Origin of the sequence: Acinetobacter sp. WCHAc060025 (assembly GCF_004209355.1) — a bacterium.
Classification (GTDB): Bacteria; Pseudomonadota; Gammaproteobacteria; order Pseudomonadales; family Moraxellaceae; genus Acinetobacter; species Acinetobacter wuhouensis.
Genome location: NZ_SGSX01000009.1, coordinates 57,672 through 173,014 on the forward strand (window position 1 = coordinate 57,672; position 115,343 = coordinate 173,014).

The window sequence follows — 115,343 nt, forward strand, 5'->3', positions numbered from 1 at the left end:
GGTTAGTTAGCAAATCATTAATAATACTAACTAAAAAAGCGGCAGTTTTCCCCGTACCTGTTTGCGCTCGACCAATTGCATCATGACCTGCCAAAGTATATTTCAATACTTTTTGTTGAATCGGGGTCATTTCTTTAAACCCTAAAGCATCAATCGCTTGTTTAAGTTGCGGATGTAAATTAAGGGTTTCAAAACCTGATGACATAAATACGAGCTCTAACTGTAGGCACTTTAAATTGCGACCATTATAAACAAAAAACGCCCCAATTTATAAAAAATTGGAGCGCTACTTAAATTTTTAAAAATTTAAGATTAGTCTAAAGGCTGAACTTCTTCAGCTTGAAAACCTTTTTGACCTTGAACTACGCTGAATTCAACGCGTTGACCGTCACGAAGTGAACGGTGACCGTCACCTTGAATAGCACGGAAATGAACGAATACGTCATCACCGCCTGCGCGTTGGATAAAGCCGAAGCCTTTAGTGTCGTTGAACCATTTAACTACGCCTTGTTCACGAGCTGTCATAAGTTAATCCTCAGTTATAAAGAAAAAGGGACCACCCGGTGTTGCAAACAGCAGAGTAAACAAAGTTTTAAAATATTTTGTAATTTCAAAGCTTGTAATCATTCTGTAAAACTATTAACAAAATCCCGGTTACATCCATTTGTAATAGGGTTAAAAACAACAATTGTTTCTGATAAATCCTAAATACGCGATGAGCTTAACATGGGTTTATGACAATTAATAGAATTTTTTTTGATAATTATTTTCAATTTCAAGACTAATTTTTAAACAAGCGCATATATTGATTTTTATTTCGAAGGAATTCGATAAATAACTTGGGCTATATAACGAACTTTGTTAGAATTTTAGTCCTTACATTATGGTGTATGTTTGAAATACGAATGACTGAGCTTTTAGCGAATGAAATACCTGTAGAAATAGATAGTATGGGTAAACCCTGTCCAATGCCACTATTGATGTTGAAAAAACAACTCAAGAAAAGCAATGGTAAACAGTTGTTACTTTTAAAATCCTCAGACCCACATAGTGAGATCGACATCACCCGATATTGTGAAATTCACCATATTTCATGTCAATTGACTAAAGTATCTGTGCAAGAATTCCATTACTTAATTGAATCTTAAATATTTTCGTTTAAAATTCATTTTTGCAAATTTGCATAAAAATTTACATTTAGATACCCAAATTTCCTTACTTATGTAGACTATTCGAATTAAGATGAATGCATTGGTAATACAACTAAATTCCTATAAGGAGAACTCATGAGTGACAGCAGCAATCAGTTGATGCCCCTGTCCTTGTCTGCACCTGGCGTTAACTTAGGTGCTTATATCAGCACTGTAAATCAAATTCCGATCTTGACAGCCGAGCAAGAAAAAGAGTTGGCTGATCGTTATTTCTATGATCAAGATTTAGATGCTGCAAAAATGTTGGTGATGTCTCACTTACGTTTTGTGGTACATATTGCCCGCAGTTATGCAGGTTATGGCTTACCACAAGGTGACTTAATCCAAGAAGGCAATCTCGGATTAATGAAAGCAGTTAAACGTTTTGACCCCAATATGGGCGTGCGTTTAGTGTCTTTTGCCGTACATTGGATCAAAGCTGAGATTCATGAATATGTGATTCGCAACTGGCGTATTGTTAAAATTGCCACAACCAAAGCACAACGTAAGCTTTTCTTTAATTTACGTAGTCTAAAAAAGTCGAGCAAAAAACTCACTTTAGAAGAAGCAAAATCGATTGCCAATGATTTGAACGTAACACCTGAACAAGTCTTGGAAATGGAAGGTCGTTTAACCGCTTATGATGCTGCTTTTGAAGCTCAAGGTGATGACGATGATGAAGGTTCAACCCATGTTGCGCCTGCATTATACCTTGAAGATAATCGTTACGACCCTGCTCGTTTGATCGAAGAAGAAGATTACGAAGAACAAAGTACCAATGCCCTGCATAGCGCAATGGAACAACTAGATGATCGTTCTCGTAATATTCTACAGCGTCGTTGGTTAGATGATGATAAGTCAACTTTGCATGAACTGGCTGCTGAATATAATGTTTCTGCTGAACGTATTCGTCAGTTAGAGAAAAATGCCATGGATAAAATAAAAGTGGCAATGTCATCAAATTAATCTGGCATACATTTTGATTCATTTTTTAATAAAGGGGCTTATGCCCTTTTATTTTGTTCAAAAATTTATAAAGCAGGAGTATGAAAGTTTTATTCTGTGTAGATTTAGCCTTATTGATTGAAAAAAATTATGTTATGGTTATGCGCAAATTTATGTAGATGACTGACTGATGTGGATTGCAATTTCAGCATTGAACTTAGCCTTTGCAGTAGCCTTAGGTGCTTTTGGTGCGCACGGTTTAAAAGCACGGGCAACCGAAATCCAACTTTCATGGTGGCATACTGCAACTGATTATTTCTTCTATCATGCACTTGGTCTATTGGCACTTGGAATACTCAGTAAAGTTGTTCCTCAATTACCAATTAAACTTAGCTTTATTTTGATTCAGATTGGAATTTTCTTTTTCTGTGGTTCGCTTTATATCATGGCACTTGGCTTACCACGTTTCCTTGGTGCAATCACGCCAATTGGTGGTGCTTTGATGATCGCTGGTTGGCTCGTGCTTGCTTGGAATACTTTTAAATACGCAAAATAAGTTGATATTTTCAATCTACAATTTGCACACTTAAATGGAATATATATGCAAATTTTCTTAAATGGTGAGCCTCAAGATACCTCTTGCCAAAACCTATTACAGCTCATTCAGGAATTGTCTTTAGAAGGCAAACGCTTTGCAGTAGAAATGAATGAAATGATCATTTCCAAAAGTAAACTCGAGCAAACGCAACTTTCTGACAAAGATCGTATTGAAATTATCCATGCTGTCGGTGGCGGCTAATTCGGCTAAAAATAGGGAAAACCATGCAAAACCTTTCCAATTCATTGAATCACCAAGACTCTCCTCTTATTATCGGTTCACGTACTTTTCAATCTCGTTTATTGGTTGGAACGGGAAAATATAAAGACATGCAAGAAACGGATTTAGCGATCCAAGCCAGTGGTGCTGAGATCGTGACCGTGGCGATTCGCCGTGTCAATATCGGGCAAAACCCTGATCAACCAAATTTACTTTCAGTCATCCCACCTGAAAAATACACTATTCTTCCAAATACAGCAGGTTGTTTTGATGCCAATAGTGCTGTGCGTACGTGTATGCTCGCACGTGAACTTTTAGATGGTCATAACCTTGTAAAACTTGAAGTTTTGGGTGATGAAAAAACGCTTTATCCGAATATCACTGCGACTTTAGATGCTGCACGCACATTGATTGATGATGGTTTTGAAGTCATGGTGTATACATCAGATGATCCAATTGTCGCACAAGAACTTGAAAGCATGGGCTGTGTTGCCATTATGCCTTTGGGGAGTTTGATTGGTTCTGGCTTAGGTATTTTAAATCCGCATACCATTTCGATCATTAAAGAAAATGCGAAAGTTCCTGTTTTAGTCGATGCAGGTGTCGGTACTGCGAGTGATGCTGCGATTGCAATGGAACTCGGCTGTGATGGTGTGTTGATGAACACGGCGATTGCTGCTGCGCAAAACCCTATTTTAATGGCATCTGCCATGAAAAAAGCAGTTGAAGCAGGTCGTGAAGCTTATCTTGCAGGTCGTATGCCACGCAAACGTATGGCAAATGCAAGCTCGCCTGAAACAGGCTATTTCTTTAAATAATTTTTTATTTATCTTTGTAGTGACACTATTTAGGCTGCTTCGGTAGCCTTTTTAATCAGTCAAGTTGAGTTTAAAATAATTCATAAATGACCGAGATCGACCATGATAAAAATAATCACAACACTATGTATCGCCAGTATCCCCTCTTTTTCAATGGCAAAACAAATCCCAACGCAATTGCAAAAATTTGTTCCTCAGCATTGGGAAATTATCACGCAGACTAATGGTGATTTAAATTCAGATGGTTTGATGGATACCGTAGTCATTATTCAACCCAAAAACCATAAGATGATGGACAGAAAATTATTGGTATTGATCAATAAAGGCAATGTTTTACAGCAAATACTCGTTAAAAAAATTCCAGAATGGACCTATCGTGATGATGAAAATTGTATTGCTGATGCACTAGATGAGTACAGTGTAAAAATTAATAAAAATCTTTTAGACATAACCTTTCATGGCATGAATAGCTGTTCAAATTGGTATGGTGATTCATGGGCATATCGCTTCAAGCTTTCCAATGAACAATTTAGACTTATTGGCTTTGAATATTGGTTTGCATATAAAACTGATGGCAAGGCAACCCGCCATAGTGGTAATTTTCTCACTCAAAAATTAAAAACTACAGTCTATAATGAATTCGATGATCAAGTAAAACCTAAAATAACATGGAAGAAATTATCACCAATATCACCAAACACTTTAGAAAAAATTCAATTTAAAGATGATCAAAACTTTTTGAAACAGATGATAAAATGACAGGCAGATAAAGACTAAACTTATTCCCATAAAAAAAAGCACCCTGAGGTGCTTTCAATTCAAATGCTGATCTTAAGGAATCAAACCTTCGTCACGCATCGCAATTTGCACCGATTGACGACCTGCAACTAAATTACGCAATGCCACAATATTTTTAAATGGTGTTAAATCATGATGAATTACATTTGACCAATTTGTGATGACAAACAAATATGCATCCGCAGGACCAAAGCGATCATTGACTAAATAATCGAATTCAGACTCACCCAGATAATCATCAATATATTTCAACATTTTATCAATGGTCGCATAACCACGTACTTTTTCATCTTCAGTAATTTTAGGGTCAAAGAATACAGCATATTCATCATGCAGTTCAGAATTCAAATAACCTAACCATTCCAATACTTTAGCACGCCCTAAACCTGATGGTGGAATCAAATCCTGCCCTGCATCATGTTGCGCAATAAAAGGAAGAACTGCTACGTTTTCTGTCAAAATCAAACCTGGATTGATCTCTAAAGCGGGTACGTAGCCTTTAGGGTTAATTTCATAGTAATCAGCCCCTTTTTCTGTTGTATGGGTTTTTAAATCAACACGGACTAAATCAAAATCTACGTTAATTTCATTAAGCAAAATATGGGCAGCTAATGAACATGCACCTGGTGAGTAATATAACTTCATATTTAATCCTTGTTCTATGACTGTTTAAGTTGTAAATGGCTGAATTCGTAAGATCAAATCATAAAACTTTAAAATTACGATTCAGCGTAAATCTATAAAATTAGCTACACCTTGAATATTCAGCAAAATGAAGACTTTTTCAAGTTAAACTTCTCAACTTTTAATTAAAAGATGTTTTAACATACGCATCTTTAAAGAATGATGAAAGGTTTATCGTGATTAGTTTGCAAAAGCACGAATGGTTTTCCAATATTCGCACAGATGTATTGGCTGGGTTGGTGGTTGGTTTAGCCCTAATTCCCGAATCTATTGCATTTTCAGCCATTGCTGGTGTAGACCCCCAAGTTGGTTTATATGCATCATTTTGTATTGCTGTCACGATTGCTTTTTTTGGTGGGCGTACCGCGATGATCTCTGCAGCGACTGGTGCAATGGCTTTACTAATGGTGACATTAGTCAAAGATCATGGTTTACAGTATTTATTTGCGACCACAATTTTGACGGGCATCATTCAAATTGTTGCAGGCTATTTTAAAGTCGCCAAACTCATGCGCTTTGTTTCACAATCTGTGGTCTATGGTTTTGTGAATGCGCTTGCGATTCTTATCTTTGTCGCTCAAATTCCTGAATTAGCCCGTATGAATCTCACAGGTTATTTCTTCGTTGGACTTGGTTTACTCATTGTCTATTTGTTTCCACAAATTCCTAAATTTGGCAAAATCATTCCTTCTCCTTTGATTTGCATTATTTTATTAAGCTTATTTGCGCTACTAAGTGGTGCTGAAATGCGTACCGTAAGTGATTTAGGCAAATTTCCTGATACATTACCCATTTTTCTGATTCCTGATATTCCTCTCAATTTTGAAACACTCAAAATTATCTTTCCTTATGCAATTACACTTGCAACCGTTGGTTTACTCGAAACTATGATGACGACAACGATTGTAAATGAAGTGACACAAACTGAAGCTGATCGTCATAAGGAATGTCGTGGGCAAGGTATAGCCAATATGGTGAGTGGTTTTATGGGTGGCATGGCGGGTTGTGCCATGATTGGGCAATCCATTATCAATGTTTCGTCTGGTGCACGTACCCGTTTATCTACATTGGTTGCAGGTGTCTTTTTACTGTGTTTAGTAGTCTTTTTTAAAGATGGTTTGACTTATATTCCAATGGCTGCTCTAGTTTCGATCATGATTATGGTCGCATTTACGACATTTAATTGGGATTCTGTAAAAAATTTTTCCAAACATCCGAAACAGAGCAATATTGTGATGCTGACAGTCGTAGTTATTGTTTTAGCAACACATAATTTAGCTTTAGGTGTCATTACTGGTGTACTACTTTCAGCTTTGTTTTTAGTTAATAAATTGGAAAATGAAGTCAAAGTACAATCAGAATTGTTCAACAATAACACACGAAAATACACAATACATGGGCAAATTTTCTTCAGCAGCTCATCCAAGTTTTATCAGTTTTTTGATTTTAACGAGTCGATTGAAAATGTCATCATTGATCTGACGCATTCTCATATTTGGGATATGACCTCTGTCACTATGCTGAATAATATTCAAGCAAAATTCTCAAATCGTGGAGTAAAAGTTGAAGTCATAGGGATGAATGAAGCAAGTACTACACTTGTTGATCGAATGAGTTAAATAACCCAACATTAATGTTATAAAAGCTAAGCTGTGATTAAACTCATAAATGCATGATGTCTGAAAAACATGAATTTACATATTCTAGTTTGATATAAACAGAATGAAGCGCTATTAGATCATTGACTAGTGAAACATTGCTCAATGCTTTTATAGCACTTACTAAAATTTTGAAAATTTATTTACATTGAACAGAATCAGCTTTCAGTATTCATTCGTACGTGAATCCGTAGAGTTTTATCTCATCGTATAAAACTTTGATCATCAAACTTATGTCTAATAAATATTTTTAAAATACCTAAAATCAGGTATAGCTAAACGTTAAAATTAATGAAAAACTAAAAAAAACCAAAATGTAAGAGTTTTTTACATCATGAACAATGAGTTAAGTTTACCTGTTCCCGTTATTATTGTAGAAGATGAACCACTTATACAAAAAAGATTAACGGATATATTGATCAATATTGGATATTCAATATCTAATTTACGTTTTGCCCAAAATTTAGCTCAAGCAAAAGAACAATTGCTGTTACATTCAGCTTCATTTGCCCTAGTAGACTTAGGACTACCTGATGGAAATGGCATCGAATTTATTGAAATTTTGAAAAATTATGACCCAACAATCACAATATTAGTGATTTCGGCATGGAGTACAGAAGATGCTATCTTAAATGCACTCAGTGCAGGTGCAACAGGTTATGTACTGAAAGAAAGAGATGATTTAGAAGTCTCATTATCTATAAAAAGCGTACTCCGTGGTGGAGCGCCTATAGATCCTTTTATTGCCCAAAAAATCCTAAAACAATTACAGCTCAATGAAAAATTTACGACAAATAAACCAAGCAATGAACAAAAAACAAATGATAGTGAAACGGTACTTTCAAAACGAGAAATGGGGATTTTAGAACTCGTCTCGCAAGGGCTGAGTAATAAAGAGATCGCAGATCAACTGAGCTTATCACGCTATACCGTTGAATCTCATATTAAACATATTTATCGGAAACTTGCGGTATGCAACAGAGCCAAAGCAATCGATACAGCACGTCAACTTGGATTACTCGACTAAGATTTCACTGTATTGTTTTTTTCTATATTTTATTTGGGTTAATGCAAACGACTTTTGCTGAAACTCGTCTTGAAATTGATCCAAAAAATGGAAATAACAACTGTATTGCCCAAATTCTAAGTACACAAGTGGCAAAAGCAGGTGATGATTTAGCTATTGTTCCTAAAACAGGTTGGGTTGATGTCAAACTTCCAGATAACTGGGAACAACGGTGGGATCAATATTCTGGTTCAGCTTGGTATAAAATTATTTGGCAAACAAATTGTCCAGAAAATATCAAAAACCACCCCTTTGCCGTTTTGGTTGATCGTATTAACTTAGCTGGGATCGTTTATTTCAACAATGAATTAATTTGGCGTGATAAGTCATTAGTCGAACCACTTTCTCGTAGCTGGAACATGCCTCGTTATTGGATTATCTCCTCCTCAACAATTAAACCAGGCCCAAATGAAATTTTAATTCGTGTGGTGGGCTTACACTCCCAAAACTCTGGTCTAGGTACAATCCAGATTGCAGACGTAGAACAAATCGGTGTGGCACATAAAAAATTGATTTTTGAACGTCGTACTTTATTTTTTATCAACTGTATTATCACTGCTGTGCTCGGATGTACTGCATTTTTAATTTGGTTTTTTAGACGAAAAGAGGTCGCTTACGGCTGGTTTGCATTAAATTGTCTATGTTGGACTTTATTCATTTGCAATATGTTGATTACCGCACCATTCCCATTTATGGATAGCTTAATGCATGCCCGTGTTAATCTATTATTTTTACTGGGTTATACTTATACATTTTGTTTATTTTTATGGCGCTTTAGCAATTCCAGTTTTAATTTTTTAGAAAGAATGCTAAAAACCATTGCAATTTGCTTAGGTCTTTTTTTACTTTTTATTCCCGACAATAATTTAAAACCTATTCTTAACCTAGTATTTATCTATTGTGTAGTCGTTTTCTTATTAAACTGTATTTTTATGCAATGGATCGCATTTAAAAAGCGTAAAAAGGATATTTATTTACTCGCGATCGTTATTTTCTCATTTATTATTATTATTTGTCATGACTTATTTATCGTAAAAGGTACACAGTTACTATTATGGACTCCATTTGGTGCGCCTATTACGAGTCTGACTATTTCATTTATTCTTGCATGGCGTATTGCACGTAATATGCGCCATATCGAGAAATTCAATCAAACACTTGAGGAAACAGTCGAAACCGTAACATTTGATCTTGAGCAATCTTTAGCTAAAAAGCATCATTTACAACTCGAAAATATGCGTTTACAAGAACGCCTAAACCTTTCACATGAGTTACATGATGGCTTAGGTGGCTCGATTGTGCGCTCAATGATTTTGCTTGATCACGCTGAAAATGTTGAAAAAAATCAAGTCATGTCCATGTTTAAGTTACTTCGAAGTGACCTCAGACAAGTGATTGATTCTGGATCAAGTATTGGCGCAAAAACTCCTGAAAGCCCTGTAATGTGGGTTGCACCTCTTCGACATCGATTTGTACAAATTTTTGAAGAAATGGAAATCGAATCCACATGGATTTTTTCTAATCATTGGAATATTAAGCCACCACCATTATATTGCTTAACATTATCTCGTGTGACAGAAGAGGCTTTAACCAACATTGTCAAACATAGCGATGCCACAGATGTCGAAGTCTCATTGTTTGAAAATGATCAAAATGAACTGATCTTAGAAATTAAAGACAATGGTCATGGCTTTGAAGTGAATGCTGTTGAGAAAGGACTACATGTAGGACTACAGAGTATGCAAGTCAGAATTAAACGTCTGGGTGGAGAGTTAGAAATTATTTCACAATCTGGTTTAACTGTGATTCGCGCTATTTTACCGATGAAAGAATAATGTATTTTAAGGTGATTAAAAACTTAGAAATTAATATTTACTACGATACATTTTATTTAGATTCCAATAAATGTGTCTCTATTTAATTTCATTTAATCAGATATGATACGAATTAAAATTTAACACATTCAACCTAGAATTGTGTTATTCATTGGCTAGGGCTTTAGGAATGCTAGAACGTAAGAAAAGTATTAACTTGAATACATTTTATTATGCTTTCTCGTTTTTTTTATTTCTATTGTTTTTACTAAATCCGCAACTCAGTAAAGCAACTGTGCCTACAACGACACAAAACTGCCAAACAAATATTCATTCCGTCCAAATTGTTCAATCAGATGCTAATAACCCGAGTCAAATCAAAGCTCAAACATGGGAAAATGTAGATAGATTACCTGATTATTGGGATAAGCGTTGGAAAGGCTATCACAGTAGTGCTTGGTATAAAGTATTGTGGACTCATAAGTGCCCTTCCAATATACAAGAACCTGTGACATTGACCATTAATCACATCAATATGGCAGGTGAAATTTATCTCAATGATGAGTTTCTCTGGAAAGATCAGTCCTTAGTCGAACCACTTTCTCGCAGTTGGCATAATCCACGTTATTGGATTCTACCGAGTTCAAGCTTAAAACAAGGTCAAAATACCTTATGGATTCGTGTTGTTGGTACGCCAACTCAAAAATCAGGGTTGGGGCCAGTTCATCTGGGTGAACATACCCAAATAATGGATATTTACAAACAGGCTGTATTAGAAAAGCGTAGCCTCCCTTCTCTTAATTTATTTGTAAATTTAATTGTAGGTTTGTTTTGTTTAATCGTATGGTTATTTATCCGTAGCGAATATGCTTTTAAATGGTTTGGTTTCGTGACTATTCTATGGTTAATCTATAGTTATCTAGTGTTGCGATCTGATCCACTTCTTTCATTTACAAGTACAACTATTGATCGTTTCAGTGTCATTACTTTTTCTATTTATGCCTCTGTCGGTTGTATTGCAGCATGGCGTTTTGCAAAAAGTACATTTCCAAAAGCAGAAAAAATGCTTTTGTTTTTTTGTATATTTTCAACCATTATTATTCTTTTCGTCCCAATTCAGTATCTCCCAACAACACTGAACCTTGTATTTCTTATTGGGGTAATCATCTTTATTCTAAAATGTTTAACCTATCCTTATATTGCTTATAAATCAAAATTAAAAGAGGCTTATTTCCTCTCCTTGCAATATTTATTCTTCTTCCCCATTGCGATCAATGATGCAATCTATATGCTGACCCTGAAAGGGCAAATTCTTTCTCCCTATACAGCACCGATCAGTACCATTACTGTAGGCTTAGTCCTTGCGTATCGTCTGTCGAATAATGCAAAAAGTATTGCACAGTTTAATAAAACCTTGGAGCAAAGTGTTATTCAAGCGAAAGATGAACTGTCTGTATCGTTAAATAATCAACATCAATTGGCATTAGAAAACGTAAAATTACAAGAACGCATTCATTTTTCACATGATTTGCATGATGGACTAGGAGGTTCTATTTCTCGCTCGCTCATCTTGCTTGAAAAGTATGATCATATTGAAAAAGATCAGATGGTATCCATTCTAAAGTTATTACGTAATGATCTGCGTCAGACCATTGATTTTGGTTCAAGCCAAGAATCTCAAATACCAGCGACACCGATCCTTTGGGCAGCGCATATACGGCACCGTTTTGTGATGATTTTTGAAGAAATGGAAATCAGTTCAAAATGGGACATCATACCTCAATGGCAAAGCACACCTTCAACTTTACAATGTTTGACTTTGGCACGTGTTGCGGAAGAAGCGCTGAATAATATTGTCAAACATAGTCAAGCGACTGAAGTTAAAGTTTCACTTTATGAAGCGCAACAAAATCTGATTTTAGTGATTGAAGATAACGGTATTGGCTTTATTCCTCATGAAGTTGAAGCTGGACTACATGTCGGTTTGCATAGTATGCAACAACGTGTAAGCCGCTTAAATGGGCAGTTTGAAATCAACTCAAAATCTGGTCAAACCATTTTAAAAGTTAGTTTGCCTTTTACCGCATAACACAAAGGTCAGTTAATCTAAATAAAAAAAGAGCAATCGAATATCTTCGAGTTGCTCTTTTTCTTTCTGTAAATTATAAATTTAATTCACATTATTTCTTTCTTGAACGCATCACAACAGAACTTGCAGTTAACATCATTAAACCCAGTAATGACCACAATCCTGTACTACCACCACTACTTTTACTCGTTGAAGTAGTTTCATTATTTAAATCTAAATCCACAATCACTGGATCGTGATCCGAAGAACGGAAAGCATCAGCATTATAGAAGGCTGTGATTTGTTCAGGCGTTTTATATTCTTCATTATAATCTAGTGCTGTAGGTTCATCGGCGTTGATATGCCATGCAAACGCACGTTTCACCATTGGATATAAACTTGCATCGGCAATAGCATGATCTAAATTACCTGCTCCACCATAACCATCCGCATCACTTGCTACACCAAATACATAACTATATGCAGACTTACCCTGCCCAATTTTCTCATCATTTAAAAGCACTTTATAGTTGGCTTTCTCCAATGCCAAAATTGGATCTTCTTTGGCATAACTATTCATATCGCCAACCAATAAATAGTTTGGCTTGTCCGCTTTGGTTGGATTAGTCGCTATCCATTGCATCAGTTTTTGCACCGCAGTTAAACGTGTTGCATTCCAACAGCCTTGCCCATCACCTTGATTGGCATCGACAGATTTAGTGTCTTCAGGACAACTTCCTTTAGACTTTAAATGATTTGGGACAACGGTAAATAATTTCCCACCATTCACACCTTGGAAAGACTGTGCCATCGTGACACGATTCTTCTGTGTTAAATCATCATAAATGACGGGTACACCCACTGGTTTTACTCGCTTACTGTTATAAATAATTGCAACTGCAATCGCATCTGTACCTAATTTCGCTCTGTTTGGTGGAATCACATATTTCCAATCCGCACCCAAAGCTTTCGTTAAGTAAGCTACCGCACTATTTTCACCATAGCCATTATTTGCAATTTCCATCAAACCATAAACATCTGCATCTATGGTTTTCATTGCACTAACAATCTTGGCATGTTGTTTGTCAAACTCTGCTTTAGACGATGCACCACGTTCAGAAGGAAAACCTTTTTCCAAACCATTGTCATAGTTCAGAACATTAAATGCGGCAACACGGATTTGCTTGCTCTCTTTTGCAAGGATCGTCGCTGTTCGAGGATTTGAATCTTTCACAATCTCAGGTAATGCTTTGTTTTGAATCGGTTGAATACGCCATGCATTGAAGCGATACTCTAAAATCCCTTCAACATTTTTAACTTGGTATCCTGCGCGTAAAGTATTTAGCGCATTAAAGTTTTGTGGCAACCACGGTGTTCTGTTTTGATTGTTATAGCCATCATCAAGGATAATTTTAGATAATAAATTCTGTTTTGCAAGATTTACCGCTTCTGTAGATTTTGCAGGATATAAATTGGTTGGAATATATAAACGCCCCAAACTCAATGAAAGTTCACCATAGCGACCATAATTATAGTTTTCACTCACAGTTAAAGTCTGAGGAATTTTAACCAACATGCCTTGGTAGCGTTTTGGCACATTACCATTGGCATCAGTTAAACTTGTAAATGGTAATTGTAATGGCGTTGCACTCACAAGATTTGAAGCTTGATTATTACACGTTTCGATATTGCTACTGAGTTGATCGAGTTGTAATTGATTTTGATAAGAGGTTAAACGCCCTTTAAAAATTACCTCTTCACCGACTTTACCACCTGTGATGGTACTTCCTGCGGGAAGATAAACGAAGATCGCATTGGTTAAATTTGGCTTCGCTTTACTGTCTTGGGTTTGAATATAAAAACCTGAAAAACCATTGTCATAACGGTAATCCGCTGTAATGACGCCACGAACCACATATTGCTGATTTTGGGTTGCTGATTGTAAATCTGCAATTAGTGTATCTGCTGTACTACAACTGACTGAACTTACAGGCGGTGTCGTGGTTGTAGCCCCTAAATATGTGCTAAATGCATTACGATCTGACCATTTTGTCCATTCACTGTCCAAATCAAAGTTTGCAGTCGGATCGACTGAAGTCACATTATTACTGGTTTTGATACGACTTAAACTGTTTTGATAGCTTGAAATCGTTGTACCCCAACCATTATTGGCAGGCTTCTCACCCACTTTACCAAAACGATCAACTGCTACACCTTTATATAAAAGCACCAAGGCATCATCACCATTAAAAGCTAAACCAGCCACTTGATTAACTTTATTTCCAAGTTCAGCTTGAAGCTCAGAACGACCAACTAAAAATTTAGCTTTGCTCGCAATAGTGCCTTGTAAATTAAAGGTCACAGGCTTATCTGTTGTGCCGTTGCTCTGCTGTTGAATTTGATAATCTGCAAGATTGACTGTTGCACCATCAGGATTATAAATTTCCAGACCTTTACGATTGGCAGTACCATCAATATATTGGCTAAACATCAATTGTGCATAGCTTGGAAATGAACACCCCAAGAGCGTTAAGCTTAAACATAGTGTATGAGGTTTGAGTATTTTCATGATTTTTATCGTTTGTTGAAATTCGAATTAGGGTAATTTTTATAAATGACAGGGCTATGAATATTTTATGACATTTTATTCTGATTTAATTCACTTGGATTCTATCAAAAAATTTGACTTGACGAACTCAGGTCTTACAATACGCCTTTTAGATTTTTAATATTGTCGAATCATGTCAAACGATCAAATTGAAGCGCAAGTTGTAGACTTGGATAATTTGCAAGAACACCGTGAAATTGTGACTTTCATGCGTAGATCATCACCGCTGAATACTTCACAAACGACTGCGCTTGAACAACATCGTGAAATGATTTTGGAATATCCTGTTGGTGATTTACGTCAGCATTTTGAACATCCTGAACGTCCGCTCACTGTTGAAATCGGTTTTGGTATGGGACGTTCTTTGGTACTGATGGCAAAAGCCAATCCTGAACGTAACTTTGTCGGTATCGAAGTACATATTCCGGGTATTGCGCAATGTGTTTATGAAGCAAGTGTTGCTGAAGTTAAGAACTTACGTGTTTTGGATGCGGATGCGATTCAAGTGCTCCGTGAAATGCCTGATAATAGTATCAATACGATACAACTTTACTTTCCTGACCCTTGGCAGAAGAAACGTCATTTTAAACGTCGTTTTGTATCACATGACCGTATGCCTTTGGTTGAGGAAAAGTTAGAAATCGGTGGTACATTCCATTCAGCAACGGATTGGGAACCGTATGCGGAATGGATGCTGGATGTATTAGACAATCGTCCACGTTTGGAAAACCTTGCAGGCAAAGGCAACAGTTATCCACGTCCTGAATGGCGTCCACAGACCAAGTTTGAACGTCGTGGGATCGAATCAGGTCACAAAATTAACGATTTTATTTTTAAGAAAATTAGTTAATTCAACAAGATTTTTATTGCGAATATTGCGAATATCGTAGATGACAAAGCCGTAATTTTTTATGGCTTTGTTTTTTTAGATCTAGAGATTTAAGCTTTCTAAAAGTATGAATAACTTAAATAGCACAGGCTCTAGCCCAGTAAATTTACACGCTAAATCATTTTTAAACCATTTGATCATGCAAAAAGTTGCTGTGCATGCCGATCAAAGACTTTATTCTGCAACTGAGTCTGCATATATTCTGCATAGACGGATAATTTTTCATAAATATGCTCAGAATAAAACATATCATCCACCAAATTCTTGGCACGCTCAAAATCATATAAACCTGATAAATATAAAATTTGTGCATTTAACTCAGCATATCTACGACATAGGTCAATATGAAAATCATCTTTACGCTTAAAAAGCAGTTTTTGCATTTCCAACGGAGCTTGTGATGCATCAAATGAATAATTCAACAAAAGCGCTTGCTGCGTAGGCTGAATCTGCAAAATTCTGACATGAAAAAACTTCTCTATTTCAAATAATGCTTCACTACTGATGAGACAGTCAGAAATTAAAAAAATCGTCGATACATCAGCTTGGGTTAACGCATTGATTAATTGCATCAATACAAATTCAGCATCAGACCCATTTGAATCATGAAAATCTAAAAATAGATTTAAACTCTCTAAAACATTGTCATCTATTTTTTTGAGATTTAAAGTTTTTTCAACTTGATAATACCGTTTTAAATTATTGAGTACAGGCTCAGTCAAAGGCGTTGAATAAATTACAGTTTGATTTAAATTTGACAGAATAAATGGCGCAAACAAATATGCCAGTTTGGTGTGATCATCTTGCCCATCATGGTTCGTAATGGCAGATTGAATAATCGCGGTATGCTTCTGTTTAGAAAACTCACGTAAAACTTTGGCTCTGAGTAAAGTGGCTTCAATATTTACAAATTTTCGATTTAAATTCTCTAAAACCGATTTTACACATCCATGATCAGTCAAAATTGTTGTCAATACATCAAGTTGCATTGTGACAAACATTGTCTAGCCTCATTCTACAGGTCAAGTTTCACCTATTCTCTAAATAAATAGCATAAAATAATAGCCACAAAATTTTGGAAAAAATATATAACAGATTTCTTCAAAATCTAGCAATCTGTTATAGTCATTTCGATACAGATCATCCTTTTGAAGTATTTATGTATAAATCTGAACAGTTAGCACATAGCTTAAAACTCTTGATTGAAAATGGAACATGGAAAGCCAATCAAAAGCTCCCATCCTTACGTCAGCAGGTTGAACAATCAGGTTTAAGCTTAATCACTGTGATGAATGCCTATCAGGAACTGGAAGCACAGGGCTTGATTTATTCAAAAGAAAAATCAGGTTATTTTGTTGCAGCACAACAAGCAAAAGAAACTGTACATGCCATCAATGAAAAAATTGAAATTAACTCGATTGTTTTTAAATATTTAAAATCTATCCAATCTGAACATATTATTCCTTTAGGTTCTGCTTTTCCCAACAGTCAACTGCTCTACTCCGCAAAACTGATTCAAACCCTTGGGCAGTTGGCACGACAAAGACGCAGCTATGAGCAGACACCAAGTCTTCCACCTGGGAATTATGAATTAAGAAAAATCATCGCTCAAAAATATGCCATGCAAGGAATTCCGACAGATCCTTCCGATATTGTGATCACTTCGGGCGGTTTAGATGCCCTAAATCTATCGCTACAAGCACTGACCCATGCTGGCGATTATATTTTACTACAGCAGACTATTTTTTACGGCGCATGGCAGGCAGCCGAGCGCTTAAGCTTAAAAGTAATTACGATTCCTGAGCATCCTGTGCATGGAATAGACCTCGATGCTTTTGAACAAGCCATTCTAAAATATCCCATCAAAGTTTGCATGTTGATGCTGAATAGTCAAAATCCGATTGGGTTTACGGTATCCGATGAAGTTAAACTAGAACTTGCCAAGCTATTGAATAAACACCAGATTTATCTCATTGAAGATGATGTTTATGAAGAATTACATTATGATCAGAAAAAACCTTTGTCGATGAAATATTTTGATCAACAGAATTGGGTACTACATTGCTCATCATTTTCAAAAACTTTAGGTGCTGGTTTTCGAATTGGCTGGGTTTATGCAGGAAAATTTTCGGAGCATATTCAACATAGTCAACTCATGAGTACCTTGTCAGTCAATTCTTTTATTCAAAATGCTTTGGTTGAATATCTCTCACATCGACATTATGAAAAGCACTTAAAAACACTTCGTTCAACCTTACAACGATTTAAAAAACAATATTTTAATTATCTCAAAAATCACTTACCAGACTCATGTCAAATTCATTATTATCCCTCTGGATATTTTCTATGGATTGAATTACCTGAACAGGTGAATAGTAATGTCATTTACCACACCATGCTTGAACATGGCGTAAGTATTACACCAAGCCATCTATTTAATATTACTGATCAAAATCATCATTTCATCCGTATTAATTGCTCATTTGAAATTAATGAGCGTATTCAAAATGCCTTGAATTTATTGGTAGAAATTATACAAAATCAAATGAATGGATAATATTCAATGCTATAACAGATGTCTCAATATATGCCCCATCTGTTATAGTTTTTTTTAATTTTTTTGTATCTACTGCCTTACATCATCTCACTAGATAATCGATTCATATTAAGCAGAAAGAGATTTTGCGATGAATGATGATCAACGCCCTAAAAAGCCACAATATGCAGACAGCTCTATTTCAGATAAAGCCTTTAAGCGCATGATTCTCTGGTTTTTTATTTATTGTGCCTTGTTCTGTATTGGTGTGATCGTGACCATTGGTTGGGATCACGCTGCACTTAATTAAGTCATTGAAATTTCATTTAAATCTAGACCTGATTCTCTCCCAAACTTCAGGTTTAGATTCTTTTTAAATTCGTAAATCAAAATACTTCACGAATTTCAACACTAGGATCATATTGATCTAAGCGCTTTGCCAAAATATGCAGATGTCGTGTAGGAACAGCAGGAAATAAGTGATGTTCAACATGATAAAACATATTATAAGTTACAACGCGCTTAAGCTCATGGCGAACCGTTCTCGCCATATAAATATGATCTTCAGTATCATGATGAACCGTCCAAACTGCAAAAAAAGCGGTCATACATTGCCCAATCAACATGGCTATTACGTGATATTTAAGCAATGTAATGTCTAAAACGACAAAGATCGTGATCAATACCAAAAAATTGGCAAATAACTCAGCAATCATCCACTTTTTTTGCGTATTTGTACCGACTTGAAATGCTTTTCGATGTAATAAAATTGGAAAAAAAGGACCAAAGAGCAAAGCTTGCCACCACTTCATTCGGGCACTTTTGGCTTCTACATCTTCATCTTGCATACAGTGCTGATGGTGGCGTAAATGGTTAATTTGTACTGCATGCATTGAACCGAGCATAAGTATACTGAGAATAAACATTGCCCAATGTGTGCTTTGTTTACTAATCCCTAGTGCAAAATGAAATGCATTATGAACTTGTCTTAGACCTGTCAAAAAGAACATAAATGAACAAAATAATGCAGGAATATACCATGCTGAATAAGCAAAATAAAATGATGCGACGAGCCAAGGTAAAGAAATCAGCAATTCAGAATAAATTGCTTTTTTATCCAATTGAACTAAATCTTTCCAAGCGACTTCTTTTAATAATCGTTGTTGAATATTCATTTGTACTATAATTATTTTTTGATTTAGATCAATATATAAACATCTAAAACAAGATACAAGCCATTTAAACATCTTGTATCTTAAAATTTAAAAAACAACCAAATACTGACGATTTAAAATAGATTTTACTGCTACATAAAACTACATTACAAATCAATGCTGTCCTGTTTGAATCCCCTGACTCAGCATGTGATAGATTTTTTTCAAATCCTCTCGCTCATCAGCTTCAAGCATTTTTTCATGCATATTTAAAATATTCAAATCACCACGTATCGCAGGTCCTGTTTGCATAGCTCGCGGGTCATTCTGTGTTGCCTTGTTGGCAGTTTCCAAGATCAAAGGATAGAGCAAACTAAAATCAACTTGTTTCGAATCGACCACCTGCTTTGCCATGTCATAACAATAATTACTAAAATTACAGGCAAAAACTGCTGCCAAATGTAAACTTAAACGCTGTTCAGATGAATATTGATATACACGTTTACTTAGGCTATTTGCCAATTGAGTTAAAATATCTTGATCATCTGTAAATGCAGCTTCGACAAATAATGGTGTATTTCCCCAAGCAATTTCACGTTCCACACTGAACGTCTGCAAAGGATAAAACACACCTGACTTTGCATGATATTGAGTCAACACATCCAAGCGGGTACTGCCAGAAGTATGTACGATCAGTACTTTTTCCAAATAACGACCTACAGCTTGAATGACTTGCGAAATAGCTTGATCACTCACTGCGATGATCAACAGATCAATATCAGCTACTAATTTTTGATCGTTTACAATTGCTTCCGCATTTACCAACTGCGCAAGTTTTTCAGCATGCGCAATATTTCGGCTGAATATCTGGACAATTTGATGCTGTTTAGATAATACTTTCGCCAAATGTGTCGCCACACGACCTGAACCAATAAAACTGATACGCATATAAAATCTGATCTCTTCAATAGAACCACAGCATGCCAAGAAAAAAGGGATGAATCAATTCATCCCTTTCCAAATCTACATTCATTTAGAACATCAACTGAATACATAATCTTTCAGATGGTCATAAATCAATGAATGACCTCAATTGATCGAATTGTTTAAATAAATAATTCGTTCAGCCGTACGCTGATTAAAACACTTGGTATATTGCATGTCTTGATTCTGTTGTTGCATTGCATCATCCCAATAAGCATACTGCCGTTGATAGGTTTCACGCTCACTTTCAGCAATATCACCTACTGACTTTTGTGAAATCACCTTACAATCGACATCACGCTTTTCAAACCAATCCGCTTGATCTTGTTTTTGCTGAACTCTTTGTTCTTCACTCAAACGATCCCAAGTTTGATTTAAACGCTCGACTTGTTTCGCATTTTCCTCATCCAATTCTTTTTTACGAATATCCATTGCTTTTTTTGCAAGTTGAGTTTGTGCTGCATTTTCTGTAGCACTCACTTCCGCCTGTTCATTCATTTTTTTATTTTGTTCCATATAAGCAGCATATTGGACAGCTTTGACTGTTACAGTCGTCACTCCTTCAATAACCGCATCTTGGTTTAACACATCCAATGATAAACCATCTTGATCTGTTTTAACCACATTATAGTTAAACTTACCTTTTAACTGATCATTGTTTAATATCAGCTTTGATTCACCTGACTCAATCAACTCACGTAAACTGCCATAGCCTTCTTCACATTCTTCACACTGTTGCTTATATTCTTGATAAGCATTTTCAGCACGTTGTTGTAAACCTTTCGGAAATTGCACCACCAACTGACTCTCACATTCTAATTGGTTGGTTTTATTAGGGTCGGCAGTAACAGTACGCACAGACTTAATTTCAAATTTAAGACCATTATTAATTTTCTGTAAGAGAGCTTGGTCTGCTTCATAATGTGAATCATTTAAGCGATTTGAGACTTCATTTAAATACTCATTTTTTAAATAATCTTGTATCTGTTTTAGATTTTCTGGATTGGTACAACTCCGCTCAGAAAGACTTGCATTGCTTGCTTCTTTTTTATTTTTAAAATAATCACATCCACTCAACATCAGCGTACTTGAAACAGCTGTAATAATGAATAATGGGGTTAATAATTTTTTCATTGTTTATCCAATCGTATTTTTATGCCTGCTATTTAAGCAAATTTTAGTTTTATTTTCGAGCAAAAAATAAAAGCTTCTCAGAAGAAGCTTTTATCAGTATGGTTAAATTAAATTAATAGGCTCAATTACGGCGTAGTTGCACCAGCTACTTCAAACTCAATACGACGGTTTTTAAATTGACCTTCTTTGGTTGAGTTATCCGCAATTGGATTGTCCTGACCATGCCCTTCAGCAGTTAATTGACCTGCACTAGCACCTTTCTCAACTAAATATGCCACAACTGATTTTGCACGCTTCTCAGAAAGTGCTTTGTTCGAATCAGGATTACCCACATTATCCGTAAATCCTTTCACCACCAGTTTTGCATCTGGCAGTTGTTTTAACAGTCCAGCAGCTTTATCTAAAATTGCTTTATTGGCATCAGGAATACCTGCAGAACCTGTAGCAAAGTTAATCACCTGTAAATTCAACGCTGATGCAATATCATTTACATTGGCTTTATCTGCTTGAATGCTTGAAAGTGCGGCGTCAGCTTGAGAGTTACTCGCATCGACATTTGTCGTTGCATCACCAGTATTTGCAGTGCCAGCATCCGTTGACTGACTTGCTGAAACTTGTAAATTAGGCACTAAACCTTTAAGTTCATCCGCGAGTTTCTGCGCTTGTGCAAGATCTGGAGATTGGATGGTCAATTGATTTCCAATCCACGCCAATGAGACATTTGGTAGACCTTTGATTTTTGCTAAAACTTGATCGATCGCATTTTGATCAGGTAAATCTGCCGCATACGCAGGGTTTGCTGTCGCTTGTAAAGCATCAGCATTGCCAAAAACTGTTCCAATAGATGCTTTCAATTTATCAAGTAAGCTTTGGCTACTTGAAGATGCTGTTACCGTTGCTAAATTACCTTGCGCATCAGTTGTAAGATTAAGTTCCGCTGCCTGTAAGTCCGCGACAGCTTGTGAAGCCCCCTCAGCAACAGCACCACCTGCTACTGGTGGTTTAGAACTACATTGTTTAAACAACAATGCAGCAATTGCAGCAAGTACCAGTAATGCAATAATCGGAAGAAGCCAATTCGATTTCTTTTCAGCCTCATTCACCACTTCATGTGCTTTATTTTGCACAGTCGATGCAGCTGAAGAAATGCTTTCTGATGACTTGTTTATTATGTTTTCGCCTGCATCGTGAATTTTTGAAGCTGTTTCAGTGACAGTTTCTTTTACTGATGCACCAACATTTCCAAGCGACTCACCTACATTTCCTAATTTATCACCAACACCGCCTAGAGCCCCACCTAGTGCACCTCCAACATTTCCAAGTGTTCCACCTAAACCTAGACCAGCAACACTTAGACCTAAAGTTGTAAATAAACCCGTAGCCCAAGCAGGTAAAGATCCTTGAATATTGTCCCATTGCGCTTTGATGAGATCAAATATACCTTGTTTATCATCTGTACCTGCTTGATCTGCGAGCAAGGATAATGTTGGTGCAATAGAATGGTTCAAAGTTGTTTCAATTTCTTGTGCAGGTGCATCACCACCCACAAGCCCAAGAAAATGATTCACTGTTTCAGGGTTATGACTAAATATATCACCTAGACGTGGATTTAAATTTTGCTGTAGTGTCGTAATCAATTCAGGCTTTGATTTTAATACCGTCAGTAAAATTGGATAGAAAGCACTCAGTGCGCCAATTTTTTCATTTTGAAATTGATCACCACTTTGTAGAACTTTAGCTGTTACTTGTTGTTTTAAAAGCTCAATAATATTCATAATTCTGGACACTCCTATTTCGTTGTTGTATGAGTCACATTAGAATCAGTTATTGATCACTTTTCATTCTATTATTAATTTTTGATTTTTATAATAGTTTTTTGTAGCTGAACTTTTCATTTCAATATGAATTAATCATAAATCTAGAATTTCTACATAATCATAAAACAAAAAAAGCCAGCCGAAGCTGACTTTCTTACTCAATTTTTAAGGGTTTAAGCAGCAAAAGTATGGATCACTTTACCCGTCATTGTATGATTAATTAACGGCGTATTTTTACCTTGAGAAATGATACTGTCTTTACTTACAGTCCATTCCAAATCTGGATCAACCAATACCCAACCAAACTCTTTTTCCCATCGTTGTGTCATATTGGCAACACGTGCAGGTGCAAGCGTGACTTTCTCAACCCATTCTAAAGGTTCAAATAAACCTTCTTTAACCAATTGCACCCCAAAAGATACATAAGTATCGAATGCTGTAATCCCTGGTAAAGTTTCAGCAAAAGGCGCAAGTTTAGCCGAACCGCTGAGTGGCTCATGATGGGTACAGATCGCATCAATCACGCCATCTTTCACACCTTGACGTAACAATTCTTTGTCTTGTTCAGCACGTAAAGGAGGACGAACATGAGCTAGAGAATTAAAACCATCAATCAATTGCTCTGTTAAATGCAATTGATGCATCGCCACATCAGCAGTTACAGGCAAACCTTTGGCTTTGGCATTTTCAATCAATTCAACCGATGCACCACATGACAATAAGCCAAAGTGAGCACGTACACCTGTGACTTCAATCATCAACAAGTATTTGGCAATCGCAATGGTTTCAGCCAATGCAGGAATCATCGGTAAACCTTGACGAGAAGCAATGAATCCCTCATGCACGCAACCATCTTTGGCAATTTGATGCTCTTCAGGATAAAACACCACAGTCATGTCTAAACCAGCAGCATATTCTAATGTGCGTAACACGACATCATCATCTTCAAATGTGGCATAGGCATTTGAAACCGATGTACAACCGCCCTTTTTCAAACCTGCCATATTTGCTGGTTGTTTACCATTTAGACCTTGTGTTTGTGCACCGATCACTTGGAGGTGGATACCACCATCCAATTTTGCTTTTTCAACCAATCCATGAATGAGCGCGCCATTATCTTGGACAATTGGTTGCGAGTCTGGTGGTGTAAACACGTGCAAAATACCATTTTCACGTGCAGCTTTACCTTCCGATTTTAATGTTCCATGCTGTTGCTGACCTGGCTCACGTAAACGTGCACACAAATCAACCATCGTTGGCATCAACCATTTGCCTTGACCATCAATATTTTCAGTGATTTGACTTTGATCAGGTTGTGAAACAAGCAATTTACCATCTTCAAGATAAACCGTTTGAACACTGTCCGTTTTATTGATTGGGTCTAAGACACGGACATTTTCAATTTTTACAATACTCATGACTTTGTCCTCAACCTTAAACCGCAATCGCTTCTAACAAACCTTTTTCTTGCAACTGACCTTGCATTGACAATGCTAAAACCGCCATACGTACTGCAATACCATTGGTCACTTGATGCAATATCACCGATTGCTCACCATCTGCAATACTTGAATCAATTTCAACACCACGGTTCATTGGACCAGGATGCATCACGATGCAATCTGGTTTTGCCAAAGCCAAACGCTCTTTATTTAAACCGTACATTTTGTAGAATTCAGCTTGTGATGATAATGCAGGCGAATCAATACGTTCATTTTGAATACGTAAGGTAATGATCACATCACAGTCTTTGATGCCTTCGTCCATTTTATTGAACAAACGAACTCCTTCGCCATATTCATCAAAACCGTGTGGCAATAAAGTATTTGGTGCAATCACACGAATATCTTTACAACCTAAAGTTTGTAAAGCAGCAATATCAGAACGAGCAACACGTGAATGTTTAATATCACCAATGATTGCCAAGCTGATGTCTTCAAATTTTTTCTTGGTTTCACGGCGAATGGTCAACATATCCAACATCGCTTGCGTTGGATGCGCATGACGACCATCACCTGCATTGATAATCGCAACATGCGGACATACAGTTTCAGCGATAAAATGTGCTGCACCTGAAGATGAATGACGTACGACGAAAATATCCGCTGCCATTGCTTCAAGATTCCAAAGCGTATCTCTTAGCGTCTCGCCTTTAGATGTACTTGAACGAGCAATGTCAATATTCAAAACATTTGCGGATAAACGTTTTGCAGCTGCTTCAAAAGTAGTACGTGTACGCGTTGAGTTTTCAAAAAACAAATTCATCACTGTACGACCTTCTAGGAGGTTATTCGTTACAAGTTGATTTTGATCATTGATAAAAGAATGGGCTGTATCGAGAATTTTGGTGAGGGTTTGTTTAGAAAGCCCTTCGATCGTGATGAAATGTTTGAGATTTCCATCTTTATTGAGTTGAATCTGGCTCGGTGTATGCAATGCCGCCAAGTGCATGAGAGATTCCTTAGAGGTTAAGTTAACGCATTATACAGATTTTATCTTTCCAAGGCAGATGAAGTTTTCAGCACTTAAATAAAAAACTCATTATTTGTTGAATTTTAAAATAAAAATTCTTAACCGTATTTCAATAAGTTAATTTAACTCAACTTTCAATGGAGCTCTAAGATATAAAAATTGCCGAACTAAAAATATTAATCAAGGTTGCGGTTCTAAACTAAATAGAACCGCATCATCTTATCTCAATGCACCAATATAGTGATGTGAAACTTGAGCTTTATAAATTTCTTCTTCCGTTGCACCAGATTGGATGAGTTCTTCATTTTCAATTGGATATGATTCTACAGTTTCAACAATTGGTGTAGGTTGCTCTTGATCTATGAGGGACTGTAATCGCAATGCATAACGATTGAGTTCAGAATCTTTTGTCGCCAAAGACATCTCTATCACATACTGAGCATACATTTTATTTTCAACCATATACATAACATCAATCACGCGCCCAGACACACGTCTTAACCGTGTAAGGATCAAAGCCCCGATTGAAAAAGCATCCCCATGTGCAGTAAATCCGGTGTTCATTACTTGTTGCATCATCATTCCCCTCACTCATCAATTTAATATTCAATTAATTTTTAAATCAAAATAACGACCAATATGGTGAATGATTAAGCAATTTGTGTACCAATTTATATACATCATCTAGCAAAATCTATTTGAAATTCAATTCATCAAGTTTTTCTTTGAATCATGATTTGACCTACACAACGAGAGCCTTCTAATAGGTTTAATATCACTCCCAGCTCAACTCGGCATTCATTATCATTAAATAAAAACCACATATCAGCTTCATCGGAATACTTTTCATTTAGTTTAAGTGCAATACTCCAAACAGATTTCTTTTGTTTTCGGACAATTTCCGTTGTGCAATAGTATATACCCTGTTTAGGAATATGATGTCGTCCACCATTTTCTGGTGAGAACCATTCGATTAGAACTTTAAAAACTTCAATATTTGTTTTAACAACATCCTTCTTCCTATTTATCATATTTTTTCCATCAATGCTTGTCTGTTCTATTCAGATTTATTCGACTATCTCCAATCTAAACGTATTAATGAGAAAAATGCTTCCAACACATTTCCAGCGAAATCAGAATCAGCGCCAATCCCATCAAAATATTAAAAATTCTCGCGCGATTTCCAACATTCAGAAAATTCGCTAATTTCTCACTAGCAATTCCCCAAATCCATAAGGACAAATAGCACACGACAAAGTAAATCGATACAAACAAAGCCAAAGCATAGTCAAATTTAGCCGCTGAAAATAATGCTGTTCCTGCGACTGCCGCAATCCATGCTTTAGGATTGAGCCATTGCATCAATGCGCCTTGTAAAAATGTGGGAATTTTTTCCAGATCATTGGTTTGAATTTGAATCGATTCACCCTTTGCCTTTAAAATATTCCATCCCATCCATATCAGTAAAGCTGTACCTAACACTGTAATTACATCAAGTAAAATTGGATACAATACCAAAACCTGATACAGCCCAAGACAAACAGCTATCAATAGCAGAGTAAAACCAATGGTTGCACCAGAGATAAATGCAAACGTCTTTTTAACTCCATAATTCATGCTACTACTAAGAATTGCAAGATTCACTGGGCCAGGTGAAATCGACATGGATAATGAAAATGTAAACATCGAAAGGATTAAACTGAGCATTATTTTTAAAATCTAAGTATTTTGATGAAGATTTGATTGAGACTTATTGAATATATTTCAAGCAATAATTTTGAATAACTTAAATTATCTGCAATTATTTTAAGCATTTTTGAAAAAATCGGGCTTTAAGCTTTAATCGACAAGTTTTCGTCATCAAAATACGCTAAAATACGCGATTGCTTTATTGTCTCTGGAAATTTTCATGAATTCGAAACCACGTCTTTCTACATATTGGGTCACCTGTGCGGATGGACTAGAAACCTTATTACAAGAAGAAATTCAAGGTTTAGGGATTCAAAATATTGAAAAATTTCCAGGTCGTTTAATCTTCAAAGGTAAACTTGAAGATGCTTATCGCATTTGTATGTGGTCACGCCTTGCCTCTCGTGTATTAACACCAATTCATGTCCATGAGCTTGAATTTACCCACGATGCACGTGATGTTGCTGAAGAATTGTATGAAGGCGCAATCAATTTTGATTGGTCACTGATCTTCGCTCCACAAAGCACTTTTGCTGTACGTCTACATATTGAACGCGATATTAAAGTGAACTCACAGTTTGCGACCCTTCGCGTCAAAGACGGTATTGTCGATTCATTTATGGAAGCCGTTGGTAAACGTCCAAGTATTGATATTAAACAACCTGAAATCACGATTTACGCGCTTGCAGGAAAAACAGAACATACCTATTGCCTAGATTTATCAGGCGATTCGTTGCATAAACGTGGCTATCGTCGTTATATGACCGATGCGCCAATCAAAGAGAACTTGGCGGCTGCGATTTTACAAAAAGCCAAACTTAAAGAACGCAATCCTGACATTATTCTGGATCCAATGTGTGGTTCGGGAACATTTATTATTGAATCGTTAATGATTCTCACAGATCGTGCACCAGGTTTAGTACGTCGTTTTGGCTTCAATGGCTGGAATGGTCATGACCATGATCTATGGATGTCCATCAAAGCTGAAGCCGCTGATCGTCATAAAGCAGCGTTGGAACAACCTCTTCCAAAATTCTATGCCTACGATGCAGATTGGGAAGCAGTGAAAGCGACTAAACAAAATATTATTGCTGCTGGTTTTGAATCACTGCTCGATCAAATTCAAATTGAAGAACGTACTTTGGCAGATTGGCCAGACTTCCAGGCTGAAGGAAAAACTTCATTTGTGGTGACCAATCCTCCATATGGTGAACGTCTGGGTGAAAAAGCGTCGAATCGTGCATTGTATTTAGGTCTTTCTGCACTCTTACAGAAAAATTTCCCAAATCAATATGCCGCAGTCATTGCAGCAGCAGTTGAACAAGCCGATGTTCTTGCATTTAACGATCCTCAAATTTTACGTTTGATGAATGGTAAATTACCGATTTATATTCGCTTCGGTACAATCAAACCAGCAACTGTAAGTCGCCCATTCTTGGCAGAATGGCAACCACAACAATTTGAAAAAATTGAAGGTGCTGAAGATTTTGCCAATCGTTTGCAAAAAAATATGCAGACTTTAAAGAAATGGGCAGTGAAAGAAAATATTTATTGTCTACGTCTTTATGATGCAGACATGCCTGATTTTAACGTTGCTATTGATTTGTATGGCGATCGTTTACACGTTCAAGAATATGCACCACCAAAAACCATTGATCCTGAAAAAGCTAAAAAGCGTTTCAATCTCGCTTTGGCTGTGATTCGCGCAGTAACAGGTTTAGGTCGTGATGCGATCTTTATCAAAACCCGTGCTCGCCAGGAAGGTAAAACACAATATACCAAACAAAGCACGGCTTCTAAGCGTTTTATCGTTCAGGAAGGCAAAGCAAAAATTTTGGTCAATTTGACCGATTATCTGGATACAGGTTTGTTCCTGGATCATCGTCAAATGCGTCTGCGTATTGCTGCTGAAGCAAAAGGTAAACACTTCTTAAACCTGTACAGCTACACGTCTACAGCAAGTTTACATGCAGCACTAGGTGGCGCAGCAAGTACCACCAGTGTCGACCTATCCAATACCTATTTGAATTGGTCCAAAGAAAACTTTGTGCTGAATGGTTTGACGGTTGATCACCCTGATGAACAACATCAATTCTTCTCAAGCGATTGTTTTGAATGGTTAAAAGAAGGTCATGAACAATATGACATGATCTTTATTGACCCACCAACATTCTCCAACTCTAAAAAGTTCTACGGAACATTTGATGTACAACGTGATCATATCTCGTTATTAAAACGTGCCATGAACCGTTTAACCACAGACGGAACTTTGTATTTCTCAAATAACTACCGTGGATTTGAGATGGATGAAGAAATTGAAGCCATGTTTGATGTGCAAGAGATCACCAATGAAACCATTGGTTTAGATTTTAAACGCAATCAAAAAATTCACCGTGCATGGAAAATTAAGCACTTCCCTGTGTAATTTCCATAGACGACAATTTATTTTACAAAACCAACACCATCGACTTCGTGACCAGGCCAAAAGGTCACCGAGTCGGCTGTTGTAATTCGTACATCATGACGCTGATATGGATTATAGCGAACGTCGATCAATCTATACTTTTGGATAGGCTGTAAGTATTTATCATCTGGCTTATTAGGATCAGGATCTTTTTTCTGCCATTCAAAGTCCGTTAAAACTGTTGTATACACCAAATCTTTTTTTGCCTCATCAGCACTCTGCTGTGCAGCTTTTCCATGTAACTGATTCTGTTCATCTACTGATTGTTGTGCATCCTGTTTCACAGCCTGAATCACAATGGGTGCTAACTTAATCACCCCCACAGATTGCTCTGCAAGACTTTGATCATCCAATTTATTTGCAATGACATTTGTCGCACTAAAGGTCACCAACAAAGTACCCATTATTTTCAAATAATTAGATTTATTCTTACCCATGATCTTCATGATCGACCTTCCATTTTTTATTATTCCTGTTTAAAAATTAACAATTTTCAACATGTGTTGCAATCAATGTTTAACAAACCCGATAACAGGTAAAATTTGGTTTAATCCAACTAAATAATGATTCACTTAAACTGGCATATTTTCTCCAAACAATAAAAAACCTGACCGAAGCCAGGTTTTTTATTTTATTACTTAGTTTTAAATCAGTTCAAATTAACTCAATTTCAGTTTCCCAAAATCAAGATGGCCATCTTCAGCACTGATTAAAACTGTATCGCCCGCAGTAAAATCACCTGCTAGGATACGTTGCGCCAAAGTATTTTCAACCTGTTGCTGGATCGCACGTTTCAATGGACGCGCACCATATACAGGATCAAAACCAGCATCAATCAGGATATCAAAAGCCTGATCATCCACTTTCAATCCAATGTCACGTTCAGCTAAGCGAGAACGTAAACGATCCAATTGAATATCGGCAATGCCACGGATCTGCGATTTTTTCAATGAGTGGAATACGACTAACTCATCAATACGGTTGATAAATTCAGGACGGAAATGTTGCGATACCGCACCCATCACCACCGCACGAACTTCTTCATCCGTTGCACCATCGCCAAGCTCTCGAACATCGCTTGAACCTAAGTTCGACGTCATCACAATCACAGTATTTTTAAAGTCAATCAAACGACCTTGCGAATCCGTCAAGCGACCATCATCCAATACCTGTAAAAGAATATTGAATACATCAGGATGTGCTTTCTCTACTTCGTCAAACAATACAATACTGTATGGTTTACGGCGGACTGCTTCAGTCAGCACACCGCCTTCTTCATAGCCGACATAACCTGGAGGCGCACCGACCAGACGACTAACCGAGTGTTTTTCCATAAATTCAGACATATCAATACGAATAATCGCATCATCACTGTCGAATAAGAAATTACCCAAGGCTTTGGTCAATTCAGTTTTACCCACACCTGTTGGTCCAAGGAATAAGAATGAACCACTTGGACGGTTCGGGTCAGATAATCCCGCACGAGAACGGCGCACTGCATTGGATACTGCAACCACAGCTTCATCCTGACCAACCACACGGTTATGTAAGAATTCTTCCATGTGAAGAAGTTTCTCACGTTCACCTTGCAACATTTTCGAGACAGGAATCCCTGTTGCAGCACTCACCACTTCAGCAATTTCATTTTCAGTGACTTTGGTCCGAATCAGTTTCGGTTCTTCATTGGTTTCCGCAACTTCTTCTTCATTCAAGCGTTTTTGCAATTCTGGAATTACGCCATATTGCAAACGGCTTGCTTCAGCCAGATCACCTTCACGTTGCGCTTTTTCAAAGGCTGTACGTGCTTTATCCAACTCAACCTGTGCTTGGTTTGTACCATCAACTAAGCGTTTTTCCGCAATCCACACTTCTTCAAGATCGCTGTACTCTTTTTGAACTTCTTGAATCTGTTTTTCGAGATGTTCAACTTCAGCTTTCGATACAGAATCCGCATCTTTTTTCACCGCTTCCAGCTGCATTTTCAACTGAATTAAGCGACGGTCTAAACGGTCTAATGGCTCAGGTTTCGAGTCAATTTCCATTTTTATCCGTGATGCAGCTTCATCAATCAAATCAATCGCTTTATCGGGCAACTGGCGATCTGTGATGTAACGATGTGACATTTTCGCTGCAGCGATAATCGCTGAGTCAAGAATCTGTACACCGTGATGGGTCGCATATTTGTCTTTTAAACCACGTAAAATCGCAATGGTGTCTTCCACACTTGGTTCATCGACCAAAACTTTCTGGAAACGACGTTCAAGTGCCGCATCTTTTTCAATGAACTGACGATATTCATCTAAAGTGGTCGCACCGACACAGCGCAATTCACCACGTGCCAGTGCAGGTTTGAGCATATTACCCGCATCCATTGCACCATCGCCTTTACCTGCACCGACGAGTGTATGTAACTCGTCAATGAACAGGATGATTTCACCATCGTATTTGGCTAAGTCTTTCAGAACTGCTTTTAGACGTTCTTCGAACTCACCACGGTATTTTGCACCGGCAAGTAAAGAACCTAAATCAAGTGAAAGAACACGTTTTCCTTTCAGGCTTTCAGGCACTTCACCATTGACAATACGCTGTGCTAAACCTTCAACAATCGCAGTTTTACCCACACCCGGCTCACCAATCAACACAGGGTTGTTTTTGGTACGGCGTGATAAGACTTGAATGGTACGGCGAATTTCTTCATCACGACCAATCACAGGGTCAAGCTTGCCTGACAATGCTCGCTCAGTCAGGTCAACGGTATATTTATTTAACGAATCACGTTGATCTTCATGATTATTCGCCATCACTTGCTCACCACCTCGTATATTTTCAATTGCTTTGCGCAGTTTGTCTGTCGTCACACCTACGCTTGTGAATAATGTTTTGGTCGCACCTGTTTCAGCGAGTGCCAAAATCACCCAATCAGTCGATAAAAACTCATCGCCTGCCTTTTGTGCATAACTGTCTGCTAAGTTAAGCGCACGAACCGCTTCAGGATTAAGGTTAATATCCCCTGTAGGCGTACCGATTTTTGGTGCATCGTTGATTGCCTTTTGCAGCTTCGTTTTCAGCTCAGGAAGGTTTGCACCTGACTGTTGCAATAAACTCAGGTTCGATGGCTCTTCCAATAAAGCGGAAAGAATGTGAATACCCTCAATCGCGGTATTATCATTCCCCATCGCTAAAGATTGGGCATCAGATAAGGCTTGCTGTAGGCGGTTGGTAAATTTTTCAAATCGCATTCTTGTTATTCCTCACAACAAATTTTGTACTTGAATAATAAATGGGAACGCTTAGTCGGATTTCAATAGACAAATTAAATTATTTTATATATTTTTCAAAAACTTACTATTTTAGTCAGAATAGATTTCAGTATTAATATCTGTGCTGATTCAACTTTTTTCAAGTCAGTACTTTAGAAAAATATATGTTTTGAAATGTCCTTATATTATTGATCAACTTAGCATTTAGACTAAGCCTTATTGGACAATTTTAGAATCTGAAAAATGTTAATATTCATTAAAAGTGAATTTATAAAAGGCTGAACAAATATTGCAATTTGATCAGCCTCACTCATTCATCTAAAATTTATATACAACTACACCTGTGACTTGGTTGCAGAACTTTGCGACACCGCACTATTGGCAGGTACACTTTGGGTAATCCACACATTTCCACCAATAATCGCACCTTGCCCAATGGTGATACGACCTAAAATCGTTGCCCCTGCATAGATCACCACATTGTCTTCCACAATCGGATGACGTGCATATTCCTTTTGTAAACGCCCCTCACCATCGACCTCAAAACGTTTTGCGCCCAAGGTGACTGCTTGATAAATACGGACATTCTTACCAATCACACAGGTTTCACCGATCACCACACCCGTGCCATGATCAATAAAAAAGCCCTGATCTACTTGCGCACCGGGATGAATATCAATCCCTGTTTTAGAATGCGCAATTTCAGCAATCAAACGAGCCAATAATAGCAAATCCTTTTTATAAAACTCGTGCGCAATCCGATGATAAATAATGGCGAGTATGCCCGGATAGCACAACAAAACCTCATCTACACTTCGTGCCGCAGGGTCACCCTCGTAGGCTGCAATCGCATCCGTATCTAAAATCCGTCGTAAATCAGGTAATTTTTCAGCAAATTCAGTCACTAAACTTTGTGCAAGAATATCCGCAGCTTCAGCATTTTCTTGTTGTTTTTTATATTTATAATCATAACTCAGGTTTAATCTTACCTGCTCTCGCAAAGCATATAATGTTTTCTCAAGTGTATGTGTAATATAGAAATTTTCACTTTGCTGACGCAAGTCATGCGGTCCCAAACGCATTGGAAATAAGATGCCACACAGATCATTCATGATTTTTTTTATTTCTTCTTTTGAGGGTAACTCTCGCCCACCAAAATCTTTTAGACTTTTCTGCTGTGTACGCCATTCATTACGCGCTTGCTGTAACTCAGTGACGATATTTTGAATGTTCCATTGGGTCATTGGATTGCCTGCATGAGATTTCTTTTATCATTATATGAATAAAGTATTCGGTTCAATATTCTTTATTCAAATCTTGTAGTGAATATTATTTTATTTGCCAAGTTTTAGATAAACATTGTTGATATATCTTTATCAAAATTTTGCATTTAGCCACAGTTGAAGTCGATGCAATGATTGAATCCTCCCCAACCCTCCTTTTCCAAAGGAGGGGGCTTTTCATTACTAAAAATCACTTTAGTTACAAGAAGTTCCCCTCTTTTTCAAAGATGAGTAGCTAGGCTACGCAAGAGGGGAGATTTTAGGAATTTTTCAAATAATTTTGCTTAACTGACTGGCATTACTCTTGCGCAAGCCGAAAATGTTTAAACTTTAGACTTAGAACATATTCAAAAACATATCGGGAGTCCTTTCTCTTGCGAAACGATGTTTCTCATCCTGAAAAGATGATGGAACATTCAATATTGATTCAAATCTCACTGAAAATAACTTTCGCAAGAAGTTTAATATTAGAATCATAAAACCCTCTTTCCTAAAATAAGAATAAGTAATTCAATTTTTATTCATTTTCAGAATATAAAAAATCATTATATTTAATATCAACTTCTCTAATAGATTATTTCAAATTCTGCGTAGCTTAGCTTAAAAAATGCTTTACCTAGGATTTGATTCTGGTATATCACATGAATAGTGCAACTAAAATTGAATTTCCACAATTGGATGACAACAAGATTCAGCAAATTTTTGCCGATGCCAAACAACGCGTTGAAGATCATTATCTTGAATTTACAGGTACTGTTTTACCGCATGAGGCATGGGCTTTATTTCAGGCAGGTCATGCGGTGATTGTTGATGTACGTACCAATGAAGAACGTAAATTTGTCGGCTATGTTGAAGATACTATTCACATTCCTTGGGCTACAGGAACTGCACTGAATCGTAATCCCCGCTTTGCCAAAGAACTTGAAACTAAAGTTGGTAAAGACAAAATAATTCTTCTTTTGTGCCGTAGTGGTAAGCGTTCAGCAGCTGCCGCTAATGTTGCCTTTAATGCAGGCTTTGAAAATATCTACAATATTGAACAAGGTTTTGAAGGTGATTTGGATGAAGACAATCATCGGGGCGTATTCAATGGTTGGCGTTTTCACCAATTGCCTTGGCGACAAGAATAAATCATAAGGACTGATTCAGACTCAGCTCAAACATTTTAATTTAAATCCACTTTTTTAAAGAAACTTCAAATATTCAGGAGAGGATCACTTTTGCCTTTAAAAACATAAATTCGTATTAAAACTTTAATTTCAATTACTTTTCCACATGTTTAGGATGTATGAAAATGGCTAAAAACCAAGAAGTAGCCCGCCAATCATTAAGTGATCAGGCTGCTCGTCAGCTTGCCAATGCAACAAAAACAGTTCCTCAGCTTTCAACCATTACACCTCGTTGGTTAACACATTTATTGCAATGGACACCTGTTGAAGCTGGTATTTACCGTGTCAACCAGGTCAGCAATACCGATGATATTCAAGTGGCGTGTACTCAACGTGACGAAGCGACATTGCCACAGACTTTTGTGGACTATGAACTCAATCCACGTGAATATTTTCTCAATGGTGTTTCTACAGTTTTAGACATTCATACCCGAGTTTCTGACTTATATAGTAGCCCACATGATCAGATCAAAGAACAATTACGCCTCACCATTGAAACCATTAAAGAGCGTCAGGAAAGTGAGCTGATCAATAACCCTGAATATGGTTTGTTGGCAAGTGTTGCAGACAGTCAACGCCTTTCAACATTGACAGGTGCGCCAACGCCTGACGATTTTGATGATCTTCTGCGTAAAGTGTGGAAAGAACCTGGCTTCTTCCTTGCTCATCCTGATGCAATTGCAGCATTTGGTCGTGAATGTACCCGTCGTGGTGTGCCACCACCAACCGTTAGCTTATTCGGTTCTCAGTTCATCACCTGGCGTGGTGTTCCATTAATTCCATCGAATAAAATCCCTGTGGAAGATGGTAAAACTAAAATCATCCTGTTACGTGTTGGCGAAAAACGTCAAGGTGTGGTCGGACTATTCCAACCAGGTCTTGCAGGTGAACAAGCGCCTGGCTTATCTGTACGCTTCATGGGGATTAACCGCAATGCGATTGCGTCATATCTGATCTCATTATATTGCTCTTTGGCGGTACTGACTGAAGATGCTTTGGCTGTACTTGAAGATGTGGAGGTTGATAAATACCATGACTATCCAAGCACTTACAAGTAATTCATTACCCACTGATACAGCATCTACACAAGCTGATGCACCGATCAGTGAATCTGTGCTTACGCAATTGGCAGCAGAGTTTTTCTCTGCTTTGCCAAAGCAAAACTCACAAGGTCTGAATTTGGAATTGCCTGAACATGAGACACCAGTCAATGGCATCAGCCATCCACCACAGCCAAAAGATCCGATTGTGGCATTGAATGGTCGTGTGCCTGCTGTGGTGCAACAAAGCAGCCTGAATCCAAGTGCGACACAACGATTCGCTGATCCAACCGCCGATCATCCTGAGCGTCGAATTTTATCTTCAGCGCCTGTGATTGGCGGTGCGCACAATCCTGATCCGTCTGCGTTATCGAATCGGATTCACTTGCCTTCTGCTACAACAGAAACACCAAGTGCATCTGCAATATCGCAACAAAATACGGCGCAGGGGCAATCTGCTTATTACTTTTTAGACATTCCAAAGCCTGATGCACTACAAGCAACAGTGCCAAGTGATGTATTGCGTAATCCTTTTGCTTTTGATGACTATCATGTTGTGGATGATCATCAACTCAAAGGCTTGCTCAAAGATCGTAATGACAAACCTGCGACTACTGAATTGGGCTATTATTTTGCTTCTGCGCCAAGTGTTGAGCAATCACAGTTTCAGCGTGAGCAAAATTTGCAAATCCCGACCACTGCACAAAATCATCAACCGATTGATATTTTGCAGATCCGTCGTGATTTTCCGATTTTACAGGAACGTGTTAATGGTAAACCATTAATTTGGTTGGATAATGCAGCAACCACACATAAACCTAAAGCGGTGATAGATCGAATTTCATATTTTTATGAACATGAAAATTCCAACATTCATCGTGCAGCGCATGAACTTGCGGCACGTGCAAGCGATGCTTATGAACATGCTCGTGATGTGGTGGCTCGTTTTATCGGTGCGCCCTCTGCACAAAACATTGTTTTTGTCCGTGGTACGACAGAAGGTATTAACCTGATTGCAAAATCGTGGGGTAAGCAAAATATTGGTGCAGGTGATGAAATCATTGTGTCCAATCTTGAACACCATGCCAATATTGTGCCGTGGTTCCAACTCACCAAGGAAACAGGGGCAAAATTACGTGTTATTCCTGTGGATGATACGGGACAGATCCGTATTGATGAGTTTATTAAGCTCCTTAATCCGAAAACCAAATTGGTTGCCATTACCCAAGTATCCAATGCTTTAGGAACTGTAACACCAACGCAGGAAATCATTGCTTTGGCGCATGCGGCAGGGGTACGTGTATTGATTGATGGTGCACAGTCAGTGTCACATATGCCAACCAATGTCACCGCACTTGATGCCGATTTCTTTGTCTTTTCAGGGCATAAAGTTTTCGGTCCTACGGGAATCGGTGCCGTCTATGCCAAAGCCGAATTGCTCGACAGCATGCCTGTTTGGGAAGGTGGCGGTAATATGATTCAAGACGTGACTTTTGAAAATGTGATTTATCAGCCTGCACCCAATAAATTTGAAGCAGGTACGGGAAACATCGCTGATGCAGTCGGTTTAGGTGCTGCATTGGAATATGTAGAAAGTATTGGTATTCACAATATTGCACGTTATGAACATGATCTGCTTGAGTATGGACAACACGCATTGCAAAGTGTTTCAGGCTTACGTCTTATCGGGACTGCGTTGAATAAGGCCAGTGTGATGTCCTTTACCCTTGCAGGTTATGAAACGGAAGAAGTGGGTAAAGTGCTGAATCAGTATGGTATTGCAGTGCGTACAGGACATCATTGTGCGCAACCGATCTTGCGCCGTTTTGGGGTAGAACGCACTGTGCGCCCTTCTCTTGCATTTTATAATACGACTGAGGAAATTGACCTATTGGTTTCAGTCTTGCATCAACTGCGTCGTGCCAAGCCGTATAAATCCTAATTGAACCATTGATGAATCATAAAAAAACCATCACATGCTGAATTGATTCGGCATGTGATTTTTATTTGGGAATGTATTTTACTTTGCTGAAATGCTACAAAATTTTGGCTAATGAGAAATCAACTTGTGAAATCAAAAATTTATCAATTTCAATATTGCTTAGGCTATTTTATTCACAATCTTGAACTTGAGCAAATCACAACAAACACTTCATAATGTCACAAATAGAAAATGTTGAAGATCTATGCTTTCTTTCAAAAAAATATTGATGCTTTGTGGATTAATCACCACAACGCAAGTGTTTGGCTTGCCGCAAGACTCTCGCCGTGCAGGCGGTATTGCTGTCATTCCTCTCGCGCAAAATATTACTGAGGTCAAATACAACGGACTTCCTGTCTTGGTCACGCAACCGAATTCACAACGCTATGCTGTATTTGGTATTCCATTATCTACGCCTGTAGGCACATTGGAACTACAAACCAACAGCCAACCGATTCAGATCGTAGTGAAAGATTATAAATATGCACAACAACGCTTAACGGTTAAAAATCAAGATTATGTTAATCCTAAACAAGAACAACTGGATCGTTATGCGCGTGAAGCCAAAGAGCAAAATGATATTTATACCTCATTTACAGCTGCACAATGGGCAGATTTTCCACATTTCATTCGCCCTACAGCAGGTAAATTCAGTAATTCTTTTGGGCGTAAACGCTTTTTTAATGGTGAAGAACGTGCGCCTCATTCAGGTTTAGACATTCCCGCACCTGTAGGTCAAAAAGTCGTTGCTCCTGCTTCTGGGGTCGTGGTGGGTACAGGAGATTATTTTTTTAATGGTCAGACTGTTTTGATTGATCACGGACAAGGCTTGATCAGCATGTTCTGCCATCTCAGTCAGATCAAAGTTACCAAAGGTCAAAAACTGAACCAAGGTGAAGTGTTAGGCTTAGTAGGGAAAACAGGGCGTGTTACAGGTGCACATTTACATTGGGGAATGAGTTTGAACAATGCTCGTGTTGACCCACAGTTATTTTTATCGCCTTAATTTTTTATCTCAAATAATAGGGATAATTTGAATTTTCGTTATAAAGTGAGAAATACTTACAAAAATACACATTTTGTAATAATTTATTTTTACAAATTTTGAACGTTTTGGTCATTCTCATTTTAAGTGCGATATAAAATAAAAAAGCCAATAAATTTATTGGCTTTTTTATGATTTGTATCATTATTCGGCAGCAATGATTTCATAATCATGGGTAATTTCAACCCCACCATCTGACAACATTTTGCTCGCAGAACAATACTTTTCAGCTGATAATTCAACAGCTTTAGCGACCTGCTTCTCTTTTACATCATGACCAGTAACAACAAAATGTAAGTGAATCTTTGTAAAAACAGCAGGTATTGTATCCGCACGTTCAGCTTTAAGCTGACAAACAACATCTGTCACATCTTGGCGAGATTTCTTTAATATAGTCACAATATCAAATGAAGCACAACCACCAAGTCCCATTAATATCAATTCCATAGGACGTGGGCCACGGTTTTCACCACCATATTCTGCCGAACCATCCATGACAATTTGATGTCCACTATCCGATTTTGCTTCAAAAGCAACATTCTCTAACCAATGTACGCTAGTTTGCATTGCAACTACCTAAAAAAAGCTATAAATTTACAGGGTACCTGTACACTAGCATAAAATGAGTTGATAAGGAATTTCATCTCTACTGCTTCTACGTGACGAGTTCAATTTAGGTCAAAAGATCTAGTTATTATCCAATTCGGAATTTTTAAGCATGTCTTCTAATTTTGCACAACTTAGTACAGATGCTTTGTCTCCTGGTCAATTACCTGAGTCAGTCAAAGCTTTGCTCAAAAGAGCCCACATCAATCGTTTTCCAAAACGTTCAACCATTGTTGATGCAGGTTCAGAGTCAAAATCTCTGTATTTAATTTTAAAAGGTTCAGTTTCAATTATTTTACGTGAAGATGATGAACGTGAAATCGTTGTTGCTTATTTGAACCCTGGGGATTTTTTTGGGGAAATGGGATTATTTGAGCAAAATCCTCAACGTACTGCGGAAGTAAGAACGCGTGACGTTTGTGAAATTGCTGAAATTTCTTATGACAATTTCCACGAAATCAGCAAACAATATCCAGATTTAAGCTACGCTGTTTTTGCTCAGCTTGTTCGTCGTTTAAAGAATACAACACGTAAAGTAACAGACCTTGCCTTTATTGACGTTTCTGGTCGTATTGCGCGTTGTTTGATTGACCTTTCTGCACAGCCTGAAGCGATGATTCTCCCAAATGGGCGTCAAATTCGCATCACACGCCAAGAAATCGGTCGTATCGTGGGTTGTTCACGTGAAATGGTCGGTCGTGTTCTTAAAACGCTTGAAGAACAAGGCATGATTGAAACTGATGGTAAAGCTATTCTAATTTTTGATGCTTCTTTAGAAGAGTCTAAATTCTCTGAAGACGATGCAGATCAAGATGATGAATAAAGTTATTGATGCTGATATGAGTGCTTAGTTTCCGAATAAAATTTATTTCGAACTGATAAATATTAATATTCTCATAAAGCCTAAATAATATTTTAAAAGCAAACTTTCGAGTTTGCTTTTTTTACGCCCTGTTTTTATTTGGCTACGCTTTCTTCTAAATGCGTATTGGCACTGTTATCACTATTTGAGATTTTTATATCTTTTATTTCTAATATGAACATTTTTTACATACACTTCTTCACATAATTTTAGGTTATGATCTATTAAATATGATAAATATTTTTGAAATAGTTCTAGTATTTTCAAGGAAATAGAATGAAATTAAATCGTTTAGGTCGTTCCGAACTTGTTGTCCCTGAAATTTGCCTGGGTACGATGACTTTTGGTGAACAAAATAATCAGCAACAGGCATTTGAGCAACTGACTTATGCACTGGATAAAAATTTGAATTTCTGGGATACAGCAGAAATGTACCCTGTTCCCCCAAAGCCTGAAACTCAAGGTTCAACTGAAACGATTATTGGAAATTGGATCGCGCAAAATGGACAACGTGATCAACTCATTCTTGCAACAAAAATAGCAGGACCTGCCCAAGGTGGTAGTCAAATCCGCAATGGTCAGACGAAATTTAATGCTTCTGACATTCCCGCAGCGATTGATAGCTCTTTAAAGCGCTTACAGACGGATTACATCGACTTATACCAATTGCACTGGCCTCAACGCCCTGCCAACTTCTTTGGCCCCCTTGGATATGGCAATGAGCTTGCTAATACTGATCAGGATATCACCCCACTTGCTGAAACTTTAGAAGCACTTTCATTAGAGGTCAAAAAGGGACGTATCCGCCATATTGGCTTATCCAATGAAACCCCATGGGGAACCTTAAAATTTCTACATTTAGCCGAGCAATTGGGTCTAGAAAAGGTGGTCAGCGTGCAAAACCCATATAGCTTACTCAATCGTACCTATGAGATTGGTATGGCTGAGATTGCCAAATATGAAGGCGTAGGACTACTCGCATACTCACCTTTGGCTTTTGGTTACTTAACTGGAAAATATCGTCACGGAGCACGTCCTGCAGATGGGCGAATTACCCTGTATTCACGCTTTAGCCGCTATAGCAATCCGCAAAGTGACTGGGCAACTGAACAATATGCTTTAGTGGCAGAAAAGCATGGTTTAAGCCTCACACAACTTGCACTAGCTTTTATTAAACAGCAATTTTTTGTAAGTAGCACCATCATCGGAGCAACAACATTAACTCAACTTAAAGAAAATGTTCAGGCTTTTGATGTTGATTTATCTAACGAAATTCTAATTGAAATTGAAGCTATTCATAAACAACAGCCTAATCCCGCTCCCTAAAAGACAATTAAAGCATAGCTTTAATTGTCTTTTAGAAAACGCACCGTAGTTACTGAGCTTTGATACACTTAAAAAATGCACCTTAATTTCGATGCTTCGATGGACGTAAAAAAACTCCAATCACTCATTTTTAAGCATTAAAAAAGGATGCAAAAGCATCCTTTTCTTGATTTAGCTCAATCAATAATTTAATTATTTACCGCCACGTGCGTTATAAACTGCCATCGCTTCTGGTAAATTCTTTTTCATAGCATTGATACGGTTCGCATCTGATGGGTGAGTTGAAAGCAATGCAGAGCCTTGAGCACCACTATTTTTCGCCATTTTTTCCCATAATGTGATCGCAGATTGCGGGTTATAACCAGCTTTCGCCATCATGATTAAACCACCTTCATCGGCACGACTTTCTAAGCTACGTGAATATGGCAAACCTACACCCACTTGGCTACCCAAATCAATTGCAGCATTACCTAGCTCACCAAGTTGTGCGCCAGCGTATGACTTACCAATACCAACAGCAAGGTTAGTTAAAGCTTGAGCGCCTACTTTTTGTTTAGAATGCTCTTCTAGTGCATGCGTCATTTCATGACCCATTACTGCAGCGACTTCAGCTTCTGATAAGTTTAATTTATTTACAATACCAGTATAGAAAACAACTTTACCACCTGGTGCAACATAAGCATTCACAGTATCTGATTTTAATACAGCCAACTGCCAATCAAATTTTTGACCTGTCTTATTCATTTGATCTGCGTACGGCTTTAAACGAATAAATGCAGAATTAATTTTCTTATAGGTTGCAGAAGAAGTGTCTAAAGTATTTTTACTACGTGCTTCTTGCACGGTTTTATTAAAACCTTGTGTAGCATTCATATTTAAAGTCGCTGAATCAGCTCCAGCCATATCAGCAATCGTTGTACATCCTGAAATAGAAATAGCAGTGATAGTACAAAGGCTAAGTAATAATTTATTGTTCATTATAATCAACTCCATAGAGAACAAATTTAAGCATTTTAAATTATATGCAAAAGTATGCTAAGCATAAATCAATACAAGCCTTAAATTCATATTAATTATGTAAATAAATCACTTAAAAAAACTGAATGATTAACCAATAGACTAAACAAATAATATTTAATCCCAAGTAAATAATTTTAAGAGGCTCTATTTTTTCTTCTAAAGTTGGACTTTTTCTTTTTGCAAATAAAAAAGCATTTTGGATTAAAATAATAGGTACCAAAATACATGCCACCATCACACTTAACCCAAGCAAAGCACTATTGATAATTTCAGGATCATTGGTCTGCGCATGAATAATCGATAGCGCGATTGTAGGCGCCCCACCCATTGCAAAAATTAGGGAATAAAATATCGTGGCTGATATATTTTTTTGCATTCTACAAACTCAATGTGTATCTAAAGATATATTTTAACAAGCTAAATATGAAAACCTAGTCAATTTTTTGTCGACTTTAGTCTTTATTAAAAGTCTTGAATTATGTATAAAAAAGCCCCGAAATTTCGAGGCTTTTAAATCACTTATAACTGCAAAAACAATTAAGCGTCAAAAGGATGACGCATAACGATTGTTTCATCACGATCTGGACCAGTTGAAATGATGTCAATTGGACATTCAATCAATTGTTCAAGACGTTTTACATAGTTAATAGCATTCTGTGGCAATTGATCAATCGATTTTGCACCGAAAGTCGATTCAGACCAACCTGGCATTGTTTCATAGATTGGTTTTAAAGTTTCAAATGCAAGAGCATCAGATGAACCTACACAACCAGAATCCGCTGCTTCATAACCTACACAGATTTTAACTTCTTCTAAACCGTCTAAAACGTCAAGTTTAGTTAAGCAAATACCTGAAAGTGAGTTTACATCTACAGAACGACGTAGAATTTCAGCATCAAACCAACCACAACGACGTTGACGACCAGTAGATGCACCAAATTCAGAACCAACAGTACCTAAGTGTTTACCAATCGCATCACCAACATCGTTAGCAGCATCGTAAACAAGCTCAGTTGGGAACGGACCAGCACCTACACGAGTTGTATATGCTTTAGTAATACCCAATACATAATCAAGGTGCAATGGACCAAGACCTGAACCTGAGCTTACGCCACCCGCAGTTGTATTTGATGAAGTTACATACGGATATGTACCGTGGTCAACATCTAGAAGTGAGCCTTGAGCCCCTTCAAACATGATGTTTTCACCATTTTTGCGGTAGTTATGCAACTCAGTAATTACATCAATTACTAGTGGTTTAATCACTTCACGCCATTGATCACACAATGCAAGTACATCTTCAACCTTAACTGCTTCAACACCGAAGAATTGAGTCAATTGGAAGTTATGGTACTCAAGAAGCTCTTCAAGTTGCGCTTTAAGATGATCGCCACCACGTACTAAATCCGCAACACGGATCGCACGACGCGCAACTTTATCTTCATACGCAGGACCAATACCACGACCAGTTGTACCAATTTTGGCATTACCACGTTTTATTTCACGTGCTTGGTCAAGTGCGATATGGTGAGGAAGAATCAACGGACAGTTTGGAGAGATACGTAGACGTTCACGTACAGGCACGCCTTCTTTCTCTAAAATATCCATTTCTTTGATCAAAGCTTCTGGTGAAAGTACCACACCATTACCAATTAAGCACAGTACGTTTTCACGTAAAATACCTGATGGAATGAGGTGAAGAACTGTTTTCTTACCACCAACGACAAGCGTATGCCCTGCGTTATGTCCGCCTTGATAACGTACTACCGCTGCTGCTTGATCTGTGAGCAGGTCAACGATTTTACCTTTACCTTCGTCGCCCCATTGGGTACCGAGTACCACAACACTTTTGCCCATAATAGCCTCATTACATCATGCTGTTAAAATAGAAAACCAAATCGAATTTGATGAATATTCAATCTGATACTTAAATAGTTTCGATCTTCCACTCACCCGCAACATTCACCATTTTGTGAGTAGCATACGGTACAGAGTTTAAATCATCATTACCCAATAACTGAATTACACTTAAGCCTTGTGTACGTGCTGTTGCAATCGCATCAAGTAAAGCAGGTTCTGTTCCTTTCGGCGCAACCACTTTCTCGATTTTTTGATGCTGACCTGCGCTTAAAGTATATAAGTCACAAGAGAAACCTGTTGCAGGACGGGCACGTCCAAAGTGTTCACCAATACCATCATAACGTCCGCCTTTGGCTAATGGCTCTGCACGATTTGGTGCATAGACTGCATACATTAACCCAGTGTGGTAGTGATATGAACGAAGCTCTACAACATCGATACCAATTTTTAGATTTGGCCAACGTGTTTGGATTTCTGTTTGTGTGGTACGAAGTGCATCAACTGCTTGTTTAAACGCAACATCCGCAAGAATTTCTGTGCTTAAGTTCGCTTGCAAAGCTTCAAAATCACTTGCATAACGACCTAAGGCATAAAAATCTGCACCAAATTTTAAATCTTGAGTAAATTCAGCAAGCTCAGGTAAAGCTTTGCGTTGATAAAGATCAGACAACTGACGTTCAGTCGATTTATTTAGACCCGCATGTTTAACTAAACTTCTGAATAAGCCAACATGCCCTAAATCCAAATGAATACCGTCTTCTAAACCTGCAGTTTTAATCAAGTTCAGCATCACATCGATCAGTTCAACGTCTGCATCTATACTGTCTGAACCAAATAATTCTGCACCTAACTGTAAAGGCGCACGCGTGGTATTGAAACCTTGTGGTTTAGTATGAAGTACTGTTCCTGCATAGCAGTAACGCGCCACACCTTGTACTTGATGTACATGGGCATCGATACGAGCCACTTGCGGTGTCATATCGGCACGCACACCAAGTAAACGACCTGAAAGTTGGTCGATGACTTTAAAAGTGGCTAAGTCTAAATCTTGATTCGATTCGGAGAGAGAAGAAAGAGATTCGATGTATTCGATAAATGGCGTATACACCAGTTGATAACCTCGAGATGCAAGGAAATCTAAAGCTTTACGGCGCAATTGTTCAATGACTTGCGCTTGCTCTGGTAATACATCAGCTACACCATCAGGTAATAACCATGTCTCTGAAATGGGCATGTTGTAAACCTAAATCCTGTCTGCGCGGAACTAATCCGCATAAAAAAATCGGGAACACACCCGATTTCTCTAATTTTAGCACGATCATTGGCACTGTGCATTAGACTTTTGCAGAAAAAATGCGTTTCATACCCAATTAAATGCTTTTTGGTCTTTTACTTGATTTATAGATATTTTAAATTCACTTTTATTGTGATTCCTTGTGATCTATTTCGACTTATCAAGTGTTCATATATCAACTTGGGCTATATAGATGGTGTCTTCCAAGTCAAAAAACCAATTAATTGTAAAGGACTGGTGACAATATCAAATGTGATTGCTAACGGATATAAAGCAATGTTCTTGGCAGTTTGCGCCACTTTTGATTTTTCAATCGTTTGATAAACAATCAAATCAACAGGTTGTTTGAAGCGATGCTGTAACTGGTTTTTATTGGCAACTTGCTGCGCCAAACGTAAATCCACAGCAATGTCCAATTTACACTGCAATTCCACCTTACTCTTTACACATTCAAAATCAAACTGTTTAAGCTTTGCTTGGTCTTGTGGCTTCACATGTTGCAAAGATTTTCGATAAACGAGATAAATATTTGCATGCATATTTTTCCCTTGGGTTTCACGCTCTTTTTTCATCTCAAATAGGATGGGATTTTTAGGGTTTTCATTCCGCACCAAACCCAGTGCTAAGTTTGTGTCCCACCCTGCTTGATACAAACTTAAGTTTTGCAAATCGAACTGTTGTAAAATTTGATTCAAGTTTTGAGTTGTTATTTTCGACTTCTGATCTGAAGTCACTAAGTAGCTATACTTTTCACCTGCAATGACCAATGCATCTTCATAACCTGAGATAGGCTGACTCGCACGCCCAATTGCAATCAACTGATCTCGCATCACCAATACTTTTTTTGTACTATAGTGATCTTGTTCATGAACAGCTACTGTTAAAAGGGTTGTAGCACACCCCGACAACCCAATTCCCAACAGAGACAATATCATCATTAGTCTTTGGTAATTTTTCATTATTCATACGTCCTTAATATTATCTTTTTAATGATTAAATTTTATGGCAAATTAGAAAATTTCACTGAACTCAGTAATAGCAACAATACTAATATCAAGTCAAAGGTAAAACTGTCGTTAATTTTATTTTTTGCAATGGAATCTCCGTTTTTACATTCTGAATTCCTGCAATTTTATTTAAGTGATTAATCTGAAATTTACGGTAAGCTTCTAAATCAGAAACAACTATCCTTAAAAAGAAGTCACAATCCCCCGCCATCAACTGGCATTCCACAATTTCAGGGATATTCATAATTGCATCAATAAATTGATTTACCGTCTTTTCATCTTGGCTTTTCAACCAAATTCGAGCAAAGACTGTAAGCCCTAAATTTACCTTTTGTGGATTCAGCAATGCCACATAGCGATCAATCACTCCTTCTTCTTCAAGCTGTTTAACACGTCTTAAACACGGCGATGGTGACAAGCCAATTTTTTCAGCAAGATCATTATTTTGTAATTTTCCATTCTGCTGTAAAGCATGCAGAATACGCTTATCCATTTGATCCATCACGCACCCAAGAATAATAAAGCTATTTAATATTAAAAATAGCATATTTTCAGCAATAAAATTTTAAATATAAAATTCAAACAAGTGAATAAAGTAAAATATAGCGTCCATAAAAGCATAAAATAATTTTCCAATCACCAGTAATGTAATTGAGTTACCACCATGTTCAAGTTCAAAAGCTCTACCCATGAGATCAATGAATCTATTGAATATCGTGAGTTTCTACGTGGTGTGAAAATTTCAATTCCTATGCTTTTGGGGATTATTCCATTTGCCTTGGTTTTAGGTACTCAAGCAGCACAGAAAGGCTTTTCTGCGCTAGAAGTTCCCTTATTGACGGGGCTGAATTTCGCAGGCGGTTCAGAATTTGCGATTATTGAAGTGTGGACGCAACCACCCCAACTAATGTTTTTGATTTTAATCACTTTCTTAGTCAATAGTCGTCATATTTTAATGGGCGCTAGTTTAGCACCATATATTCGCCATTTACCCAATCGTAAAGCCTTGCTGTTATTGTTCTTTATGTGTGATGAAAGCTGGGCTTTAAGCATTACCGATGCGCACAAAAACAACCCACGAAATCCCTATGCAGGTTTTAGTGTGTTCTTCTATATCGGTTTGTGTTTCGCCCTCTATGTAATGTGGGTCGTGTTTACCACTTTGGGCGTAGGAATTGGCTCATTTTTAGGTGATGTGACAAAGTTTGGCTTTGATATGGCATTCCCTGCTGTATTCTTAGTTTTATTACGTGGCATGTGGAAAGGCTTTAAACCTGCGTTACCGTGGTTGATGAGTTTAATTGCTGCTGCACTGGCTTATCTTTACTTACCGAAAGGTTGGTATGTTTTAGTCGGTTCCGTGACTGGCATTATCGCAGCAATATTGTTTATTGGAGATGAAGAATGATCCATATTCCTACACTCATTGCCATTATTTGTGTTGCTTTAACCACCTATTCCACACGAGTTTTGGGTTACTTATTGCTTAAAAACAGAAAATTAAGCAAAAGAACGACACAGATTTTACAAGTGATTCCAGGATGTGTACTGATTTCAGTGATTGCACCTTATTTTGTTTCAGACAATCCTGCTAATTTAATTGCAATTGCTATTACATTTCTTGCTGCATGCTATTTATCATTATTACCGACAGTTTTGATCAGTATCGTTGCCACAGGTCTTTTGAGATACTTATTGGTTTAGGGTATCCCAAACACCAATCGGCTTGACTTTAAAATATCGAATTAAGATGAAGCATTTCTTTGCAATATTTTGATTAATTCAGCATTTTGAAACTCAACCTGCGTCAAACGATTTGAGGTATTGTCCAATACCTCTTGTTGCACATGCATCTTCTTGGCTAAATCTTGCATGATTTCCAAAGTTTGTTTTAAATGTTGCTCTTGAGATTGGATCTTTTGAGTTTTTATTTCTACAGCTTCTGCAAGCGCTTTGTTTTCCTTGGTTAATTTCCCCATCTGCCAAATCAATAACATCATTGCCAAATAAATAATGCCCATCCCGATATAAATAAAAACCATACGTCCCCCATATCCATTTAATAAAATCATTCTAATTTTCAAAAGTAAAAACTAATCGCTTCAATCAATGCTCAATTGTCTTTTAAATACTAAGCAATAAATGATTCACATAAGTCTAATAATCGGTTGGCATAGCCCCATTCATTGTCATACCACGCAAAAACTTTTGCCTGATGACCAACCACCATAGTTTGGGTTAAATCCACCACCAATGAATAAGGTGAATGGTTAAAGTCACTTGAAACCAATAGTTCATCAGTAACAGACATGATTTCAGCATAATCATACTTTGCAGCTTTAATCAGTGTCTGATTGATCAGATGTGCTGTAACCGGTGATTTTGAAATAAAGGTTAAATCAATCGCTGCAACATTAATGGTGGGAACACGAATCGAAAAACCATCAATCCGCCCATCCATTTTTGGCATCACTTGTTTTAAAGCACCTAAGGCTGAAGATGTGGTCGGAATAATATTTTGACCAGAAGCTCGAGCACGACGCAAATCACGATGTGCATGATCTAAAACCGATTGATCGGCTGTCACTGCATGAATTTCGGTCATCAGTGCAGTATCAATCCCAAAAGCATCATCAATAATTTTTACCAAAGGCACTAAAGCTTGTGTGGTACATGACACACTGGAAATAATTTGATCCGTTGCTTTCACATCATGGTGATTGACACCATAAACAATTGCAGCATCCACTGTGTCAAATGGTGCAGCACCGATAATGACACGTTTAGCGCCAGCTAGAATATGTTGAGTTGCAGCTTCACGAGAACGAAAAAGACCTGTGCATTCAAGCACGATGTCTACATTTAAATCTTGCCACGGCAATAATTCAGGTTTCGGCTGTCTTAAAATTTGAACGCGCAGTTTGGTTTGACGTGCATCTATACATAAATAAATCTTGTTATTTTCTTCTTCAATATTTACAGCACCATCAAAACGACCATGTGTTGTATCGTATTTAAATAGATGGACTAAGGTTTCAACATCTGCAACATCATTGATCGCTACGATTTCAAAATGGAATGGTTTTGGATTTTCAAACCAAGCTCGGAGTACATTTCGTCCAATTCGCCCAAATCCGTTAATCGCCACACGTTGCATCGTTGATCCTTAAAGTTGAAACAAGGGATTTCATGCTTATGTTATCGGATTTCTTGGCTTTAGGGAGGATATTTGTCAAAATGAATTAGAAATATTCAAGTTAAAAACAATATAGCAACTTTCGATAAAATTGAGAATTTTAAAATGGTGAATTTAAAACAAGTCTTTTATCTTTTCTTAGCTTCAATCATGTTCTCAAGTCCTACACTTCATGCAAAGCCAATTTATATTGCTTGTGATGCGCAACAAAGCTTGCAACTTATTCAAAAATTCCATCTTTTGTCAGACCTGACAGTGAAATATGAGGAAATTGAAAATCGTTCTGATTGCATTCAACTCAATGATTCACAAGTATTGATTGCAACAGCCAATATGATAGATGCGAAGCAAGATGATTATCAGATCAATCTTGATTTAATTGATATTAATAAACAAAAATTATTAATGCGCTATCAACATCCTCAATTTGTTTCAGAAGCGAATGGTAAATTTTCATCAATCAAATTTGATCGTGTCCCATACTCAAACTTAGCTGAACAACATGTAATCGGATTAAAAACTCATCTCTACAATATCGGTGAGCACAGCTATGACTTAGATAAATTCAATTTATTCCGTATTATTTATAGCACTCCGACTGCTAAAAACAATAAAATTCAATGGGTGTTAAAAAGCCTAAATACTCAAATCCAATCGAGCTGGCGACCTACGCATGGTTGTGATGAAAGTACCAGTGATGAAATAAAAAGTATTTTTATTCTGCAAAATACTCAGAATCATCAATTAGAGGATATTTTACTCAAACAAACTAAAAAGTCTGTCGATACCGACGAAAAATGTAAAACCAAACGAGTCAATCAAACACAGCAACAATTGTTAAAATTTAATGGTGAGTCTTATCAAATCGACAAAACACAATTGTTGTATTCGGATGATTTGAAAGATGAATAAAATAATAAAGTGAAAATTTCAGGCTTAAACTTATCCTATTACGACAATAGAACAGATCAACATCTGTTCTATTATCAACAATCTGCGTAAATTCAATTTGAAGTATTAATCGACTTCCAACACCATCGCTGCACCGATACCACCCGCAGCACATGCAGTAGTCAAAGCCACACCACCGCCACGACGTTTCAGCTCATGTACGGTCTGACCGATCACACGCCCACCTGTTGCCCCAAATGGATGACCATAAGCGACTGAGCCACCATTCACATTGAGAAGATCGAAATTCACCTCACCCACCGCATGCGAACGGTTTAATACTGTCTTGGCATAACTATCTGAGTCTAAACCTTTAATATTACATAGAACCTGACCTGCAAAAGCCTCATGCATATCGATCAGTGTCATTTCTGCAAGTGGAATACCTGCTCGTTCCAATGCAATTGGCGCTGCCAACACAGGTCCCATTAACAAATCTTCTTTTGGCGTTTTCGCAGCAAAGGCATAAGAACGAATATAACCAATCGGTTCAAAACCTAAAGCTTTGGCTTTTTCTTCACTCATGAGCAAAACAGCCGAAGCACCATCCGTCAACGGGCTTGCATTACCTGCTGTCACCGTACCTTTGCCCGAAAGATCAAATACAGGTTTTAATTTGTCATAAGCTTCACGTTTCGGATTTTGACGGACAAGGTTATCTTCTTTTAGGGTTTTTCCTGAACTCAATGTCGCTGTCAGCACTTGCTGATCTAAGTAGCCTTGTTTCCACGCATTGTCCGCATTAAAGTGTGATTTAAATGCAAGATCATCTTGCTCACTACGGCTGATGCCCCATTTTTTCACCATTTGTTCACAACTTTGCCCCATGGTTTCATGGGTAGAATATTCTGTAATCGACGGTTGTTGTGGCAAAATATCACTCGGACGTAATGCGGACAGTAATTTCAAACGATCTTTCAGCGTTTTGGCAAAATTGACATCACGCAATGTTGAAGAAAATTTTGCAGACATCGGCAAACGCACACTACTGGTCGAATCTGTTCCACCTGCAATGATAATGTCTGCATTGCCCGCTAGGATCGTTTCAGCCGCACTGGTGATAGTTTGAAAGCTGGTCGCACATGCCCGTGTAATACTATAAGCATCGACATTTTCCAAGCCTGCCTGTAAAGCAATCTCACGGGCAATAAATGGCGCTTCTGGAATCATGACTGTCATTCCAAAAACCAATTGGTCGATGTCATCTTTATTTAAATTATTGCGTTTGATCAGCTCATTAACCACCATTACGCCTAAATCAATCGCATTCAAATCTTTATAATGTGTTGCAATACGGGCAAATGGAGTACGCACCGCATCTATAATGGCAATGCGTCCATGCTTATTGGATAACTCTACTTTACTGTTCACTTTTGTTCCTTAAAATTATTTTAATCAAAATGGCAATAACCGAGAGTAATGGTCTGTGCGTTTATTCAACAATGGCTGAACTGACAATTCTGACTGATATTTATGTGCATCAGTCTTCTTTAGTTGAAGGTATTATTTTATGGTTTGGCAGATTTTCATCTTTAAACACTGACTCTAATCTTGGCTTCAATGATTGTCATTTAACAGATATGCTATGATCCGAGTTCTTAAAAATGATGAAAAACAATACAAATTACAACGCAACCTAGAATGTAACAATCTTGCGGGGATCTCCCCTTATTGATTCTGAATTGAGACAAAAAATGCTTTTAAAATCACCATTATTCCTGATGCTCGGCTTAAATACTTTATTGCTCACTATGCAAAGCCATGCTGCAGAAACCTATCAGCGTTGTTCAGAACAACAACAAGAACAAATCATTCAAAAATTTAAATTACTGACACATAAGTTTGACCAGACTGATGCAAAAACATATAAAAGTTGCATTAACTTAGATCAACAACAAAGATTTCAACTGATTGCCATTAGCCAACCCATTGCATACCAAGATTATAATGATATGGAACATGACTTAAATCTTTATCTCATTGATTCATCATCAAATAAAGTATTACAACGATACAAAGATCCAAGCAGTCACATAACAGATGCAGAACGCTATGATGGTGTAAAATTGCATACCACAAAATTTTCAACGCTCGCCAATACGCATGTCGTTGGTGTAGAGACTGGTAGTTCACACGAAGGTGGATTTTCTTATCGCCATAACAATCTGGCTTTATTTAAAATTGATTCCAAACAGCCAATTAAAGAAATTTTTAGTGGTATAGGCACTGATGATAGCGGCTACGTCAATGCCAGTTGTGGACAAGACAATCCATCCTCAGAAGTAAAACGCATTTTAGTTTTAAGCAATCAACTAAGTAATGGTTTACAAAATATCATTTTAAAAGAACAAAAAAATCAAATCATTGGCAATGAGAATACATGCAAAGTAAAAAGAAATACGTTCAAACAACAACAAACTTTGAAATTTAATGGCAAAGAATACAAATTACAGCATCACAATTTACTGGGTATAGATCCTTTTTAAACATAGGTTGCAATGATGATGCCATTACAATTTAAATTTACACTATTTTTGAGTGCAATCATGCTCATGATGAGTACACAAAGTTTTGCAACTGAAAAATATGCTGTGTGTTCAACCATAGAAATTAAGCAGATTAACCAACGCCATACACTTAAATTACGACCAGAATCTCTTCAAAACAACCCAGCAAATTCCTTTAACGACTATGCCTGTATAAAAACAACACCCAATCATCAATTCATCTTTGCTTATATCTCAGAGGACAGTCCAGATTTGAATAAAAATCAAGATTACAACCTTTCCATTCTTGTTTTGGGTACTGATCAGAAGCTGTTAAGCAGACTAGAACAAAAGGGCTTTTTCCCATTTAGTGGTTTAGAGTTTGAAGGAATACGTCTAGAAAACGTGCCATTTTCCACACTCAAAAATACAACCGTATTTGGGCTTTCAAGTCGCGAAAGTAAATTTGGTGATCCAAGTTTTAGCAATCATGAACTCAACTTATTTCAGATCAATTCATCTGGGAAAATACAACAAATTTTATATCATTTTCCTAGCTATACCTACTCAACGCTATCTCGCTCTCAATGCCATGATGCGACGACTGATCTAGTAGACCGCAAACTAATACTCTCCGATCAACTCAGTCATGGCTTGCAAAACATTATAATAAAAGAAACCAAAACCACTCACGGCTCAGATTATAAAACCCGCAAAACGAGTGAAAATAAATATAAACGTCAACATATTATGAAGTTTAATGGCGAACGGTATATTTTTAATGAACGTAATTTTCTGCAAAGCGATGGAATTTAAAATTGTGCTTTCCACAAAACAATAGAAAAACCCATAATTCGCCTGAAAATCATTGGTGGTATGCGGTTTTTCCGTTATACTTTGGCGTTTTAAAAAATTAAGCCCGTGTGCTGACTAAGCATAAAAATCAGACTTAGAAGTACACTTTTAGCCAATATGAGAATTAAGGAGTGACTTGGTTGTGAGTACTCGTTTTATGACAACTGCTGAAATACGTGAAGCATTTTTGCGTTACTTTGAATCGCAAGGACATACACGTGTCGCGTCGAGTTCACTTGTACCCGCCAACGACCCTACTCTGCTGTTCACCAATGCAGGGATGAACCAATTCAAAGACTGTTTCTTAGGTCTTGAAAAACGTGACTATGTCCGTGCAACGACTTCACAGAAATGTGTTCGTGCAGGTGGTAAACACAACGACTTAGACAATGTCGGTTATACCGCACGTCACCATACCTTCTTTGAAATGTTGGGTAACTTCTCTTTTGGTGATTACTTCAAACATGACGCAATTCGTTTCGCTTGGGACTTTTTGACTGGCGAAGAATGGTTAGCATTACCCAAAGATAAACTCTATGCCACTGTTTATCATACCGATGATGAAGCTTTTGACATCTGGAACAAAGAAATTGGTTTAGATGCAAGCCGTATCATCCGTATTGGTGATAACAAAGGCGAAAAATACGCATCAGACAACTTCTGGGCGATGGGTGACACAGGTCCTTGTGGTCCATGTTCAGAAATCTTCTTTGACCACGGTGATCACATCTGGGGTGGCTTACCTGGCTCACCTGAAGAAGATGGCGACCGTTTCATTGAAATCTGGAACAACGTATTCATGCAGTTCAACCGTACTGCGGATGGCGTATTGCATAATCTTCCTGCCCCTTCTGTCGATACAGGTATGGGCTTAGAGCGTATTTCTGCTGTTTTACAGCATGTAAATTCAAACTACGAAACAGATCTATTCCAACACTTATTGAAATCTGCTGCTGAAATTATCGGTGTAGATACCACAGAAGCTGTTGCAACTGCACAAGCAAACAACAGCCCTGTTGAATACCCTGCTTCACTTAAAGTCGTTGCTGACCATGCACGTTCTTGCTGCTTCCTGATCGCAGATGGTGTAAATCCATCGAATGAAGGTCGTGGTTATGTATTGCGTCGTATTATCCGTCGTGCTGTACGTCATGGTAATAAAATGGGCGCAACAGGTACATTCTTCTACAAAATGTTGCAACCTCTGATCGACGTAATGGGCGAAGCGTATCCTGAGCTTGCTGAACGTCGTCAAGTGATTGAAACTGCATTGATCCGTGAAGAAGAACAGTTTGCAAAAACTTTAGAGCAAGGTTTGAAATTGCTTGAAGGTGAACTGGCGAACTTAAAAGGCAATGTGATTGCTGGCGAAACAGTATTTAAGCTATATGATACCTATGGCTTCCCAACAGATTTAACCGCTGATATAGCACGTGAACGTGATTTAACCATTGACGAAGCTGGCTTCGAAGTTGAAATGGCTGCTCAACGTCAGCGTGCCCGTGATGCAGGTAAATTCGCTGTCGATTACAACTCAATTGTCAAAGTCGATGGCGAAACTCAGTTTGATGGCTACGATGCAACGCAAGGTCAAGGTCAGATTGTTGCGATCTACAAAGATGGCGAACAGGTTGATGAAGTTGTTGAAGGTGATGAAGCACTCATCGTATTGAACCAGACGCCTTTCTATGCAGAAAGCGGTGGTCAGATCGGTGATACAGGTATCTTCAAAAACGATACTGGTATCTTTGAAGTTCAGGATACTAAAAAATCGGGTGGCGCATTCGTTCATCAAGGTATCGTGACTGTAGGTAGCTTAAAAGCAACTCAAGCAGTTGAAGCGATTGTGAAAGCAGATATCCGTGAAGCGACTGCACGTAACCACTCTGCGACTCACCTTTTACATGCTGCTTTACGTCAAGTGCTTGGCGAACATGTACAACAAAAAGGTTCTTTGGTTGCGTCTGACATTTTACGTTTTGACTTTGCCAATGACCAACCTGTGACATTTGCTCAAATTCAACAAATTGAACGTATTGTCAATGCTGAAGTGATTGCCAATACTGTGGTTTCTACTGAACTTTTAGACATCGATACTGCCAAAGAAAAAGGCGCAATGATGCTGTTCGGTGAAAAGTATGGCGATGAAGTACGTGTACTTTCTATGGGTACCACAAAAGATGAGAAGAACTTCTCTATCGAATTGTGTGGTGGTATCCACGTAAAACGTACAGGTGATATCGGTTTATTCAAAATCACTTCTGAAGGTGGTGTTGCTGCGGGTGTACGTCGTATCGAAGCGGTTACAGGGACTAAAGCACTTGAAACTGTACAAAAAGTTGATGCAGACATTGTTCACATCAATGACTTGTTAAAAGCGCAAAAAGATCAGACTGTTGAAAAAGTTGAAGCAACTGTTGAAACAGCACATCAATTGCAAAAGCAAATTGAGCAATTGAATCAAAAACTGGCGAATTTCCAAGCATCTGAACTGATGAGTCAAGTTCAGGACATCGTAGGTCGCCAGACACTTATTGCCACTGTTCATGGTCAGGATGCGAAATCTGTTCGCCATCTTCATGACAGTGTCAAATCTAAATTAGACAATGCAGTGATCGTGCTTGCAGGTGTTGAAGGTGATAAAGTCAGCTTGATCGCATCTGTAGCGAAAGATTTCACTGCAAATCTAAAAGCGGGTGACATCATCAAACACTTAGCGACAGAGCTGGGTGGTAAAGGTGGTGGTAAACCTGACTTAGCACAAGGTGGCGCGCCACTAAACGAGAAGTTTGAACCAGTTATGGCAGATCTTACTGCTTGGCTTGCTCAAAAATAATAACTTCACCTTTTGTGTAAATGACTCTAATGCCAATTAGAGTCACTGCTTATATGGAACAAACATGGCATTAATCGTTCAAAAATATGGCGGTACCTCTATGGGTACTCCTGAGCGCATTTTAAATGTTGCTCGTCGCGTAAAGCGTTGGCATGATCACGGACACAAGGTTGTCGTAGTTGTATCAGCAATGAGTGGTGAAACCAACCGCTTATTGGCTTTAGCGAAGGCCATTACCGAAACCCCTGATCCTCGTGAATTAGACCAAATGGTGTCTACGGGTGAACAGGTAACGATTTCAATGTTAGCAATGGCACTCAATTCAATTGGTGTTGCAGCGAAGTCACTTACTGGTCGTCAGGTTGGGATTAAAACCGACAATTCATACACCAAAGCGCGTATCGAATCAATCGACACAGATGTAATGACTGGGCACTTAGATGCAGGTCGTGTGATTGTCGTTGCTGGTTTCCAAGGTTTTGATGCTGAAGGAAATACCACAACCTTAGGTCGTGGTGGTTCGGATACTTCAGGTGTAGCCCTTGCTGCTGCTCTGAAAGCGGATGAATGTCAGATTTATACCGATGTTGACGGTGTATATACCACTGACCCTCGTGTTGCACCAAAAGCTAAAAAAGTTGATCGCATTTCATTTGAAGAAATGCTTGAAATGGCATCGCTTGGTTCAAAAGTTCTGCAAATTCGTTCTGTAGAATTTGCAGGAAAATACCAAGTGCCTTTACGCGTATTATCAAGTTTTGATAATGACGATGATGGCGCATTCGACGAAGAATTTAAGAAAAACGTCGGTACACTAATCACCACTGAAGCGGAAGACAACATGGAAAATCCTATTATTTCAGGTATCGCATTTAACCGTGACGAAGCAAAATTAACTATTTTAGGTGTTCCTGATGAACCAGGTATTGCCTCTAAAATTTTGTCACCGATTGGTGCTGCAAATGTTGAAGTGGATATGATTATCCAAAACGTTGAAGAAGATGGTACAACTGACTTCACATTTACAGTAAATCGTGGTGAATTGAAAAAAGCTAAAGCGATTTTAGAAGAAACAGCACGTGCAATTGGTGCGCGTGAAGTTGCAACACGTGATGATATCGTTAAAGTATCAATCGTAGGCGTAGGTATGCGTTCACATGCAGGTGTTGCAAGTAAAATGTTTACTGCACTTGCTGATGAAGGCATCAATATCCTGATGATTTCAACTTCAGAGATCAAAATTTCTGTGATTATTGAAGAAAATTACTTAGAACTTGCAGTTCGTACGCTTCACACTGCTTTCGGTTTAGACCGTGAACATGGTGAATCAAGCGTTCGTGCATAATATTTGATCAAGTAACGCAATTTATTTGCTATTTTGACCAATAAAAAAACTGAGCCACTATAGTGTTTTCTATAGTGGCTCTGTTATATTAGGTTTGAGGTTTTAGAAAATTTTCGACAGAGTGATGAAAAAGTGAAAAACTTGTCACATTATTCTGTTAGAATTATTTTGCTATTTAAGGTTGTGTTTTCTAATTTTAGAAATTGTCGCAGGTTTAGCGTTTAAGCAAGGAGATAAACATGCTGATTCTGACCCGTCGTGTCGGAGAAACTTTGATGATTGGGGATCAAGTCAGTGTTACTGTGCTTGGTGTTAAAGGCAATCAAGTTCGTATTGGTGTGAATGCACCAAAAGAAGTTTCTGTACACCGCGAAGAAATTTATCAACGTATTCAACATGAACGTGCTATGCACGAACATTTGCAACATATTGATCAAGATTATCAACCTTCTTATGAAGATGATAATGCGCAGAACACGTATAACCGTTAAGGTTAAATCTTGTTTTGAAAAATAAAGCGACTCAAAAGGTCGCTTTAAATTTTTTAACTATATGTTTTTAATTGTGTTATTGAACAATTTATTCAATACCTAATGCTTTCTTTACAGGCCCATAACTACGGCGATGCTGGTCGATCACACCATGTTCAGCAATCGCTTCATAGTGTGCTTTGGTTGGATAACCCTTATGTTTAGCAAAACCAAATTGTGGATATTGCTGATCTAATTCAACCATTTCATGATCACGAGTCACTTTAGCAAGAATACTGGCAGCACTAATTTCTGCGTGTAATGCATCCCCGCCAACAACAGCATCACAGCTCATTTGTAGGCCTTTAGGTACTTTGTTTCCATCTACAAGTACATGCTCTGGAGGAATTTTTAAGCCTTCTACAGCACGGCGCATTGCCAATAATGATGCTTGTAAAATATTGATCTCATCAATTTCTTGATGAGATGCTTCTGCAATTGACCATGCCAAAGCTTTTTCTTTTATTTCAATGAATAACTTTTCACGTTTTTTTTCCGTTAATTTTTTTGAATCATTTAATCCTTCAATCGGATTATTTGGATCTAAAATTACGGCAGCAGCCACAACCGAACCCACCAATGGTCCTCTACCCGCTTCATCTACACCAGCAATTAACATTTTCATTCCTATCAAAATAAAAGGCTGAACGAGTCAGCCTTTTATAATTCTAACATGGTTTCAAAGCATTTTATTTCACAGCTTCAGCGACACACGAATTAATCGTTTTAGTGACAACATTTGAAACGATCGTTGCACGTGCCTGTGGATCGAGTGCAGCCGTTGCCAAATCTACTGCAGTTACGCTCTCTGGCGCTTTTTCACTGACACATCCACAAATTTCCGTTTGTACATTGGTTTTTTGGTCAGCTGTCATCACACGTGTTGCTGTTTTCCAAGCAGGTAGATTATTTAATTCAGTTGTACACTTGGCATTGATCCCAATTTTAAGTGCCGTCATACCGAGTTGTTGCCCTGTCGTCTGCATTGCAGAACCACCTGTTGTTCCATCTGTCGTTGCGCAAGCTGAAAGTACAAGAGCGAATGGTGCTAGAACAGCAATTAATTTTTTCACAGTAAAGTCCTTGTTATATTACTTTGTGGCGCTATTCTGCCTAATCTTAAGCACAGAATAAACTATAAATTATCACTATTCATGTAATTGAATGGTAATCGTATATTTACTTCCCACTTTTCGACTTTAACGTTGCAAATTTAAAACATTACGTTGAATTTTTAAGGCTGATTTCATCATCTAAAATTCATATTATAGTGATTAAGTTTAATCGGAATACTTCTCATGCAACAAAAATCAAAATACTACACAAGGACGGCACAATGGCTTCATTGGTCTATGGCGATTATTTTTATTGTTGCCTATGTCATCGGTTTTTATAGTGGTAACTTCCTAAGTTATGAATCTGACGGTAGTTTTAAGGGGGATGTCATTACCCTACATAAAAATATTGCCTCTGTGATTATTTTTTTAGTGGTGATTCGTATTTTTTGGCGCTATACCCACCCTGCACCTGAGTTACCTGAAAGCATGTCACCGACCATGAAAAAAATGGCTCATTTTGGACATTTAGCATTGTATTTAGTTTTGCTTGCTTTACCAATCACAGGCTGTTTATTTAGCTGGAGCGCTGGGCATCCTGTGCCAGTTCTATATTTATTTGATATTCCAAAATTGGTACAAGATAATCCTGATTTGACTGCAATCGTAAAACCTTTACATATTTATATTTCTTGGGCGGCAGGTTTACTCTTAGTTGGGCATATTGGTGCAGCCTTGAAGCATCACTTCATTGACAAAGACAATGTGTTAAAGAGTATGACACGTCAAAGCGATTAAGCTTCGATAGCATTTAAGCTATGATCTAAGTTCACGATTATCCATTCAAATTTATATGAAAAGCACATCGACGGATGTGCTTTTTTTTACAATTAGAATAAAAATAAAATTTGCTTAAGCTATTTTAAAACTTCTTTCACACAGCCTTTGATGCTGTTTAATACCGCTTGATGAATGACTTTATTTTTTGTTTCTTCATTCACAGAAGCCATCACTAAATCTTTATTTGATATATCTTTCAATGCACTATCACTGACACAGCCACAGATTTTTTGTTGTGCATGCTGTTGTTGTGAATCACTCCAAAATATAGATGCCGCTTGCCAAATTTTTGAAGATTTCAGTTCACTCTGACACTGTTGTTCGATTAATGGCTTTAACAATTTTTGTCGCATCGCATGTGGATCTGAATCCGCACATGCTACAGTGATTGGAACAACTGCCAATAAAGTTAAAGTTGTTAAAAATCTCACTATATTTTCCTCATGAAAAAAGCAGTGATAAAACACTGCTTTTTGATAATGCATAGGATAAACCTAGAATCACGCCAATGCATCAATTTGATTGTTCCATTTTTGCTTCTGTTCGTTGGAAATAAACGAAGCTTCAAATGAATTTTTTGCTAATACTTTGATTTCATCATGGCTAAGATCCAAAGCTTCTGCAATCGCAATAAAATTATCATTCATATAACCACCAAAATAGGATGGATCATCTGAATTTACTGTGACGTGCACACCTTGTTTTAATAAACGTTGAATATTATGTTGTGCCATATCATCAACCACACAGAGTTTTAAATTACTGAGTGGGCATACGGTTAAAGGCATTTTTTCAGCAATTAAGCGTGCCATCAATTTCGTATCTTCTTCAGAGCGTACACCGTGATCAATACGGTTCACTTTCAATAAATCTAAAGCTTCCCACACATATTCCGCTGGACCTTCTTCACCTGCATGCGCAACCGCTAAAAAGCCAGCTTCACGTGCTTTGGCAAAAACACGTTCAAATTTAGATGGAGGATGCCCGACCTCACTTGAATCTAAGCCCACACCGATAATTTGATCTTTATAAGGTAAAGCTTGTTCTAAAGTTGTAAATGCTGCCTCTTCACTCAAATGGCGCAAGAAACACATGATGAGATGCGAACTAATGCCTAATTTAGATAAAGCATCATCACAAGCGCGTTGTAAACCATTGATCACCGTTGCAAATGCTACACCACGATCAGTATGGGTCTGTGGGTCAAAGAACATTTCAGTATGTACAACTTTATCTTCTGCACATTTCTCAAAATATGCCCAAGCCAGATCATAAAAATCTTGCTCATGAATCAGTACAGCTGCGCCTGCATAATAAATATCGAGGAACGATTGTAAATTATGAAAGTTATACGCTTGTTTAACTTCTTCTATAGATTTATAAGGAATATCAATTTGATTACGTTGAGCAATGGCAAACATCAGTTCAGGCTCAAACGTTCCTTCGATATGTACATGGAGTTCTGCCTTGGGTATGGCATGAATGAGTTCTAATCTGTTCATGTTATTTCCTCAAATACGAATATCTATAAAATAAAAAAGGGTGCAGACACTTGTCTACACCCTTTCATGTAAATTTTGAATTAGCCGCCAAATGCAACAAATTTGATCACCCAAAGTACCGCAATAATCCAGACCATGTACGGTACTGTCGCTGCTTTGCCTGTGAATAATTTCACCAATGCATAGCTGATAAAGCCCATCGCAATACCATCAGCAATTGAATATGAGAATGGCATAAATACGATAGTTAAGAATGCAGGAACTGCTTCAGTAATATCATCCCATTCAATATTGGTGATCCCTTGAATCATCAACACACCAACGAACAATAATGCTGGTGCAGTTGCAAATCCAGGCACTGACTGAGCCAATGGTGCAAAGAATAAACACGCAAGGAACAATACACCAACAACGACTGCTGTTAAACCAGTACGACCGCCTGCGGCAACACCTGCAGAAGATTCAATATAAGGTGTTGTTGAAGATGTACCTAAAGCGGCACCTGCAACAATTGCACTTGAGTCAGCAAATAAAGCTTTTTTCAAACGTGGCAATTTACCGTCTTTCAATAAGCCTGCACGGTGTGATACACCAACCAATGTTCCTGTCGAGTCAAACAAGTCAACAAGGAAGAAAACGAAAATTACCCCAATCAAACTTGCTGTAAATAAACCTTCAAAATTCATTTGCAAGAATGTTGGTGCTAATGATGGAATTGCGCCAACCACGCCTTGGAATTGATTTAAACCCAACGCAGTTGCAATCGCGGTAATTGCTAAAATACTGATAATAATTGCGCCACGCACTTTAAAGTGATGCATGATCACAATGAGAATAAAACCTAATAAAGTCAGTAAGACTTTAGGATCATTCAAATTACCCAGTTTCACTAAAGTCGCGTCATTGGCAACAATGATGCCCGAAGTTTTTAAAGAAACCAGTGCAAGGAATAAACCAATCCCGCCACCAATCGCAAACTTCAACGACATTGGAATAGCATTGACGATTGCTTCACGTATTTTAAACATGCTGATTGCAATGAAGACTAAACCAGATACAAATACAGCAGCCAATGCGGTTTGCCATGGCACACCCATACCTTGACATACAGAGAAGGTAAAATAAGCATTTAAGCCCATACCTGGTGCAAGTGCGATCGGATAGTTCGCCACAATTCCCATTACAAAACAGCCAATTGCAGCGGCTAAACAAGTTGCAACGAAAACTGCACCATGGTCCATACCTGTTATAGAAAGTATGCCTGGATTGACAATAATGATGTAACACATCGTTAAAAATGTCGTAAAACCTGCAAGGACTTCCGTTCTAAAGGTTGTTTTGTTCTCACTTAATTTAAATAAGCGTTCGAGCAAACCCGCTGAAGGATTTGGATTCGTCATTGTTGAGCCCCTGATCAGTTTGAGCTATTCGTTGATAAAATCGAGTTCATTTAAAAATGAAACATGGCTGAGATTCAACCACAATTCAGCATCCAATAAATGTACCAAAATGACATTTCCGATAAAAAAACTTTGCATAAAATGCACATCAATTAAAAAAGCTGCGCATTTGGCAGCTTTATATTGGATTTGAACGTTTTACGGTCTTTCTCGGTGATATATTACAAATTATAACATATTGTTTAGCTAAATTTATCCATCAACTTACCTCATACATCACGAACTTTGAACGCCATAGATCAAAGTTAACTCAAATATTGCGCAGCAATGACTTCAACTCACGGTAAAACTTTAATAAATCAATCTGCTAGATCATCATTCCTAAACATCAATAAACTCTTCATTATGAATATCACATTCATGATCAAGCAATTTTTTCATTACGATGGAGTCTTAAATTTTTGATTATACGCTAGATATGCCAAATATAAGATCGGAAAAATAAAAAATGCCACACTCCAAAAATCCAAATGCCAATAAAGGAATGCACCTAAAAAAGCCCCGATCACAAAACCAAGAATAATACTCAGGCTATTCACCATAGACACTCGATTTTCTTCTGTCGGATGACTCAAATAATTTGAAATATCAATACCCAACTGTGTGGTATTCCCAGTCATCATGGTACTTGGGCTAATATGTTTAATCAGTGTTTTACTCGATGTATTACGAATCGCCAATGCAATTAAACCTAAGCCACCTGTAATCGCGACACTCACCGCCTCAGCATGCTTAAATGGCTCAAATAGAAGCCCTGCGATCATAAATGCTGTAAGGAAAAAAGCTTCTGCTAGAAATAACGAAGCGAGAATTTTATGTTTATGATCAAATCTTTCAATTAAATATTTCGTGACAATCACGGTTAAAATAAACAGAGGTATCGCCGCAAGTTTGATCCAAATACCCTTTCCGCCATTGACCCAAACAGCGCCAGCTAAAACCAAGTTACCTGTCACATGCGCGGTAAAAAAACCAAATAATGCAATAAAACCAATCGTATCGATTGCACCGCCAACAATGGTCAAAATCACGGATTCGCGACAATTTTGCCAAAAAGGCACTCTTTTTTGTTGTGTATTTATAAGACTCATAATAACCCTATTTTATAAAAGTAATTTTCTGTAAAACTGCCATTCTTTAAGCGATTAATACTTAGACTTTCCTGTTAACGCAACAACCTGTTTTAAAGTACAAGTGATAAAACAATGCATTGGATAAATGGAAATATCAAAATACACTCACGCTTTTTTATAATTCTCTTTTTTCCAGTAGATTAAAGCCATCAATACAGGTGGAACAATAAACAACCAAAGTAAAGCAAATTTAAAAACAATCGCAGCGACTGCGCAACCTAAAGCAAAACTCAGCATCGTAGGGAAAATTGATTTAAATCGTTGTTGTATGATTTGCCTTTTCTCAGGATTGCTTTGAGAAAAAAGTTCTCCGACATCTAACATCAATTGTGTGGTTGAACCTGTCATCACTGTCGTTGGAGACTCTTTCACCCAATGTAAACGATGGATTGCATTTTGGATTGCCATTGCTGCGACCAGTAACATCCCTACAGCAAAACTTGACCACGTATCAGTAAACGGAAATGGTAAATAGAATACCGAAATCACAGCCGCCAAAATAAAAAATAGAAACATCATTTTTAATAAGGTCGGATAAGATGTTTTTGCACGTTTTATAAAAAATTGATCAAGCAATTTCACCAATAAAATGGTGATACAAAACATCGGTAAAGCGGAGAGTTTAGCCCATGCTCCTGCATGGTTATTGGAAACCAATGCCGCACCAAGGGTGACAAAGTTTCCTGTCACATGTGCTGCGAAAAGCCCATGGATTGCAAGGAAACTTGCAGTATCCACATAACCCGCATTGAAACTTAACAATCGATTGAGATGTGCCATTTTAAAATTCTTATTCAGTCATTAGTTCATTAAATTTCGAATGACAGGAATCAGTTGTTCACCTATCACCATGCCCAATAAACCCAATAATGCAACCAAAGGTGGCGCTGGAGATTTTACATTTAACACATAATATAAAACGCCAACGAGTAAGCCTACAGCAAGGGAGAGTAAATAAATTTTCATAAGACCTCTGTGGCTCTATTTCCACAGTGGAAATAGAACCGTCTAAATAAATTAAAATATTTAAGAAAAAAGAAAGGTTTGCTTTTTAGAATGCGAAGCAAGAACAGCCTAGTGCACCCCAAAATGAGCGTTTGTCTTTTGGATCAACAGGAACATCAAGCATCCATGCATGATTGTGCCCATGCATGCCACAACTACTTGAACATGCACACATTGCAGAATTTTTCTGTAAAGGTTGTAAAGATGGTGCATTACGGTTTTCAGACAAACGCCACTGACCACCAAAACGTTTTACAGGTGACCAATCTGGAGAAGCTGGTGGAATTGGCGGATCGTCCTGTTTAAATTCAGCACCTGCATAAACCACTTTACCATTCATGACTGTAAATACTGACTCAATCCATTGAATATCATCACCTTCTACCGCAAAGTAATCATCTGAAAGTACTGCTAAATCCGCATGTTCACCTTCGACCAAAGCACCTTTATCCGCCTGTTCACCAGAGAACCATGCAGAACCTTTGGTCCAAAGTTTCAATGCTGTTTGACGATCTAAAAGGTCTTTTTCATCATATAAAGGCATGCCACCTACTGTTTTACCCGTGACCAACCAACCTAAACAGACCCAAGGGTTGTACGAAGCAACACGTGTCGCATCCGTTCCTGCACCTACAGGTACGCCCATTTCCAACATTTTCTTCACTGGTGGCGTATCTTTTGCTGCATCAGCACCATAACGATTTACAAAAATTTCACCTTGGAATGCCATACGATGCTGAATTGCAATACCACCACCCAGTGCACCAATACGATCAATATTTTTATCTGACACTGTTTCGGCATGATCAATGATGAAACGTGTTGCAAAAGGTTGTCGAGAATTGACACGTTCAAATACAGTCAACAAACGATCGATACTCTCATCATAGGTTGCATGGATACGGAATGGCCATTTCTTCTCAGCTAACAGTTCAACAATGCTCTCTAGCTCTTTTTCCATTTTTTCTGGTAAATCTGGACGAGGTTCATAGAAGTTTTCAAAATCCCCAGCAGACCAAGTCAGATTCTCCCCCGCACCATTGACTTTAAATAGTGCATCGCCATCGCCAGGAAAAGTCATTTCCGTCCATTTCTTATAATCTTCAAGCTCTGAACCTGCATTTTGTGCAAATAAGTTATAAGCAATACGAACCGTCATTTGTTCATTTTTATGCAGTGATTGAATCACTTCATAATCATCTGGGTAATTTTGACCACCACCACCCGCATCAATCGCAGAAGTCAGCCCTAAGCGATTTAATTCACGCATGAAATGACGCGTTGAATTAATTTGATCTTCAAGTGGTAATTTGGGTGCTTTGCCCAAAGTTGCATAAAGAATCGTCGCTGCAGGCGTTGCCAGTACCAAACCTGTTAACTCACCTTTTGCATCACGCTCAAAACGACCACCTGGTGGGTCTTGAGTATTTTTATCAAAACCTAAAGCGTGAATTGCAGCTTTATTGAGAATGGCACTCGCATATAAATGGAGTATAAACACGGGGGTATCAGGTGCAGCTTTATTAATTTCTTCAATCGTTGGCATACGACGTTCAGCAAATTGGAATTCTGTCCAACCACCAACTACACGCACCCACTGCGGCGCAGGTGTATTGTCTGCTTGTTCTTTGAGAAGGTGTAATGCATCTGCTACCGATGGAACACCCTCCCAACGTAGTTCCATATTGTAATTTAGACCACCACGAATAATGTGCAAGTGACTATCATTCAAACCAGGAATAACACGGCGACCATTTAAATCAACAACCTTTGTTGTAGATGTTGCCAACTTCATGACCTCATCTACACTACCTGTTTTAATCACTTTACCTTCTGCAATAGCGATTGCTTGAACTTCAGGTTGCTTTGGATTCAGTGTAGTAATCTTTCCGTTTTTTAAGATCATCTGAACATCAGTCATGGGTATTTCCTCTGTCTTTTATATTTCATGAGAAATTCGAATGAGTGTTATATAAGCAAATTTTAATGTAAAGTAATACGCATTATTGAACAGCAATGTGTATTCAATTTGAATACAATCAAAAATTTTACATATTTATCAAACATAAAACACTTGCTCTTAATTGCAGATGAAATATGAATTTAAGAATTATTTTAAGGATTGAGTCTTTTTATGGATAAGTTAGATTGTATAAAGACTTTTTATCATGTCGTAGAGCATCAAAATTTTAGTAAAGCTGCTCGGGCTTTAAATATCAGCCGTGATTTGGTTGCAAAACGAATTAGCTATCTTGAAACACATCTCAATACCACACTGGTATTGCGTACGACACGTAAAATGAATCTCACTGAAACAGGCGAGAAGTTTTATCAGCACTGTAAAATTATATTAAGTGAATATGAAATCGCTCAACTTGAAATTGTTCACGATCATTTTTATCCCGAAGGTTCACTTAAAATAAATGCACCCGCCTCATTTAGTCGTCATAAACTCAATCTCATAGTTTCTGAATTTATTCTTAGTTATCCTGACATTGAAATTGAATTGGCATTATCGGATGAGGTAAAGGACATTTACGATCATCATTATGATTTGACACTCAGAATTGGAACGACATTAAATGACAATTTTGAAAATATTATCCTGCAACAATTCAATTTAAATTTTTATGCAACGCCTGAATATTATAGAAAGTATGGCATTCCTCAAAAGCAGGATGAATTAATCAATCATCATCTGTTAATGTATTTTCACAATAAACCTGAGAATAAAATTTACCTAAGCCATCAGGGTGAACCTGTCACCCTGCACTGTTTTCCTAAATTTAAGTGTAATGATGGAGATTTCCTTGTCGACCTTGCTTTGCAACACCAAGGTATTGTCTATTTGCCAGAGTTCCTCGTCACACGATATATAGAATCTAAACAATTGATTAAATGTCTTGAAGATTATAAAAGTCAGATCCGTTATTTTTATGTAGCATGCCCCAAAAACCAAAAGTTATCGCGTAGGGCTCGTTTATTTGTAGATTTTCTTTCAAAAAAATTAAATTAATTTGAGATATTTTGAAATATAAAAAGCAGAATTTATTCAATTCTGCTTTTTATTATAAAGCATTAAGCTATTTTCAATCCCATCTTTTCTAAAAACCAATTACATTAAAATAACTTATGCAGACACCGTCACCAAACGTGTATCCAAATAAGCATTGATCGCTTCACTGCCACCTTCAGTGCCATAGCCCGAATCCTTAATACCGCCAAATGGAAGTTCTGGGAAAGACAAACCGATATGATTAATTGACAACATACCGCATTCGAGGTCACGCCCAAGCTCGATACACGTTTTATTATTTTGACTAAAAGCATAAGCAGCCAAACCAAATGGCAAGCGATTGGCTTCTTCAATTGCATCTAAATAATCATCAAATGAATTACAAATAACAATCGGCCCAAACGGTTCACTATTCATACACTGGGCTGTTAATGGAACATCTTTGAGTACAGTAGGTTGGAAAAAATAACCCTCTCCTTCCATTTGCTCTCCTCCACAGACCAATTTCGCACCATGATGCAATGCATCAGCAACGATTGATTTTAAATTACCATAAGCCCGACTATGAATCACAGGGCCAATATCTGTGCTTTCATCTAAGCCATTTCCAACTTTTAAAGCTTTGACAAGCTGGGCAATTTTTTCAACAACTTGCTCATAAACTTCTTTTTCGATCAAAAAACGAGTCGGTGAAATACACACTTGCCCAGCATTTCTAAATTTAAAATTAATGATCTGATGAAGTGCTTTATCAATATCTGCATCTTTAAAAATCAACACTGGGGCATGACCACCTAGCTCCATGGTCACTTTTTTCATGTGCTTGCCTGCAAGTGAAGCAAGTTGTTTTCCAATCGGTGTTGATCCAGTAAATGATATTTTCTTGATCTGTGGATGTTCAATCAAATATGTCGATATCTCTTGTGGATCACCAAAGACCAGACTAATCACACCTGATGGAAGCCCTGCATCATGAAAAGCCTGTACCAATTGCGCAGGTGATGCAGGCGTTTCTTCTGGACCTTTTACAATGATTGAGCATCCTGCTGCTAATGCGGCAGAAATTTTCCGAACGATTTGATTAATTGGGAAATTCCATGGGGTAAATGCTGCCACGATCCCCACAGGAACTTTTAATGTATAAGACAATACATCATTGCTACGTGAAGGAATCACTTGACCATAACTTCTCACGGCTTCAGCAGCAAACCAATTGATAATATCGGCAGCAGATAGAACTTCAATTTTTGATTGTTTAAGTGGTTTACCTTGTTCCAAAGTCATTGTCCGTGCAATATCCTCAACACGTTCACGTAAAAGATCCGCAGCTTTATTTAAAATCTTTGCCCGTTCCAATGCAGGGGTCGATTTCCAGACTTTAAACCCATTTTCTGCACTTTCTACTGAAGCTTGTAGGTCAATTAATGAAGCTTTCGATACTTCTCCAATAATTGACTCATTTGCAGGATTTAACACTGAAATTACTTGATCAGTTTTTGATAATTTCCAATCACCATCAATATATAGCTTTGTATTTGTGTACATTTTCATTACATCCTAATATTAATTTTTAATTCCGAAATATTTTTTGAGATAAAACGATTTATGTTTATGAAAACTCAGTAATCACTGGTGGCTTTGCGACCTTTGATTTTATTTGTTTAATAATACCGACCATTGCAATCCCTGCCATGGTCATTGCTGTAGAACCAACCAATAAGCGATACTCTTCAATAAACAACATACCAATCAAGAATAGGATAATGAAAACAATCACAGCCCAAGTCAGCCAAGGATAAAGCCACATTTTAATTTCGAGTTCTACACCTTTGGCTTCAAGTTGTTTACGCATCTTTAACTGAGAGCATGCGATAACCAGATAAATCAGTAATCCAATTGCACCCGTTAAATTCATCAAAGTGATCAGCATATCTTTTGAAGAAAAAGCAGGGTTTAGATTGATCAGGGAAAATGTAACCGCAATGACACTTGTTGCCAGTACCGCAGCGATTGGAACACCCGTTTTCTGAGTTGTCTTCTTTAAAATTGCAGGTGCATCACCACGTAAAGCAAGTGAATAAAGCATTCTTGAACCTGCATAATGCGCAGAAATCAAGCAACTACTGAGTGATGTTAACACCACGATATTCATTAAAGTTTGAGCACCTGGAATACCAATGATTTCTAATGCTCTGCGATAAGCACCATAGCCTGATTGACCTAATAACGGATCATTCCAAGGTACGATACAGATCAAGAAGAAGATTGAACCGATATAAAAGATACAAATACGCCAAACAATGGTTTTATTGGTCTTTTTGATTTCACGCGCTGGATTTTCAGTTTCAGATGCAGCAATCGTAGCAATTTCAGCACCAACAAAGGCGAACATCACTCCCAATACAGCACCAAATACGGGAGCAATTCCATTCGGCATAAAGCCTTGAGCTGTAAAATTACTAATTCCATGTGGGGCTTCGATGTTATAAATATTAAATACAACCAAGAAACCGAGTGCAATAAAACTAACAATGGCGATCACTTTGATCAACGCAAACCAAAATTCAAATTCACCATAATTTTTCACGTTAAAGAAGTTAACGACCAATAGAGCCAGTGTCACAATGAGTACAAACCAATTGGAACTGATTGCGGGGAAAAACACATTTAAAATATTACCCGCGACGAAGGCTTCCCAAGCCATGACCGTCCCCCAAAATAACCAATACATCCAACCAATGGTAAAGCCTGCCCAGCGACCAATTGATTTATCAGCATAAGTTGAAAAAGAGCCTGTGTCTGGTGTTGCGACAGCCATTTCACCCAACATGCGCATGATTAATAAAAGAATTAACCCACCGAGAATATAAGCTAGAATTGCAGCTGGTCCAGCACTGTGAATCACACTCCCCGAACCAACAAAAAGTGTTCCGCCAATAACGCCAGCGATAGACATCATGGTAATATGCCGAGACTTTAACCCTGTTTTTAAATCACTCACTTTTTCTTCAATTAAACTCATTTTAACATTCCTTATTAAAATCAATAATACAATCCCTATGCGCAGCTGAAATCGTTGATTTTCATGTTACGCATACGAACTGATTGAGTTACCGTTTGTGATTATTTATTCAAAAGTTTGACGCCAGTTATAGGTATCATTAAGTGCTTTCTGCAAAAGATTGACCATTTCATCGATCTCTTCATCTGAAATGATAAGAGGTGGACATAGTGCAATTACATCTCCAATATTACGAATGATTAAGCCATGCTCATGTGCACGTGCACAGAAATAACGCCCAAGTTTTCCAGCAGTTTCAAATGGTGCTTTGCTGGTTTTACAATCAACTAATTCAATGGCACCAATTAAGCCCACCCCGCGAATTTCTCCGACTAAATCATGATTTTCCAATGCTTTGAGCTTGTTAAACATCCTTGCGCCGACACGACGTGCTCGCTCAACCAAGCACTCTTCCTCAATGATTTTTAAATTTTCCAATGCAACTGCAGCTGCAACTGGATGCCCCCCCCCTGTAAAGCCATGTGCAAATGCGCCATATACTGAGGTTTGTTCAGCAACATGTTGGAAAATTTCTTCATTAATCATCAACGCTGAAATAGGTTGATATGACGATGAAAGCTGCTTAGAAACCACCAACATATCGGGTTTGATATTGAATGTTTCAGACCCGAACATTTGCCCTGTACGACCAAAGCCACAAATCACTTCATCTGCAATCACAAGAATGTCGTAACGTTTACAAATTTCTTGCATTTTTTCCCAATAGTTCTTTGGTGGAACGATTACACCACCTGCACCCATCACAGGTTCACCAATAAATGCCGCGATGGTTTCAGGACCTTCCGCAAGGATCAAGTCTTCAAACTCTTGTGCTAAACGATCAACAAACTGTTCAACAGACTCACCTTCCAATGCTTCACGATAATAATTCGGGCATGTTAGATGATGAAAACCTTTCAATGGCAAATCAAAACCTTTATGAATCGTTGGGATCCCCGTCAAACTTGCTGAAACAGTGGTGATACCGTGATATGCATTTTTACGAGAAATAATTTTTTTCTTTTGAGTATTGCCTTTTGCATTTTGGTAATACCAAACCAGTTTAATCGCTGTATCATTCGCTTCAGAACCAGAGTTTGCCAAAAAGACTTTACTCATTGGCACAGGTGACATTTCAATTAATTTTTCTGAAAGTTCAATACTTGGCAAAACTGCTTTATGTGAAAACTGATGATAGAACGGCAAAGTATTCAGCTGTTTCACAGCGGCATTAATTAAACGTTGATTATTAAAACCAACTGCAACACTCCACAGCCCTGCCATACCTTCTAAATATTTTTTACCATAAATATCATAAACATAAATACCTTCACCTCTTTCAATAATAAATCCACCTTGCTCAAGGTTGGCTTTAGCATCGGTAAAAGGGTGAAATTGAACTTTTTTATCCAGTTCTTCAAAATTATTTGCACGTTCATTGATTGAAATACAATTTTGTAGTTGTGAATTCATTTTTAACTCCTGATATAAAAGTCATTGTGTTATTCAATCACTTTTATAAAACATCCTTGATTTATACTGTTTCAACACTATTGCATAACTCAGATTTGACTAAATATCCAAAAAACGAACATTCGCTCAGTTAAAAATGGTATAAAAAATTAATCTTGGTCAAATTCCCTTTTGCATCATTCCCTTTCGCTAAATCGTATTTTCCACCACCGATTGAAGGATCATTTTTGCCGATAATTTGTTCCGCAGCGATCTCAAACTTATCCTTGATCAAAGACACCCCAAAAATATTTCGACTTGAATTGTTATCATTATTTTCTTTCTTATACTGACTCAACATTCCATAAATACTTACATTATCAAATACATAAAACTGACCAAATTTATAATTAACATCCAATGTATAAAAATTTCCGTCATTCGCAACAGTATATGTGTCATCAAACGAGCCCATCACTAAGCCATCTTTACCCAAACCATTTATTCTTTGCTGACCGATTGTGAGCATCACTGCTAGGTTTTTATAGCTTAAATTTCCAAATACAGCCCAAGCATTACGATCACCATCTTGATTTGTGAAATCATCCTCGATTGTGGAAGATAAAAAAGAACCACCTAATATTAGGTTAGTATTTTCATGATTTAATTCAATTTTCCTATCCAGTGAAATACTCAGTATATTTTTCTCACTCAGATTCATTTGGACGTCATCATTTGGTTCTGACTGAACAAAGTTAGAGGTATATCGTGCCGCATCTCTACTATGTCCAAAATAGCGACCACCATCGGAATAAAAATATCCCAAATTTAAATTATTGTTATCAAAGAAGTTCAATGAATAATTAAGCCCAAGATTATGAATATCGGCTAAACCGACTTGAGAAACAATTCCACCATAATAATTACTCTCCCAAAAACGACTAGGTCCAAATACAACAGGTTGGATACCAAATTTTAAAGTATTTTGTGAATCAAAATTGTAGCCGACATAAGCGTCAACCAAAGCCGAAAAGTCACATAAGGTTTTGAATTGATAACAACGATATTCTAAGCCACCAAAAACATCTTCTTTACTATATTTAACACTTAACTTAAGTGCATCAAATGTAAGTTTTTCATCATTGCTAGAGTAATCTTTCAATTCGTATTTCGCACGTGCAAATCCCGAAATTTTTAAACTTTCATTCTTTATCGCTGTTTCATCAGGATCTTGAGCAAAAGCACTTAGACTTACGATGAGTGGAAGGATGCCCATTAAAAGAATTTTGTTCATTTGTATCACCTTTAAGATATTGAATTAACTTCAAAATTGAAGTCCAATATCTCTAACAGCTAATACAAAATTCCAATATCCAAATTACGAATACTCAATAAATGCTTTATCTTCAAGGTATTTAATTCAATGCATCTGCATGTGAAAATTGCGTAAATCACTTTAATGATTTTACTAATCCTCTCGCTGTTTGGCTGGGATATTCTAAAAAAAGTTGCTTATATTCCGCTGAAAAACGCCCAAAATGATTGAAATCATGATCTAAGGCGATGTCTGTTATTTTTAAATCATTCGATGTCAATAATTGCTTTCTCACTTGATTCAATTTCGCAATTTTCAACCATTTTAATGGTGAGATCCCAAGGACTTCTTTAAATGCTAACTGCAAAATTCGGACACCTACATTTGAGAACTGACATAATGATTCTAAATTCATCGAGCACACACCAGATTCCAATGCACCATAACACGCATCATTCACGATCTTTTTTCGATCCGATTTCCAGTAATTAATTTTATTCGGCTCAATAGGTTCATTTAATGATAATAAAATTTCATCTAATATTTGCCTACTTGCTTGCGAATAAAACTGTTCACCTAAATCGTCACCTTTGAGTAATTGCAAAGCTGTTTCTATGCAATCTTGAGTTAAATGAATGCCTAGATTTTTTTTAGGCAAATCTATAAATCCTAATTTTTCGGCACGTTCATTTAACTTATTTTGGCAAATATCGAGGACTAGAAGATCTGAACTGAGGTTGGTTAATAAGTGATATTTTGATTTAAAATTCATTAAACCTTGACCATTTTGCAAACTTTTGCGCCAATCTAAATATTCTAATTTACACTGATTGAGCGACACTGAAACCGCAAATGTATCTGGTGGTGGAGAAGTCATTTGCTGAACGGACATGTTCATTTTTTCACGGAAAATATTTAAACCTTCGACTTCGATTTCCGTAATTGAACCTTCAAATTTTCCTGACGATATTTGTACATATTTTTGATCCCATCGCCCAAGTGTATCAATATGGTCTAAGACTTGATTCGTTGATTTAACTTTTAATTGTGGCATTATTCTTCCCTCAAGTATTTCTTATATAAGCAAATATCATTCCAGAAAATTACGCTTAATGAGCATCCTAGCTTGGAAGTAAAATACAATGATTTAATGCGAAATTCAAATCTAGCGACTTAAGTCTAAAGATATTTAAAGTTTTTAAAAATCAAATAATTACTAAAAAATAATAATCTCTATCAAATTATTAAATAGTGTAAAGCATCATTATTATTGATATGATATTGTACGCAATAAAAAAGGGCTTTAAGTCATTGAGATAACTTAAAACCCTTATGCCATAAGGCTTGAATCTTGGTAGGTTTAACCAGATTCGAACTGGTGACCTCTACGATGTCAACGTAGCGCTCTAACCAACTGAGCTATAAACCTGAAGTGCTGAGAATATTATCATTTTTTTATAATATCTCAAGGTTTATTTTCTTTGCATCAATGCGTCAGCACATTCTTTGAGCAAAAACTTAAATTTTTGAATATCTTGCTGATTTTGAGTCGGTAAATAAACGATATTTTGGAAAATTTGATTGGCTTGTTCAAAGCAATCCTGCTGTCCTGAATGTTGAGATAAACGTTTCATCCATTGTTGAAAGGTCTCTGACTCCGCTTTTTGAAAATCAGGCTCTAAATTTTGATTAAAATTTAACATGATCTGTTCAAATGCTGACAATTGTTGACGATGATAAAGTTTGCTTATTCCCCAATACACAGCCAATAAGCCTAAAATACCAAATATAAGCACAAGCCCATAACTATAGGAGGAATCTAACCCTAATTTTTTCATCCAACTATTTTGCTTTTCTGCATCATAGCCAACGACCTTACTTTGCCATTGATAACTGGCGTAATCACTCCAAATTCTTAATGTTCTTAGTACAGATAATTGTTGTAACCTTAAATTTGAATAGGTTGCGTCACCAAAAATAGCAGAATTATCACGCATCATATTTTGCATGCCTTGGTTCAAACGCATCGGTGCAATCATTGCCGTAGGATCAATACGATGCCATTGTCCATCTTGATACACTTCTGCCCAAGCATGCGCATCAAGCTGCCGTACCTCCCAACTTTGACCATCAGGCGCCAACTCACCACCTTGATAGCCTGTGACAACACGTGCAGGAATACCCACATAGCGCATCAACATGACAAAGCTAGACGCATAGTGTTCACAAAAACCTTGTTTAGACTGAAATAAAAATGCATCTATGCGATTGCTGCCAAGTGTTCCAGGGCTAAGCGTGTAAATAAACTTTTCCTGCTTATACCAATTTAGAATATTTTGAATATAAATTTGCGGATTCGATTGACTTTGCTGAAACATTTTTAAGGCAAATTGTTGCGCTTGACGATCACTATTTTTTGGATAATTAAGATTATTTTTAAATAGAAATTGGACAGATTTTTCATCTACAACATCACGGACTTGATCACCAATCCATTGTAATTGAATCGGTTGAGTACGCTGAACCAACCTTCTCGGTGTAATCGACCAATCTTGATGTAAATAAAAGCGTTGCTCAACAGGTATTGATTTGTCCAAACCAGTGATCCATTGCTGGGTTGGATCAGTCGCTAAATATTGATAATGAAAGCCATCTACTTGACCTTGTATATTTGTCAATGATTTAGGCTGCTTATTTGCACCATCACTTGTCCAAGTGATTCCATCATAATGATCTAAAACCAGTGCACGCCAATAGAGTTGATCACGTTTTGGCAACTGTTGCATATCACCAATAATACGAAATGCTAAAGCACTCGATTGTGAAAGTTCTGCAATATCACCAGGTGACATGGTATCGCTCAAACCAGTTGTCGCTTTATTATTGGGAATAGGAATTTGCCAAAGCGGTGGCAAACGTGGAAAAAACATAAACAATAAAATAAAAAACGGTAAGGCTAAACCAATAAACTTCACAATATGCAAGGAATCAGATTTCAATGACTGAAATACGGCTTGTTGAATATCGAAATGTGCAATTTGAACACGGTATAAACCAACCAAACAACTGATCAGACAACACAGAACCAGAAGTGCCATCCAAAAAGCTTGGCTATGTAGAAATAAACTTGCACTGACGAATAAAGCAAAATTAAACAGGATGATAAAATCACGTTTATTCTTCGTTTCTAATGCTTTAGCAAATAAAAATGTAGACAGTACAGCTGTCCCAGCTTCTACACCTAAAAATGTTTTTGCATCAAAGTAAATAATGACCAATGCCAAAAAAGCAAAGATAAGTTTTGGGTATTTAGGAAAATCTATAAACGCATACTGATTATATTTATAATAATAAAACCCTAATCCAATCAGGTTGATTAAAAATAAAATGGATAATGCAACAGGCATAAATGCAACTTGAGCAAGCCAAATTAAGCTCAAGGCAAGTAAAATTGAGATTTGTATAGAACGATTCATCTGCAAACCTCAAGCCTGTGCCAAAAGTATTTTGACATGATTATAGTGACTTAGCCCGACGCCATTTTCAGTTTGTGCATAAGGAAGAATGACACAATATGGCGTCTGAACTTGCTCACATTGATCAACCAATTCCATCATAAAACATAGCTTTTCTTCATGATCTGCACTCGGCATTTTGGCATAATCAATATAGACCGCATGTGCATCAACCAAATCTTCAAACTGCTTTACAAATAAACCTTGCCCACGCGATGCATGCTTCCACGAAATACTTTGCAAAGAATCGCCTAATTTAAAATTTCGGAGTTCTTTAAACTCGTCATAATCAGGTTCACCCGTATTTGAGGAATGATTAAAATTTAATGCCAAAGGTTTTGCTTCAGGTGCAATCCAATAACTTTCTGTTAAATAAATATATGTCCATGCCCGAACCAAACCCAGCGGATAGGTTGAGAAAATTTGAATCGCAGGAACTTTAAATTCTCCACGCTGTTTAGGAATAAACTTTAGCTCGACAATTTTCTGCTTTTCTGCAAAAAGTTCAGATTGAACTCGCTCATCGATTTTTTTAGTGTTGCTTTTAAAAGGTTTAGATTTAGAGCGCTGTGAACTAACGCTGGTTTCTGTTAAATCAGTTGAAATTTGCGAATCAACCTGTTCTATTTCTTTGATTTTAAAGTTGAGAAATTTCGGTGTTGCCTTTGCTTGTTGCAGAATAACTTTCACTGTAAAAGCTTCATTCACTCGCCCAACTTCATCTGCAATGACTTGTATCGTCACAGCATGCAATTGCTTAAAACTCAGGTAAAAACTGATACATAGAATGGCGCTGATTAAAAAGCAGAAAGCCAGGATCAGATTATTAGCATAATTAATCCCAGCAATAAAAGTGATTAGAATCAGTACTAGATACAAAAAGCCTTGTTGGTAAATAAAAACCAAGACTTCATTTTGCTTCAGCGTACGAATACTGGTATAACGAAAACGAAGATGTAGCCATTTTTCAAAGCGTTGACGTAGCATAATGATGCTCCATTAACCCTTAACTGCAACTTTTTGCATCAACGCAAAACTTTCGGACTCACCTAAACCAATACGGTGAGATACCACAGCGACAAAGACTGCTTGTATATCATCTGCAATGACAAAGTTACGTTTTTCAATCAAGGCATAGGCTTGAGCTGCTTTCTTTAAAGCCAATACACCTCGAGTAGACAATCCATGACGACCTTTGCGAGTTTCTTCTGCTAAATCAAGGATATAATCCAAAATTAAATCATTCATCGTAATTTGATTAACATTACTTTGTAATTGCAAAATTTCTTGCTGTTCGAATATTGCTTTTAAATTTCCAATCAAATCATGACGTGAACTTTGTTGTAAGAGCTGTTTTTCTGCTGTTCGTGATGGATAACCAAGTGACAAACGCATCAGAAAGCGATCAAGTTGGGATTCAGGTAAACTGTATGTTCCACTTTGGAACAATGGGTTTTGTGTTGCGATCACCCAAAATGGTTTAGGCAATTCATAACGCGTTCCATCTACAGTGACATTCCCCTCCTCCATGGCTTCTAGAAGCGCACTTTGGGTTTTGGGGCTACAGCGGTTGATCTCATCAGCAAGTAAAATTTGCGTGAAAATAGGGCCATGTTTAAATTCAAATTGATGTTCTTTCTGATTAAACATATTGATACCGATCACATCACTTGCCAGCATGTCATTGGTAAATTGGATACGTTGAAAATCTAAACCAGCAAGATGTGACAAACTACTTGCCAATGCCGTTTTACCCAAACCTGGTAAATCTTCAAACAGTAAATGCCCGCTAGCTAACAGACTGCATAATGCGAGTTTAGTTTGCTGTTCTTTATCTAAAATAATTTGGTTGATTTTCGTTAAAAATTCATCAATTTTTGGGTAATAGGCAGCTAAATCTGAATGTTGATTGGCATTATTTTGTTCCGACACTTTTTGCGCTGTTGTTCCCCAAATCACTTTTTTATTCCCCAATAAAAATTTTAAGCAATTTGATTAACATACACGGTTTTAAGGAATACTCAAAGCAAATACAAGGGCTATTTCTATTTTACACTTTTGATATATAGCTTAATACATTTGAGCCATAGGTTGACATCGTAATGGTTAAAAAATAAATATCTTCACTTAGATAATGTACTTTCCGAATATATTAATCAACTTAGCAATAACGCCCAAAAATAAATAAATTTCAATAAAAAACGGCATTCTAAAACGCCGTTTTTTGTCTATTCAAATGTCAATTAACACGGACACTTCTTCAAGCCACCTTTCGCAGATGGATAACGTGCATCGACACAATAACGATGAAAAGTCTTTTCATCCATCACATCAAGATCAGGATGGTTTTTTTTCATGTGTTCCAAATAGTTCTGATAATCTGGAACACCCACCATCAAACGGAAACTTTGCTGTAAACGCGTCCACAGCGTCGCGATACGCGACCAATTTTTAGGATTAAAAATCAGGTCTTTTTGCGACATGATGGTCATCTTAATGATTTTATAAATCACCGTCTTTCCACCTTTGGCGAATTTAAGATTCATCTTACTCACCTCTCAAACCGATTAATGTTTTGCTGAAGTTACAATTGTTTCTTCAGGATCTGCATAAACTGCTGGAGCTTCATTTACAGTTGGTGTAGGACTTGCTAAAGCACGACGAATCACACCAATCGCTGCAATCACCATAATAATTGCCACAATCATAAAGAATGCACAAAGCGCGGCATTAATTTGATTTGACAAAACAATAGTTTGCATCTCTTCAAGCGTTTTCGCAGGTTTTAAAATCTCACCTTTGGCAATTGCAGCAGAGAACTTATCCGCTTGTGCAAGGAAACCAATCTTTGGATTTGAATGGAATATTTTTTGCCAGCCCGCTGTCATACAGGTGATGAATAAGAAAACCGTAGGAACAATTGTCACCCACACATATTTCTCTTTCTTCATCTTGAATAAAATGACTGTACCGAGAATCAATGCCATTGCCGCCAACATCTGGTTACCGATACCAAATAGAGGCCATAAGCTATTGATACCACCCAATGGATCAACGACACCTTGGTATACAAAGAAGCCCCAACCTGCAACAGCAACAGCCGTACCGATTAAATTACCGACAAAGTTATGCGAGTTTTTAAGCGCAGGAATAACAATACCAACTGTATCCTGAACCATGAAACGGCAAGCACGCGTACCCGCATCTACCGCAGTTAAGATGAATAATGCTTCAAATAAAATTGCAAAGTGATACCAGAATGCCATCATTGAGCGATTATTGAAAATCTCGGTAATGATATGTGCCATACCAATTGCAAAAGTTGGCGCACCACCTGTACGAGATAGAATCGTAGATTCACCTACTTCTTTTGCAAGTAATGACAATGACTCTGGTGTTACTACAAAGCCTAGAGTACGAACAGCTTCTGCAGCTGATTCAACTGTTGTTCCTAATACTGCTGCTGGTGCATTGATTGCAAAATACACACCTGGCTCAAGTACTGTTGCACAGATCATTGCCATAATTGCAACAAATGATTCCATCAACATACCACCATAACCAATAACACGAATATTGGCTTCGTTATCGACTAGTTTTGGTGTTGTACCTGAAGATACCAATGCGTGGAAACCTGAAATCGCACCACATGCAATCGTAATGAATAAGAATGGGAACATTGAACCTGCAAATACAGGGCCAGTACCGTCAACAAAATGAGTTACCGAAGGCATTTTGAGCATTGGCATTGCAACCATGATACCCACTGCTAGACCAACGATCACACCAATTTTCAAGAATGTCGATAAATAATCTCGTGGTGCAAGCAATAACCAAACGGGTAATACTGAAGCAACAAAACCATAAATGATCAGTGCCCAAGTCAACTCTTTACCAGTCAAAGTAAAGAATGGTCCCCAATAAGGATGTGCAGCAATATCACCACCATAAATAATGGCAGCCATCATCAGTACAAAACCAATGATTGAAACTTCAGCAATTTTTCCTGGGCGTATAAAACGCATATACACACCCATGAATAAGGCAATCGGTATTGTCGCTGCAATACTGAATACACCCCATGGACTATTGGTCAGTGCCTTAACAACAACAAGCGCTAATACAGCAAGGATAATGATCATTACCCCTAAAGCACCTAGCATCACGATCACACCAGCAAATGAACCAAGCTCTTGCTTCGCCATTTCACCTAAAGAGCGCCCATCGCGACGTGTTGAGATAAACAATACTAAAAAGTCTTGAACAGCACCTGCCAGTACAACCCCGACCAAGAGCCAAATTGTACCAGGCAAATAACCCATTTGAGCCGCGAGGATCGGACCAACCAATGGACCTGCACCTGCGATGGCTGCAAAGTGATGACCGAATAAAACATATTTATTGGTAGGAACATAATCCAAACCATCTGCTAAACGATGTGCAGGTGTTAGGCGTCTTGAATTAAGCTCAAAAACTCGAGTGGCGATAAATAAACTGTAAAAGCGATATGCAATGCTATATACACAGACTGCGGCAAGCACCAGCCAAACGGCGTTTACATGCTCCCCTTTACTGACCGCAAGTATCCCAAATGATACTGCGCCAATGATGGCGACAATCACCCAAACCAGTTTTGATAAGGGTGATGATTTTGATTGAATATTTTCCATTAAAACCTCACATCTTGATTACAAAAAGCAGTTCCATTGTTTTTATAAAGCGTAATGCATTTCCGTGTGACTCTTTCCCTGTGGACTCTACTCCTCATATATTTATTTTCATCTAAGACTTAAGCAGTAAAACTGGTTTGAATATGTACGTTTAACGTGACATCACAATGACCTCAGTCTGAGCATTGTATTCTTTTAATTAAATCGTTTTAATATTCAGACTATTTGACTCTACTATTATTCACCTAGCGTCGATCTACGACTTTAGTCTATAACTCTATTTTTTTTGTAAAAATTACATTTCTATAAAAATTTTCTATTTTTATTATGTTTTTATCCAAAAAAAAGGATAGCTTTCGCTATCCTTTGCATCATCATTTTATATCAAAAATGATTAAGCACGTTCTAAATAGTCACCAGTACGGGTATCTACACGAACACTTTCTTCTTGTTGAACGAATAATGGAACACGTACAACAGCACCAGTTTCAAGTTTAGCTGGTTTACCGCCACCGCCAGAAGTATCACCACGAACACCTGGATCAGTTTCAACGATTTTTAAAACAACGAAGTTAGGTGGATTCACTGTTAATGGAACACCATTAAACAACATGATTGTACATTTTTCGTTAGAATCATCTTTTAACCATTTCGCAGCATCACCCATTGCAGTTTTATCCGCTGCAATTTGCTCGAAAGATACAGGATCCATGAAGTTCCACATTTCACCATCGTTGTAAAGGTAATCCATTTCAACTTCTACAATATCAGCAGCTTCTAAAGAATCACCTGATTTGAAAGTTTTTTCGAGAACTTTACCAGACTTAAGATTACGTAGTTTTACGCGGTTAAATGCTTGACCTTTACCTGGTTTTACATATTCGTTTTCCATAATTGAACATGGGTTACCATCCAGCATAACCTTTAGGCCAGCTTTGAAATCGTTTGTAGAATAATAGGCCATGAAAGGCTCACTCCGAACTTACTAATTTAAATCTCTACTGAGATACTGCAAAAAATCACCCGATCTATCACAATACAAAAACATCAGCGTAGAGAATGTATTTTACGTTTTTCGTATTCTAAATGAGCAATACATCGTGAAGCAATGAAAAATTACCCCAGATTGGTCAGATTGAGGGTAAAATCTCCGATTCATTGGCTTTAGTCTCAGTTAAACACGATGAATCTATAAATTAAATCAGCTTAATGACTTGATTCAGACCTGTTTAAAAATTTCTTCGTGACGAAAAGCAATTTCCAAATTTTATTTTTATCATAGATGGCATGTTGAATTACCTTTATCAAGAGCAAAACTGGCAAGCTCAAATGAGTGACCTCATTACAGATCCCCTTGAACTATTAGAAATACTTGAGCTTTCGGTAGATCAGCTATTGTCAGGTGCGATTTTGGCATCGCAACAATTTAAATTACGTGTGCCACGTGCTTTTGTGAAAAAAATGAATATTGGCAATCCTTTGGATCCCCTGCTTCTACAAGTTTTACCACATCACCTAGAACTGGAAGAACATGAAGGCTTTGTGACTGATCCTTTAGGTGAAGAGCAAGCCAATCAGATTCCAGGTGTCCTACATAAATATAAATCACGTTTTTTGCTGACCTTAACAGGTGCATGTGCTGTTCATTGTCGTTATTGTTTCCGCCGTCATTTTCCTTATCAAGAAAATCTACCCAAAAGTGAAGATTGGCTTAACATCAAAAATTATTTAGAAGCACATTCTGAAATTAATGAAGTGATCCTCAGTGGTGGTGACCCTTTAACTTTATCTAATCGTAAATTAGCACTTTGGATAGAACGTCTAGAATCTCTCAAACAAATTAAAATCTTGCGAATTCATTCACGTGTTCCGATTGTCATTCCTGAAAGAATCGACGAAGAACTGGTTTCTTTATTGAAAAACAGTAGGCTACGTGTAATTCTAGTGGTACACTCAAACCATCCTGCTGAGTTAGATGATTTGACCTGTTCGAAGCTATCCTACTTAGCAAAACAAAATATTCTTGTGTTGAATCAGGCTGTTTTACTGAAAGGTGTGAATGATTCTGCACAAACTTTAGTTGATTTAAGTCAGCGACTTTTTGAAGCACAAATTTTACCTTATTATCTGCATGTTTTAGATAAAGTAAAAGGTGCACATCATTTTGATTTAGGGGCAGAAAAAATTGATCAAATTTATAAGGATGTCTTAGCGAGCTTACCCGGTTATCTAGTGCCAAAACTAGTACGTGAGGTTGCGGGAGAAAATAATAAGACACCGCTTTTTGGAGTCACAACCTTTTAAGAGTTGAAAATACTCATGATAAATAAAGAAATTTCTGAAATTTTTCAAAATATCACGGTTTTACAAAGAGACAAGTTGAGTTTTGCTGATAGTTCAGTAGAGTCTGTCACTGCTTGGGTTGCGACATTATCAATCATGCAACTCGGGGATACATCTCAGTCTGTCTTGCAAGCGATTTGTGAGATTAGTGAATTGAATTGCAGTGAAACTCTGCGCTTTGATCTGATTCAAATCTTACATCCAATTACAGAAAGTATTTTATCCAGCTTAGAAAAAAATATTTTAAATCAAGGACTTTCTCAGTCTGAAAGACTTGATCATATTGTTGATTTATCGTCAAGAATTCGTACTTATTTTACCAATGTTTATATCAACATTGTACAACGTAGCCACCAAGAACTTACTTCAAATAAACTTTCATTTTTTAACTTTAAGCAAAAACGTAATCTAAAAACAGCACGTACACTTGCGACTTTTTATGCCCTAGAACAACTCGGTTTGTTATTGATTCAGCAACAAATGATTTATAGCGGACGCTTAACACATCAGTGGTTAGCGACGCATCACCTTTATGAACTTGCAGTTAAAAACCAAGAACACAATATCAATATAAATCAGCTACAAGGTACACATTTTACCATTCAAAATATTCAACAAGCCTATGCGCAAGTATTGTTGTTGGATATTTTTAATACGCATCAGATTCGTCCAACAGAGACTCAAGCACTGTATCAATGTACTTTTGATTGGGTGAAATTGGTTCAAGTATTACCTCGTGAAACCATGCTTTCTCGTTATATCGTCGATGGTTCTAAAGACGTTCCTCCGATCTATAATCGCAAACAACATGTTAATTTTCATACCAGTTTATATATTTCAACCCAAAACTTACTCGAACACGTAAACTCAACTATTCATAGAGAATCTGAGTACTTATCTAAAAATGAACAGCTTTACTTATCTGCTGCGCTTAAATTTCACGTTCAAAATGTTTTAGGAACAACCACAGAACGTCAACATGAGCGTTATGAATATTCTGCGCAACTACAAATGTGTTTCAGCATACCAACAGCGCATTTTTACTTATCAAAAGCAAAAAACTTTGCCGAAACTTTAAATTTAAATAGCAATTACGGACTCCAATCTGAGTCAAATAAGCATTCATCTATTGCTTCGGGTTCTGATGTCGCTTCAAACTTTAGTGATATTAAACATTTAGACCGTGAAGCAAAGCAAATATATCAAGCACAAGTCCTTGACATCAGTATGAATGGCTATCGAATTCGTTGGGACAATGTGGCCCCTAAAAGTTTAAGAACCGGTGAGTTCATTTTAATCAATGAAAGCCTAAATAATAAATGGAAAGGTGCGATCATTCGTTGGATTAAACAATCTGTCAACAAAACGTATGAAGTTGGTTTAGAGGTATTGGCTCAAGACATTTATCCTTGCGCTGTCAAAGTACCTGCCGATCGGTCGACTGTAAATTTTCACCCCTGCCTAATGGTAATCGTACAAAATTTAAATGAATCTGATATTTCAATCATTTTGCCAAACTTGCCTTTTTTCAAAGAGCAGCAAGCAATTTATTTGCGCTTAGAAACAGAAGAAATTAAGGTCTATTTAACGAAAACACTGTTAATTACACAAAGTTTTGCTCAATATGAGTTTGAACTCATGAATGATGAACAGAATCATTTGATTGAACAATTCATTCAGAAACAATCCACCAATTTGAATAATCAAGATGTATGGGAAGCCTTGAAGTGAGAAATTTATTACTATCGAAGAAACTAAAACTCTCTGAAACTCGATTGCTCATTATTGATGACAACCAAATTCGTTATAATGAAATCATTGAGTTATTTCAAAGTAAGAATCATCAAGTCCAAGCACTCTTGCTCGATGAATTGAAAAGTTTCGAGAAGCAACTCAATACAACTTGGGATCTCATCATTTTTGGCCGTGCTTACGATATTAAAATTGAACAAGCAATCACCCTAATTCAAGCATCTTCTGAAGTTGATATTCCTGTTTTATTTTTAAAACCTGAAGATTATCAACCAGAACAGTATCTCTCATATATCCAAAAAGGCATTTATGATGTCGTAAATCTTGAATATACTGAGCGTTTTTATGTCAGCCTTATTCGAGCTTTATCTTATAGTCGAACGCAACAGACAAAGAACCACCTTTTAAATGACCTTGAAAATGCAAAAAATCAAGCCCAAGCGCTGGTTGAAGAACAACACAAAGCTGTTGCGATTATTCAAGAAGGCATCCATACCGAAGCCAATGCTGAATACTTAAAACTATTCGGCTTAAGTGATGAGTCCGAAATTATCGGATTACCACTCCTAGATATTTTAAAGCCTAAAAATCTCAATGATTTCAAACAACGTTTTAGAAAAATAACTCAAGGTCAATTTGAGTTTGCACGTTTTGAAATTGATACACTAAACGAAAATGCCAAAACAGAGAATCCGCTAAAAATTGAGTTTTTACCCACAAATGAGAATGACAGCATTCAAATTGCGATTGAAACGAATACTGTAGCTCAAAAGTCGACAACTCAATCGTCTGACCTTCCAAAAAAAGGGCTATCATCAATCGCTAGTAGTTTTCAACACATCCATTATTCACTAATTAATCAACCAGCAAAATCAAATGCTTTGATTATATTTAGCTTTGCCAGTTGCCCCGATCAAGTGCTGAATGCCAATTGGCAAACTGCTTTCGAATATTTAAAAGGTTTTAAGAACTTCATCAAGGAACAAACTAATACTACAGTTCATCAAATTGATATGATGATCTATGCTGTCGTATTACAAGCAGAATCTGATGCTATTTTAGAATCTCGTATCCAAGGCTTACAAGCTTTAGAAAAGCCACAATTGCTTGAGCTGAATGGCACAACATATCCATTAAACATAAAAATTGGCTATGCAAATATTCAACAAGATACTTTTATAGAAGCAAATTTTGAAGCACTTTTAGCACAAGCTTATGACCAACGTTTAAATAAAACAAACTCCGTTTTAGACCAACAGCTGAGCGCAACATTACAAGAAACAAAAATTGAGTTAGCTGTCGTTGAGCCTAAACTTTCAATCGAACCACAGTCTGAACAAGTTCAACCGATCTCCTATGAAACCAGCTCTTTTGAACTTGAACCTACAGCACCAGCACCAGCACCGATTGAGTCTAATCAGCAACCTATTCAACCAAGCCCTATTTTCAAAACTTCACCGATTTTAGAACAGATTGCTCAAACACTTGAAAAAGGTGAAATTAAGTTAAAATATCAGCAACTCTATGACAAACAAGATAGCAATCTAAACACTTATGAAGTCAGTAGTGGTTTTATTTTTGAAAACCAATGGAAAAAAGTCAGTAATCTTGTTGAGTTAGATGATGATATCGAACTGTCGATTAAATTAGACCGCTGGATTTTGGTTGAAGCATGTAAACAATTACATAATTTCATCACCCAATACCCTGAAGCGAAATTAATTGTGAATTTAAATCGTCATGTCTTATTCCATGATAAACAATTCCCTGAACTAATTTCTAAACTTTTAACCATAGTTGGAAGCCGTCAGTCAAATCCATTAATCTTGCAATTTGATGAAGAAGATATTGCGAAGAGTGTGATTGAATCCCAAAAGCAAATTCAGGTACTCCGTAATCACGGCGCTGAAATTTCGATTCGACGTTTTGGTACGAGTATTTCAAGTGAAGCGATTTTGCAGCAACTTGATGTCAACCTACTCACACTCGATGAATCATTTACTGAAAAGTTAAATACCGATAAAGGCATGACTGAATTCCAACACACATTGGAAAGATTCCATGCGATTAAACCCGTTGAAATGTTATTGAAAAATTTAAATGATATGGGATCTTTTGCCAATGCTTGGAATGTCGATGTCCGTTTTCTGCAAGGTGAATATTTCCAGAAAAAACTGGATCATTTAACTGACGTTCAAGACCAATAACCCACAACTATAAGTAGCACTGTGCTTAACGTAATACCCTCTTTTCATATTTGAATCGAGGGTATTTTTTCATATTATTAAATTTCATATATTCATATAGTTATTCGAATTTTAGGTACAAAAAAACGGGCTAAAGCCCGTTCTTTTTTGTTTTGGGTATTAACGTTTAACAGAACGTGACATACCAGCAAAACGTTGTTTGAATTTATCAATACGACCGCCAGTGTCCACATTCTTTTGTTTACCAGTATAGAATGGGTGGCAAGCTGAACATACGTCTAGGTATACAGTTTCTTTACCTAAAGCTGAACGAGTTTCGATAACGTTACCACATGAACAAGTAGCAACTAAAGTTTCATATTTTGGGTGAATATCGGCGCGCATGGTCGATTCTCCTAAGTTAAGAAAGGTTTCGCTGTCATCGCAATTGATCACTCTCAAATTGAGGAAATAAGCGATTTAATTAAATCATTCATATTTAAATAAATCCGCAGATCAACACCATAACAGACCATTTCTTTTGAGCCCACCGAGACTATAAGTGTCAGAGCAAAGCACAACAAGTGGGCAGTATTATACCCACTCTTTAGCAATAATGCGACTAATCTAAGACAGAATCTTCCTGAATTTTGACATTTTCATGATCTTGCTTAGACCAATAGTTAGCAATGACACCACAGACCATCAATTGGATCTGATGAAAGATCATAATCGGCAAAACAATCATACCAATCGGCTGTCCAATAAATAAAATCTGCGCCATAGGAACACCACTTGCCAATGTTTTCTTCGAACCACAGAAGAAAATAGCAATCTGATCTGGCTTATTAAAGCCTAACCATTTCGGGATGTACAATGCCAACAACATGATGATCGTCAAGAAGACTGAACATGCCAAGGTCAAGTAAATCAAAGTTGTCCAACTCACCTGATGCCATAAACCTGCAACGACTGCACCACTAAAAGCACCATAAACCACCATCAAAATCGTACCTTGGTCAAAAGTTCTGACAATACTCGGTACTTTCTGCATCAATGGAAATACATAAGGTCGTAATAACTGCCCTGCGATAAAAGGCACAAGCAACAATAAGGTAATTTCGATAATTGAAGATGTCGGATCATAATCATGTTTAGATTGACCAAAAATAAACAGACTCACCATCACAGGGGTGATGAACATCCCAATTAAGTTGGAAAACGAAGCACTACACACAGCTGCTGCAACATTCCCTCGTGCAACGGATGTAAATGCGATTGAAGATTGCACTGTCGATGGCAAGAAGCACATAAACAAGAAACCCCAATAAAGCTCTTGCCCAAGCAAAGGCAATAAAACAGGTTTAGCCAACAAACCTATGATTGGAAATACCGCAAATGTAAATGCAAAAACGACCGCATGTAGTTTCCAATGCAAGACACCCTCAATGATTGCTTCACGAGATAACTTAGCACCATGTAAAAAAAACAACACTGCGATTGCAATCGTGGTTATTTTTCCAAAAATGTCAGCAGCTTGCCCATGCACAGGTAGAAATGTTGCTAAAACCACCATTACAATCAGCAAAATTGTGAAGCGATCTAAAGCAAGCATTTTTAATACATTCATATTAAGCATCCTATCTTTTGAATGAAATAAAAGCTTTTAAAAAAGCCCAACAAGATCAGTTTTACCTAAAGGTAAACTTTCATCTTACTGGGCTTATTGAGTTTAGCTACTTTTTGAGCAAAATGTTCACTATTTAATTTAAACACTTAAACTTTATATAATATGTTTTACATAAAACCTGCTTCAACCTATGTAAGCAATGAATAGATTTTAATTGTTTCGAGCATCTTGATCTTGTTGAATCAATTCGACTTTATAACCATCTGGATCTTCAACAAAAGCAATTACAGTCACACCGCCTTTCATTGGACCGGCTTCACGTACTACATTTCCACCACGTGCTTTAATCTCTTCACAGGCTTTATATGCATCGTCAACACCAATAGCAATATGTCCATAAGCATTGCCCAAGTCATAGCTGTCTGTATCCCAGTTATGAGTCAATTCTAATACTGTATGGCTTTCTTCATCACCATAACCAACAAATGCTAGAGTAAAACGTCCCTCTTCATAATCACGTTTACGAAGTAAAGTCATACCGAGCACTTCAGTATAAAACGCCAAAGAACGTTCTAAATTGCCTACGCGTAACATGGTATGTAGCATGCGCATGTCTATTTCACCTATCTATTTAAACTAATTACTTTTTAATTGATTCAACAACTTTTCAACCCATATGACCAATACTAAAATTGGGAGTCCCATTAAAAAGGTCATAAAGAAAAATGTTGAATATCCGAAATTTGTGACTATTGTACCCGAATAACCACCGATCATTTTAGGCAAAAGCAACATTAATGAACTGAAGATTGCATATTGCATCGCAGTAAATGAAACACTGGTTAAACTTGATAAGAAAGCAATAAATACAGCACCAGCCAAACCTGAAGCCAAATTATCAAAAATAATACCCATCACGAGCCATATTTTGCTATAGGGTACAATCACTTTACCTTTGAGTTCTACATCATCAGCTTGATTGGTATTGACTGCTGATAATTCGCCCATGCTCATTCGTGAACGTGGTTGTATGTCAGAATGATTTGCAAATGCATGTTGAGTATTTAACGTGCTTTTTTGTCCTTTGAACGTTATATCAGCTTGCACAGAAATCTGTTGTTGCCCATTAAATTGAGTACCAGGAATAACCACACTCCAATTTTTCTGATCCAGTTTTGCATCTATTGGAGGTTGATTACCAAGTTTAACTTGCAATTTCATCAATTGATCTTGCTCAGATAAATTCGAAACAACACCACGAACAATCACATCTTTGCTACGTTCATCTTGATACAGCTGATTGTCACCGCCAATCGCCTGAACAAAAATCTGTGGGTCTTGATTTGAATTATAATTTTGCACAGGAATGGTTAAGGTTAATGGTTGCTCATAATCATCTGGTTTTGATTGCACCTTAACTTCTTGCGCACCTGCAAATGACTTCGCAGGTACTTTCAAAGTCCAGTTTCCAACTTCATCGGGTTGCACTTGGTACTGCGCTTGTCCAACTTGCACCTGAACATCATTCATGGTTGAACCTGACTTGACCAAACCGACGAAAATAAGATTGGTTGTACTGGCAATAATTGCACCGACCAACATCATCTTCATAATGTTAAAGCGCTGTGCCATTAAACCACCTAGAAATCCTCCAATAATCACAAAGAAAATCGCAAAAAATTTATTGAACCAAGCGATCTCTTCCTTGTCGAAATTAAGATCCAAGTAAAATAAATTCGCGACTACACCTGCAACAATATCTGAAATACGATAAAAACCTATCAGAAGCAAAATCGCGAGTGCAACTTTTAAACCATAACGTTTGAAGAAATCTAAGATCGGAGAAAGCCATGTTTCAACAACAATATTTTGATCAATCAGTTTTGTGCGCACCAATAAGAAAACAATTAATACAGCGGAAGCGACGCTAGCAACAAAACGTAAAACTTGCACAATGAAACTTAAAAAAGCATCATCAATACTCAAAGCTGAAATCAGCCCACCAATTTGTATAAAACTAAATACAAAAACAGCTGTAGAAATAATGAATACGATAAAAAGTTGAAGATAGTCTTTTGTTTGATATTTTTTTTCTTCAACTTGCACAACAGGTTCATGAATGACTAATGTTGTAATCAATCCTACAACCATTAAAGATGCCATGAGCAAATACGTTGATCGCCAAGCCTCATAAATATAGTTACCCATCGACGTCCCAAGCGAAGCCGCAAATAATAACGCGCCGAGTTGAGTAATGATTGTAGCGATGCGATAACCTGCATTATAAGTCGATGCTAATACCGTCTGAACATTCGGATCTTGCGTTAATTCAATACGATAAGCATCTACAATAATATCTTGAGTCGCTGAAGTGAAACCTAAAAATACTGCCGAACATGCCATAAAAGTTAAACTCGAAATAGAGCCAACTTGTCCGCCATGAATACTCGGATCAGTAAATGCCATCATACAAATAGCGATCGTCACCAATATTTGCGAAAGCAATAACCATCCTCGTCTTTTTCCAAGTTTTTTCGTCAAAAAAGGTAATGGTAACTTATCGATCAACGGCGCCCAAATAAACTTAAATGCATACGCTAAAGCCGCCCACGAAAACATGGTAATCGCGCTACGTTGGATTCCAGCTTCGCTTAACCAAAACGATAACACTGAAAAAATAAGAAAAATTGGAATCCCTGAAGAAAAACCTAAAAACAGCATGATTAAAGCACGGCGATCTAAAAATGCAGTAAAGGCAGATTTCCATCCTGAAGATTGTATTGTCATTACGTTCTTTTTTGTCTTAAAAGCAAGAATGCTATTCAACCGCTTAATGCCGAGAGTTTCAATCATTTTTATGCAACAGATGATGCCTTTTACAGATTTTTCCGCTTTTGGCGCTTGATCTTTCTCTCCATTCCTGTATACCTTTAAACTTTCAACTCACATTTAGTTTTGGATTTCACCTGTGACCCAAAGACACGATCAAATTAGCTCTACCGTTTCAAATATTTCAACTGCAACCACATTACAAAAAACCGAAAATACATTACCTTCAGCTTTTGATCAGACGGAAATTCAGAATACATTGACACAGACGGCCTTAAAATCAGAACAACTGACCCATATCCCTAACTTAGCGAAGATTCCAACATCAACAAAAAGAATCAAGCCTTTAAATAACTTCTTGGGTCAAGATCGCGCAAAAGCTTCAGTAGAAGCAGGCATTGCCTTACCTTATTCTGGCTATAATATTTTTGCCGTAGGTACAGCGGGTCTTGGTAAAAAAACCATGATCAAGCGTTTACTACAGCAACATGCCAAGACCATGCAAACGCCTGATGATTGGGCTTATGTTTATAATTTCAAAAATGCTCGTCAACCGATCGCATTACAATTCCCAGCAGGTCAGGGAAGCAAGTTTGAGGCATTACTCCATCAAACTTGGCAAACGATTGTTAAACAACTAGAACGTCGTTTTAGTGCAGAGACTTATCACAATCGCATTGAACGTATTCGCCAAATTACAGGTAATGAACAGCAACTTGCTTTGGTTGAACTGACTAAAGAAGGTGAGGAACTTGATCTAAAATTGGTGAATCGTAACGACGAACATATTTTTGTTCCGATTCATGTCAAAGATGACAAAGTTTTGGAAATGTCACAGGAAGACATTAATGCACTCGATAGCAAACAGCGTGCAGAAATCAATTCCAATATTCGTTATATGGATAAAAAACTAGAACGCTTAGGTTTACAACTTGGCGATTTAGAAGATGATGCCCGTGACCAAGTGTCAGAGCTGAATCGTGATATTGCCAAACAAGTCGTTATTCCACGAATGGAACAGATTTTAGCGAAATTCAAAACTGTTGTTGGGCTTGAACAATACTTAAAACTTTATGCTACAGATATTATTGACAATGTTGAAACGATTTTAGACCAAGAAGGTGAAGAATTTTCACCTGCCTTGTTTAATCGTGTTCCTGCGCGTTATCAAGCCAATGTCGTCGTCAGCAATAAACCGAATTCTGGTGCGCCTGTCGTTTTTGAAGACTTCCCAACACATTACAACCTATTAGGTCATGTTGAGCAACTCACTCAAAATGGAACAATTACCACAGACTTCACTTTGATCCGTCCTGGTGTCTTACATCAAGCCAATGATGGTTTTTTAATTTTAGAAGCTGAACAGCTTTTAGAACAACCTTATGCATGGCAAGGGCTTAAACGTGCTTTAAAATCAGGGCAACTCAAACTTTCATCTTTAGAACACATGCTCACTTTAACAGGAAGCATTTCGATTGAACCTGCACCAATTCCACTGAATTTGAAAGTCGTGTTATTGGCCGAACCTGAAGTTTATTATCAAATCCTAGAAGTTGAACCTGAACTTGGCAGTGTCTTTAAAATTCGTGCAGACTTTACCGACACCTTGCAACGTAATGATGACAATGAACAAGCCTATATGCAGTTGATTGCTGACTATGTTCAACAAGACAAATTACTACCTTTTGACCGCTCTGCCCTCGCAGCTTTACTGACAGATTCAAGTCGTCAAGCAGAAGATCAAAGTTCATTGTCATTACATGCTTTAACTTTGGGTGATTTGATTCGTGAATCACATCACCATGCTGCACAAGCCGATGAAAAATTAGTCACATCGCATCATATCAATACCGCACTCAAGCATCGTCAATATCGCTTAGGCTATTTGAGAGAGTTGTATTGGCAAGATCTTTCACGTGGTACGCAGTTGATCGAAACGCATGGTCATCGCTTAGGGCAAATCAATGCCCTGTCTGTAATTCAATATGCAGATGTTGAGTTTGGCTTACCTTCTCGTCTTACTGCATCTGTGTATCAAGGTGGCGGTGATATTCTCGATATTGAGCGTAGTGTAGAACTGGGCGGTTCGTTGCATGCCAAAGGCGTGTTACTGATGTCGAGTTTCTTAAAAGCACACTTTGGTCGTGAGCAAATTCTTCACTTCTCTGCGGCGCTTGCTTTTGAACAAAGTTATGGTCAAGTGGATGGTGATAGCGCAACTGTAGCTGAATTGTCTGCATTAATTTCAGCCATTAGCCAGATCCCGATTGATCAATCTTGGGCAATTACAGGTTCAATGAACCAATTGGGTCAAGTTCAGCCGATCGGTGGTGTGAATGCTAAAATTGAAGGTTTCTTTGATGCATGTAAACTTCAAGGCTTAACAGGTAAACAAGGTGTCATTATTCCACGTCAAAACATGCAACATTTGATGTTACGTCAAGATGTGATTGACGCAGTCAATGAAAATCAATTCCATATTCATGCGATTGATACCATTGATCAAGCTTTAGAAATTTTAATGGCGCGTCCTGTCGGTACACTCGATAAAAAAGGTCGCTACACCAAAGGTTCAATTTATGCTGCTGTGATGGCGCAATTGGAATATTGGCAAGCACTCGAAGACGGGATTCAAATCGAAGAAAAGCCGAAGAAAAAGAAAAAAGACAAGAAAGCAAAGAAGGAAAAAAGAGAGAAAGCGGAGAAAGTTACTCAAGTTGATGAAAATCAACCAGAAGTTAGCGCAAAGCAAAATAAGCGGAAGTAGTCCTTCTACACAATACAAGCCCTGTTAATTCATGGCTTGTATTGATTCAAAATATTGTGATGTGATTGTATAAATCACAAACAACAAAAAAGCACCTTTCGGTGCTTTTTTACATCTTCAGCAATTAAGCTTCAGGTGCTGGGCTATATTGTTCTACTAACGGTTTTAATTCACCATTTTGGAACATTTCTAGCATAATATCACTACCACCGATCAACTCACCATTGATCCATAATTGTGGGAATGTAGGCCAGTTTGCAATTTGTGGCAACATAGAACGAATATCTTGATTTTCTAAGATATTTACATAAGCAAATGGACGACCAATTTGGCTTAATGCTTCAACTGCACGCGCAGAGAAACCACACTGTGGAAATTGTGGTGTACCTTTCATATAAAGAAGTACAGCATGTTTAGCAATTTGATCGCGAATTAACGCTTCTGTATCACGTGCTTGTTCAGTCATTGATTAAATCCTCAACTCATCTGCCCGCATTATACCTAAATCCTACACAAAGAGTATGACTTCAAGATTATTTCCAATTTTATTTGTATTTAGGCTTTATATTTTCTGAATATTTTGGTTAGATGATTGTTTATATTTTTCATTCCTGACAGATAAGAGTTCGTCATGACTAACATTACCCTTGCTCCAGTCCAAACTGATCAACCTTCTCATTTGATGCCTGTATTCAGCCGTCAACAGATCAGCTTTGTCCGAGGACGAGGTTCTTATCTGTATACCGAAGATGGTACTGAGTATTTAGATGCTTTAACTGGTATTGCTGTTTGTGGTTTAGGACATGCGCATCCAGTCATTGCAGAAGCCATTGCAGAGCAAGCAGCAACGCTAATTCACACCAGTAATATTTATGAAGTACCTTGGCAGACTGCAGCTGCACAAAAGCTTGCTGAAGTGTCTGGTATGGAAGAAATTTTCTTCTCAAATAGTGGTGCAGAATCAAATGAAGGTGCAATTAAAATTGCGCGTAAATTTGGTCATCTACAAGGTGTAGCCAATCCTAAAATCATTGTTGCTGATCATTCTTTCCATGGTCGTACCCTTGCAACGCTTTCTGCGACAGGCAATAAAAAAGTGCAAGAAGGTTTTGCACCTTTGGTTGAAGGTTTTATCCGCGTACCTTTTGGTGATGTTGAAGCGATTGAAGAAGCTGCAATTAACCATCCTGACATTGTGGCAATCCTAGTTGAACCGATCCAAGGTGAAGGCGGTGTGAATACAGCACCACAAGGCTTTAGCTACTTAGAAGACATTCGTCGTATTTGTAATCAGCATAACTGGCTCATGATGCTCGATGAAGTTCAAACTGGTAATGGTCGTACAGGTAAATACTTTGCATATCAACATACCAATATCGTGCCTGATGTGATGACGACTGCAAAAGGTTTAGGGAATGGCTTCCCAATCGGTGCTGTCATGACCCAAGGTCGTGGTGTAGGAGTTTTAACTGCTGGCAATCATGGTTCTACCTATAGCGGCACACACTTAGGTTCACGTGTTGTTTATACAGTGATTGATTTGATTCAAAAAGAAAATATTGTTGAAAATGCTGCCAACATTGGTTCTTATCTAGTTGATCAATTCCGCATTCAACTTGCAGATCAAAATGTCACAGTACGTGGTTTCGGTATGATGATCGGGATCGAATTACCTAAAGACTGTGGTGAGTTGGTGAATATTGCTCGTGATGAACATCATTTAATTATCAATGTTACTTCAGGCAATGTGGTACGTTTGCTTCCAGCACTCAATATGAATCATGAACAAGCTGATGATTTGTTGAAGCGTTTAGTTCCTGCGATTAAGAAATTTCTTGCTTAATTAGAACGTTATATAACATCGTTTTTAAAACTAAGGGCTATTTGATATAGCCCTTAGTTTTTTTGAGTCATTATAAATGAGGTAAATTCCAAACATATAAAAGCCGCTTTAAAGCGGCTCTCATAGTAAAACTGGTTTAGATTAATTGTTATGAAGCTTCTTGGAAAATTCTGCCACCAGGTAGTTGGCTAAAATATTGTTTTAAAGCATCTAAGCAACGATGAATTTTCATTGGTTGTTGTTCACGTTTCAATGTCACAGCACTTAATGTGAATGTCGGTAACTTCCATTCTGGAAGTACTTCAACCAAAGTACCATTCATCAATTCTTTTTGTACATCTAAATAAAGAATACGTGCAATACCGTGACCGTTTTGGCACAGTGATTTTGCAACAAATACATTATTTGTTTGAATACGATGCTTCATTTCTAGATTTACAACTTCACCAGTTGCACCGTGCTGAAATGAAAAATGCTGTGAATTTTTCATAATATTGATCGGAATCAAATCATGATTCTGTAAATCTTCAGGACGAGAAATTGGCGCAGTTTGATTCAAGTAACTTGGCGATGCCACCAAGATTTGATCTACGCGTGCAAGCGGTGTACAGCTCAAGTTATTCGCATCTTCAATCTTAGACGACATACGAATCGCGATATCAATACGCTCTTGGATTAAGTCGATATATTGATTATCTGCTTCAAAATGAACCATTAAACCACGATGTGCAGACATCCAATGTGATAATGCAGGAACAACATGTGTTGCACCTATTTCTGGGGTGGTTGCTATGCGTAAATCACCGACTAAATCGTCTCTCAACTCATTAATTCTGATTTTTCCACGCTCAGCCGCAGCGAGCATTTCTTGGCAACTGTGGAAAAAAGCTTGACCAGCCTCAGTTAAGCTCAGCTTACGAGTAGAACGATGCAACAGAGTAACTTCCATTTCATTTTCTAACGATCGAATTTGCTGACTCACTGCGCTTGTTGTAATGCCAAGATCACGCGCGGCACCACTAAAAGAGCTTTTTTCAACAACACAAGCAAATACACCCATTGCTCGAAGTTGATCTAACATAAATTCCCCTCTGAAATTATGAGCTACTTCACATTTTTTATTTAAAGCAACTCATTGTATTATACGAAGAAAATTATACTTTGCATCTAATTATTTAGTTAATTGGTAAAATATTTACCGGATTGATAGGTTTACCATCTAAACGCACCTGAAACTCCAACATTGTGCTACTTGCACCAGAAGCGCCCATTTCTGCAATTTTTTGACCTGCTGTCACATTTTGTCCACTTTTGACCATCATTTTACTATTGTGCGCATAAGCAGTGATATAACCGTCTATATGTTTAACAAGAACAAGATTACCATATTCTTTTAAACCATCAGCAGCATAAACGACTTGCCCATCTGCAGCAGCAAAAATTGGATCTCCGATATTCCCACCGAAACGAATACCTTTAATATTGTTTGCTAAATTATAATTTGCAATCACCGCGCCATTGGATGGTTTTACCCATTTTAATCGTGTTGATTGAACCGTGGTTGCTGCCTGCTGAGTCACTGTATTTTGTTGAACTGGTGCTGTTGTAGCATTCTGTACAGGTGGCGTGTAGGTCGATTGCTGAGTTGGTAAATTGATCGTTTGACGTTGAATCTGTGGTTCGTTATTGGCCAATGCTTTGGTTGTTGAACGTGTCGAATTTGAACCACCTTTTTTCAAACGTAGCGATTGCCCAACATAAATCCGATATGGTGCTGCAATATCATTCATTTCAGCAACACTCAAATAACTCAATCCATAACGCATAGAAATACCACTTAGCGTATCGCCTGAGCGAACTGTATAATAATCGGGTGCAACAGCATAACGTGTTGGGTTATTAATCTGAGGCTTGGATGCACAACCTGTAATGAGCACTGTAGATGTTATAACAACGACAGATAAAATTGTTCTTATCCATTGCTTAGGCATTTGAATTTGAAACTGAGACCGAGCCACAAGCATTGATTTCCCTCTCTACAATCTTAAATTTAAAATATTTTGCTAAGAGTAGCAAAAAACACACTCATTTCACTGTTTAACAGTGCTTTTTCACAAACTTATAACACTCATACATCAAAATGACTATGTGAGAGCTGAGATTGTAACGTTTCTAGAATCCCATAATTCGTTGCATCCATCTGAATCGGAGTAATACTGACATATCCATTTGCAATCGCAAAAAAATCAGATTGAATATTAACCATGTTCTTTTTAGGATCTGTTACTGCTTCACCTGCCAGCCCAATCCAATACACTTGACGGCCACGTGGATCAACTTGACTGGTAATCGGTTTTGATTGAATACGGCGACCTTGATAAGTAATTTGCGCACCTTGAATTTCAGCAACATCTGGAATATTAATATTGAGAATATGGCGCGGTGGCAATTCTGGTAAACCTTTGGCAATGAACTGATACACCCAATTTGCCGCTTGAGCATAGTCATTCGGGCTTTCATAAGCGCGGACATTACTTCCTGCTAAAGATACAGCGATTGCAGGTTGCTTCATCAAACGTCCCTCAAATGCAGCTCCCACTGTTCCTGAATATAAAACATCATCACCTAGATTTGCACCGCTATTGATTCCACTCACCACCAAATCGAATTCAAAATCAAATAGACCGTTCATAGACAGATAAACACAATCCGCAGGTGTGCCATTGACTGCCCACATATCTGGTGCAACTTGGATCGGGCGAAGTGGTCGATCTAAAGTTAGCGCACTGGAAAATCCACTACGTTCACTTTCTGGTGCAACAATCACTACACGACCTAAAGGACTTAATGCTTTGGCTAAAGCTTGGATACCTGGCGCAAACACACCATCATCATTGGCAATCAAAATATTCACAAAAACCTACTTACTCATTCATCGTTACAATTTAAATTAAATGACTCACGAGTTATTCAATTTAAATTTATTCAATAATTATATATAGTTACTAGCTCAATTTTAAATCTAACTTGTGACTAAAAAGATGATTACACGTTCTCTTACTCGTACAATTTCTATTGCTTTCATCACGCTTTGCACACAATCTGCATTTTCAGAAACTTTAACGCAACAAGAGTCTGATCTTTTAGCCAAAGAAGATATTGCTGCAACGCAAGTACTGACTGAAGTTTGCCCTGCCTTACTAGGTAATAATCCAACATTTCAAACTAAAATTGATGCGCTTACTCAAACATTATTAAAGGATTTATCAAAAACTACAACTTTAACCCAACTTCAACAAGACGCTGAATACCAAACTGCTTTAAAAGAAGCACGTGCCAACACAAAAGAAGTTGATCAAGCTGAACAAAAAATGGTTTGCCAAGATGTCATTGATTTAGAATCATAATACAAAAAAGTTTAAAGCATTTTAAATTTAAGCTGAGAAGTCGCTTCATTTGATCTCTCAGCTATAAATTCGAAAAAATATTAACCAATACTACAACTTCGATACATTTTCTCTATCGTTTTCACTGTTTTTCACTTTAATCTATGTCCATTCTTAAATTAACTATTGATTAGGTTCATCATGCATATATCTTTAAAAATGCTTTCAATTAGCCTTATTTCAGCAAGTACTTTTTTGATCACACCTGCATTTGCAGCATCAAAAAAAGCTCCAGTTCAAGAACAAAATATTGATGTATCACAAGATCAAGCCTCTTTAGAAGAAATTGCAACTGTATATAATCTTTCAAAACTATGCCCATCACTCGTGAAGGACAAAGCAACTTTTGAAAAAGCTTATGATGTAGAGTTGAAAAAAGTGTTGCCGAATGAAGCAAACCCTAAAACTTTTGTTCAAACCTTGGCAAAGCAAAAGGATTTTCAGCTGAAATTAAAAGATGTTCAAAAAGCATCAGCCAAATTCAGCAAGAAAGAGAATGCTGAAATGTGTCAAGAAGTTGCTGATTATCGCTACTGAATCTAATTGGTTACAATAAGTAAGAAATAAGCCGACTTTCCTTATAGAAGTCGGCTTTGCTTTGCCCTAAAATGCTAGCCTGTTTTGTGCTTATATAACGATTGGAACGACCTAGAATGACCCCAAAAAGCGCCATTGCTGCATTATTACTTTTGCCTTCATTTTCTTATGCAGCAACCGTCTTAACTACCCCGCCAGAATTAAATAATAAATCGTATGTCTTAATGGACTATGAGACAGGGCAAATTCTCGCGTCAAAGAGTGAAAATGAAAAACTCGCGCCTGCCTCAATGACCAAAATGATGACCAGTTACATCATTGAGCAGAAACTACTAAAAGGCGAACTGACAGAAGACGAAAAAGTTCGTATGAATGAGTCAGCTTGGTGTAAAGGGAGTAGCACAGAATCATGTATGTATGTTCCATTAAATGGTACTGCAACGGTTCTTGAAATGCTTCGTGGGATTATTATCCAATCAGGTAATGATGCGTCTAAAGCAATGGCTGAACATATTTCAGGTAATGAAGGTTCTTTTGCTTATGCAATGAACCAAGAAGCAAAACGTATCGGCATGACGAATACCAACTTCATCAATGCAACAGGTATGCCTGCTGATGGTCACTACTCAACTGCAAAAGATATGGCGCTTTTAGCGAAACATATCATTCATGACAGCTCAAAATACTACCCGATTTATTCTCAAAAAGAATTTACCTTTAATGGGATTAAGCAAGGTAACCGTAATGCCTTACTTTATACAGATCCAAGTGTAGATGGTTTAAAAACAGGTCATACCGATGAAGCTGGTTTTTGTTTAACCACCTCTTCTAAACGTGGTCCAATGCGTTTGATCTCTGTAATCTTTGGCGCACCTTCAATGAATGAACGTGCGAACCAGACCCGTTCACTTCTTGCTTGGGGTTATTCAAACTTTGAGACTGTGAGCGTTCAGCCTGCCAACCAAGTCCTTGCTAAAGCAAAAGTGTACTTCGGTAAAGACAATGATGTTCAAATTGGTTTAGCTGAAAACTTCAACGTGACCATGCCTAAAGGTCAAGCCAATAACATCAAAACTCAAGTGACAGTTCAACCGAATTTGAATGCACCTTTAAAACAAGGTCAAGTTGTCGGTAAATTGACTGCAACACTGGATGGTAAAGTGATTGCTGAAAAGCCTCTTGTAGCATTAAAAGCTGTAGAAGAAGCTGGTTTCTTCTCTCGCATGATCGACCATATCAAAATGTTCTTTAGCAACTTATTTTAATTCGATGTGTTAATTCAGCATGAATTAATCGCTTCTAAAGATTAGACAAAAGCATCCATCTCAACGATTTGGGTGCTTTTTCTTTTATAATCATGAACAATTACTTTTATAGACATGGAGTGTATCAATGAAAAAGAATATTCGTCCTTATTTAGAACATCATCCAAAAATTGACTCTACATGCTACATTGATGATTTATCAGTTGTCATTGGTGAAGTTTCTTTGGCTGAAAATGTGTCTGTTTGGCCATTTGCTGTGATTCGCGGTGATGTGAATAGTATTAAAATAGGTCGCAACTCCAATGTCCAAGATCATTGCATGCTACACGTCAGCCATAAAAATGATGCTAAACCAAATGGGTCACCGCTGATCATCGGTGAAGATGTCACGATTGGTCATCATGTAACATTACACGGCTGTACGATTGGCAATCGCGTCTTGGTGGGTATCAATAGTATTGTACTCGATGACGTGATTATTGAAGATGATGTGATGATTGGTGCGGGTTCTTTAGTTCCACCACGTAAAGTTTTGGAAAGTGGATATTTATATGTCGGAAGCCCTGTACAAAAGGTTCGCCCTTTAACAGATAAAGAAAAAGAGTTTTTACCTTATTCCGCAAGACATTATGTCAAAGTCGCGAATAATTACATGGGTTAAGTATTTGGTGGTGAAGAATTATTTTTCTCATTCAATACAGCAGCACCTGAAACCATTCAATTCAGAATTTATTGATAAAAAAAGAGCCTTTCGGCTCTTTTATTTCACACACCATTTAGATTAACCGAAACGACCTGTGATATATGCTTCTGTTAACTGATGATCAGGCTGTGTAAATACTTTCTCAGTTGAGTTCACTTCGATCAAATCACCCAAATGGAAATAAGCCGTACGGTCAGAAACACGTGCTGCTTGTTGCATAGAGTGCGTTACGATCGCAATGGTATACTGATTAGACAATTCAGAAATAAGCTCTTCAACTTTTGCCGTAGCGATCGGATCAAGTGCAGAACAAGGCTCATCCATCAAAATCACTTCTGGGCTTACTGCAATCGTACGTGCAATACACAAACGTTGTTGCTGACCACCTGAAAGACCTGTACCTGGTTGGTTTAAGCGATCTTTCACTTCATCCCAGAGACCTGCTTTACGCAAGCTACTTTCTACAATTTCTTCTAAATCGTACTTATCTTTGGCTAAACCATGCAGTTTAGGGCCATAAGCAACATTTTCAAAAATTGATTTAGGGAATGGGTTTGGCTTTTGGAACACCATACCCACTTGAGCGCGAAGTAACACCACATCTAAGTTTGGATCGTAAATATCTTGATTATCTAATCGTACTTTACCAGTCACACGACAACTATCAATCGTATCGTTCATACGGTTTAAAGTACGTAAGAATGTCGATTTACCACAACCTGATGGCCCAATAAATGCAATCACTTCATTTTCATAAACTTGAAGATCAATACCCTTAATCGCTTCTGATTCACCATAATAAACATGTACATCTTCAGCACTAAGCTTGACTGTTGTATTTTTTTCTTTCTTCGGTGACGACGCTTCAAACTGAGAGACAAAAGAAGTATTTGCTTGCTTTTGAGTTTGTTCAGTCGATGTAAATTGAGATTGTTCAGAATTCACGTTTATATCCTGCTTTAAGGAATTTTTAGTTTCTACAGTATTCATATATTCTGCCCTTTACCAACGAACTTCAAATTTCTTACGTAACCAAATTGCAAAGCTATTTAGTCCGACCATCAGCGCTAAGAGCACAATAATTGCAGCAGCGGTACGTCCTTCGAAGAAGTTACGTAGTTCGTTACCTTGCCATAAGTAAACTTGAACAGGTAAAGCCGTTGCTTGATCCATTGGTGATACTGGAATATTGGCAACGAATGCGCTCATCCCGATCAATAGCAATGGAGCAGTTTCACCCAATGCATGCGCGATACCAATAATTGCACCCGTCATAATTCCTGGTAAAGCCAAAGGCAATACATGGTGGAATACAGTTTGTAGACGTGATGCTCCGATACCGAGGGCTGCTTGGCGAATTGATGGCGGTACAGCTTTCAATGAAGCACGTGTAGTAATAATCACCGTTGGTAAAGTCATTAAACTGAGTACCAAACCACCCACTAGCGGTGCTGAAATTGGTAAATGCATCCATCCAATAAAGATGGCAGCACCCAATAAACCAAATACAATCGAAGGTACTGCTGCCAAGTTATTAATGTTTACTTCAATAATATCGGTAATAAAGTTCTTTGGTGCAAACTCTTCTAGATAAATCGCACTTGCAACACCCAGTGGAATAGAGATCGCAATCACGATGAGCATCATGAATAATGACCCCATGAATGCACCTGCTAAACCGGCTGTTGCTGGTGAACTGCGTGAGTCTGGATTGCTGAACATTTGTGTATTAAACGTACGGCTAATCACACCCGAAGCTTCCATTTTATCTGCAAGTTGACGAATCTCAGGATCTAATTGTTGCTGTTCATCTGGAAGTGTACGATCAATATTTCCTGCTAGCCAAACATCAATATTGGCATCAGCAAGGAAGTTTAATTCAACTTTTTTCCCAATTAATGCTGGATCTTTAAAGACCATATCACGGATACGATACGACTCAGAACTGGTATATAAGCTAGAAAGTTCATCACGATGGCTTTCGAGTGATGGATCTTTTGCAATCAATCCATTCACGATTAATGCATCCCAATCCACCATACCCATTTTGGTTTGCCAATCAACATAACGCTCTTGGAACACCGCTGGCGACTCACCCACTTTCTGAGTTGGTTTAGGACCTGCATCAATCACTGTTGGATCAAAGTAAACAGGAACCGTCATACTGGCTTGCCAAAATGCAGGTAAGCCTTTATACAAAATACTGCCAAATAATATTGCAACAAATGCAAGACCCGTAATAACCGCTGAAAAACCAACTATGCGAAATACTTTTTCTTTACGATGGCGTTTTGACAAAGTACTGGCAATTTTTGCCTTACGTTTTTCACGCAGTTCTGCTGCTGCTTGAGGATCAAATACATTTTGATCCATAGGAGATGTATTTGTACTCATTCGTATTGCTCACGATATTTACGCACAATATAAAGTGCGACAATGTTTAGACACAATGTAATAGTGAATAAAGTCAGACCCAATGCAAAGGCAACCAATGCCTGTGGACTCGCAAAGTCAGTATCACCCGTTAATTGTTTTACAATCGTCACGGTTACTGTCGACACTGCTTCAAGTGGGTTGATATGCAGTAACGGACTGTTCCCTGCTGCAAGAACCACAATCATGGTTTCACCTACTGCACGAGAAACTGCAAGTAAAAATGCACCTGTAATACCTGGCAATGCCGCAGGTAATACCACTTGGCGAATAGTTTCAGATTTGGTCGCGCCTAAACCTAAAGAACCATCACGTAGTGAACGTGGTACTTGGGTAATAATGTCATCTGAAAGTGATGATACGAATGGGATAATCATAATCCCCATTGCAAAACCTGCTGTTAAAGCACTGGTTGCATTGACTTCGATACCCACTGCATCACCAATAGATTTGAAGATCGGGCCAATCACCATCATGGCAAATACACCATAAACAATCGTTGGAATACCCGCTAAAACTTCAATTGTTGGTTTTGCCCATGAACGGAACTTAGGTGAGGCATATTCAGCTAGATAGATCGCAATCATCAGTCCTAGAGGGACAGCAACTAATAATGCAATACCACTGACCATGAGTGTTCCCCATAGCAATGGTAATAAACCATAACTACCTTCTGCATTCCCAGAAGTGCTAAAGCCTGGATTCCACTCAGTACCAAAGAAGAAATCAATTGGACTCACAAATTGGAAAAAGTGCATTGCCTCACTGAACATCGACATCACGATACCGACAGTAGTGAGAATGGCAACACCAGAACAAAGAATCAAAACGATATTAATGGTTTTTTCAACTTCGTTACGCGCACGAAATTGTTGCGTAATTTTTTTACGCGCCCAGACTAAACCAAGCATTGCAATACAGACGACGACTGCAAATTTAGCAAATGCCCCAATACGTTCAAATTTTGATAACTGCTCTGCGGCTGCAACTTCATAAGCAGCTGGTGTATCCGTCACACCAAATCCTGAAGCAATCGCTTGAACACGCTCTACCAGAACATGTACCCCTGCTTCATCTAATGAAGAAGCAATATTTGCTGGAACATTTTTTAAAATAAGATGTTGTAGAACACTTGGTTCTACTAAGTTCCAAACAATCAAAATTAAAAAAGCTGGGATTCCACACCACAACGCCACCAAAGAACCATAATAGCCTGGACGTGAATGTAAAATTGCAGTGTTATTTCCCTTACCTGCTAGGCTTCGGCTTTTACGTAGCCCGATTTGATATGCGATAGCGATTAAAGCTAATAACACGCCAATGAGTAGCAGATTCATGTATTCTCCACCGTTTTTTCAATTTTCATTATTTGAAAAAACTCTTCTTAGCAATGAAAGCCGATGGTAGTCTCCCACCATCAGCTTAATTGTTCGGTTTTATTATTTACCAGCTTTGAAACCAGCAAGTACTTTTGCACGTTCTGAGTCAGATAAAGAGATCAAACCTGCTTTATCTAGTTTAGAACCCTTACCAGACACTTTCTTGCTCAAGAAGAATTCAGTAAATTCTTTTAAGCCTTTGATTGCTTGTAAATGTTCACCTTTTACATAGAAGTATAAAGGACGAGATACTGGGTATGTACCATTTAGAACAGTTTGTTCAGATGGAACTACATTGTTTACAGTAGCAACACGTAATTTGTCTTTGTTTTGATCATAGAAACCAAGACCAAATACACCTACTGCGCTTGGAGAAGTTTTTAAACGTGCAAGTGTTTCAGTATAATCACCTGCAATTTCAATCACTTTACCGTCTTTACGGAAGTTTGAACATGCTTTTTTCTGAGCATCTTTATCTAACTTTTTGAAGTAATCATACGCTTCACAGCCTGATTCAACCATTTTCTCTTGGAACACTTCACGTGTACCGTGGTTAGATGCAGGAACAACTAAAGTAATTGGTTCATTTGGCAATGATTTGTCAATTTGATTCCAACGTGTATATGGGTTAGGAACCAATTTACCATTTGATGGTAATTCAGCTGCTAAAGCTGCAAATACGTGTTGTGGACGTAATTTATACGCTGCTTTGTTTGAGTTAGACGCGAAAACGATACCGTCATAACCAATTTTAATTTCTTGGATTTTATTTACGCCCGCTTTTTTACAAGCTGCAACTTCAGTGTCTTTAATTTTACGAGAAGCATTTGCGATATCAATTGTGTTATCGCCCACACCTGAACAGAACTGTTTTAGACCAGCAGAACTACCGCCTGAGCCAACTACAGGTGCTTTAAATTGAGGGAAAGTATTACCAAATTCTTCTGCAACGATACTTGCAAAAGGAAGTACAGTAGAAGAACCAGCGATTTGAATTGTATCACGAGCATTTGCTGTAGTTGCTAGTGCTGCCCCTGAAACTGCTAAAGCAAGTGCGATATGATTAATGCGCATTCTTTTCTCTCTTAAAATAAGCTGCGATATTTGAAAGACGCCACTTCAGTTTTTTGTTGTGTCGTGCTTTTCCGATAACTGCATTTTGATTTTAAAATATGACAAATAAGTTACAGCTTTATTACGCTTTTGTGATAATTGATGATTTGCATTTGATTTAATTAAAAATCTTTAAAATTCAATATGTAATAAACTGTATTTAATTTTTAAAATATAAAATTTTTCAGCTTTGAATTGTAATATTTCATGTTGATGTCATAAAACTACGATTTAAAATTATGCAAACACACGTCAAGTCACGTCGTACAAACAAAATTTAAGCATCTTTCATCTGCTAAAATATACAAAAAATGAGCAGTGAATATGACCAGTACAATGTCCAGAATCTCTTTACTTAGTCGCAAAGAATGGCACGAAACCTTTCTAAAAATGCTCAGTTCGACCAGTATGCTGACTTTTATTATCTGTATGAGTTGTCTGATTATTTACATTCTATTGTCTGAAGTAAGTCAATATTTTATGATTCAAAATATAGTGATTAGCTTTAGTTTCATCAGCCTTTTTATATTGATCGTGCAAACTTTCCGCTCAATGTATCAGGTCTACTATTTACCTCTAATGAATAGTTGCACGCAAAGCTATCAAAAAATTATTTTCTTCTGCTGTAGTTTTTCGATGATGTTGATCATTTTAAGTTCTTTCTTACTGAGTTTTAGCAAAATGTTAAAGGATTATTACAACTAGAACCTCTTTATTGGTCATTTAGATTTTATTGTCGCCATTTCTTCATATTTCTCATATCTGCACAGCAAAAGCACAATTGAACAAAAATAAAGCAACAACCTTTATTAAAATTGCACTCTGTGTTTAAACGATTAAAATGCACCTATACCAACCCTGCGACTCCAAATTAGGTGATAAACATGCAACAAATGTGGTCAGACATCGATGCTTATATCGAATCACATTTAATTCCTGAAGATCCAATCCTGACTCAGACCTTAAAACATACGGCTGACAGAGGATTTCCAGATCACCTCGCAGTTGCAGCCAATCAAGGTATGTTGTTGCAAATGCTGATTCAAATGAACAAATGTAAACGTGTTTTAGAACTTGGTACTTTTGCAGCTTATAGCACCATGTGGCTAGCTCGTGCACTGCCCGATGATGGTTATATTTTAACGATCGAAGGTCGTGATACCCATGCCGCTTTAGGGCAAGAAAATATTGATAATGCCAAACTTAAACAAACTGTAGAATTAAAATGTGGTCGTGCAGCTGACATTCTTAAAGCTTTGCCTGCTGATACAGAAGCTTTTGACTTTATCTTTGTCGATGCGGATAAGCAAAGCTACCCTGAATATTTGGAGCTCAGTTTAAATCTTTCACACTCAGGCACAGTGATTGTATTGGACAATGTGATTCGTGCCGGAGATATTCTTGACCCTGAAAATGTTAAGCCAAGTATCGAAGGCATCCGTGATATGTATAAAGCTATGCAAAACCATCCGAAAATTTTATCTTGTACTGCATTGCAAACAGTTGGTAGTAAAGGTCATGATGGTTTTGCAATCGCAATTGTAAAATAAACCCTAAATATTTTACTTTTCAACTAAAAAAGACTGCGACTACATCGTGGTCTTTTTTATTTTTAATTTTCCTATTTTTATACCACTGTATACTTCATATATTTGAGTTATCCCCTGAACTTGTTTGTAGAATTGTGGATAACTCAATTATAGCTTTTTAAACCAATGAATATTATGAAATTTATTTAAAAGATTATTTTTTAATCAGTTAAAATATGCAATATTTAAAAAACTATTGCTTTTGAAAAAGCAAGATTTATCCAAATTATTTTTATCATTTAAAAATATAAAAGCCGTAAATTTGTAGATTTACGGCTCTGTAAAAACAATTATTGAATTACGTAATTTACTTAACTATTCAATAATTATTAAAATAATTTACTCAAAAACAATGATGAAATAAATAACGATTGATCGTAATTTTCATCAAAACGGTCATCAAAACTTTCATCAAAAAACAGAACCCTATTTAGTCACCAATAATGGAACAGATGAATTCCTAAAAATCGTTGTTGTAACACTACCGAGGAAAAACTGATGAATCTTACTATGACTAAATGCACCTAATACAATCAACTGGATTTGATGCTGGTTTTGATAATCTAGAATATTTTCAGCGACATCACCATAACGATATTCAACCACAACATCCAGACCTGCTTCTCTTAAACGTTGTGCAGGTTCATTTAATATTTCAGGATGATCTCCAACATAGACTAAATGGCATTGCAATAGCCGTAACAAGTCACTTTTCTCTACACGTTTAAGCATTTTTTGACAGGCTTCGGAAAGCTCATAGGCAAAAATAAAGCGTGTCGGTGGCTTAAAGGTTTCGCCTACAGTCAAAACCGTACTTTTTGTACCACGAATAAAGTTTTCTACATTACTTCCTAGTACTTTATTCTTTTCAGCAGATCGCTCACCAACACGACCGATCACGGCAATATCATCTACAGTGAGTTCACTAAAACTTTGCTCAAGAAAATCGCCTTTCATTTGAATTTGAGTCGGTGTGATCCCATATTTTTCTTGAATCATTTCTGAAATGTGCTTCAGTAAATTATTACTATAATCTAGTGCTAATTCACTTTGCTTCTGCTCCAACTCGGCAAGCTCTTTGAGTAACATGGCATTACTTTCAAAACCAATGACCCCACTAATTTCACCTAAATGATAACTTGCTGGGTAATAGTCCAAAACTTGTAATAAAACCAATTCACGTCCAGTTTTTTGCGCAATCCAAGCAGCTGCTTCTGCCAGTGCATTGATACATGGAGAAGAATCAATACACGCCACGACTCTATTCATTTTAACCTCGCTTTAGCTTTCCAGCTCTGGGTTTTCTTTATTTAAAATTAGCATAAGTTTTGGCAAGTTTGGACAGCTTTATGTAATCAATCCTTATTTTTATTAAGGATTTGTACAAAGCGTGAATTCACTCACGGAATCGGATAAACCGCGCAGGATTCCCTGCCACAATCTCACGTTCCGCAACATCCTTTGTCACCATACTATTCATTCCCACGACTGCTTTCGAAGCAATTTTCACACCATCTTTGATGCCTACATGTGCGCCTAACCAGACATCTTGTCCAATTTCGATGCCTTTCGATGTTACTGCTTGTTGGTAAATCGGTTGCTCTAAATCCATACCGTGATCAAATGCATAGAGATGACAATAAGCTGCGATACGTACTTGATCATGTAGTTTAATCCCTACACGTCCACCATCTAAAATACAATGATGATTAATCGCAACTTCATTGCCTATTTCCAATGGTCCATGCAAGGTACAATCCGCAGCAATAAAGGTGTTGTCACCGATAATAATTTTGCGTCCAGGTTCAGCAAAGATGTGTGCCAATGGAGAAATAAAGCAATTTTCACCGATTTCAACCGTTTCCATTGCCATAAGATAAGCTTGATATTCTTTTTGCCATTGCACTGCCCAATCCTTATTTTTGGGTTTGAGTGAATAATACAGCCATGGCATATAATTCAAGCGATGTTTGTGTTGCTCACGATACTTCAGTAATGGATCTTGTTCAGTCATCGTTTTCCTCTACCACTTTGAGTTGTTCACGTCCTGAGAGGCACTGCCTCGCAAGAGAGGACGTATGCACACTATTCATCTAATAATTTTAACTGTTCACGTCCTGAGAGGCACTGCCTCGCAAGAGAGGACGTATGTACATTATTCGTCTAATAATTTTAACTGTTCACGTCCTGAGAGGCGCTGCCTCGCAAGAGAGGACGTATGCACACTATTCGTCTAATAATTTTAACTGTTCGCGTCCTCTAGTCACATCTTGGATTTTAAGTTTTAATGCGTCAATTTGATGGATTTGTAATAAGGCATCTACCTGCACACCATCAGCAGTATATTGTTCTATGTATTCAATTTGTTGGGTATTCAATTCATATTGAAAGATTGCCCATTCGTTAAACTGACATTGAAAATAAACTTTTTTCTTTTCTATTAATTCTATTTTTTCAGCGAGTAATAGGCACTGCCCTACACATCCACCATAAGCTCGTACTAAACCACCTGTACCGAGTTTGATTCCACCATACCAACGATTGACTAAAACAATGGTATTGGTTAAGTCATTACCTTCAATGGTTGCTAGTATTGGACGCCCTGCTGTGCCTGAGGGTTCACCGTCATCATTAAAACGAACATTGTGTCCTATTTTCCAAGCCCAGCATTGGTGTGTGGTGCTAATGTCGAGGTGCTTTTCTAGAAATTCTTTGACCTGTTGTTCATTTTCTACAGGTGCAGCAATCGCTTGAAAGCGACTCTTTTTAATGTCCTCTTCAAACGTCGTTTCAGTTGCTAAGGTAAAAGCCATAAGGAAAATAAAACATTTAAACTCAATAGGCTGTGATTATAGCGTGTTATTGCATAAATGACGGCTTGGAATCGTTTATTTATGGATGAATCGAATTTCACGATGCAATAAAAAACCCTAAGCGAACTTAGGGTTTGGTGTCTCACTCAGCTTTAATTGATACTTTTAATAAATGAAATGATTTCCATTTAAAAGATCATCGAGTTTTAATGTCGTACTTTGATTTTCCAAAATAAGCAGTTGAGCTGGCTTATAGGTTGAAACATCTTGACCGAAACTATTCTTAATTACCCCATCACGATCCAATGAGATCGTGACCGTTCCACCCACATTTGATAAAGATATGAAATCTTTAATATTTGAGGTTTTAGGGTCAAAGTTAGTTAAAAGACTTGAAATATCAATCTTGTCACCGTCACTCAGACTAAAATCTTTCCAAGTATCTAAGCCATTTCCACCTGTAGCATCTGTATTAGAGAGTAAATCAAGGATTACTGTATCGGAACCCGTACCACCTGTGATCGTATCATTTCCACGACCACCATGAATTATATCGTTTCCTGCTCCACCATTAATCGTGTCGTTACCGTCGCCACCAAAAATAGTGTCATTACCCTCATCACCATTTAAGATGTCATTACCAATTCCACCATCGATGTAATCGTTGCCTATACCACCATAGATGGTATCAACACCATCTCCGCCTAAAATAGTGTCATTGCCTTCACCACCATTTAAGATGTCGTCACCAATTCCACCATCGATGTAATCATCACCTATACCACCATAGATTTCATCATTTCCAGCTTCGCCGAGCAATAGGTCATTACCATCTTCACCGTAGATTTTATCGTTACCTATACCTCCACGTACAAGGTCATCACCAGCACCTGCTTGGATAGTGTCATCGCCATTTAAACCATAAATTCTGTCACTATTGCTTGATCCAAACAAAATCACATCATTTAAATCCGTACCCATCACAATATTGCTCTTGCTAGGATCGAATAAGCTTTCATCTAGCAGATTCACACCTAATAATTGTCCAACATTGCTACTTGAGGTTGCACCTTGGCTATCCTGTGCGGATATGCTGATAGAATTAATTACATCTAAATTGAGTACATTACCTGT

General features: G+C 37.5%; 103 protein-coding genes and 1 tRNA gene (2 of these 104 cut by a window edge). 40 read left to right on the plus strand and 64 right to left on the minus strand.

The window, feature by feature from the left end; translation table 11 throughout:
• On the minus strand, positions 1-205 hold the start of the coding sequence (gene rhlB, locus EXE09_RS09170; RefSeq protein WP_068974494.1) for an ATP-dependent RNA helicase RhlB. 947 nt of this gene lie to the left of the window's left edge; 205 of the gene's 1,152 nt are visible here — the first part of the coding sequence; the start codon lies at positions 203-205; the stop codon falls past the left edge of the window.
• A gap of 107 nt (positions 206-312) precedes the next feature.
• Positions 313-525: a cold-shock protein gene (locus EXE09_RS09175; RefSeq protein ID WP_004822370.1), complete on the minus strand. Its 213-nt coding sequence runs from the start codon at positions 523-525 to the stop codon at positions 313-315.
• Between the two features lie 380 nt (positions 526-905).
• Here EXE09_RS09175 and EXE09_RS09180 point away from each other — a divergent pair, with 380 nt between their 5' ends.
• The 6 genes from EXE09_RS09180 to EXE09_RS09205 all read left to right on the plus strand — a co-directional run bounded on the left by EXE09_RS09180 (position 906) and on the right by EXE09_RS09205 (position 4,529).
• Positions 906-1,148 carry a sulfurtransferase TusA family protein gene (locus EXE09_RS09180; protein ID WP_068974493.1) on the plus strand — a complete coding sequence of 81 codons (243 nt, stop codon included), beginning with the start codon at positions 906-908 and terminating at the stop codon, positions 1,146-1,148.
• Positions 1,149-1,286: 138 nt separating this feature from the next.
• Positions 1,287-2,156, plus strand: a complete 870-nt coding sequence (rpoH, locus tag EXE09_RS09185) for an RNA polymerase sigma factor RpoH (protein ID WP_068974492.1) — start codon at positions 1,287-1,289, stop codon at positions 2,154-2,156.
• Between the two features lie 169 nt (positions 2,157-2,325).
• Entirely contained in the window at positions 2,326-2,691 is a 366-nt protein-coding gene (locus tag EXE09_RS09190; protein ID WP_130117065.1) for a DUF423 domain-containing protein, read from the plus strand.
• A gap of 45 nt (positions 2,692-2,736) precedes the next feature.
• Complete coding sequence (thiS, locus tag EXE09_RS09195; protein WP_068974490.1) at positions 2,737-2,934, plus strand: sulfur carrier protein ThiS; 198 nt, start codon at positions 2,737-2,739, stop codon at positions 2,932-2,934.
• Between the two features lie 23 nt (positions 2,935-2,957).
• Complete coding sequence (locus EXE09_RS09200; protein ID WP_130117066.1) at positions 2,958-3,770, plus strand: thiazole synthase; 813 nt, start codon at positions 2,958-2,960, stop codon at positions 3,768-3,770.
• A 102-nt stretch (positions 3,771-3,872) separates the two neighbouring features.
• Positions 3,873-4,529: a hypothetical protein gene (locus EXE09_RS09205; protein WP_068974488.1), complete on the plus strand. Its 657-nt coding sequence runs from the start codon at positions 3,873-3,875 to the stop codon at positions 4,527-4,529.
• 72 nt (positions 4,530-4,601) lie between these two features.
• On the opposite strand, the gene EXE09_RS09210 is transcribed toward EXE09_RS09205, so the two are convergent.
• Entirely contained in the window at positions 4,602-5,213 is a 612-nt protein-coding gene (locus tag EXE09_RS09210) for a glutathione S-transferase N-terminal domain-containing protein (RefSeq protein WP_068974487.1), read from the minus strand.
• A 215-nt stretch (positions 5,214-5,428) separates the two neighbouring features.
• On the opposite strand from EXE09_RS09210, the gene EXE09_RS09215 reads away from it, so the two are divergent.
• The 4 genes from EXE09_RS09215 to EXE09_RS09230 all read left to right on the plus strand — a co-directional run bounded on the left by EXE09_RS09215 (position 5,429) and on the right by EXE09_RS09230 (position 11,879).
• Positions 5,429-6,871 carry a SulP family inorganic anion transporter gene (locus EXE09_RS09215; RefSeq protein ID WP_130117067.1) on the plus strand — a complete coding sequence of 481 codons (1,443 nt, stop codon included), beginning with the start codon at positions 5,429-5,431 and terminating at the stop codon, positions 6,869-6,871.
• Between the two features lie 373 nt (positions 6,872-7,244).
• Complete coding sequence (locus tag EXE09_RS09220; RefSeq protein WP_130117068.1) at positions 7,245-7,937, plus strand: LuxR C-terminal-related transcriptional regulator; 693 nt, start codon at positions 7,245-7,247, stop codon at positions 7,935-7,937.
• Positions 7,883-9,811 carry an ATP-binding protein gene (locus EXE09_RS09225; RefSeq protein ID WP_130117069.1) on the plus strand — a complete coding sequence of 643 codons (1,929 nt, stop codon included), beginning with the start codon at positions 7,883-7,885 and terminating at the stop codon, positions 9,809-9,811. The genes EXE09_RS09220 and EXE09_RS09225 overlap by 55 nt, the downstream gene beginning before the upstream one ends.
• Before the next feature lie 169 nt (positions 9,812-9,980).
• A complete protein-coding gene (locus tag EXE09_RS09230) occupies positions 9,981-11,879 on the plus strand; it encodes an ATP-binding protein (protein ID WP_130117070.1) in 1,899 nt (632 codons plus the stop codon).
• 91 nt (positions 11,880-11,970) lie between these two features.
• On the opposite strand, the gene EXE09_RS09235 is transcribed toward EXE09_RS09230, so the two are convergent.
• Positions 11,971-14,427 (minus strand): ExeM/NucH family extracellular endonuclease, encoded by a 2,457-nt coding sequence (locus EXE09_RS09235; RefSeq protein ID WP_130117071.1) that lies wholly within the window; start codon positions 14,425-14,427, stop codon positions 11,971-11,973.
• A 172-nt stretch (positions 14,428-14,599) separates the two neighbouring features.
• On the opposite strand from EXE09_RS09235, the gene trmB reads away from it, so the two are divergent.
• Entirely contained in the window at positions 14,600-15,316 is a 717-nt protein-coding gene (gene trmB / locus EXE09_RS09240; RefSeq protein WP_130117072.1) for a tRNA (guanosine(46)-N7)-methyltransferase TrmB, read from the plus strand.
• A gap of 176 nt (positions 15,317-15,492) precedes the next feature.
• On the opposite strand, the gene EXE09_RS09245 is transcribed toward trmB, so the two are convergent.
• On the minus strand, positions 15,493-16,356 hold the full coding sequence (locus EXE09_RS09245) for a hypothetical protein (protein ID WP_130117073.1): 864 nt from the start codon (positions 16,354-16,356) through the stop codon (positions 15,493-15,495).
• Positions 16,357-16,514: 158 nt separating this feature from the next.
• Between EXE09_RS09245 and EXE09_RS09250 the strand changes: the two genes are divergently transcribed.
• Positions 16,515-17,912, plus strand: coding sequence for a PLP-dependent aminotransferase family protein (locus EXE09_RS09250; RefSeq protein WP_130117074.1), 1,398 nt, complete (start codon positions 16,515-16,517; stop codon positions 17,910-17,912).
• 130 nt (positions 17,913-18,042) lie between these two features.
• Positions 18,043-18,201 (plus strand): hypothetical protein, encoded by a 159-nt coding sequence (locus EXE09_RS18795; RefSeq protein ID WP_165382049.1) that lies wholly within the window; start codon positions 18,043-18,045, stop codon positions 18,199-18,201.
• Positions 18,202-18,277: 76 nt separating this feature from the next.
• Here EXE09_RS18795 and EXE09_RS09255 read toward each other — a convergent pair whose 3' ends face one another.
• The 9 genes from EXE09_RS09255 to EXE09_RS09295 form a co-directional block, all read right to left on the minus strand.
• Positions 18,278-19,066 (minus strand): fatty acid desaturase family protein, encoded by a 789-nt coding sequence (locus tag EXE09_RS09255; protein ID WP_087552048.1) that lies wholly within the window; start codon positions 19,064-19,066, stop codon positions 18,278-18,280.
• A 153-nt stretch (positions 19,067-19,219) separates the two neighbouring features.
• Entirely contained in the window at positions 19,220-19,993 is a 774-nt protein-coding gene (locus tag EXE09_RS09260) for a Rossmann-like and DUF2520 domain-containing protein (RefSeq protein WP_130117075.1), read from the minus strand.
• 141 nt (positions 19,994-20,134) lie between these two features.
• On the minus strand, positions 20,135-21,163 hold the full coding sequence (locus tag EXE09_RS09265) for a DUF1311 domain-containing protein (protein ID WP_130117076.1): 1,029 nt from the start codon (positions 21,161-21,163) through the stop codon (positions 20,135-20,137).
• Positions 21,164-21,288: 125 nt separating this feature from the next.
• Positions 21,289-22,938, minus strand: coding sequence for an OmpA family protein (locus tag EXE09_RS09270; protein ID WP_130117077.1), 1,650 nt, complete (start codon positions 22,936-22,938; stop codon positions 21,289-21,291).
• Between the two features lie 215 nt (positions 22,939-23,153).
• Positions 23,154-24,398, minus strand: coding sequence for a dihydroorotase (locus tag EXE09_RS09275; RefSeq protein WP_130117078.1), 1,245 nt, complete (start codon positions 24,396-24,398; stop codon positions 23,154-23,156).
• A 16-nt stretch (positions 24,399-24,414) separates the two neighbouring features.
• Complete coding sequence (locus EXE09_RS09280; protein WP_130117079.1) at positions 24,415-25,431, minus strand: aspartate carbamoyltransferase catalytic subunit; 1,017 nt, start codon at positions 25,429-25,431, stop codon at positions 24,415-24,417.
• A gap of 240 nt (positions 25,432-25,671) precedes the next feature.
• Positions 25,672-26,028, minus strand: coding sequence for a hypothetical protein (locus EXE09_RS09285; protein WP_130117123.1), 357 nt, complete (start codon positions 26,026-26,028; stop codon positions 25,672-25,674).
• A gap of 137 nt (positions 26,029-26,165) precedes the next feature.
• Positions 26,166-26,483, minus strand: coding sequence for a hypothetical protein (locus EXE09_RS09290; protein WP_130117080.1), 318 nt, complete (start codon positions 26,481-26,483; stop codon positions 26,166-26,168).
• Positions 26,484-26,547: 64 nt separating this feature from the next.
• Positions 26,548-27,159, minus strand: coding sequence for a LysE family translocator (locus tag EXE09_RS09295; RefSeq protein ID WP_130117081.1), 612 nt, complete (start codon positions 27,157-27,159; stop codon positions 26,548-26,550).
• A gap of 202 nt (positions 27,160-27,361) precedes the next feature.
• Between EXE09_RS09295 and rlmKL the strand changes: the two genes are divergently transcribed.
• A complete protein-coding gene (gene rlmKL / locus EXE09_RS09300) occupies positions 27,362-29,566 on the plus strand; it encodes a bifunctional 23S rRNA (guanine(2069)-N(7))-methyltransferase RlmK/23S rRNA (guanine(2445)-N(2))-methyltransferase RlmL (RefSeq protein WP_068974217.1) in 2,205 nt (734 codons plus the stop codon).
• A gap of 17 nt (positions 29,567-29,583) precedes the next feature.
• Here the strand turns inward: rlmKL and EXE09_RS09305 are convergent, their stop codons facing one another.
• The 3 genes from EXE09_RS09305 to epsC all read right to left on the minus strand — a co-directional run bounded on the left by EXE09_RS09305 (position 29,584) and on the right by epsC (position 34,109).
• Complete coding sequence (locus EXE09_RS09305; protein WP_068974218.1) at positions 29,584-30,051, minus strand: hypothetical protein; 468 nt, start codon at positions 30,049-30,051, stop codon at positions 29,584-29,586.
• 213 nt (positions 30,052-30,264) lie between these two features.
• Positions 30,265-32,844 carry an ATP-dependent chaperone ClpB gene (gene clpB / locus EXE09_RS09310; protein ID WP_087550925.1) on the minus strand — a complete coding sequence of 860 codons (2,580 nt, stop codon included), beginning with the start codon at positions 32,842-32,844 and terminating at the stop codon, positions 30,265-30,267.
• Positions 32,845-33,200: 356 nt separating this feature from the next.
• Positions 33,201-34,109: a serine O-acetyltransferase EpsC gene (gene epsC, locus EXE09_RS09315; protein WP_130117082.1), complete on the minus strand. Its 909-nt coding sequence runs from the start codon at positions 34,107-34,109 to the stop codon at positions 33,201-33,203.
• Positions 34,110-34,789: 680 nt separating this feature from the next.
• On the opposite strand from epsC, the gene EXE09_RS09320 reads away from it, so the two are divergent.
• The 4 genes from EXE09_RS09320 (at position 34,790) to EXE09_RS09335 (ending at position 39,344) form a co-directional block, all read left to right on the plus strand.
• Positions 34,790-35,278 (plus strand): rhodanese-like domain-containing protein, encoded by a 489-nt coding sequence (locus EXE09_RS09320; RefSeq protein WP_130117083.1) that lies wholly within the window; start codon positions 34,790-34,792, stop codon positions 35,276-35,278.
• A 164-nt stretch (positions 35,279-35,442) separates the two neighbouring features.
• On the plus strand, positions 35,443-36,375 hold the full coding sequence (locus EXE09_RS09325) for a family 2A encapsulin nanocompartment shell protein (RefSeq protein WP_068974224.1): 933 nt from the start codon (positions 35,443-35,445) through the stop codon (positions 36,373-36,375).
• Positions 36,350-38,299 carry a family 2A encapsulin nanocompartment cargo protein cysteine desulfurase gene (locus tag EXE09_RS09330; protein WP_130117084.1) on the plus strand — a complete coding sequence of 650 codons (1,950 nt, stop codon included), beginning with the start codon at positions 36,350-36,352 and terminating at the stop codon, positions 38,297-38,299. Before EXE09_RS09325 ends, EXE09_RS09330 begins: the two co-directional genes overlap by 26 nt.
• A 244-nt stretch (positions 38,300-38,543) precedes the next feature.
• On the plus strand, positions 38,544-39,344 hold the full coding sequence (locus tag EXE09_RS09335; protein ID WP_130117085.1) for a M23 family metallopeptidase: 801 nt from the start codon (positions 38,544-38,546) through the stop codon (positions 39,342-39,344).
• Positions 39,345-39,527: 183 nt separating this feature from the next.
• Here the strand turns inward: EXE09_RS09335 and EXE09_RS09340 are convergent, their stop codons facing one another.
• On the minus strand, positions 39,528-39,950 hold the full coding sequence (locus tag EXE09_RS09340; protein WP_130117086.1) for an OsmC family protein: 423 nt from the start codon (positions 39,948-39,950) through the stop codon (positions 39,528-39,530).
• A gap of 151 nt (positions 39,951-40,101) precedes the next feature.
• Between EXE09_RS09340 and crp the strand changes: the two genes are divergently transcribed.
• Positions 40,102-40,812, plus strand: a complete 711-nt coding sequence (gene crp, locus EXE09_RS09345; RefSeq protein ID WP_068974228.1) for a cAMP-activated global transcriptional regulator CRP — start codon at positions 40,102-40,104, stop codon at positions 40,810-40,812.
• A 315-nt stretch (positions 40,813-41,127) separates the two neighbouring features.
• Positions 41,128-42,177, plus strand: coding sequence for an NADP(H)-dependent aldo-keto reductase (locus EXE09_RS09350; protein WP_130117087.1), 1,050 nt, complete (start codon positions 41,128-41,130; stop codon positions 42,175-42,177).
• Positions 42,178-42,369: 192 nt separating this feature from the next.
• On the opposite strand, the gene EXE09_RS09355 is transcribed toward EXE09_RS09350, so the two are convergent.
• The 6 genes from EXE09_RS09355 to EXE09_RS09380 form a co-directional block, all read right to left on the minus strand.
• On the minus strand, positions 42,370-43,155 hold the full coding sequence (locus EXE09_RS09355; RefSeq protein ID WP_068974230.1) for a M48 family metallopeptidase: 786 nt from the start codon (positions 43,153-43,155) through the stop codon (positions 42,370-42,372).
• Between the two features lie 112 nt (positions 43,156-43,267).
• A complete protein-coding gene (locus EXE09_RS09360; protein ID WP_068974231.1) occupies positions 43,268-43,573 on the minus strand; it encodes a hypothetical protein in 306 nt (101 codons plus the stop codon).
• A gap of 161 nt (positions 43,574-43,734) precedes the next feature.
• Positions 43,735-45,054: an adenylosuccinate synthase gene (locus tag EXE09_RS09365; RefSeq protein WP_087552031.1), complete on the minus strand. Its 1,320-nt coding sequence runs from the start codon at positions 45,052-45,054 to the stop codon at positions 43,735-43,737.
• A gap of 70 nt (positions 45,055-45,124) precedes the next feature.
• Positions 45,125-46,291: an ATP phosphoribosyltransferase regulatory subunit gene (locus EXE09_RS09370; RefSeq protein WP_087552030.1), complete on the minus strand. Its 1,167-nt coding sequence runs from the start codon at positions 46,289-46,291 to the stop codon at positions 45,125-45,127.
• 245 nt (positions 46,292-46,536) lie between these two features.
• On the minus strand, positions 46,537-47,286 hold the full coding sequence (locus EXE09_RS09375; protein ID WP_165382050.1) for a hypothetical protein: 750 nt from the start codon (positions 47,284-47,286) through the stop codon (positions 46,537-46,539).
• A gap of 118 nt (positions 47,287-47,404) precedes the next feature.
• A complete protein-coding gene (locus EXE09_RS09380; protein WP_130117089.1) occupies positions 47,405-47,860 on the minus strand; it encodes an Lrp/AsnC family transcriptional regulator in 456 nt (151 codons plus the stop codon).
• Positions 47,861-48,022: 162 nt separating this feature from the next.
• Between EXE09_RS09380 and EXE09_RS09385 the strand changes: the two genes are divergently transcribed.
• Together EXE09_RS09385 and EXE09_RS09390 are read left to right on the plus strand one after the other, a co-directional pair.
• Positions 48,023-48,766 carry an AzlC family ABC transporter permease gene (locus tag EXE09_RS09385; RefSeq protein WP_130117090.1) on the plus strand — a complete coding sequence of 248 codons (744 nt, stop codon included), beginning with the start codon at positions 48,023-48,025 and terminating at the stop codon, positions 48,764-48,766.
• Complete coding sequence (locus tag EXE09_RS09390) at positions 48,763-49,062, plus strand: AzlD family protein (protein WP_130117091.1); 300 nt, start codon at positions 48,763-48,765, stop codon at positions 49,060-49,062. The genes EXE09_RS09385 and EXE09_RS09390 overlap by 4 nt, the downstream gene beginning before the upstream one ends.
• Before the next feature lie 41 nt (positions 49,063-49,103).
• Here EXE09_RS09390 and EXE09_RS09395 read toward each other — a convergent pair whose 3' ends face one another.
• Both EXE09_RS09395 and EXE09_RS09400 read right to left on the minus strand, forming a co-directional pair.
• Positions 49,104-49,400, minus strand: coding sequence for a hypothetical protein (locus EXE09_RS09395; RefSeq protein ID WP_087552025.1), 297 nt, complete (start codon positions 49,398-49,400; stop codon positions 49,104-49,106).
• 89 nt (positions 49,401-49,489) lie between these two features.
• Positions 49,490-50,515 (minus strand): type I glyceraldehyde-3-phosphate dehydrogenase, encoded by a 1,026-nt coding sequence (locus EXE09_RS09400; protein ID WP_068974239.1) that lies wholly within the window; start codon positions 50,513-50,515, stop codon positions 49,490-49,492.
• A gap of 144 nt (positions 50,516-50,659) precedes the next feature.
• On the opposite strand from EXE09_RS09400, the gene EXE09_RS09405 reads away from it, so the two are divergent.
• The gene (locus EXE09_RS09405; RefSeq protein WP_130117092.1) at positions 50,660-51,466 is read left to right on the plus strand and encodes a hypothetical protein; all 807 of its coding nucleotides are present in this window, start codon (positions 50,660-50,662) and stop codon (positions 51,464-51,466) included.
• Between the two features lie 105 nt (positions 51,467-51,571).
• Here the strand turns inward: EXE09_RS09405 and fadI are convergent, their stop codons facing one another.
• Positions 51,572-52,876, minus strand: coding sequence for an acetyl-CoA C-acyltransferase FadI (gene fadI, locus EXE09_RS09410; RefSeq protein ID WP_130117093.1), 1,305 nt, complete (start codon positions 52,874-52,876; stop codon positions 51,572-51,574).
• Positions 52,877-53,199: 323 nt separating this feature from the next.
• Here fadI and EXE09_RS09415 point away from each other — a divergent pair, with 323 nt between their 5' ends.
• The 5 genes from EXE09_RS09415 to csrA all read left to right on the plus strand — a co-directional run bounded on the left by EXE09_RS09415 (position 53,200) and on the right by csrA (position 59,518).
• Positions 53,200-53,991, plus strand: a complete 792-nt coding sequence (locus tag EXE09_RS09415; protein WP_130117094.1) for a hypothetical protein — start codon at positions 53,200-53,202, stop codon at positions 53,989-53,991.
• A 15-nt stretch (positions 53,992-54,006) separates the two neighbouring features.
• Entirely contained in the window at positions 54,007-54,807 is an 801-nt protein-coding gene (locus EXE09_RS09420; RefSeq protein WP_130117095.1) for a hypothetical protein, read from the plus strand.
• A 181-nt stretch (positions 54,808-54,988) separates the two neighbouring features.
• Positions 54,989-57,682 (plus strand): alanine--tRNA ligase, encoded by a 2,694-nt coding sequence (alaS, locus tag EXE09_RS09425; protein ID WP_171478625.1) that lies wholly within the window; start codon positions 54,989-54,991, stop codon positions 57,680-57,682.
• Between the two features lie 64 nt (positions 57,683-57,746).
• The gene (locus tag EXE09_RS09430) at positions 57,747-59,027 is read left to right on the plus strand and encodes an aspartate kinase (RefSeq protein ID WP_068974245.1); all 1,281 of its coding nucleotides are present in this window, start codon (positions 57,747-57,749) and stop codon (positions 59,025-59,027) included.
• 239 nt (positions 59,028-59,266) lie between these two features.
• Positions 59,267-59,518: a carbon storage regulator CsrA gene (gene csrA / locus EXE09_RS09435; protein WP_068974246.1), complete on the plus strand. Its 252-nt coding sequence runs from the start codon at positions 59,267-59,269 to the stop codon at positions 59,516-59,518.
• Positions 59,519-59,606: 88 nt separating this feature from the next.
• On the opposite strand, the gene rnhB is transcribed toward csrA, so the two are convergent.
• Together rnhB and EXE09_RS09445 are read right to left on the minus strand one after the other, a co-directional pair.
• On the minus strand, positions 59,607-60,176 hold the full coding sequence (rnhB, locus tag EXE09_RS09440) for a ribonuclease HII (protein ID WP_130112427.1): 570 nt from the start codon (positions 60,174-60,176) through the stop codon (positions 59,607-59,609).
• Between the two features lie 70 nt (positions 60,177-60,246).
• Entirely contained in the window at positions 60,247-60,630 is a 384-nt protein-coding gene (locus EXE09_RS09445; RefSeq protein ID WP_130117096.1) for a hypothetical protein, read from the minus strand.
• 225 nt (positions 60,631-60,855) lie between these two features.
• Between EXE09_RS09445 and EXE09_RS09450 the strand changes: the two genes are divergently transcribed.
• The gene (locus EXE09_RS09450) at positions 60,856-61,410 is read left to right on the plus strand and encodes a cytochrome b (protein WP_130117097.1); all 555 of its coding nucleotides are present in this window, start codon (positions 60,856-60,858) and stop codon (positions 61,408-61,410) included.
• A gap of 119 nt (positions 61,411-61,529) precedes the next feature.
• Here EXE09_RS09450 and EXE09_RS09455 read toward each other — a convergent pair whose 3' ends face one another.
• From EXE09_RS09455 to EXE09_RS09485, 7 genes are all read right to left on the minus strand, one after another.
• Complete coding sequence (locus EXE09_RS09455) at positions 61,530-61,883, minus strand: hypothetical protein (protein ID WP_130117098.1); 354 nt, start codon at positions 61,881-61,883, stop codon at positions 61,530-61,532.
• Between the two features lie 69 nt (positions 61,884-61,952).
• Complete coding sequence (locus tag EXE09_RS09460) at positions 61,953-62,954, minus strand: adenosine deaminase (protein ID WP_130117099.1); 1,002 nt, start codon at positions 62,952-62,954, stop codon at positions 61,953-61,955.
• An 80-nt stretch (positions 62,955-63,034) separates the two neighbouring features.
• Positions 63,035-64,354 carry an NCS2 family permease gene (locus EXE09_RS09465; protein WP_068974251.1) on the minus strand — a complete coding sequence of 440 codons (1,320 nt, stop codon included), beginning with the start codon at positions 64,352-64,354 and terminating at the stop codon, positions 63,035-63,037.
• Positions 64,355-64,794: 440 nt separating this feature from the next.
• The gene (locus EXE09_RS09470; RefSeq protein WP_130117100.1) at positions 64,795-65,505 is read right to left on the minus strand and encodes a YoaK family protein; all 711 of its coding nucleotides are present in this window, start codon (positions 65,503-65,505) and stop codon (positions 64,795-64,797) included.
• 147 nt (positions 65,506-65,652) lie between these two features.
• On the minus strand, positions 65,653-66,327 hold the full coding sequence (locus tag EXE09_RS09475; protein ID WP_087552014.1) for a YoaK family protein: 675 nt from the start codon (positions 66,325-66,327) through the stop codon (positions 65,653-65,655).
• 21 nt (positions 66,328-66,348) lie between these two features.
• The gene (locus EXE09_RS09480; RefSeq protein ID WP_086322776.1) at positions 66,349-66,513 is read right to left on the minus strand and encodes a DUF1427 family protein; all 165 of its coding nucleotides are present in this window, start codon (positions 66,511-66,513) and stop codon (positions 66,349-66,351) included.
• An 85-nt stretch (positions 66,514-66,598) separates the two neighbouring features.
• A complete protein-coding gene (locus EXE09_RS09485) occupies positions 66,599-68,473 on the minus strand; it encodes an amidohydrolase (protein ID WP_130117101.1) in 1,875 nt (624 codons plus the stop codon).
• A 213-nt stretch (positions 68,474-68,686) separates the two neighbouring features.
• Between EXE09_RS09485 and EXE09_RS09490 the strand changes: the two genes are divergently transcribed.
• Positions 68,687-69,568: a LysR family transcriptional regulator gene (locus EXE09_RS09490; protein WP_130117102.1), complete on the plus strand. Its 882-nt coding sequence runs from the start codon at positions 68,687-68,689 to the stop codon at positions 69,566-69,568.
• A gap of 114 nt (positions 69,569-69,682) precedes the next feature.
• On the opposite strand, the gene EXE09_RS09495 is transcribed toward EXE09_RS09490, so the two are convergent.
• From EXE09_RS09495 to efp, 12 genes are all read right to left on the minus strand, one after another.
• Entirely contained in the window at positions 69,683-71,113 is a 1,431-nt protein-coding gene (locus tag EXE09_RS09495; RefSeq protein WP_130117103.1) for an NAD-dependent succinate-semialdehyde dehydrogenase, read from the minus strand.
• 64 nt (positions 71,114-71,177) lie between these two features.
• A complete protein-coding gene (locus tag EXE09_RS09500; RefSeq protein WP_068974257.1) occupies positions 71,178-72,590 on the minus strand; it encodes an amino acid permease in 1,413 nt (470 codons plus the stop codon).
• A gap of 105 nt (positions 72,591-72,695) precedes the next feature.
• Positions 72,696-74,102: an aspartate aminotransferase family protein gene (locus EXE09_RS09505; RefSeq protein ID WP_130117104.1), complete on the minus strand. Its 1,407-nt coding sequence runs from the start codon at positions 74,100-74,102 to the stop codon at positions 72,696-72,698.
• Positions 74,103-74,232: 130 nt separating this feature from the next.
• Positions 74,233-75,375 carry a hypothetical protein gene (locus EXE09_RS09510; RefSeq protein WP_130117105.1) on the minus strand — a complete coding sequence of 381 codons (1,143 nt, stop codon included), beginning with the start codon at positions 75,373-75,375 and terminating at the stop codon, positions 74,233-74,235.
• Between the two features lie 157 nt (positions 75,376-75,532).
• Positions 75,533-76,450 (minus strand): helix-turn-helix domain-containing protein, encoded by a 918-nt coding sequence (locus tag EXE09_RS09515; protein WP_130117106.1) that lies wholly within the window; start codon positions 76,448-76,450, stop codon positions 75,533-75,535.
• Between the two features lie 298 nt (positions 76,451-76,748).
• Positions 76,749-76,825 (minus strand) — tRNA-Val (locus EXE09_RS09520).
• Between the two features lie 43 nt (positions 76,826-76,868).
• Complete coding sequence (locus tag EXE09_RS09525) at positions 76,869-78,872, minus strand: transglutaminaseTgpA domain-containing protein (RefSeq protein ID WP_130117107.1); 2,004 nt, start codon at positions 78,870-78,872, stop codon at positions 76,869-76,871.
• A gap of 9 nt (positions 78,873-78,881) precedes the next feature.
• Entirely contained in the window at positions 78,882-79,898 is a 1,017-nt protein-coding gene (locus tag EXE09_RS09530) for a DUF58 domain-containing protein (protein WP_130117108.1), read from the minus strand.
• 12 nt (positions 79,899-79,910) lie between these two features.
• Complete coding sequence (locus EXE09_RS09535; RefSeq protein WP_130117109.1) at positions 79,911-80,870, minus strand: AAA family ATPase; 960 nt, start codon at positions 80,868-80,870, stop codon at positions 79,911-79,913.
• Between the two features lie 284 nt (positions 80,871-81,154).
• Positions 81,155-81,457: a YbdD/YjiX family protein gene (locus tag EXE09_RS09540; protein WP_087552003.1), complete on the minus strand. Its 303-nt coding sequence runs from the start codon at positions 81,455-81,457 to the stop codon at positions 81,155-81,157.
• 21 nt (positions 81,458-81,478) lie between these two features.
• Positions 81,479-83,581 carry a carbon starvation CstA family protein gene (locus EXE09_RS09545; protein ID WP_068976020.1) on the minus strand — a complete coding sequence of 701 codons (2,103 nt, stop codon included), beginning with the start codon at positions 83,579-83,581 and terminating at the stop codon, positions 81,479-81,481.
• Between the two features lie 394 nt (positions 83,582-83,975).
• Positions 83,976-84,545 carry an elongation factor P gene (gene efp, locus EXE09_RS09550; RefSeq protein WP_068976021.1) on the minus strand — a complete coding sequence of 190 codons (570 nt, stop codon included), beginning with the start codon at positions 84,543-84,545 and terminating at the stop codon, positions 83,976-83,978.
• 323 nt (positions 84,546-84,868) lie between these two features.
• Here efp and epmB point away from each other — a divergent pair, with 323 nt between their 5' ends.
• Genes epmB through EXE09_RS09565 form a run of 3 tightly spaced genes read left to right on the plus strand, consistent with a single transcriptional unit; the run spans position 84,869 to position 89,883 of the window.
• The gene (gene epmB / locus EXE09_RS09555; RefSeq protein WP_130117110.1) at positions 84,869-85,885 is read left to right on the plus strand and encodes an EF-P beta-lysylation protein EpmB; all 1,017 of its coding nucleotides are present in this window, start codon (positions 84,869-84,871) and stop codon (positions 85,883-85,885) included.
• Between the two features lie 15 nt (positions 85,886-85,900).
• Entirely contained in the window at positions 85,901-87,655 is a 1,755-nt protein-coding gene (locus EXE09_RS09560; protein ID WP_087552001.1) for a GTPase, read from the plus strand.
• Positions 87,637-89,883 (plus strand): EAL domain-containing protein, encoded by a 2,247-nt coding sequence (locus EXE09_RS09565; RefSeq protein ID WP_130117111.1) that lies wholly within the window; start codon positions 87,637-87,639, stop codon positions 89,881-89,883. The genes EXE09_RS09560 and EXE09_RS09565 overlap by 19 nt, the downstream gene beginning before the upstream one ends.
• Positions 89,884-90,042: 159 nt before the next feature.
• Here the strand turns inward: EXE09_RS09565 and rpmE are convergent, their stop codons facing one another.
• The 4 genes from rpmE to EXE09_RS09585 form a co-directional block, all read right to left on the minus strand.
• Entirely contained in the window at positions 90,043-90,267 is a 225-nt protein-coding gene (gene rpmE / locus EXE09_RS09570) for a 50S ribosomal protein L31 (RefSeq protein WP_068976025.1), read from the minus strand.
• Between the two features lie 217 nt (positions 90,268-90,484).
• On the minus strand, positions 90,485-91,492 hold the full coding sequence (locus tag EXE09_RS09575; protein WP_068976026.1) for a bile acid:sodium symporter family protein: 1,008 nt from the start codon (positions 91,490-91,492) through the stop codon (positions 90,485-90,487).
• A gap of 210 nt (positions 91,493-91,702) precedes the next feature.
• On the minus strand, positions 91,703-92,104 hold the full coding sequence (gene gloA, locus EXE09_RS09580; RefSeq protein ID WP_130117112.1) for a lactoylglutathione lyase: 402 nt from the start codon (positions 92,102-92,104) through the stop codon (positions 91,703-91,705).
• Positions 92,105-92,128: 24 nt separating this feature from the next.
• Positions 92,129-94,279: an AmpG family muropeptide MFS transporter gene (locus EXE09_RS09585; protein WP_130117113.1), complete on the minus strand. Its 2,151-nt coding sequence runs from the start codon at positions 94,277-94,279 to the stop codon at positions 92,129-92,131.
• 202 nt (positions 94,280-94,481) lie between these two features.
• Between EXE09_RS09585 and EXE09_RS09590 the strand changes: the two genes are divergently transcribed.
• Positions 94,482-97,088: a Lon protease family protein gene (locus EXE09_RS09590; RefSeq protein WP_416332364.1), complete on the plus strand. Its 2,607-nt coding sequence runs from the start codon at positions 94,482-94,484 to the stop codon at positions 97,086-97,088.
• Positions 97,089-97,212: 124 nt separating this feature from the next.
• Here the strand turns inward: EXE09_RS09590 and grxD are convergent, their stop codons facing one another.
• Positions 97,213-97,554, minus strand: coding sequence for a Grx4 family monothiol glutaredoxin (gene grxD / locus EXE09_RS09595; RefSeq protein ID WP_068976030.1), 342 nt, complete (start codon positions 97,552-97,554; stop codon positions 97,213-97,215).
• A gap of 165 nt (positions 97,555-97,719) precedes the next feature.
• Here grxD and EXE09_RS09600 point away from each other — a divergent pair, with 165 nt between their 5' ends.
• A complete protein-coding gene (locus EXE09_RS09600; RefSeq protein ID WP_130117115.1) occupies positions 97,720-98,931 on the plus strand; it encodes an aspartate aminotransferase family protein in 1,212 nt (403 codons plus the stop codon).
• Positions 98,932-99,079: 148 nt separating this feature from the next.
• Here the strand turns inward: EXE09_RS09600 and EXE09_RS09605 are convergent, their stop codons facing one another.
• The 3 genes from EXE09_RS09605 to surE form a co-directional block, all read right to left on the minus strand.
• Positions 99,080-100,012 (minus strand): LysR family transcriptional regulator, encoded by a 933-nt coding sequence (locus tag EXE09_RS09605; RefSeq protein WP_068976032.1) that lies wholly within the window; start codon positions 100,010-100,012, stop codon positions 99,080-99,082.
• A gap of 94 nt (positions 100,013-100,106) precedes the next feature.
• Complete coding sequence (locus tag EXE09_RS09610) at positions 100,107-100,955, minus strand: peptidoglycan DD-metalloendopeptidase family protein (RefSeq protein ID WP_130117116.1); 849 nt, start codon at positions 100,953-100,955, stop codon at positions 100,107-100,109.
• A gap of 104 nt (positions 100,956-101,059) precedes the next feature.
• On the minus strand, positions 101,060-101,845 hold the full coding sequence (surE, locus tag EXE09_RS09615) for a 5'/3'-nucleotidase SurE (RefSeq protein WP_068976034.1): 786 nt from the start codon (positions 101,843-101,845) through the stop codon (positions 101,060-101,062).
• A 127-nt stretch (positions 101,846-101,972) separates the two neighbouring features.
• On the opposite strand from surE, the gene EXE09_RS09620 reads away from it, so the two are divergent.
• The 4 genes from EXE09_RS09620 (at position 101,973) to EXE09_RS09635 (ending at position 104,840) form a co-directional block, all read left to right on the plus strand.
• Positions 101,973-102,338, plus strand: coding sequence for an MCR_0457 family protein (locus EXE09_RS09620; RefSeq protein ID WP_130117117.1), 366 nt, complete (start codon positions 101,973-101,975; stop codon positions 102,336-102,338).
• A gap of 180 nt (positions 102,339-102,518) precedes the next feature.
• The gene (locus EXE09_RS09625; RefSeq protein ID WP_130117118.1) at positions 102,519-102,914 is read left to right on the plus strand and encodes an MCR_0457 family protein; all 396 of its coding nucleotides are present in this window, start codon (positions 102,519-102,521) and stop codon (positions 102,912-102,914) included.
• Positions 102,915-103,030: 116 nt separating this feature from the next.
• The gene (gene dacC, locus EXE09_RS09630) at positions 103,031-104,179 is read left to right on the plus strand and encodes a D-alanyl-D-alanine carboxypeptidase PBP5/6 (protein WP_087551992.1); all 1,149 of its coding nucleotides are present in this window, start codon (positions 103,031-103,033) and stop codon (positions 104,177-104,179) included.
• Between the two features lie 127 nt (positions 104,180-104,306).
• Positions 104,307-104,840, plus strand: a complete 534-nt coding sequence (locus tag EXE09_RS09635; RefSeq protein ID WP_130112384.1) for a gamma carbonic anhydrase family protein — start codon at positions 104,307-104,309, stop codon at positions 104,838-104,840.
• A gap of 120 nt (positions 104,841-104,960) precedes the next feature.
• On the opposite strand, the gene pstB is transcribed toward EXE09_RS09635, so the two are convergent.
• The 4 genes from pstB to EXE09_RS09655 all read right to left on the minus strand — a co-directional run bounded on the left by pstB (position 104,961) and on the right by EXE09_RS09655 (position 109,768).
• Positions 104,961-105,872, minus strand: coding sequence for a phosphate ABC transporter ATP-binding protein PstB (gene pstB / locus EXE09_RS09640; RefSeq protein WP_068976039.1), 912 nt, complete (start codon positions 105,870-105,872; stop codon positions 104,961-104,963).
• 12 nt (positions 105,873-105,884) lie between these two features.
• Positions 105,885-107,276: a phosphate ABC transporter permease PstA gene (pstA, locus tag EXE09_RS09645; RefSeq protein WP_068976040.1), complete on the minus strand. Its 1,392-nt coding sequence runs from the start codon at positions 107,274-107,276 to the stop codon at positions 105,885-105,887.
• Positions 107,273-108,652: a phosphate ABC transporter permease subunit PstC gene (gene pstC, locus EXE09_RS09650; protein ID WP_068976041.1), complete on the minus strand. Its 1,380-nt coding sequence runs from the start codon at positions 108,650-108,652 to the stop codon at positions 107,273-107,275. Before pstC ends, pstA begins: the two co-directional genes overlap by 4 nt.
• A 102-nt stretch (positions 108,653-108,754) precedes the next feature.
• Positions 108,755-109,768: a substrate-binding domain-containing protein gene (locus tag EXE09_RS09655; RefSeq protein WP_068976042.1), complete on the minus strand. Its 1,014-nt coding sequence runs from the start codon at positions 109,766-109,768 to the stop codon at positions 108,755-108,757.
• 923 nt (positions 109,769-110,691) lie between these two features.
• Here EXE09_RS09655 and EXE09_RS09665 point away from each other — a divergent pair.
• Positions 110,692-111,357 (plus strand): O-methyltransferase, encoded by a 666-nt coding sequence (locus EXE09_RS09665; protein WP_130117119.1) that lies wholly within the window; start codon positions 110,692-110,694, stop codon positions 111,355-111,357.
• Between the two features lie 465 nt (positions 111,358-111,822).
• On the opposite strand, the gene EXE09_RS09670 is transcribed toward EXE09_RS09665, so the two are convergent.
• From EXE09_RS09670 to EXE09_RS09685, 4 genes are all read right to left on the minus strand, one after another.
• Positions 111,823-112,665 carry a universal stress protein gene (locus EXE09_RS09670; RefSeq protein ID WP_130117120.1) on the minus strand — a complete coding sequence of 281 codons (843 nt, stop codon included), beginning with the start codon at positions 112,663-112,665 and terminating at the stop codon, positions 111,823-111,825.
• A 127-nt stretch (positions 112,666-112,792) separates the two neighbouring features.
• The gene (locus EXE09_RS09675; RefSeq protein WP_087551987.1) at positions 112,793-113,410 is read right to left on the minus strand and encodes an acyltransferase; all 618 of its coding nucleotides are present in this window, start codon (positions 113,408-113,410) and stop codon (positions 112,793-112,795) included.
• Between the two features lie 211 nt (positions 113,411-113,621).
• On the minus strand, positions 113,622-114,209 hold the full coding sequence (locus tag EXE09_RS09680; protein ID WP_130117121.1) for an IMPACT family protein: 588 nt from the start codon (positions 114,207-114,209) through the stop codon (positions 113,622-113,624).
• Positions 114,210-114,374: 165 nt separating this feature from the next.
• A protein-coding gene (locus EXE09_RS09685) for an Ig-like domain-containing protein (protein WP_213073887.1) crosses the window boundary here: on the minus strand, positions 114,375-115,343 show its end. It continues 5,823 nt past the right edge of the window; only the last 969 of its 6,792 coding nucleotides appear in the window; its start codon lies beyond the right edge, outside the window — the gene reads right to left on this strand; the stop codon is at positions 114,375-114,377.

Coding starts and splice junctions, on each gene's coding strand:
- EXE09_RS09175 (WP_004822370.1), bottom strand. CDS start 525: ATGACAGCTCGTGAACAAGGCGTAGTTAAATGGTTCAACGACACTAAA.
- EXE09_RS09180 (WP_068974493.1), top strand. CDS start 906: ATGACTGAGCTTTTAGCGAATGAAATACCTGTAGAAATAGATAGTATG.
- rpoH (WP_068974492.1), top strand. CDS start 1,287: ATGAGTGACAGCAGCAATCAGTTGATGCCCCTGTCCTTGTCTGCACCT.
- EXE09_RS09190 (WP_130117065.1), top strand. CDS start 2,326: ATGTGGATTGCAATTTCAGCATTGAACTTAGCCTTTGCAGTAGCCTTA.
- thiS (WP_068974490.1), top strand. CDS start 2,737: ATGCAAATTTTCTTAAATGGTGAGCCTCAAGATACCTCTTGCCAAAAC.
- EXE09_RS09200 (WP_130117066.1), top strand. CDS start 2,958: ATGCAAAACCTTTCCAATTCATTGAATCACCAAGACTCTCCTCTTATT.
- EXE09_RS09205 (WP_068974488.1), top strand. CDS start 3,873: ATGATAAAAATAATCACAACACTATGTATCGCCAGTATCCCCTCTTTT.
- EXE09_RS09210 (WP_068974487.1), bottom strand. CDS start 5,213: ATGAAGTTATATTACTCACCAGGTGCATGTTCATTAGCTGCCCATATT.
- EXE09_RS09220 (WP_130117068.1), top strand. CDS start 7,245: ATGAACAATGAGTTAAGTTTACCTGTTCCCGTTATTATTGTAGAAGAT.
- EXE09_RS09225 (WP_130117069.1), top strand. CDS start 7,883: ATGCAACAGAGCCAAAGCAATCGATACAGCACGTCAACTTGGATTACT.
- EXE09_RS09230 (WP_130117070.1), top strand. CDS start 9,981: ATGCTAGAACGTAAGAAAAGTATTAACTTGAATACATTTTATTATGCT.
- EXE09_RS09235 (WP_130117071.1), bottom strand. CDS start 14,427: ATGAAAATACTCAAACCTCATACACTATGTTTAAGCTTAACGCTCTTG.
- trmB (WP_130117072.1), top strand. CDS start 14,600: ATGTCAAACGATCAAATTGAAGCGCAAGTTGTAGACTTGGATAATTTG.
- EXE09_RS09245 (WP_130117073.1), bottom strand. CDS start 16,356: ATGTTTGTCACAATGCAACTTGATGTATTGACAACAATTTTGACTGAT.
- EXE09_RS09250 (WP_130117074.1), top strand. CDS start 16,515: ATGTATAAATCTGAACAGTTAGCACATAGCTTAAAACTCTTGATTGAA.
- EXE09_RS18795 (WP_165382049.1), top strand. CDS start 18,043: ATGAATGATGATCAACGCCCTAAAAAGCCACAATATGCAGACAGCTCT.
- EXE09_RS09255 (WP_087552048.1), bottom strand. CDS start 19,066: ATGAATATTCAACAACGATTATTAAAAGAAGTCGCTTGGAAAGATTTA.
- EXE09_RS09260 (WP_130117075.1), bottom strand. CDS start 19,993: ATGCGTATCAGTTTTATTGGTTCAGGTCGTGTGGCGACACATTTGGCG.
- EXE09_RS09265 (WP_130117076.1), bottom strand. CDS start 21,163: ATGAAAAAATTATTAACCCCATTATTCATTATTACAGCTGTTTCAAGT.
- EXE09_RS09270 (WP_130117077.1), bottom strand. CDS start 22,938: ATGAATATTATTGAGCTTTTAAAACAACAAGTAACAGCTAAAGTTCTA.
- EXE09_RS09275 (WP_130117078.1), bottom strand. CDS start 24,398: ATGAGTATTGTAAAAATTGAAAATGTCCGTGTCTTAGACCCAATCAAT.
- EXE09_RS09280 (WP_130117079.1), bottom strand. CDS start 25,431: ATGCACTTGGCGGCATTGCATACACCGAGCCAGATTCAACTCAATAAA.
- EXE09_RS09285 (WP_130117123.1), bottom strand. CDS start 26,028: ATGCAACAAGTAATGAACACCGGATTTACTGCACATGGGGATGCTTTT.
- EXE09_RS09290 (WP_130117080.1), bottom strand. CDS start 26,483: ATGATAAATAGGAAGAAGGATGTTGTTAAAACAAATATTGAAGTTTTT.
- EXE09_RS09295 (WP_130117081.1), bottom strand. CDS start 27,159: ATGCTCAGTTTAATCCTTTCGATGTTTACATTTTCATTATCCATGTCG.
- rlmKL (WP_068974217.1), top strand. CDS start 27,362: ATGAATTCGAAACCACGTCTTTCTACATATTGGGTCACCTGTGCGGAT.
- EXE09_RS09305 (WP_068974218.1), bottom strand. CDS start 30,051: ATGAAGATCATGGGTAAGAATAAATCTAATTATTTGAAAATAATGGGT.
- clpB (WP_087550925.1), bottom strand. CDS start 32,844: ATGCGATTTGAAAAATTTACCAACCGCCTACAGCAAGCCTTATCTGAT.
- epsC (WP_130117082.1), bottom strand. CDS start 34,109: ATGACCCAATGGAACATTCAAAATATCGTCACTGAGTTACAGCAAGCG.
- EXE09_RS09320 (WP_130117083.1), top strand. CDS start 34,790: ATGAATAGTGCAACTAAAATTGAATTTCCACAATTGGATGACAACAAG.
- EXE09_RS09325 (WP_068974224.1), top strand. CDS start 35,443: ATGGCTAAAAACCAAGAAGTAGCCCGCCAATCATTAAGTGATCAGGCT.
- EXE09_RS09330 (WP_130117084.1), top strand. CDS start 36,350: ATGACTATCCAAGCACTTACAAGTAATTCATTACCCACTGATACAGCA.
- EXE09_RS09335 (WP_130117085.1), top strand. CDS start 38,544: ATGCTTTCTTTCAAAAAAATATTGATGCTTTGTGGATTAATCACCACA.
- EXE09_RS09340 (WP_130117086.1), bottom strand. CDS start 39,950: ATGCAAACTAGCGTACATTGGTTAGAGAATGTTGCTTTTGAAGCAAAA.
- crp (WP_068974228.1), top strand. CDS start 40,102: ATGTCTTCTAATTTTGCACAACTTAGTACAGATGCTTTGTCTCCTGGT.
- EXE09_RS09350 (WP_130117087.1), top strand. CDS start 41,128: ATGAAATTAAATCGTTTAGGTCGTTCCGAACTTGTTGTCCCTGAAATT.
- EXE09_RS09355 (WP_068974230.1), bottom strand. CDS start 43,155: ATGAACAATAAATTATTACTTAGCCTTTGTACTATCACTGCTATTTCT.
- EXE09_RS09360 (WP_068974231.1), bottom strand. CDS start 43,573: ATGCAAAAAAATATATCAGCCACGATATTTTATTCCCTAATTTTTGCA.
- EXE09_RS09365 (WP_087552031.1), bottom strand. CDS start 45,054: ATGGGCAAAAGTGTTGTGGTACTCGGTACCCAATGGGGCGACGAAGGT.
- EXE09_RS09370 (WP_087552030.1), bottom strand. CDS start 46,291: ATGCCCATTTCAGAGACATGGTTATTACCTGATGGTGTAGCTGATGTA.
- EXE09_RS09375 (WP_165382050.1), bottom strand. CDS start 47,286: ATGATATTGTCTCTGTTGGGAATTGGGTTGTCGGGGTGTGCTACAACC.
- EXE09_RS09380 (WP_130117089.1), bottom strand. CDS start 47,860: ATGGATCAAATGGATAAGCGTATTCTGCATGCTTTACAGCAGAATGGA.
- EXE09_RS09385 (WP_130117090.1), top strand. CDS start 48,023: ATGTTCAAGTTCAAAAGCTCTACCCATGAGATCAATGAATCTATTGAA.
- EXE09_RS09390 (WP_130117091.1), top strand. CDS start 48,763: ATGATCCATATTCCTACACTCATTGCCATTATTTGTGTTGCTTTAACC.
- EXE09_RS09395 (WP_087552025.1), bottom strand. CDS start 49,400: ATGGTTTTTATTTATATCGGGATGGGCATTATTTATTTGGCAATGATG.
- EXE09_RS09400 (WP_068974239.1), bottom strand. CDS start 50,515: ATGCAACGTGTGGCGATTAACGGATTTGGGCGAATTGGACGAAATGTA.
- EXE09_RS09405 (WP_130117092.1), top strand. CDS start 50,660: ATGGTGAATTTAAAACAAGTCTTTTATCTTTTCTTAGCTTCAATCATG.
- EXE09_RS09415 (WP_130117094.1), top strand. CDS start 53,200: ATGCTTTTAAAATCACCATTATTCCTGATGCTCGGCTTAAATACTTTA.
- EXE09_RS09420 (WP_130117095.1), top strand. CDS start 54,007: ATGATGCCATTACAATTTAAATTTACACTATTTTTGAGTGCAATCATG.
- EXE09_RS09430 (WP_068974245.1), top strand. CDS start 57,747: ATGGCATTAATCGTTCAAAAATATGGCGGTACCTCTATGGGTACTCCT.
- csrA (WP_068974246.1), top strand. CDS start 59,267: ATGCTGATTCTGACCCGTCGTGTCGGAGAAACTTTGATGATTGGGGAT.
- rnhB (WP_130112427.1), bottom strand. CDS start 60,176: ATGTTAATTGCTGGTGTAGATGAAGCGGGTAGAGGACCATTGGTGGGT.
- EXE09_RS09450 (WP_130117097.1), top strand. CDS start 60,856: ATGCAACAAAAATCAAAATACTACACAAGGACGGCACAATGGCTTCAT.
- EXE09_RS09460 (WP_130117099.1), bottom strand. CDS start 62,954: ATGAACAGATTAGAACTCATTCATGCCATACCCAAGGCAGAACTCCAT.
- EXE09_RS09465 (WP_068974251.1), bottom strand. CDS start 64,354: ATGACGAATCCAAATCCTTCAGCGGGTTTGCTCGAACGCTTATTTAAA.
- EXE09_RS09470 (WP_130117100.1), bottom strand. CDS start 65,505: ATGAGTCTTATAAATACACAACAAAAAAGAGTGCCTTTTTGGCAAAAT.
- EXE09_RS09475 (WP_087552014.1), bottom strand. CDS start 66,327: ATGGCACATCTCAATCGATTGTTAAGTTTCAATGCGGGTTATGTGGAT.
- EXE09_RS09480 (WP_086322776.1), bottom strand. CDS start 66,513: ATGAAAATTTATTTACTCTCCCTTGCTGTAGGCTTACTCGTTGGCGTT.
- EXE09_RS09485 (WP_130117101.1), bottom strand. CDS start 68,473: ATGACTGATGTTCAGATGATCTTAAAAAACGGAAAGATTACTACACTG.
- EXE09_RS09490 (WP_130117102.1), top strand. CDS start 68,687: ATGGATAAGTTAGATTGTATAAAGACTTTTTATCATGTCGTAGAGCAT.
- EXE09_RS09495 (WP_130117103.1), bottom strand. CDS start 71,113: ATGTACACAAATACAAAGCTATATATTGATGGTGATTGGAAATTATCA.
- EXE09_RS09500 (WP_068974257.1), bottom strand. CDS start 72,590: ATGAGTTTAATTGAAGAAAAAGTGAGTGATTTAAAAACAGGGTTAAAG.
- EXE09_RS09505 (WP_130117104.1), bottom strand. CDS start 74,102: ATGAATTCACAACTACAAAATTGTATTTCAATCAATGAACGTGCAAAT.
- EXE09_RS09510 (WP_130117105.1), bottom strand. CDS start 75,375: ATGAACAAAATTCTTTTAATGGGCATCCTTCCACTCATCGTAAGTCTA.
- EXE09_RS09515 (WP_130117106.1), bottom strand. CDS start 76,450: ATGCCACAATTAAAAGTTAAATCAACGAATCAAGTCTTAGACCATATT.
- EXE09_RS09525 (WP_130117107.1), bottom strand. CDS start 78,872: ATGAATCGTTCTATACAAATCTCAATTTTACTTGCCTTGAGCTTAATT.
- EXE09_RS09530 (WP_130117108.1), bottom strand. CDS start 79,898: ATGCTACGTCAACGCTTTGAAAAATGGCTACATCTTCGTTTTCGTTAT.
- EXE09_RS09540 (WP_087552003.1), bottom strand. CDS start 81,457: ATGAATCTTAAATTCGCCAAAGGTGGAAAGACGGTGATTTATAAAATC.
- EXE09_RS09545 (WP_068976020.1), bottom strand. CDS start 83,581: ATGGAAAATATTCAATCAAAATCATCACCCTTATCAAAACTGGTTTGG.
- efp (WP_068976021.1), bottom strand. CDS start 84,545: ATGGCCTATTATTCTACAAACGATTTCAAAGCTGGCCTAAAGGTTATG.
- epmB (WP_130117110.1), top strand. CDS start 84,869: ATGTTGAATTACCTTTATCAAGAGCAAAACTGGCAAGCTCAAATGAGT.
- EXE09_RS09560 (WP_087552001.1), top strand. CDS start 85,901: ATGATAAATAAAGAAATTTCTGAAATTTTTCAAAATATCACGGTTTTA.
- EXE09_RS09565 (WP_130117111.1), top strand. CDS start 87,637: ATGGGAAGCCTTGAAGTGAGAAATTTATTACTATCGAAGAAACTAAAA.
- rpmE (WP_068976025.1), bottom strand. CDS start 90,267: ATGCGCGCCGATATTCACCCAAAATATGAAACTTTAGTTGCTACTTGT.
- EXE09_RS09575 (WP_068976026.1), bottom strand. CDS start 91,492: ATGAATGTATTAAAAATGCTTGCTTTAGATCGCTTCACAATTTTGCTG.
- gloA (WP_130117112.1), bottom strand. CDS start 92,104: ATGCGCATGCTACATACCATGTTACGCGTAGGCAATTTAGAACGTTCT.
- EXE09_RS09585 (WP_130117113.1), bottom strand. CDS start 94,279: ATGACAATACAATCTTCAGGATGGAAATCTGCCTTTACTGCATTTTTA.
- grxD (WP_068976030.1), bottom strand. CDS start 97,554: ATGACTGAACAAGCACGTGATACAGAAGCGTTAATTCGCGATCAAATT.
- EXE09_RS09600 (WP_130117115.1), top strand. CDS start 97,720: ATGACTAACATTACCCTTGCTCCAGTCCAAACTGATCAACCTTCTCAT.
- EXE09_RS09605 (WP_068976032.1), bottom strand. CDS start 100,012: ATGTTAGATCAACTTCGAGCAATGGGTGTATTTGCTTGTGTTGTTGAA.
- EXE09_RS09610 (WP_130117116.1), bottom strand. CDS start 100,955: ATGCTTGTGGCTCGGTCTCAGTTTCAAATTCAAATGCCTAAGCAATGG.
- EXE09_RS09620 (WP_130117117.1), top strand. CDS start 101,973: ATGATTACACGTTCTCTTACTCGTACAATTTCTATTGCTTTCATCACG.
- EXE09_RS09625 (WP_130117118.1), top strand. CDS start 102,519: ATGCATATATCTTTAAAAATGCTTTCAATTAGCCTTATTTCAGCAAGT.
- dacC (WP_087551992.1), top strand. CDS start 103,031: ATGACCCCAAAAAGCGCCATTGCTGCATTATTACTTTTGCCTTCATTT.
- EXE09_RS09635 (WP_130112384.1), top strand. CDS start 104,307: ATGAAAAAGAATATTCGTCCTTATTTAGAACATCATCCAAAAATTGAC.
- pstB (WP_068976039.1), bottom strand. CDS start 105,872: ATGAATACTGTAGAAACTAAAAATTCCTTAAAGCAGGATATAAACGTG.
- pstA (WP_068976040.1), bottom strand. CDS start 107,276: ATGAGTACAAATACATCTCCTATGGATCAAAATGTATTTGATCCTCAA.
- pstC (WP_068976041.1), bottom strand. CDS start 108,652: ATGAATCTGCTACTCATTGGCGTGTTATTAGCTTTAATCGCTATCGCA.
- EXE09_RS09655 (WP_068976042.1), bottom strand. CDS start 109,768: ATGCGCATTAATCATATCGCACTTGCTTTAGCAGTTTCAGGGGCAGCA.
- EXE09_RS09665 (WP_130117119.1), top strand. CDS start 110,692: ATGCAACAAATGTGGTCAGACATCGATGCTTATATCGAATCACATTTA.
- EXE09_RS09670 (WP_130117120.1), bottom strand. CDS start 112,665: ATGAATAGAGTCGTGGCGTGTATTGATTCTTCTCCATGTATCAATGCA.
- EXE09_RS09675 (WP_087551987.1), bottom strand. CDS start 113,410: ATGACTGAACAAGATCCATTACTGAAGTATCGTGAGCAACACAAACAT.
- EXE09_RS09680 (WP_130117121.1), bottom strand. CDS start 114,209: ATGGCTTTTACCTTAGCAACTGAAACGACGTTTGAAGAGGACATTAAA.